This is a genomic window from Bifidobacterium sp. SO1 (assembly GCF_018555335.1).
Classification (GTDB): Bacteria; Actinomycetota; Actinomycetes; order Actinomycetales; family Bifidobacteriaceae; genus Bifidobacterium; species Bifidobacterium simiiventris.
Map to the genome: position 1 here is coordinate 403,700 of NZ_JAFEJR010000001.1, position 115,343 is coordinate 519,042.

Sequence of the window (115,343 nt, forward strand, 5' to 3'; positions counted from 1 at the left end):
AGTCGAAGTAGGTGGCCTCCCAGTTGTTGATGAGCACCGGGCGTTCGCGGCGCGCCCACGTCGGGCGCTGCAGGTGGTCGAGCACGATGCGGTGGAAGGTCTGGCTCAGCGCGTTCAGGCCGTGGGCGCTGTAGCCGAGCAGCGCCTCCGGGGTCTGGAACGATTCGCCGGGTTCGAGCCGCCATGCGAAGCCGAACGGGTTGATGCCCAGTTGCAGACGTGTGGCGCCGTAGGTGTCGACTTCGGCGTGTAGGTCGAAGTTGCCGGAGTAGACGAAGGTGAGGCCGAACGCCTCGCCCGCGTCCTCGTCGGTGGCGGGACGGGCGAACACGGCGGCCGGGCTGAAGTACGGGCCGGACGCGCCGCGCAGGGACTCGATCTGCTGGAGTCCGGCGTGCAGCGGCTGGCGGTGCGGTTCGCGTTCGCGCGCCCATGCGCCGGTGAACTCGATCATGTCGTAGTCGGCGTCCGGCAGGTCGAGGTTGAGGCTGGCCGCACGGGTGAGGGTCAGCGGTTCGGTGCCGTGGTTGGCGATGACGGCGGAACGGGCGATGACCGCCTCATCGCGGAAGATCGTGTAATTGAGCGTCACCGCAAGGCCGGTCGGCTCGTCGACGAGGCCGATGGACAATGTCTCGGCGGCTGGGGAATCCTCGACGACCTTGCCGTCACGCGCTTCGGGGAACGTGGCGGGCAGGCCGGGCAGGGCCGGCTTGCCGGAGGAGACCCGGTAGCCGGCGAAGCGCAGGTCGGTGATGCGCGAGCCGTTGGGCTGCGCCACTTCGATGGCCGGGTGACGGTAGTCGCCGTGGCCGAATTCCGGGTATTCGAAGCGCTGGTGTTCGGGGAAGCGCTGGCCGTCCTCGTCGCGTTCGGTGGCGGACTGTACGCGGAAATGATCGTCGATGAGGTAGCCGAAGTCGGTCGATTCCGCGGCGCCGCCCGCCGCTGGAGCCGCGGTGCCGGCCGTTGCCGCATCGAGTCCCGCATCGGGCACCGCCGCGCCGGTGTACAGGTTGACGAGCTTGCCGTCAACCACTTTGAGGATCGTGCTGACCTGTCCGTTGGTCAGATGAAACTGCTTGAGGTTATCGTTAACGATGATGGTCATGAGGATTCCCTCGATTGTGGTGGTGTGCTTTGTATGCCATTATGCCAGTCGAAGACGCGCGCACACGCCCGGATGCCCGAGCGCGCCCGCCTTCTCGAAACCGTGAGGCGGATTCGGCAAGGCCCCTCCATGCCCGGAAAACCGCCTCGCATGTTCAGGAAAGGCCGCATCCCGCTCAACGACGAAGGGTGAGACGACCCTCACGGACCGTCTCACCCTCACACGTCAGCGTTCCGCGGACTCGGCGCCCGTCGCCACGCGGATCATCGCGTACTGCGACTCGTACAGCCGGTAGTACGCGCCCTTCTTGGCGAGCAGCTCCCTGTGCGAGCCATGCTCCATGATCTGGCCGTGGTCGATGTAGAAGATCTCGTCCGCGTTCTCGATCGTCGACAGACGGTGCGCGATGATGAAGCTCGTGCGTCCCTTGAGCAGATGCTGCAGGCCCGCCTGCAGCGCCTCCTCGGTGCGCGTGTCGATGTTCGAAGTCGCCTCGTCCAAAATCAGGATGCGCGGGTCGGCGAGCAGCACGCGCGCGAACGCGATGAGCTGGCGCTGGCCGGCCGACAGGGTCGAACCGCGCTCCTCCACCGCCGTGTCGTACCCGTCGGGCAGCTCCATGATGAACTCGTGCGCATGCACCGCCTTCGCCGCCGCCTCGATCTCCTCGTCGGTCGCGTCGAGCTTGCCGTAGCGGATGTTCTCGCGCACGTTGCCGGAGAAGATGAACGTGTCCTGCAGCATCACGCCCATCTGCCGGCGCAACGATTCGAGCGTCACGTCGCGCACGTCGTACCCGTCGATCGTCACCGATCCTTCCGACACGTCGTAGAAGCGCGACAGCAGGCTCACGATCGTGGTCTTGCCGGCGCCGGTCGGCCCGACGAGCGCGATCGTCTGGCCGGGCTCGACATGGAAGTCCACGAGGTTGAGGATGTTACGTCCGTCGTCCTCGTAACGGAACACCACGTCGTTGAAGTCGACGCGCCCGCGGATCTGCGGCAGGTCGGCCGCGTTCGGCTTGTTCGCGATCTCGGGGCGCACGTCGAGCGTTTCGAAGATGCGCTCGAGGTACGCCGAGCAGGTGACGAGCTGGTTGTAGAAGTTGCCGATGTTGATGACCGGGTTCCAGAAGTTGTTCGCGTAGCCGACGAACGCGATCAGCATGCCGGTGGTCACGTTCACGCCGCCGAAGCCGGTGATGCCCACGAAGTAGATGAACGCGATGGTCATCACGGAGATGGTCTGCACGCCCGGCCACATGAGGAATTCGATGTGCTTGGCGTGCATCCATGCGGTGCGCACGTCGTCCTGCTGCTGCTGGAAGATCTCGAACTGCTTCTTCTCGCGCGCGAACGTCTGCGTCGTTTTCACGCCGGCGATCGACTCGTGGATGAACGCGTTCAGGTTGCTCTGCTTGTTGGAGAGCTTCTGGTAGGCCTTGCGCTGGAAGTACTGCAGGCCGCGCACCCAGATGATGAGCACGGGGAACAGCAGCAGGCTCCACAGCGCGAGCCTCCAGTCGATCGCGAACATGACGACGAGCGTGACGAAGAATGTGAACACGTCCGCGAACACGCTGATCAGGCCGGACGAAAGCGTATCCGACAGCGTGTTCACATAGTTGACCACGCGGATCAGGATCTTGCCGTGCGGTCGCGAGTCGAAGTAGCTGAACGGCAGGGTCTGGATGTGCGTGAACAGGTCGCGGCGCATGTCCTTGAGCATGAGCTGGCCGACGCGCGTGATCGCCACCGTGCGGTAGCGTAGCGCGAGCTCGTAGATCACGATAAGGCAGAACAGGCCGGCCGCGAGCAGGCCGAGCTTGGCCAGGTCCTTGTTCGGGATCGCGTCGTCGATCATGATCTTGGTCAGGTACGGTACGGTGACGACGATGCAGCTCATCGAGATGACGACGATGAGGATGCGGGCCACCTGCGGCAGGTAGGGTTTGAGGTATTTGCCGACGCGCAGGATGTCGTGGAAGTTGATGGTCTCCTCGAGTTCCTCATCCTCGCGATAGGTATTGCGTTGTGCCATGAAAAGTCCTTGTACAAGTCCTTGATACGGATGTCGTTGCCCACTCACGTTGTCATTTCGAGCGACGCGAAGCGGAGTCGAGAAATCTTGCCGGATCATTGCCGCACGAAAGATTTCTCCGCTCGCTTACGCTCAGTCGAAATGACAACGCACGCATAATGATCAGAATCCTTGCGAAGCGCCGGACTGCATGCCGAGCTGCTTGTGGTAGATGTCCCAGTAGCGGCCGTGCTGCGCGACGAGTTCGGCGTGCGTGCCGCGTTCGACGATGCGGCCGTGCTCGAGCACGAGGATCAGGTCGGAGTCCTTGACCGACGAGATGCGGTGCGCGATCGTCACGATCGTCTTGTTGCCGTCCATCTCGCGCAGGTGCTTCTGGATCTCGGCTTCCGTCTCCATGTCGACGGCCGACGTGGTGTCGTCCATGATGAGGATGCTCGGGTTGTCGGCGAGCGCGCGGGCCAGCGACAGGCGCTGCTTCTGGCCGCCGGACAGGCCGACGCCGCGTTCGCCGACGACCGTGTCGTAGCCCTGCGGCATGGCCTTGATGAAGTTGTCCGCGCCGGCGATCTGCGCCATCTTGTGGATGTAGCAGTCGTCGGTGTCGGAGCCGGCGCCGAAGCCGATGTTGCCGCCGATCGTGTCGGAGAACAGGAACGTGTCCTGCGCCACGATGCACACCTGCGAGCGCAGGGTGGTCAGCGGCCAGTCGCGCGCGTCGATGCCGTCGATGAGCACGTGGCCGACGGTCGGGTCGTAGAAGCGCGAGATGAGGCTGACAAGCGTGGACTTGCCCGCGCCGGTTTCGCCGAGGATGCCGAGTTTCGCGCCGGCCGGGATGGAGAAGTCGATGTCCTTGAGGATCGGCGTCTCCGGATCGTCGGGGAACGCGAAGCTGACGTGGTCGAAGCGGATTTCGCCGCTGATGCGGTCGGGGGTCGTCGGATGCGGCGCGCCGACCTGTTCGGCGATGGCGACGGCCTGCTTGACGGTCTCCTTCGCGTCGGGCTTTTCGGTGATGCGCGGCTGTTCGGTGAGCAGGCGGCGGATCTTGATGCAGCTGGCGTTGAAGCGCTGCCAGTCGTTGATGAGCCAGCCGGAGGCGCGCACCGGGCCGTCAATCATCCACAGGAACGAGTTGAAGCTCACGAGGTTGCCGAGCGTCATGTCGCCCTTGATGACGAGGAAGCCGCCGAGGCCGAGCGTGATGAGCTGCAGGCTGAAGCCGAGGCCGTCGAGCCAGGGCATGTACTTGCGCGAGTTGTAGGCGAGCGCCATGTTGCGCTGCATGTAGTCGTCGTTGTGCTCGTCGAACTTCTGCGTCTCGTACGGCTCGCGCACGAAGGCCTTGACTACACGGTTGCCTTCGATGTTCTCCTCGACCATCGAGTTGAGGGATGCGAGCGAGTTGCGGATCGCGAAGAACAGCGGATGCGCGTGCGTGGAGAGACTGCGCGTGAGCACGAAGATGAACGGCGTGACGCAGGCGAGCGCGAGCGCCAGTCGCCAGTCGATCGAGAACATGACGCACAGCGCGCCGATGAACATGACCACGCAGTCGGCGATCTGGTAGCTGACCCAGCTGAGCATGTGGCGCAGCGCGTCGGTGTCGGAGGTCATGCGGCTCATGATGTCGCCGGTGCGCGTGTGGTTGAAGTAGGTGAAGTCGAGCTCGTGCAGCTTCTCGTATTCGTCGCATACGAGCCGGTAGATGGAGTTCTGGCCGAAGCGTTCCATCCACATCTGGTATCCATAGCGCGAGCCCACGCGGATGACCGTCATGACGATCATGAGCATGCAGTAGTGGACAAGGCGTTCGGTGTGGCCTTGCGTGATGACCTGGTCGACGATCATGCCGGTGATCAGCGGGATGGTCAGGGCCATCACGTTGTTGGCGCAGAACAGCAGCATCGCGCCGGCCACGCGCGGCAGGTCGGGTTTGCAGTAGGGCAGGATCCAGCGCAGGTTGCCCTTGTCTTGGTTTTTCGTCGGATCGACGTACATGTGAAGAAATCCCCGCATTCTTGATTGTTTGCTTGTGGTATGGTGCGACGTTCTCCCCGCCGCACGCGACATTCGCTGCCGCCACGATTCACGACCGTCGTGTTTCGAGCGTCCCGCAACCGGCGCTCTCCATCGCCGGCCGAAACCCCTGTTCGGATTCGCAAACGTGAACTAGGTTAGTCGAACGAGATTACGTTTCAACCTTACGCCTGTGTGCGTGTTGCCTTGATATTCCAACGGTTTGCGGTGATTCGCCGAAGTTTTCGGCTCGTTGCGAAATTATCGTTCGCCGCCGTTTTACGCATGTGGCGGTTTTCTCGTCGAGGATTGCCCGGCGAGAAAAACTGCCACTGGAAAGAGCGAGGGAGCGCAGGGACGTCTTGACGCGTCGCCTGCGGCGCTGCAATTACGGACCTCGCTACGCTCGGACTCAATCCGACCTTCGCTCACCTACCGGCTCGCTCAGGCTGACGCTACGCGAAGCCCACCGGGCTTCGCGTTTACGCGTCAGCCGACATGCCGCTCGAAGCGCTTGAAGCTGAGGATGCGGTCGATCTGCTCGAGGGCGTCGGCGGGCAGTTCCACGCCGGAGGCGGCGATGTTGGACTCGAGCTGGCTCGGCTTGCTCGCGCCGACGATCACGGAGCTGATGACCGGCAGGCGCAGGATCCACGCGAGCGCCAGCACCGGCATCTTGATGCCCAGTTCGTCGGCGATCTTGCTCAGCTGCTCGACCTTGTCGAGGTTCTCGTCGGTGAGCAGGGCGTTGATCTGGTGGTCGGACTGCCAGGTCGCGCGCGAGCCAGCCGGCAGCGGCTGGCCCTTGCGGTACTTGCCGGTCAACAGGCCCTGCGCGAGCGGGGAGAACGGCGTGATGCCGATGCCGTAGCGCTCGCAGGTCTCGACGATCTCGTGCTCGATGTAGCGGTCGACCATGTTGTACTGCGGCTGGACGACGGTCAGCGGGTGCAGGCCGCGCTCGGAGATGATGCGCTCGGCGCGCTCGAGACGCGCGGCGCTCCACTCCTCGGACACGCCGTAGTACAGGATCTTGCCCTGGTCGACGAGGTCGCTCAGGGCCTGCAGCGTCTCCTCGAGCGGCGTGGTCGTGTCGAAGCGATGGCAGTAGTAGAGGTCGATGTAGTCGGTGCCAAGGTTCTTGAGGCTGCGCTCGCAGTTGTTGAAGATATGCTTGCGGCTCAGGCCCCGGCCGTTGACGCTCTTGCCGGTGCCGAAGAAGACCTTGCTGGAGATGACGAGGTCCTCGCGCTCGTGCTTGGCGATGAACCGGCCGAGGAAGCGTTCGGCGTCACCGCCCGAATACGCATCCGCGCAGTCGTAGAAGTTGATGCCGGCGTCGAACGCGGCGTCGGCGATGGCCATCGCGTTGTCGACGGCGGCGGTGTCCTCGAGCCGGGTCATCCAGCTGCCGAGCGCGATCTCGCTCACCTTGATGCCGGCCTTGCCCACGTTGCGGTACTTCATGGTTGCTCCTTATTTTTATGTCGTACAGCGTCCGTTGCAGATCGAATCGATTCACCAAACGCGATCGCAGCAGCCGTGCCATCGATCTCACCCGGAACCGTATCCGATGTTTACGCTAACAACCCTAAAGGTTCAACCCCACTTGAACGCAAATCGCGAAACGCCGATACCTCCTAGCCATGGGACGGAATTTATCAGCCACATGCCATCGCATGAGCCAAACCCCGAACAGCCGGACACGAAAAAGCCTCCCCGCAACGCACCGGAAAGGTACGCCGCGAGGAGGCCACGTCCGATCGCGGTCGTGCGCGCAGAATAAGGAGAAGTTAAGACGCGCACGAAGGCGATCATGCCCGCCCAAGCCCGAGTGTTCCCGACTCGGGCAAGGTGGGAAATTCAGTTATGCGAGAAGAAGGCTCACTTCTCCCAGCCGATGTTCTGCGGCAGGTTGCCGGCGAAGCCGGACGGACCGTAGTTGGCGAGGCCCTTCTTGACGGCCACGTAGGCGCCCGGGTTGGAGACCGGGACGGTGCCGTAGAGCTTGAGCGCGGCCTTCTCGGCCTTGTTCACGGCGGCGGCCTGGTCGTCGTACTTCTCGTGGGCGCCGGCGGCCTTGACGAGCTTGTCGACCTCGTCGGAGCTGACGTAGGTGAAGTTGGACGGACCGTCGGAGGTGTACAGCTGCGGGGCGGAGGTCACGAAGCCGAGGGCCGCGGTGGACTGCCAGGCCATCGGCAGCACCTGATAGTCGCCGTTCATGACGGTGTCGGAGAACTTGGACTCGGCCACGTTCACGACCTTGACCTTGATACCGGCCTTCTTCATCATCGCCTGGTAGGCGTTGGCGAGGGCCTGCTGGGTGGCGTCGTCGCCGAAGAACGTGAAGGAGACCTCGAGGGTCTTGCCGTCCTTGGCGTAGTAGCCGTCGTCGCCCATCGTGTAGCCGTCGGCCTCGAGGGTCTTCTTGGCGTTGTCGGTGCTGAACTTGGACTCGGCGGGCATGTTGTCCTCATAGCCCTTCTGGAACGGCAGCAGCATCTCGGAGCCCGGGCGCTTGGCGTCCCAGTCCATGCCCTGGAACTGGATCTTGTTGTAGGTGTCGGCGTCGAAGGCCTGGGTCAGGGCCTTGCGCACCTGCAGGTCGTCGAGCGGCTTGGACTTGCCGTTGTACTCGAGCACGCGGGTCTTGGTGCTGTAGCCGTAGCGCAGCTGGGCGTTCTTGACGGAACGCACGGCCTTCAGGTTGTCCTTGGTGGAGATGGAGGTGGAGGCGTCGATCTCACCGTTCTGGAACGCGTTGATCTCGGCGGTCGAGGACATGACCTTGTAGACGACCTTGTCGAGCTTGGCCTTGTCGCCCCACCAGTTCGGGTTCGGCACGAAGGTCACGCTGTTGTCGTTGAAGGAGTCGACCTTGTACGGGCCGGCAGCCCACTCGTTGTGCGGGTTCTTGACCCAGCCCTGGGTGAAGGTCTTGGCGTCGCCGGCCTCCGGGTTGACCAGCGAGGAGAACACGAGCTGCCACGGGTAGTACGGCTCGGAGTAGGTCACGATGACCTGCTTGGCGTTGTCGCCCTGCTTGACGCTGGCGATGCGGTCAAAACCGTCAGTGCTCGGCGGGTTGTAGTTGGCATCCTTGCCGTTGAGGGCCTTCCAGGTCGCCTCGAACGCGGTCCAGTCGATGTCCTTGCCGTCGTTCCACTTGGCCTTCGGGTTGATGTCGTACTGCACGACCATCGGGTCGGAGCTGACGAGCTTCATGTCGGTCAGGTAGTCCGGGTTGACCTTGATCGGGTCGCCGCCGACCTCGTCGGTCATGAGCAGCTGCGGCTGGTACCAGCCCCACAGCTCGGACATATAGCCGGTGTTGCCGTCGGTGGACAGGTAGTTCCAGTTGGAGGTGATCTCGGAGATCGGCAGGGTCAGCGTGCCGCCGTCCTTGACCTTGTCGCGGTCGAGGTGGTTGTCGTAACGCTGGTCGGTCTTCGGCATCGGCAGCGCGCCGGTGTACGACGAATCGAAGCCGGCAGCCGGTTCTTCGGTCGCGGTGGCGGCACCGTTGGAACCGTTGCCGTTGCCCGTGCTGCCGCAGCCCGCGAGCAGCATGGCGAACGCCGCGACGGATGCCGCGACGGCGGTCATCTTGCGCATGTTCTTCATGGTTGTTTCCTCTCTAATAAACCTGCGTGGGATTCCCTCGCGCAGGGTCCGACCTGTCATGCGAAATGGCATGCGACCTGATGGCCGCTCGGTCGGGAAGCATTGGCGGCGCGCAGCATCGGCTTTTCGCCGCGGCAGCGGGCCTGCTGGTCGGCGCTCAGCGTGGGCATGAGCGGGCATCGGCCGGCGAACGGGCAGCCCTTGAACGTTTCGGTCGGGCTGGGCACTTCGCCTTCGAGCACGATGCGCTTGCGCGTGCGCTCGGCGGCCGGATCGGGCACCGGCACGGCGCTGATGAGCGCCTGCGTGTACGGGTGCAGCGGATGCTCGAACACGTCCTCGGTCTCGCCGGATTCGACGATGCGGCCGAGGTACATGACGGCGACCTGGCTGGAGATGTGGCGGACGACCGACAGGTTGTGCGCCACGAACAGGTAGGCCACGCCGAGCTTGTTCTGCAGGTCCTCGAGCAGGTTGATCACGCCGGCCTGAATGGACACGTCGAGCGCGGACACCGGTTCGTCGAGCAGCACGAGCTTGGGGTTGACGGCGAGGGCGCGCGCGATGGCGATGCGCTGGCGCTGGCCGCCGGAGAACTGCGTCGGGAAGCGGTCGACCTGATCGGGGTTCAGTTCGACGAGCCGCATGAGTTCGGCGATGCGTTCGCGGATCTGCTCCTTGGAGTAGTGCTGCACCTTCATCGGCTCGGCGAGGATGTCGTAGATCGGCAGACGCGGGTCGAGCGAGCTCATCGGGTCCTGGAAGACGTACTGCACGGCGGAACGCAGTTCGCGGCGCTGTTCGCGCGGCATCTTGCGTTCGAGCTTGGTGCCGAACATCTCGATCTCGCCTTCCTGCGGCTTGGCGAATTCCATGATCTCCATAAGCGTCGTGGACTTGCCGGAACCGGATTCGCCGACGAGCGCGACGGTCTCGCCTTCGCGCACGTTGAGCGTCACGTCGTCGACCGCGCGCACCTCGCCGATCTTGCGGCGCAGGAATCCGCCGCCGGTCAGCGGGAACGTCTTGCGCATGTGCTGCACGTCGAGCACGGTCTTGCGCTGCTCGCGCGGCACGCCGTCGAACTTCGACTTGACGGCCTCGCCCACGGTGTACACGTCGCGGAACGTGAGGCCCTTGCTCACGATCTCGGCCGCGCGATGGCAGGCGACGAACTGGCCTTCGCGGCCCGGCACCGGCTGCATGGCCGGCTCGCTCTGGCGGCACACGTCGGTCGCGAGCGGGCAGCGCGGGGAGAACGGGCAGCCCTTGGGCATGTTCACGAGGTTCATCGGCGAGCCGGGGATCGGCACGAGGCGGCTGGCGCGTTCGCGGTCGGAACGCGGCACGGCGCCGAGCAGGCCCATCGTGTACGGCATGGCCGGCTTGGCGAAGATCGTGTCGACGTCGGACTTTTCGACCGGGCGGCCCGCGTACATGACGACGATATCGTCGGCGATGCCCGCGATCACGCCGAGATCGTGGGTGATGAAGATGACGGCCGCGCCGGTCTCGCGCTGCGCCTTGCGTAGGACTTCGAGCACCTGCGCCTGGATCGTCACGTCGAGCGCGGTGGTCGGCTCGTCGGCGATGATGACGTCGGGGTCGTTGGCGATGGCCATGGCGATCATGACGCGCTGGCGCATGCCGCCGGAGAACTCGTGCGGGAACGACTTCAAACGGTCCTCGGGGTCCGGGATGCCGACGAGGTTCATGAGTTCGATCGAACGGTCATGGATCTGTTGTTCGGTCATTTTCGGGTTGTGGGTGACCAGCGCTTCCTTGATCTGGTCGCCGATCGAGAACACCGGGGTGAGGGCCGACAGCGGGTCCTGGAACACCATCGCGATGCCCTTGCCGCGAATCTTGCTCATCTCGAGATCGGACTTGGTGAGCAGTTCGTCGCCGTGGTACGTGATCGAGCCGGTCACCTTCGCGTTCTTGTCGAGCAAGCCCATGATGGCCATCGACGTGACGGACTTGCCCGAGCCGGATTCGCCGACGATACCGAGCGTCTTGCCGCGGTACAGGTCGAAGTTCATGCCGCGCACCGCGTGCACCGTGCCGGCTTCGGAGGCGAAGCTGACGGTGAGGTCGCGCACGCTGATGACCGGCTGCTCGTTCTCGTTCGCGGTGTCGTTCACGGTTGCTCCTGTTGCGTTCGTAGTCGTTGCGTTCTTGTCGTTCATGATGATCGCCATCCGATTCGGTTACTCGGCCTTGCCGCCGGAACGGGAGTACGGGTCGATCGCGTCGCGCAGGCCGTCGCCGATGAGCTGCACGGAGAAGGTCAGGATGATCAGTACGATCGACGGGAAGACCAGCACCCACGGGGAGGTCTGTACGACCGACTGGCCGGCATTCAACAACGTGCCGAGGGACGTGTCGGGGGCCTTGATGCCGAGGCCGAGGAAGCTCAGCGAGGTTTCGCTGTTGACCGCGCCGATGACGCCGAGGACGGTGTTGATGACGAGCACGGAGCCGAGGTTCGGCACGAGGTGGCGCACGATGATCGTGAACGACGGCACGCCCATGAACTTCGCGGCGCGCACGTACTCGCGGTCGCGCAGCGAGAGCGTCAGCGTGCGCAGGGTTCGCGCGTAGCCGATCCAGCCGAACGCGGTCAGGCCGATCGCCAGCCAGATCCAGTCGCTGCCGCCCTTGGCCATGCCGACGATCAGCGCGATGAGCAGGAACGACGGGACGACGAGCAGCATGTCGAGCAGCCACATGCCGACATGCTCGAACCAGCCCTCGAAGAACGCGACCGCGGTGCCGACGAGTGCGGCGATGATCGTGATGCAGATCGACGAAAGAATACCGATGGTCAGCGAACGGCCGAGGCCGCGCACGATCATCGCGTACAGGTCGGAGCCGCCGACGGTCGTGCCGAGCCAGTGGTCGGCGGACGGCGGCGCGGCGAGCGCGGCGAAGTCCGGCTCGTCGTAGCTCCACTGCGAGAAGCGCGCGCCGAACGCGGCGAAGAAGATCAGGATCAGCAGCACGATCAGGCCGACCACGGCGGACGGGCGGCGGCAGAAGCGGCGCACGTACAGCATCATGCGGCCGGTGCGCTTGAAGTCGTCGTGATCGGACTTGCCGGACTTGCCGTCGGCGGCCGTCTGGCCGTCGCCCTGCTGGAAGTCGCGCACCTCGTCGGTCGCGTCCGCGTCGGCGACCATGCTCTCGGAATCGTTCATCATATCGATCGTCCTTTACTCACGTTCCACGTATCGGGATCGGGCGTCTCAGCTCAGTCGGATGCGCGGGTCGAGCCACGCGGAGAAGATGTCGGCCAGCAGCGCACCGGTCAGCGTGCACACGCCGCCGAACGCGGCCACGGCGACCGCGCCGTTGATGTCGTTCTGCGCGATCGTCTGCGTGAAGTACATGCCCAGGCCGTTGATCGCGAACACGTTCTCGGTGATGACCGCGCCGGTGAACACGCCGGCGATCGAGAACGCGACGTCCACGGCGGTCGGGATCAGGCTCGTGCGCAGCGCGTGGCGGCGGATCGCGATGTTGAGCGGCAGGCCCTTCGCGCGCGCGGTACGCACGTAGTCGGCGTTCATCGTGTCGAGCAGGTACGTGCGCTGGGTGAGGTGGTAGCTCACCGTGCCGGGGATCGTCATGACGATGGTCGGCAGGATCAGGTGCTGCAGGTAGTCGAGCACCCACAGGACCGGGTTGTTGCCTTGGTACGAGTGCAGGCCGGTCACATAGAACGCGCGGGTGCCGATGAGGTTGTTGAAGTTGATGGCGATGAGCACGACCATCAGGCCCATGACGGCGGCCGGGATGACCAGGAAGAACGTGGCGACCGAGTTGAGCACGCGGTCCTGCCACTTGTACTGGCGGATGGCGGTGTACACGCCGATGCTCACACCGAAGATGATCGCGAGGATCGTGGCGAGCGTCACGAGCTGCAGCGACGCGGCGATGCGCGACGCGATGGCCGGGCCGACCGGCGACTGGTCGGGGCTCAGACCCCAGTCCCAGCGGGTCACGATACCCTTGAGCCAGCGACCGTAGCGAATAATGACGGGTGTCTGATCGTTGATGTTCGCCATGTCGAGCGAACGGTTGATCGATGCCATCGGCGGGCGCGGATTACGCGACATGTAGTTCGAACGCGGGTCCATGAACGCGCTCGCCAGGAAATACGTCATCGACACTGCCACGAACAGCATGATGATGTAGTTGCCGATGCGCTTGATGATGTACTTGAGCACCCTTCACCTCCTAAAGCCTCGACAGGTTTATCCCGTGAAGGTGAATCCACAAAATTGAATCCAATATATGAGATGGGGTATTGACTGATTTACGATTTCGCTGTAAGTCAAAATCGCTTTAGTTAGCGGTAACGAGCCACCTCGGACCCGTTTGTTAATTTTGTGTTTCGATTCCGTACAGCAAACACGCAGTACAATGCGGGAGGTTTTTCAGCCCAATCAAAGGAAGTGTCATGCCAAGCAACGTAGCCATCAAACCCGAGCTGCTGTCCAAGTACGCCGCCGACTTCAACGCCGACCGCGCCAACCTCGTCGCCGCCGACGCCGCCGTCTCGTCCGGCGTGCTCAAGGCCGCCACCGACTACCGCGGCGTGCGCGAACTGCCGCGCGACTTCTCGATCGAACTCAAGCAGGGTTCGATCACCAACCAGAAGCACTCCGGCCGCTGCTGGATGTTCGCCTCGCTCAACACGCTGCGCTACGAGCTCATGCACCGCTGGAACCTCGAGGACTTCGAGTTCTCCGAGACGTACCTGTTCTTCTGGGACGCGATGGAGAAGTCCAACACGTACCTCGAGAACGTGCTCGCCACGCTGGACGAGCCGACCGACAGCCGCGTCTTCGAGGCCATCAACTACGGCCCGTCCGACGACGGCGGCTGGTGGCAGATGTTCGCCGCGCTCGTGAACAAGTACGGTCTGGTGCCCAAGAGCGCCTACCCGGAGTCGGCCAACTCCACGGACTCCTCCGCGTTCAAGCAGTACCTCAACTCGAAGCTGCACGGCTTCGCGGCCGAACTGCGCCGCCGTCATGCCGCGGGCGAATCGGTCGAGGCCCTGCGCGCGGCGAAGGACGAGGAGATGTCGGTGGTGTACCGCATCTGCGCGATCTCGCTGGGCGAGCCGCCGGCGACGTTCGACTGGATCGCGCGCACCAAGGGCGACGACGACGCGAAGGGCAAGCAGGACGGCTGCAAGAAGGACAATGGCTGCTGCAAGGGCTCGGCGGCCGAGGCGAAGTCCTGCGATTGCGGCGACGGCTGCACGTGCGAATCCGGCAAGTCCTGTGGTTGCAAGAAGCACTCCGGCATCGACGACCGCCCGGTCATCCGCGAGACCGGCATCACGCCGCTCGAGTTCTACAAGAAGTACGTGCCGGTCGACGTGAACGACTTCGCGTCGCTGTGCAACTCGCCGATGGAGCGCACGCCGTTCGGCAAGCGCTACGTCATCAGGTATTCCGCGAACGTGGCCGAGGCCGGCGACATGGAGTTCGTCAACGTGCCGCTCGACGTGTTCAAGAAGGCCGCGATCGACCAGCTCACGGCCGGCCACCCGATCTGGTTCGCCTGCGACTGCATGCAGTTCTCGCTGCGCGACGCCGGCTTCTTCGACCAGTCCGTCGTGCGCGTGGATCGCCTGTTCGGCACCGATTTCCCGCTCGACAAGGCCGACGGCCTCGAGTACGGCGACAGCCCGAGCAACCATGCGATGACGTTCACCGGCGTGAACCTCGACGAGAACGGCAAGCCGAACCGCTGGAAGGTCGAGAACAGCTGGGGCAAGGACAACGGCGTGGACGGCTACTACGTGATGTCCGACGCATGGTTCGACCGCTTCGTGACCGAGATCATCATCCGCAAGGACTTCCTTGACGAGGCGACGCGTGCGCTGCTCACCGCCGAGCCGGTCCAGCTCGACCCCTGGCAGCCCCTCACCCAGCCCTGCCGCTGACCCGTCTCCTGAGCCCGTCTCTCTCCTCCCGGGTTACACCCCTCCCGGGCATACTGCCGTTTCAAAGGGCCGGAACGGCCGTAAGCCCGGGAACCACAGCCCGAGAACCACAGCCCGAGAACCACCCCCACCCCGGCCTCACCTCCCGGGCTTACGCCCGTTTCGGGGCACCAAACCGACCGTATGCCCGGGAAACAGCACACCACGCCCAGACATACGCACACCCCTCCCGGGCTTACGGCCGTTTCACAGGGCTGAACCGGCCGTATGCCCGGGAACCACACCTACCCCGGTCTCACCTCCCGGGCTTACTGCCGTTTCGAAAGGTCAGAACGGCAGTAAGCCCGGGAACCAGCCCCGCTATAACACCTCCGAGGCTTATGGCCTCCTTCCCGCGCGTGTAGCCACCCTCTTCCCGGGCTTACGCCCGTTTCGAGGTATCCAATCGGCCGTAAGCCCGGGAACCACCCCCACCCCGGCCTCACCTCCCGGGCATACGGCCGTTTCGGGACACCAAACCGACCGTATGCCCGGGAAACAGCACATCACACCCAGACATACGCACACCCCTCCCGGGCTTACGGCCGGTTGGAGGGGACGGAACGGCCGTAAGCCCGGGAGACGAAACCGTCACGACAACAAAAAGGCTTCCTTCGGAATTCCGAAGGAAGCCTTACCTGTGTGCGTATGTTTACTGCAGCTTTTCGACTTGGTTGAAGCCCAGCTCCACCGGCGTATCGCGGCCGAAGATGGACACGAGCACGGTGAGCTTCTGGGTGGTGGGCTCGACGTCGGAGACGACGGCGGCCATAGTGGTGAACGGACCGTCGGTGACGGTGACCTGGTCGCCGACCGCATAGGAGACCTCGACGGTGCGCTTCTTGGCGGCGGCAGGCTTGTCGCCGGCCTTCTTGAGCGCCTCGGAGGCGATCATCGGGGCCATCATCTGGACGACTTCCTTGCGCGACAGCGGCGCCGGATCCTTAGTCGGACCGACGAAGCCGGTCACACCCTCGGTTTCGCGCACGATGCGACGAGCGTCCTCATCCGGCCACATGCGGATGAGCACATAGCCCGGCACACGCACGCGGGTGATGACCTTCTTGCCCTTGTCAGTGTGCTTCTCGACTTCCTCCATCGGCACTTCGACCTGGAAGATCTTGTCTTCGAGACCGAAGCTGACGATACGGGACTCGACGTTGGTCTTCACGCGCTTCTCGTAGCCGGAGTACGTGTGCAGCACGTACCACTTGCCTTCGAGATTGCGCAACGACTTGGAGAATTCCTCGACTGCCTGGGCGCCGGCGTCCTGCGCTTCGGCGGACGGTTCGGAGGATTCGTCGGACGCAGACGTATCCTCATCAGCCGGTTCAGTGACGGCATCGGCCGGAGTGGATTCGGCAGCGACGTCAGAGGCGGTCTCGTCATTCTCGTCGTCAACCGGCAGGGCGTCGAGGTTCACTTCAGGCTGCTGTGCCTCGTCATCCGGCGTGATGTCCGGCAGGGCATCGAGATTTTCGAGATTCACTTCATCATTCATGCGTCAATTCACCTTCAGGTTGGTTCGAAAATCAGCCGAAAATCCACAGCACGAGCTTGCCCAGACCGAAGTCCATGCCCGTGACGAGCGCCATGAGGAACAGCACGAAAAGAAAAACGGCCAGAGACCAGAAGAACAGTTCCTTGGCGGTGGGAGTAACGACCTTGCGAAGTTCGTCGATGATCTGCTTGATGAACAAGCCGATCTGCATAAAGACATTAGGTTTCTTTGCCGAGACGGCCTTGCTTGCCTTCGCCATAACCATCCTTACGATCACATATTCATCAAGAGACTTGGCAGGGAAGGCGGGACTCGAACCCACAACCTACGGTTTTGGAGACCGTTGCGCTACCAATTGCGCCACTTCCCTAGGTGAACTCTGCCATGCTAGCGAACCTGTCAGACAGGACGCTTGCGCCCGGCAAAACCGCCAAGATGGAATAGTAGCGCATGGCTTCGATTTCGTCCAATCATACGAAAAATCCCGTGGAAAAACCACGGGATTTCAACGTTTTTACGGCATGTCTCGATGTGGAATCACGCCAACCGGCAACAGCCGACCTCGCTACGCTCGGACTCAAGTCTGCCTTCGCTCAGCCTATCGGCCTCGCTCAGGGCTCACCTACGAACAGCCCACTGGGCTGTTCGTTTAACGGCTCGCCCACTCCTTGAACCGGCGCATGCCTTCGGCGAGCTGGTCGTCGGCGAGCGCGTAGGAGAAGCGCAGGTATCCGGGGGCGCCGAACGCCTCGCCCGGCACGGCGGCCACATGGGCCTCCTCGAGCAGCGCGGCGGCCAGTTCGGAGGAAGTCGCGCACACGGTGCCCCGCTCCCCCAGCGGACGGTTCAGCAGTCCGCTCACGTCGGCGAACGCGTAGAACGCGCCGGTCGGCGTCGGGCAGATCACGCCGTCGATGTCGTTCAACGCGGCGACGATCGCCTTGCGTCGCGCGTCGAACGCCTCACGCATCGCATACACCACGTCGAGCGGACCGGACACGGCCGCCAGCGCCGCGCGCTGCGACACGTTCGCCACGTTCGACGTCATATGGCCCTGCAGCTTGGACGCGGCCTTGGCAACCGGCAGCGGCGCGATCAGCCAGCCGACGCGCCAGCCCGGCATCGCGTACGTCTTCGCCACGCCGTTGAGCACGATGAGCTGGTCGCGGCATTCCGGCACGGCCGCGCCGATGTACGTGGTCTTCGCGCCGTCGTAGTTGAGATGTTCGTAGATCTCGTCGGAGATGATCCAGATGTGGTGCTCGATGGCCCACTTCGCAATGCCGCGAATCGTCTCGGCCGACCACAACGCGCCGGTCGGGTTGTTCGGCGAGTTGACGATGATCGCCTTCGTGCGTTCGGTGCGCGCCGCCTCCAGCGCGTCAAGATCCGGCTCGAAACCGCGCTCGCCGCCCGCGAACACCAGCACCGGCTTGCCGCCGGCGAGCTTGACGGCCTCCGGGTAGCTCGTCCAGTACGGGGTCGGGATGATGACCTCGTCGCCGTCGTTGAGCAGCACTTGGAACGTCGAATACACGGCCTGCTTGCCGCCGTTGGTCACCACGACCTGGTCGGCGCTCACCTCGTAGCCGGAGTCGCGCAGGGTCTTCGCCGCGATCGCCTCGCGCAGCTCGGGCAGGCCCGGCGTCGGCGTGTACTTGTAGTTCTTCGGGTCACGGCACGCCGCGGCGGCCGCGTCGACCACATAGTCGGGGGTCGGGAAGTTCGGCTCTCCCGCGCCGAAGCCGATCACATCGAGCCCGGCGGCCTTCATCGCCTTCGCCTTGGCATCGACGGCCAGCGTCGCGCTGGGTGCCACGTTGTTGATACGGTCGGAAAGAGTCTGCCAGTCAGCCATAGTCATGGCTTCTAAGATAGCCCCGGCGCACGATGTATGGAAGCGTGTCGCGTCGCCGATCGCACGGCATGATCAGCCAGACCGATTGGATACGACGTATGGTGCAATGGTGCTACGAGAAGATATTACGAAGGAGTTGCCATGACCGGTTCCAGCCATCCTTCGCGCCACGACGGCGAACGTCTCGGCCAGCACGTCAGCGATCGTTCGCATGCACAGGTCACCGCGCACCGTCGCTGGATCGGCGTCGCACTTGTCGGATTACGCAACGCGGTGGCCGCGCTGTCCGTCTTCGCGATCGTGTTCGCTGTCGCATACGCCGTCCCGCGCTACTTCGTCCGTACCAACGTCACCGGCCAGTCGTCCGGCGGCGACGTCAACGGAACCACAACCAACCCCACGCACGATCCGCTCAGCCGCCGTTCCGCGCCCGAACCCGACCCCGGCGACATCACGATCGGCCTGAACGGTTCCGCCGTCACCTACGTGCTCAAGGGCGAGCAATACGTCGAGGGCGGCGCGCACGCGATCGAGCCGACCGACGGCGTGCTCACGTCGAAGATCACCGTCAGCGGCACGGTCGACACGGCCACGCCCGGCGACTACGGCATCCGGTACGCCGTGCGCGACTCGCAGGGCCACGCCGCGACCGTCACGCGCACGGTCAAGGTCGTCGAGTCGATGGACACGCAGTCCGCCGGCATCCCTGTGCTCATGTACCACTACGTGTACGATCCAGCCGACCCGCCCGCCGATCTCAACGCGAACTTCATCCCGGTCACGTCGCTCGAACAGCAGCTCACGTACCTCACCGAGCACGATTTCTACTTCCCGTCGTGGGCCGAGGTGAGCGCGTTCATTGACGGCACGCATTCCCTGCCCGCGCGCAGCGTCGTACTCACGTTCGACGACGGCGAGCCGCGCTTCTTCCGCTACGGCGAGCCGATGCTGACCAAGTACCGGGTGCCGGCCACGTCGTTCGTCATCGGGTCGGACGGCGACGCGCTGAACAAGATGAAGCAGCACGCGTCGCCGTATCTGGAGTATGAGTCGCATTCGTTCGACATGCATCGTGCGGGCGGCACGGTCGGTCATGGCGGGCGGATCAGCGCGATGACGAAGGACGAGATCGTAGCCGATCTCAAACAGTCCGCGTTGGTGACCGGGTCGATGCAGGCGTTCGCGTATCCGTTCGGTGACACGACCCCGGACGCGCAGGCCGCGGTGGCCGAGGCCGGCGTGCCGCTCGCGTTCACGACGGCGTACGGATGGGCGATGGTCGGTGACGATCCGACGCTGCTGCCGCGCGTGCGGATTCAGGGAGACGGCACGCTGGATGCGTTCGCTGCCGCGATTCAGTGACGCGCCCGGACGGCGGGTTCCCGATAACGGGTGGATTCGAATCCTGACTCGGTTATAGGTGGGTAAATCCGGACCCCGGCGCAGACCGACTTGATCATAAGTGGGTAAATCCGGACCCGAAAATGGCCAGAAGACGAAAGGTGGGTATTTCTCAACTACTTGGAGCTGATTTCGATCGGTTAATGGTCCGGAAATACCCACCTATGGATTCGTGGATCCGGAAATACCCACTTTTGACGGAGAATCCGAAAGATAGACCGACTTTCCCCGGCCGATTCGGTCAGACCGATCTTGGATCCGAACCGGCCGCCAAACCGGTATGGCCACAGCCCCATCGACTGTCCAGGTCGGCCCAGATCGATCAGCCGGGACCAGACTCTATACCAGCACGAGGTTGTCGCGGTGGACGAGCGGATGGGCGTATTCCTCGCCGAGGAAGCGCTTGAGCTGCGTGGTGGTGCGGCCGAGCATCTGCGGGATCTCCTCGGAGTCGAAGCCCGCCAACCCGCGCGCCAGATGCGTGCCGGCCTCGTCATCGATCCACACCGGGTCGCCGGCCGAGAACTCGCCATGCACCTCGAGTACGCCCGCGGCCAACAGGCTCGCACGCCCGCCGCGCACCGCCGAAGCCGCGCCCGCGTCGGCCACCAACACCCCGCGCGGATTCGCCGCGAACCCGATCCACAGCCGGCGTGACGATCCACGCTGCTTGACCGGTGCGAACGCCGTGCCCACCGGGTCGCCCATCAGGGCCGGCCCCGCGAACCGGGCACATGTCATCACGGTCGGGATGCCGGACGCCGCGGCCACGCGCGCCGCCTCCAGCTTGGTCACCATGCCGCCCGTGCCCACGCCGGACGTCGACCCGCCGATGCGCACGTTGTCAAGCGTCTCGACCACATTCGGTACAAACGAAATCTTTCGCGATCCCGGTTCGGACGGCGGCGCGGTGTACAGCGCGTCCACGTCCGTGAGCAGCACGAGCGCGTCGGCCCGCACGAGATTCGCCACCAGCGCCGACAGTCGGTCGTTGTCGCCGAAGCGAATCTCGTTGCTCGCCAGCGAATCGTTCTCGTTGACGATCGGCACGACACCGAGATCGAGCAGACGACCGAGCGTGCGCTGCACGTTGCGGTACTGCTGCGGTCTGATCGTATCCTCCGCGGTGATCAGAATCTGCCCGACACGTACGCCGAACCGGCCGAACGCGGCCTCATACTGGGCCATAAGCAGTCCCTGACCGACTGCGGCGGTCGCCTGCTGCGTGGCGACGTCAGTCGGTCGGGAGTCGAAGCCGAGCGGGCCGAAACCGGCCGCGATCGCGCCGGACGAGACAAGCACGACGCGCGCGCCCTGCCGCACGGCCGCCGACAGCGCGGCGACCAGCGCGCCGAGTTTGCCGGCATCCAGATGACCGGACGGCTTGGTCAGCGAACTCGATCCGACCTTGACGACGACGGTCTGCGCCCCCGCGATCGCGCGGCGTACCTCGGCTTCCGTAAGCATGCTTGCCCCCTCTAGTCCTCACCCGTCCTCGGCTCCCCTTGTCAGGGGAGCTGTCATGCTACGCATGACTGAGGGGTAGTCAGGAGGTTTAGAACGTTCCATTGCGTTGACGCTCCCCCAGTCAGCTGCGCTGACAGCCCCCTCAGCCGAGGGGGCCAAGAGTATGATCACTCCTCGTCCGTGTCGCCGCGGCCGAACAGGCTCGTCTCGTCGTGACGGTCGTCGTCGACGGACGGGTCGGCCCAGTGGCCGGCCGCACGTTCCGCGGCCATCGCCTCGCGCACGGCCGCACGCGCGTCCATCATCTCGTGGTACTGGCGGCGACGTTCGGAGTTCGTACGGCGACGGCCGCCCGGCTCCTCGGTCTCCAGGCGCAGATCCTTGCCGCGGGCGCCCAGCTGCGCGCCGTCCAGCATCTCCGCGCCGGCCGCGATCGTCGGATCCCAGTCGAACTCGACCGCGCGCGGGCCACGGCCGATACGCACTTCGTCGCCCGGCTTCGCGCCCTGCCGGCGCAACTCGTCCTCCACGCCCAGCTTGGCCAGGCGGTCGGCGAGATAGCCGACGGCCTCGTCGTTGTCGAAGTTCGTCTGCATGACCCAGCGCTCCGGCTTGGTGCCGCGCACCTCGAACCAGAACTGCGAGCCGTCCGCGCTTTCGCGACGCTCCACCGTGAAGTCGAGCGCGCTGCCGCCCTCGTCGGCGCGGCGACGGCGGCGACCGCCCTGCTCGAGCGGCTTGATGACCACGCGGGCCTCCTCCTCGGCCTGCTCGCGCTTGGCGACCTCGGCCCGCATGTCGGCCACCATCGCGGCCAGCGCGAAGCCGAGCTCCTTCAGGCCCGCATGCGAGGCGGTGGACACCTCGAAGACCTTGAACCCGAGCTTCTCGAAGTCCGGACGCACGAAATCGGCCAGTTCCTTGGCCTCCGGCACGTCGATCTTGTTGAGGATGATGATGCGCGGGCGATCAGGAATCGGGATCGCGCCCAGCGGAAGTTCGAGCTTGTCGGCGTACTCGGCCAGCTCGTGCTCGAGGGCCTCGTAATCGGCCATCGGGTCACGGTTCGGCTCGAGCGTGGCGCAGTCGATCACATGCGCGATGATCTCCGTGCGCTCGATGTGGCGCAGGAACTCAAGGCCGAGGCCCTTGCCTTCGGACGCACCCGGAATCAGACCCGGCACGTCGGCGATCGTGTAGCGCGAGTCGCCGGCCATGACCACGCCAAGGTTCGGCACGAGCGTGGTGAACGGATAGTCGGCGATCTTCGGCTTAGCCGAGCTCATCGCGGCGATCAGGCTGGACTTGCCGGCCGACGGGAAGCCGACCAGCGCGACGTCGGCGATCGACTTGAGTTCGAGGATCACGTCGCGTTCCTCGCCCAGTTCGCCGAGCAGCGCGAAGCCCGGAGCGCGGCGCGTGCGATTGGCAAGAGCCGCGTTGCCGAGGCCGCCGGCACCGCCGTATGCGGCGACGAACCGGTCACCCTCGTGGCGCAGGTCGGCGAGTTGCTCGCCGGGACGCTTCGACTGACCGGCCGCGCCTTTGGCCTCGAAGACGACCGTGCCGACCGGAACCGGCAGGATCAGATCGTCGCCCTTGGAGCCGTCCTTCGTGTCGCCCAGGCCCATCGTGCCGTTGCCGGCCGCGCGGTGCGGCACGAAACGGTAGTCGAGCAGGCTGTTCGCGTTGCGCGTCGCCTCGAAGATGACGGAGCCGCCGTCGCCGCCGTTACCGCCGTTCGGACCGGCGAGCGGCTTGTACTTTTCGCGTCGGATGCCGGCGGAGCCGTTGCCGCCGTCGCCGCCCTTGACATGGACGGTTACGCGATCCACAAAATCACTCATGTGCTTACCTTATCGTTGCCGTTGGTCTTGGTTCTGCGTTGCTGACTGTGCCGATACTCGACGTTATGTTGGTGACCCTACCGCGCGGGATCGGGATATGTGTTGCCAGACACGCTCCAGGCCGCTCGGCCAAGTCTTACGGTCTGGCAATACATATCCCGATCCCCCGCTACGTATGTGCGGAATAATCCGGAATGCAGTGATGGGTTGCGTAGGGTATGCAGAGACGGGATGCTTTACGATCCAGAAGGGGGTGTGTTTGTGGATCGCGTGGAGGGAGAGGATATAGAAAAAGCCGCGTCCGTGGGGGCGCGGCTTTAACGCTTGGGATGGCGTGCTCAGGCGGCGATCACGTCGACGACCTTGCGGTCACGACGAACGCCGAACTTCACGCTGCCGTCAGCGAGGGCGAACAGGGTGTGGTCCTTGCCCATGCCGACGTTCTGGCCCGGGTGGAAGTTGGTGCCACGCTGGCGAACGATGATGTTGCCGGCCACGACGGCCTCGCCGCCGAACTTCTTCACGCCGAGGTATTGCGCGTTAGAATCGCGACCGTTGCGCGAGCTGGAAGCGCCCTTCTTATGTGCCATGATCTGTTCCTTTCGGTCCTAGCTCAAGCCTGAAATCAGGCGATCGCCGTGATCTTGACGGCGGTCAGCTTCTGGCGGTGACCCTTGCGACGGGCAACGCCGGTCTTGTTCTTGTACTTCATGATGTTGATCTTGGGGCCCTTGGCCTCATCGTCAACAACCTCGGCCTTGACGGACACCTTCGCCAGATCAGCGGCGGCCAGGGTGACCTTGGCACCGTCGACGACGAGGGCAGCCGGGAACTCCACGGCATCGCCCTTCTTGGCGTCGAGACGGTTCACGAGGATCACGTCACCGACCTCGACCTTTTCCTGATGGCCACCGGCCTTCACAATCGCGTACATTCTTCGTTCCTTGCTATGGTGTTATAAAGCTACTTGCCTGACGCACGCAAGCCGCTGGTCAGACACCGACTATCTAACGTACACCGACCCCTGTACTAACGCAAGTCGCATCCCGGGCGTGTCAATCGCGACACGCCCGGGATATCTTAAATTATGATGACGGAAACCGAAACTCACTCCTCGCCGTCCGCATTGTTCGCGGCGACGGCGGCCGCGGCGATCGCGGCGAGCTTGGCCTTCACGTCCGGCGAGGATCCTTGCGGAACCTGCACATCCGTGCCGCGGCCGTGCTTGTTCGTCTTGATGAACGGGTCGCCGCCCTTGAGCGCATACGGATCGTCGTAGTCGGCGTTCACGGTCGGCTCGTCGTGCAGGATGAAGCCGCGGCCCTTGCAGGTCGGGCATTCCTCGGAGAACGCCTCCACCAGACCCTGGCCGATGCGCTTGCGCGTCATCTGCACGAGGCCGAGCGAGGTGACCTCCGCCACCTGGTGCTTGGTGCGGTCACGAGCGAGGCATTCGACCAACCGGCGCAGCACGAGGTCGCGGTTCGCCGGCATGACCATGTCGACGAAATCGATCATCACCATGCCGCCGATGTCGCGCAGCCGCAGCTGGCGCGCGATCTCCTCCGCTGCCTCGAGGTTGCACCGGGTCACGGTCTCCTCGAGCGACTTGCCACGGCCGATGAAGCGGCCGGTGTTCACGTCGATCGTGGTCATGGCCTCGGTGCGGTCGATGACGATCGAGCCGCCGGACGGCAGGTACACCTGACGTTCCATGCCCTTGCGCAGCTGCGAGTCGATCTGCCACTTGTCGAACACGTCCTTGCCGTTGTGCTCGGCCGGATCCCACTTGACGAGCTTGTCGCGCAGGTCGGGGGCCATCGTCTCGAGGTACTCCTCGATGCGCTCGTACACCTTGTCGCCCTCGACGATCATCTGCTTGAAGTCGTCGTTGAAGATGTCGCGCACCACGCGGATCGCCACGTCCGGCTCGCCCTGCAGGAGCTTGGGGCGACGGCCATGCAGGAACTCGTCGCGCTTGGCGGTGATGCGCTCCCACTGGCGTACCAGGCTTTCCAAATCCTTCACAATCGCCTCTTCGGACGCGCCTTCGGCGGCCGTGCGGATGATCACGCCCATGTCCTTCGGCGCGATCTTCGAGACGATGTTCTTCAGGCGCGAACGTTCGCGGTCGCTGAGTTTACGGCTCACGCCGGTCATGCCGCCGGACGGCACGAGCACGAGGAAGCGGCCGGCCAGCGTGACCTGCGAAGTGAGTCGCGCGCCCTTGTGGCCGATCGGGTCCTTGGTGACCTGCACGAGCACCGGATCGCCCGACTTGAACGCGAGTTCGATGCGCCGCGGCTGACCGTCGAGACGCGCCGCATCCCAGTTGACCTCGCCCGCGTACAACACGCCGTTGCGCGCCTGACCGATGTCGACGAACGCGGCCTCCATGCTCGGCAGCACGTTCTGCACACGGCCGAGATACACGTTGCCAACGGTCGCAACTTCCTGGATATCGGACACGTAATGCTCGACGAGCACGTTGTCTTCGATCACTGAGATCTGCGTGTGGCGACCGCGTTCGCGCACCACCATCAGACGCTCGACGTTCTCGCGACGCGCGAGGAAGTCCTGCTCGAGGATCGTGGACTGGCGAGAGCGCTCGCGACGGTTGTCGCGGCGACGCTGCTTCTTGGCCTCGAGTCGCGTAGAGCCTTCAATGTCGGTGATCTCGTCGATGTACTGCTGCTTGCGCGAGCGGCGCGGCACGAGGTCTTCGACGGCCTCCTCGCCCGATTTGGAGCGACGACGGCGACGGCGGCGAGTGACGGTCGAATCCTCGGATTCCTCGTCGTCACGGCGGCGGCGCGGCGACTCGTCACGGTCGTCGGCATCGGAGTCGTCAACGTTTGCAGTCGCGCTCTCCTCGGCGGCGTTCGTCTCGCGTTCCGTGTCGCGGTTGCCGCGGCGACGGCGACGGCGGGAACGGGTCGGGCCTTCCGACAGATCCTCTTCGGTGATCGGCGCGTACGTGATGTCGTCGAACTCGAGATCCTCCTCGATCTGTTCGACCTCGGCGGCGGCGCGGCGCTCCTGCGCGTTCAGACGGCGGGAACGGCGCGAGCGGCCGGACGCGGACGATCCGTCGGACTGCGCGGCGTCGCTGTCGGACGCGCCCTGATCGGCGTTCGTATCGTCGGCGTTCGCGCTGCGATCGATTGCAGTGTCCTGCGGCACGACCGTCAGTTCGGTGCTGGTGCCGCGACGACGGCGGGAACGGCGCGACGAACGGCCGGACTCAGCGTCGCGATCAGCATTGCTCGATTCCGATCCGTCGTGATCATCATCACGCACACGATCTTCACGAGCCGAACGGCGCGAGCCACGATCATCAGCGACATCGGTTCGATCATCGTCACGATGATCCGCACGTCCGGTCGTCGACGGCAACACCGGCTCCTGGAACAGCAACGAGGTCATCGGACGACCGGAGCGCGGCGATGGATCGATCGGCAGCAGGTCAAGCGCGTCGAACGCACGCTCATCGCTGGATTCCTCGCCGTAGTCGTCACGAGAACGGCTGCGGCGCGAGCTGGCACGATCGTCGTGACGATCGTCGCTGAACGGCTCGTAATCCGACACTGGGCCACGCCGGCGCGAACGGCCGGACGGCTGGTCGTCGTCGTAGCGAGTGTCGTAATCGTCGTCGTAGGACGAACGGCGACGGCGCGAACGGGTGCGACGCGACGAACGGTCGTCATCGGACTGGTCGTCGCGATCATCATGCACGGCCGCGGCACGCGAGTCATCGGACTGGTCGTCGTTCGCGAGCGAATGGCGGCGAGCGCCGGAACGCGACGATCGACGCGGCGAATCGGTGTCCGAACCGGCCGCCGGAACAACGGCCGACGACTCGGAGTCCTTGCGCTGCGCGGCCTCCGCGGCCTCGATATCGGCGACGCGCGGCTCCTCGAACAGCGGCGCGGCGTGCTCCTGCACGGTCAGTTCGAGCGCGGCGCCTGCCGCACCCGCGCCGCGCACCACGCGACGGCCGCCACGACGACGGCGCGGGGTGGGGTTGACGGACACGGACGAACCGGACGTCGTCGCGGACGATGCGGCTGCCGGAACGGAAACTACAGGCTGCGATGCGGTATCGGCCGTCGGAACGGCCTGATTCGCGTTGTTCTGGGTTGAATTCTGGTCAACGGCTTCGGCTTCGCCAAAGCCCTCATGGTTCACACTGGGCACGATGCTCCTCGGCGCCGCGCTGCAATCGCAACGCCTATGTCAAGCCTCATACGGTCGTCACACCGCGCTCTCACCGCGGCCGCGCATCTATTGCGCCCATATGAAGCACCGGTCAAAAAGTCAATGCTGCGACGGCGGACACCGGCCCCGCGGAATTCACACGCGAGGGGATCGACGCCATCGGATGCTCGGCGGCTTGCAGAACCGCCGCCTTTAAGTATGACACAAAAATTGACGGCCAGTGAACAACGGCGGAATCATGCGGCCACGCGCGAGTCGCGGGCCGTTCACGGGGTGCTTGCCCGGTGCAACCGTCACTATGTTCGAGCGATCGGCACTATGCCGCGAACATAGTGACAAAACGACAGTCCAAACCGTCACTATGTTCGAGTCGACACATCGATCGCTCGAGCATAGTGACGGTTGTACGCAACATATGGCTATGTCTCAGCCGGCGCTACCTATTCGGCGGAGGTTAGCCATTCCTGAAGGATATCCGCAAGGAGGGTGAGTTCGGATTCGGGGAGCTGCTCGTCGTGCTTGTGGGCGAGCAACGGGCTGCCGGCGCCGAGGTTCACGGCGGGAATGCCGAGGATCGCAAAGCGAGCCACGTCGGTCCAACCGAGCTTGGCAAGAGGATCGCGTCCGGTACGTTCGCGCACCAGATGCGCCAGCGAGACCGCCAGCGGTGAATCCATGCCCGGCCGGGCACTCGGCGATTCGTCGGCCATCTCGATGCCGAACCCCTCGAACATGCCGCCGGTCGCCACATGCTCGCCGTTGCCCAGTCCGGCCCCGCAATCCGCACCCATCATGAGCGCCTTGGCCTCGGCGATCGTCTTGTCGGGCGCGAACCGGTAGTTCACATGCACGCGGCATTCGTCGGGGATCACGTTCGTGCCCTTGCCGCCGGAAATCAGCGTCGCGTTGACGCCCTCGCGGTACACAAGCCCGTCCACCGGCACGTCGGCCGGCTGGTACGCGGCCAGACGGTTCAGGATCTCGGCCGCCTTGTGGATCGCGTTCTCCCCCATCCACGCGCGTGCCGAATGCGCGGCCACGCCGTGCGTGATCACGTCGAAGCGGATCGTGCCGTTGCAGCCGCCCTCGATGCCGCAGTCGGTTGGCTCGCCGATGATCGCGAAGTCGCCGGCGATCCAGTCCGGATGCGCTTCAACCACCTTGCGCAGGCCGTTCTTTTCGGCCGCGACCTCCTCGTGGTCGTAGAACACGTACGTCAGATCGTATTTCGGGTCAATGCCGCCGTCTTCGGCACGGCCGTCCAGCACCGCGGCCAGATACAGCAGCACCGCGTCCGACGCCTTCATGTCGGTCGCGCCACGCCCCCACAGCACGCGCTCGCCCGGATGCGCGGAGGCCACGTCCTCGCGGATCAGCGGGTCGCCTGGCTCGAGCCAACGCGGCGGGAAGTTGTCGATCACCGGCACCGTGTCGATGTGGCCGGCGAGGATCACGCGCTGCGGCTTGCCGAAATCGGTGCTTGCCACCACCGTGTCGCCGTGGCGACGCACGGTCAGATGCGATTGCTTGCGCAGGAACGCCTCCACCGCATCCGCGAGCGGGCCTTCATCGTCGCTCACCGAATACGTGCTCATGACCTGCTCGAGCAACGTCGCAAGCGCCTGCTCGCGCGTTGCGTCCGCGTCGAATCCGAGTGCCGTCACCGTCTGCTGTTCCAATTCGTTCGTCATGCCGCCATCCTACCGAATCCGCGCACGCAGGCAGGGGACGCGTACCATGTTTCGAATGCCGGCGCCGCGCATCACCGATACCGTTACGGACACCCGCATCTCCTCTTTCCAGACGGCAAGCCCCCACCACTGCAACGCTATGCACATATTTACATAACACTGTTCGCCGCAGTCTCGCATGGTCTATGCTGAAAGGCATGGTCGGGAATGATGCATCGTATGCGAACGGCGATTTTCTGGATATGGTCGCGGCGCACGGCGGCGACGTGGAAGCCGTGACGTTCGAATGCCTGGCGAACGGATTGGCCGACCAACGGGTCGAATCGATGCTGCACATACTGGGCTGGCCGGATGACATACGCTGCTTCGCGGTGGCCGGGTTCGCGCCGCAGACCGCTACGGGCGCCAACTCCACGACCGGCACGCTGCATACGTTGGCGAAACTGCGCGAGACGGCCCATGATCTGGGCGGCGCGTTATCGATTGCCGGTCTGCATCACGGCATGTGCGCGGTGTTGGTCGCGGAGCAGGCCGCGGCGACGCCCGAAGTGACGTGCACTGCGATGATGACGGTATTCGATGCCGAACGCCCGGTGGCATTGGAGCCGCTGCGTCACGGCGTGGATGGGGCATCGGCCGCGATCCGCGCGGCATTGTCGACGATTGAGGCGGCGCCCGCACTGCACGATGCCGCCGCATTGGCGACGGCCAGCAACGGAAGGACGGTGGCGCCGGCGCGGGCCTCACGACTGATCCGCGCCGAGGACGCGCTGCCCGAACGAGCCCTGCTCGGCGACGAGGACGCACGGCGTGAGCTAATCGAGGCCGTGTATGGAAGCCTGACCGCCGCCGGACCGGATGATCCGACTTTGGAGACCGTGTCGACGTTCGTGTTGTCGGGTGGATCGTTGGAGACGACCGCGAAGGCGTTGAACGTGCATCCGAACACCGTGCGATACCGGCTCAAGCGCGCCGCCGACACCACCGGATGGGATGCGGCCGATCCGCGCGAGGCGTACGTGCTGCGTACCGCCATCACGTTGGGCCGTATGATGCGGAACTAACTGTGGTCAATCACGATCACTCACCTCAGTAAGTGAGCATATCCAGACATCATATTGAGTAAGTGGGTAGAACCGGACGCCCCCACTCCGATAGGTGGGCACATCAGGATCAGTCACCTCAGTAAGTGGGTAGAACCGGACACAAGATCCCATAGGTGGGTAAATCCGGACTAGTTAGACCATCGGATCGAGTCTAACTAGTCCAGATTTACCCACTTACGAGATTTCCTGTCCGATTTCATCCACCTATGGAATTGTCGGTCCAGATCTGCCCACCTATCGGATTCCTCGTCACCCGCCTCCGATCCGACACGGCCCATAAGCGCATACGAGACGGGGCGCAGAAGGCCGAAACCTTCTGCGCCCCGTCAGGCCAACGGACACCGGTCAGTCCCGGATCCGTCCGGTCAGCGCCGCTTGCGCGCCAGGAGCACCGCGCCCGCAGCCGTCAGCAGGAGCACGACCACGCCCGCGATCACATTGACCGCCGAACCGGTGGACGTCAGCTTCCTGACCTGCGATGCCGCGGCACCGTTGCTCTTCGACTGAGCGCCCGCGTTACCCCGCGAACCCTGAGCGCCGTTCTGGGATCCGCCGTTGCCGGCGTTCTGCTGCCCCTGACCGTTCGTCGAGACGGAACCGCCGTTCGGCTGTTCGCCCTGCTTGGCCACGCGCACCGGCGACCATCCGATGAGATCGCCCTGGCCGTCGTACAGCGCGATTCGGTGATCGCCCGAGTATCCGGCCGGGACCGTGACCTCGACGTAGTAGTCGCGTCCGTCCTTCTTCACGGCGAGGGTGTCGGCCTTGCCGTCGGCGGCGAGCAGCCGCACCGGGTCGGAGTAGATATACGCGACGAGCGTGCACGTCTTGCCGGCGTCGACCTGCGCGAAGCAGTCGGTCAGACCGGTCACGTAGAGGCGATAGGTCTTGCCGGCCGTCGCGTTGCCGCTGCTGACGGAGATCGAGCCGCGGTTGGCGTCGGTGAGCTGGTCGCCCGGCAGCGGCGTCCAGTTCTCGTCCGGCTTGTTGGTTCCCGGCTGTTCGGAACCGTTATCGGCGGAACCGTTATCGCCGGATTCGTTGCCGGAACCGTTGCTGCCCGGGTTGTCGGTCGTATGATCGCCAGTCTGGTTGTTGCCGTTGCCCGGCTGTTCGGAACCGTTGTTGCCAGAACCGTTGCTGCCGGAGTCGTTATTGCCGTTGTTACCGTTGTCACCAGGCTGGTTCGGCGTGTTGCCGCCGTTGTCACCAGGCTGCTCGGAACCGCCGTTGCCCGGCTGGTTGCCGTTCTCCCCCGGCTTGCCCGGCTGATCGGTTCCCGGCTTGTTCGGTTCCTCCGGATTGCCTGGCTGCTCACCGCCGTTATCGCCCGGCTCGTTGCCGGATTCCTTCGCCTTCCACTGCGCGAACAGCGTCAGGTCGCCGGTCACCGGCTTGGCGAAATCGTATGCGGTCTTGCCGTCGCGATCGGTCGTCCAACCGGCGAACGTGTAGCCGTCGCGCGTCGGATCGGCCGGTGCCGCGACCGGTTTGCCGTCCTCGACCGTCGCCGCCGCGACCGTGCTGCCACCGTTCGCATCGAACGTGACCGTACGTGTGATCGCCTCGACGACCAGGGTGCGCACGAACGTGACCGTGTTGCCGGCCGCGTCCGCGACGGTGTAGGTGATCGTGTACGCGCCGGGCTTGGCGGTGTCGATCGCATCGACCGTCTTGCCGGACTCATCGGTGATCGCGGCCTTGATGCGGCCGGTCACGTCGCCGAGCGCATTGTCGGAGGCCGTGATGCCAGCCATCGGATCGAACTTCTCGCCGGTCTTGATGGTCACGTCGCGCTGATCCTGCGGAACGTCGATGACCGGCGCGCTCGTGTCGGCGGCGACCGTGACCACGGCCTTGGCGGTCAGGCCGGTCACGCCGTCGACCGTGCCGTCGACGGTCACGTCGCCGGGCTTGGCGGCGGACCAGTCAGGCTCGTTCCACGTCACGCCCACGGCCTTGACGGTGCCGTCCGAGTACCGCACGGTCACGGTCTTCGGCAGGTCGGGCGTCTGGCCTTGGATGATCGCGGCCTTGACGTCGTCGATCGACACCGGCTTGATCTCGGCGAGCTTCGTCCAATGCGCGAAGTAGGTCGCGTCGGCGGTCACGACGACCGGGAAGACGACGCGGTCGCCGCCGTCCTTGGCCGTGTACCAGCCGTCGAACGCGTAGCCTGCGCGGGTCGGCGCGGCCGGCTCGTTGACCGTGCCGCCGTCGGCGACCTGCTGCGCGTCGAGAGCCGATCCGCCGTTCGCATCGAACGTGACGGTGTGAATGATCGGAGCGATGGTGAGCTTGCGCACGAGCGGCTTGGCCGCGTTGCCGGCCTGGTCGCTCACCGCGTAGGTCAGCGTGTAGGTGCCGGGGTGGGCGGTGTCGATCGAGGCGATCGCGTTGCCGTTCGCATCGGTGACTGTGAGCTTGACCGACTTGGTCAGGTCACCGTCCGCGTTGTCGGTTGCGGTGATGCCGGCCATCGGATCGAACGCCGCGCCCTGCCGGATGGTCACGTCGCCGCCGCCCGTGATGGTCGGCGCCTGGCTGTCCTGCCACTGCGCGAACAGGGTCAGGTCGCCGGTCACCGGGGCCGCGAAGTCGTAGGCGTTCTTGCCGTCGCGATCGGTCGTCCAACCGGTGAACCGGTAGCCGTCGCGCGTCGGGTCAGCCGGCTTGGCGACCGGCTGGCCGTCTTCGACCTGCTGCTTGTCCGCCGTGGCCGTGCCGCCGTTCGCGTCGAACGCGACGGTGCGGTATTGCACGCTGACCGTGACGGTGACGCTTGCCGTGATCATCTTGTCGCCGTTCGCCGTGGCCGTGATGACCGCGGTGCCGGCGGCCAGCGCGGTGACGTTGCCGTCCTCGTCGACCGAGGCGACCGTGTCGTTGCTCGACGACCACGTGACGGATTTGTCGGCCGCGTCGTCCGGCGCGACGGTCGCGGCGAGCTTGAGCGATGCACCCTTGAGGAGCGCCGCCTTGCCATCCTTGACCCCGTCGCCGGTGATGGCGATGGACGCGGGGGCGACCGGCTTGGCCGTCCAGTGCGCGTAATAGGTCACATTGCCGGTTATCTTGGCCGTGAAGTCGACGGATTCACCGCCGTCCTTGTCGGTGTACCAGCCGTCGAACGTATAGCCGTCACGCTTGGGGTCGTCCGGCTTGCTCGCGGTCTTGCCTTTTTCAACGCGTTGCGTGGCGACAGCGGAGCCGCCGTTCGCGTCGAACGCGACCGTGTAGGTCACCGGCGGGGCCGGATCGGTGATCACCTTGATCGAATAGTCCTTGGTGGTGTGACCGTCTTCGGCGATGACGGTGAGCTTGATGTAGCGAGCCGAGTCATCGACATTGTCGTCATCGCTCGCGTACACGTATGCGCCGGTGCTGTAATAGTACGGATCACTGATCCAGTTGTTGTCCACACGTGCGCCAGGCACCGTGACCGCCGTCAGATGCACGGCTCCGCCATTCACCATGTCGTACGGCACATGCCATTCGTAGTCGGTGTCCTTGCTGGTGAACTTCGGGGTCAGCGAGCCGATGCCGACTTCGAGGTTGGCAAGGCTGGCGTCGGCGCTCGGCTTCTGCCGGTTGACGATGATGCGGTACGTCTTCTTCGTCTTGCCGTCACGCGCGGTCACTTGGAACAGCACGGTGTTGGACCCAACGTTGAGCTGTTGCAGGGATCCATCGATGGAGGATGCGGAAGATATGATCGTCGCCTTGTAATCCGCCGTCCACGGCGTCACATAGATCTCAGACACCGAATACGGTGCCGTCAGGGTGTATGTGGTCGTGTCCGGATCGAACGTCTTCCCCAGCAGGTCACCATGCCATGCGCTGTAATTATACTGAAGATGCTGCTTCTGCCAGTACACGCTGAGGTATCCCAGATCGGCGTTGGCGTCGGCCTTGGCCATCGTGTCCTGATACGGTGCCTTGGCCAGCCATTCTGAAGACGGCTTGTACGACAGACGGTCGTACTTGACGAACGTGTCGCTAGACAGCATGTACTGTTCGAACAACCGTACGACCTGCTTCTGCTCCAGATTCACCACGGGAGTGTACGGTTCGGACCATTTCATATCCTCGCCGTCGGTGTATGCAGCCGCTTTGATGCTGCAATCCCATACAGCGTACGGAATGGTATTGGTCTTGCCGGCCGATTCGATCTGCTTGCTGTACTGCTGCTCGTCGAACAGCGAGTCAAGGCCCTTGTAGGCGGCCTGCATGTCCTTGTCGTAAAAGTCCTGCGCTTCCTTCTTGGCCTTGCTGTAGCTGTCGAGGAACTCCTGGAGTTCCTTGCCTGTCTTGCCGGCAGGCCCGCCATTCCACTCGTCGGATGAGGGGAACTTGAACTTGTTGAGCCCGTCCCAGATCTTCTTGGCGGCGTCCTTGGAGTCGCCGCCTTCACTGGATCCCCAGTCCGGTTCGCCGCCGGGGATGCCGCTGTCGCCGTACCAGTTGTTCGCCACGAAAATGGTGGAGGTGTACGGCGGTTCGCAGTTGATCGGCGAGAACTTTTCATACGCGGCTCGGAAGATGCCGTGATAGTACTGGTCGAGTTTCGAGGCTTCCTCGTTCACGCCGAACGCTTCGGCATCCAATGCCTTCGTGGTGTTGATAAACTTGCTGTTCACCACCGTCGCTGCGGCAAGGCCGCGTGCGAACAGACCGGTATCGGCGTTCTTGAACACCACGTGGTCAAGTTCGACCCGTGCTCCGGCCGCCACCGTCACTTCGCGATTGTTGCGCTGCTCGGGAATCTGGCCGCCGAAGTCGTTGCCGATCTCGCTATCGTCGCTCGACGTGAAGACGACGGGGTTCGTCTCGTCGCCTTGCGCGAGCAGACTGCCTTTGACGATCAGACCCTGACCGTAACTATTATCGAACTTGACGACCGCGCCCTTGTTCAACTGCATCGTCTTGTCTTCGGGAATGGTCAGTTCGCTGTACACCGTCGGTATCAGATTGCCCTCCAACGGCAGTTCCACACTGGAGGTCAGCGTAGCTTCGCCGCCGGCGGCGTTGCCTCGAATATACAACTGCTTGTTGCTGTTGCCTTTGACGGTGTTGCCGGCCAGATCGTTCAGATCGATCAGGCTGGAGGCGACCGATACCGCAGGAACGCCTACATGACTGCCGTTGATGAACTGGTTGCCGGTGATCACCGGAGTCTGGGCCGCGTTTTCGCTGACATTCAGCACGGACGACTCGAATACGCTGTTCTTCACCCGAACCGTATCCGCCGAAATCTGCACAGTAGGGATGCTGTAGTATCCCGACAATCCGAAGTCCGCAACGCCTTGCACGCCGCGCATGATCACATGGTTGAGATCGACGGTGCCTCCCTTGATCACGGATAGTGCCGGATACATCTTGTCTTTCGCCCTCATCGCGCCGTTGTCGTTGAGAACGTCGGTATTGCCGTCATCCTGATGGGCATACCAGTACGGATCGATTTCGACCGGGTCGGATTGCGTGCCGTTCATCATGACATTGCCGCCCTGACCGACGGAAATGCCGCCTCGGTATGAGCCGGGATTCAGCGTCAGTGTGATGCCGTCACCTACAAGGCCGCCGTTCTCATTGGTGTTTTGACCGTTTAAATATGAAAATTCCGGTACGGCGTTGCCGGTCAGCCACGGCAGGGTGGTTGATTTGGAGAGTGTGGTGCCGATGTAGATGCCGCCGTTGGTTTCGGCGTTGCTCACGTGATTGCCGGCCAGCTTGTCCGCGTCGAAACATTGGATGCCATCGATTCTTACGACATTGCGGACGGCGCCGGTGAAGGTGTTGCCCTCTACCGCCGTGTCAGGCAGGCATGTGTCGCTGTTGACGCGCACATACGTGTCGATCATCGGCCGCAGGCTGTTGTCGAACGGGTTCTCATACGAGAAGGTGTTGCTGGAGACCGTCGGATCGGCGCCAAAGGCGAGACCGTTCAGATCGATCACGGCATTGATGTACGAAGAGTCGATGGAACCGCTGAAAACGGAGCCGTAATGACTCGGCAGCACATGGATCCTATTGGTGGTGATCCACGGCTGGACCGCGGATTGATCGACACCGAGCAACGCCCCGACAGACGTGATCGTGTTGTCGGCCAGCACCAACTGGGCCGGATTCGTAGCCTTGATGCCGAAATCGCTATCGGCGCCTATGTACTTCACGGTGGAACCCCGCACCGACAGGTATCCGCCATCAACGGTCAGTTTCCATTTGCCGAAGGCCTGAGCCTGCACCGACTCCATCGGCACGCCGTCGGTGTCGCCGCCGACCGAATCATCGGTAAGCGCGGTAAGCGTCGCGTCATTCACCTGCAGGCTACCGTGAACAACGACCTCCGTTCGATCGAATTTCACGACGGAACCAGGATCGATCTGCACCATCACGTCGACGGGAATCTCCGTGGCCTTGAACACGACCACGCCATCGCTCGGTTTGATCTCCGTGTCCTTGGTGATCTCGGTGATCTCCGTCACCTTGTCGGCGACGGCGATGTCCGACGTCTTCGCCGGGAACGTCGCCGTGGATGCGGTCGGCGCGCCGGTCGTCTTGGTCTTCGTATCCAGCGACGGTGCGGTGGATGTTGCGGCGGAATCATTGGTATTGCCGGGCTCGATGGCGTTCGCGGTTGCCGTGAAACCCACGCCGGTCAGCATCATCGCTGCGGCCACAACCCCCGCCACACCAACTGCCAGCCATTGCCCGAATCGATTGGTTGGTGCCATAGGCACTGCCCTCTTCTCTTCAAATGCGTTTGTGATTGAAGGCGAAACCTCATTGCCTTGACTCGAACGCTACCCCCCCCCCGAGACGATGCCGCCCAGTCACACAGCCCAATATCGCCGGATGGATTGCCGACGATCCGCAGTCCGACATCCGTCATTCAACACGAAAGGTGGGTAGAACCGGACACAAGATCTCATAGGTGGGTAAATCTCAACTAGTTAGGCCGTCGGATCGAGTCTAACTGATCCGAATTTACCCACCTATGGAATTATCTGTCCGGATTTACCCACCTACGGGGCTACGCAGATACGACAAGACCCGCGCTGCGGCAGTCGCAACGCGGGTCTTGATCAGTCACTTACCGTGACCGTGTGATTCGGTTCGTAGCGAGACGAGACGGAATCAGGCAACGGTCATCGGGTCGACCGGGACTCCCGGGTTCATTGTGGAGGTGATGGTCGCCTTGGTGACGTAACGGCCCTTCACGGTGGACGGCTTGAGACGCTTGACTTCGTCGGCCACAGCCTTGAAGTTCTCGTCCAGAGCGGCCTCGTCGAAGCTCATCTTGCCGATGAGGAAGGAGAGGTTGCCGTGCTTGTCGACGCGGAAGTCGACCTTGCCGCCCTTGATCTCGTTGACGGCCTTGGTCACGTCCATAGTGACGGTGCCGGTCTTCGGGTTCGGCATGAGGCCACGCGGACCGAGCACGCGGCCGAGGCGGCCGACCTTGCCCATCATGTCCGGGGTGGCGACGACGGCGTCGAAGTCGAGGAAGCCGTCGGCGACCTTCGCGATCAGGTCGTCATCACCGACGATGTCGGCGCCGGCCTCAGTGGCCTCGGTGGCCTTCGGGCCACGGGCGAACACGAGGACCTTGGCGGTCTTACCAGTGCCGTGAGGCAGCAGGACGGAGCCACGAACCAGCTGGTCGGCCTTGCGCGGGTCCACGTTCAGACGCAGCACCGCTTCCACGGTCTGGTCGAACTTGTACTCCGGCATGCTCTTGAGGAGAGCGATGGCCTCGTTGGCGGTGTAGAGGTTGTTGCGATCGACCTTCTCGGCCGCCTCGCGATACTTCTTGGAACGCTGTACCATTAGTCCTTCTCCTCTTCTCAGTCGGTGACCGTGATGCCCATCGAGCGAGCGGTGCCCTCGATGATCTTCATGCCGGCTTCGATGTCACGGGCGGACAGATCGGCCATCTTGATCTCGGCGATCTCGCGGACCTGAGCCTTGGTGACGGAGCCGACCTTGTGGGTCAGCGGGTTCTCGGTGCCCTTCTCGACGCCGGCGGCCTTCTTCAGCAGAGCCGCAGCCGGCGGGGTCTTGAGGACGAAGGTGAAGGAACGGTCTTCGAAGACGGTGATCTCGACCGGGATGACCTGACCCATCTTGTCCTGCGTCTGGGCGTTGTACGCCTTGCAGAAGTCCATGATGTTCACGCCATGGGAACCCAGAGCCGGGCCCAGCGGCGGGGCCGGGTTGGCCTTGCCGGCCTGGATCTGGAGCTTGATCAGCGCCGTGACCTTCTTTTTAGGAGCCATTGTATGGTTCTTCTTTCTATGAAGCGGTGATAGTGGCGAACGCCTTGGTTTCCCGCGGCGAACTCCTCCCGCAACCGTATGATTGCTGTGCTGTGCTAGCAGGCTTGCGGGCGCTTCTCGCGCGGCCCGTAGGCCCTCCAGACACAAACCATCTCATTATGCCGTATATGGGCGACAACCCCATTACGCCGTTCACGCCATTTCAAGCAGAAGCCATCTATTGTCATTTCGAGCGAGGCGCAGCCGAGTCGAGAAATCTTATTGGAACCATTGCGCCTGGAAGATTTCTCCACTCGCTGCGCTCGGTCGAAATGACAGGTAAGTGGCGCGCTCGGTCGAAAAGACAAGTCAAGCGTCAGACGCCGGACTCTCCCCCAGTCAGCTTTGCTGACAGCCCCCTCAACAGAGGGGGCCGAGGATGAGGAATCAGTTCCAGCGATCGGACATGGCGAAGCTGTTGCGCATGTGGTTGCTGCCCTCGTACAGCACGCGGTCGAGCAGCGTGGTGGCGCGCTCGCGCAGGAACTCGGCCATGCGATCGTTCACCTCGCCGAGCACCGCCGTGACCGGCCGGCCGTCGAGCGATCCGTCGCCGTCGAGACGGCCGTCGCCGTTGCCGTCCGCGCCGTCGTCGAACCGTCCGCTTTCGATCGCCGCGTCGGTCTCCTCGACCAGACGATGGCCGAACGTGCGAACCTTCTCAACGTATCCGCCGATCAGCCGGTTCGTTTCGAACCAGTGCGCGTCCGCGATCACCGCGATGAGTCGGTTCGTCCAGTACAGGTTGTCGGTGGAGACCTGCGGCGTGGTGTCGCGCAGGTACGCTGGCGTGTCAGTAACGTTCGCATAGAACGGCGCGGCCGTGGTGAACGGACCGGAGCCGTACGAGATCCACATGACCGCGCGGCTGCACGCGGGTGCATACGGTCGCAGCTGGATGGCGACCATGTGGCCGGTGCGGTTCACGCCGATCGGACGGTAGCGGTGACGCGATTCAGGGGTGCCGAGCGTGCCGTACGGATCGTACGGGGTGTCTTCGAAGTGCGAGCCGAGCAGGAAGTCGACGTCCTCGATCGTCACCTTGTTCTCGGGCACGCGGCACCACGGGATATCGTCGGAGATCGGCGTGTAGCGGGCCGCCGGCGAATCCCAGTCCTCGCTCGGGTTGAGGTGGCGCTGCATGTACCATGCGCGCGGCGTGTTGTAGATGTGGTCCTTCGGCGTGCTGTCGCCGAACACCGTGCGCGGGTTGAAGCGGTCGGACTGCGAGACGGAACCGTCCGCCGCGAAGCCGATGCGCGACGAGCCGTTGCCTGCCATCGTTCGCATCGTGCGGTCGAGGTGATGTTCCGCGATGAACTCGCGCAGATCGGCGCTGCATAGGTATTCACGCTGCTCGCCGAACGCGTCGGTCAGATCGAAGTCGTCGATGCCGAGTTGGTTCGGGATCGTCGCATAGCAGTCGTCCGGCACGCGCCGCGCGATCCAGTGGTGGCCGCCGATCGTCTCGACGTACCAGATCTCGTCCACGTCCGAAATGATAATGCCGTTCGACTCGTACGTGCCGTACGTCTCCAGCAGTTCGCCGAGCCGGCGGACGCCCTCGCGCGCGGTCTTCACGTACGGGATCACCAGCGTGATGATGTCCTCCTCGCCGATGCCGCCCGGCTGTTCCGGCTCGTAACCGGCATCCCCCGGCTCACTGGTCGCGGGCACGAGCTCGACGAATGGGTCGGCCGCGGCGACGCGCTCGTTGACGGCGATCGTCTCGGTCGCGCTCATCGCGACGTTGTATTCGTTCGCGCCGGCCTCGGCCAGCACGCCGCGGTTCGGCAGCACGTTCGGCACGATCGAATACCGGCACGGATCGTCCGGCAGGTCGATCTCGACGTGGCTGAGCACGCTGCGGTAGTGGCGCGGCTGGTCGGCCGGGGCGACCGCGACGAAACGTTTCGGATCGTAACGGCCGGAACCGGAATCGTCGTCGCGGGCGATGATGGTCGAGCCGTCGTAACTGGCATTCTTGCCAACAAGCAGAGTGGTGCATGACATGGCACCCACTATAGGAACGCCCGTCGAACGCAGTGCACACGTTCGACGGGCGAGAACAACCATAACGGAACCGCCGGCCGTGAGTCAACCGGACGATAGATCGGCCGGACAGCGGGCCGGCCGGACAGCGGGCCGACCGGTCAGCCAACAGGCCAACCGGTCAGCGGTCGGCCAGCAGCGAGCTAGCGGCGGGTCATCTCCTCCTCGATCTGCTCGAGCGACTTGCCCTTCGTCTCGGGCACGAACCGCAGCACGAACGGGATCGACAGCGCGGCGAACACGCCGAAGATCGCGAACGGGCCGCCCACGTTGTTGCCGAACGCGTCGAGCAGCATGAGGAAGAACTGCGAGACGATGAAGTTGCCGAGCCAGTTCGCGGCCGAGCCGAACGACGAGCCGATGCCGCGCACCGACAGCGGGAAGATCTCGCCGATGAGCACCCACGCGATCGGGCCCCACGAGATCGCGAAGCCGAGGATGTAGAACGCGATCAGGATCATCGTCGGCACGGCGAGCGCGGACACGTCGCCCACGAAGTTCATCACGGCGAGGATGGCGAGCGCGACGGTCATCACGACGGAACCGAAGATGAGCAGCTGCTTGCGGCCGAAGCGGTCCATGATCATCGTCGCGACGATCGTGGAGACGAAGTTGACGACGCCGATGCCGACCGACACCCAGATCGCGTCGCCTTCGGGGAAGCCGAAGCCCTTGATGAAGACCTGCGGCAGGAAGTAGATGACCGAGTTGATGCCGACGAGCTGCTGGAAGAGCATGATGCCGACGGCCGCGACGAGCGCCGGGCGGGCGGTGCGGAACAGTTCGCGCACGCCGCCCTTGGTGTCCTGTGCGGCGACGGCCTTGATCTCATCGAGCTCGAGCTGGACCTGCGCCTGGTCGACGTCCTTGCGGATGAGGGTGAGCACCTTGAACGCGTTGCGCTCGTCGCCCTTGTTCACGAGGTAGCGCGGCGATTCGGGCAGCAGCAGGCCGCCGATGAGCAGCAGCGCGGCGGGCACGAGCGCCGAACCGAGCATCCAGCGCCAGTCGGCGAAGCCGAGCAGGTCGTGGTTGAGGAAGCCGAGGTTCGAGGCGTAGGCGAGCAGGATGCCGAACGTGATCATGAGCTGGAACAGCGTGGACAGCGAGCCGCGGCGTTCCTTCGGCGCGAGTTCGGCGAGGTAGGCGGGGGTAAGCGCGGAGGCGGCGCCGACCGCGAGGCCGAGGATGATGCGGGCGGCGACCATCATGAGGAAGCCGGTGGACGTGGCGCACAGGCCCGAGCCAAGCAGGAACAGGATCGCGGAGACGATGAGCAGCTTCTTGCGGCCGAACCGGTCGGACAGCGTGCCGATCGACAGCGCGCCGACGCACGAGCCGATGAGCACGGACGAGGTGATGAAGCCGGTCTGCGAGACGGTCAGGCCGAAGTCGGATTCGATGAGCGGCGACGCGCCGGAGATGATGCCGGTGTCGAAGCCGAACAGCATGCCGCCGAGCGCGCCGAACGTGAAGATGAACCCGCTGTTGAGCGGGAATCGTGACGAGAATCCGCGCGATTCGGCGGTTTCCACCGCTTCGATCGCCGACTCCACGGTGGATTTGACGGTTTCGGATTCCGCTCGCACCGCATCCGTGACGGCGGCGGGAGACTCTGCTGCGGAGTTCGTTGCTTCTGTCATGTGTGTTCCTTCCATCTCCATTGATTCGGCTTGCCGACGGGCGTCCACGCCTGCGCGGCGGCCTCATCGCGTTGCGGCGCGGACGTGTTTCGCGAGGGAACAAAAAAGACCTGGAAACGATCGGAATATGGATTGGATTCCGGACGCTTCCAGGTCTTGCCTCATGCGAGTAACAACCCTGCTACAACGTGTATGTGTGTATAGCAGTATATGCGATGTCGGACCACGACACTCCGACGTATCCGCTCCCACCCCTCCGCACGCACACACCTCCCGGGCATACGCCCGGTTCCAGGCACGGAAACGACCGTATGCCCGGGAAAGTCCAGCCCGCACCAGCATTCTCCCCGGGCATACTGCCAGTTCTAACCCCCAAACCGGCCGTATGCCCGGGAACCAACCCAATCCTTCCACGTAAGCCCGGGCACCGACCCGGCTCTCCCAAGTAAGCAGCTCAGCCTCCCGGGCTTACGGCCGTTTCAAGGACTGAAACCGGCCGTATGCCCGGGTACCAACCCGACTCTCCCGGGCTTACGGCCGGTTGTGGCTCCTCAACCGGCCGTAAGCCCGGGAAAAACCACGTGGAAAGCCTGGGGAAGAGCACAAAGGAAAACACACAGACGGCCCGGGAAACGACCAGGAAACCTCAGAAAAGAAGAAACCCGGCGGAGGGAGCCGCCGGGTGAGAGAGAAGAGAGAAGAAGGGTTCAGTTATGGGGTTCGCAGGGAACCTCGCCATCGGCCGTAACCGTTGACATGGTCTATATAACCGCCGGTTTCTGTAAGGAACGATGCGTATTCCTTACAAAACCCTGAGAACCATGTGGCGGGATTGTGCAATAGTGCCCTGTCGGACCTAACCTGACGTGCTCTTATTCTTGGCTCCCTCGGCTGAGGGAGTTGTCGACGAAGCTGACTGAGGGAGCGTCGGACCCATCACATTAGGCCCGCCAAAGTACTAGGGACATCGTCCGCCGGCAATGCCATGAAAAACGCCCGTGCGGTCAGGCACGGGCGTTGTGAATGCGCATGATCGGCGCAGGCCGGGAAACCTTACTTGTTCAGTTCGGCCTTTGCTTCGGCCAGTCGCTTGGCCTCGGCCTCGCGGCGGGCGGCCAGCTCGGCGTCAAAGCGGGCCAGCTCCTCGGCCACGGCCTCCTGCGGGATCTTCGCGAAGATCGGTGTCGGCTTGGCCACCGGCGTACCCGGCACGATCTCCTCGCGCTTCCACGGATGCACAGTCTCGCCCATCTTGTAGTCGCCGGTGATAATCGGGTAGCGGAATCCCGGCTTGTCGAGATCCTCGACCTCTTCGATGCGCGGCAGCGGTGAGAACGTGCCTGTGCCGCCGAGCGCCTCCCACACCTTCTGCGCGGAGTGCGGCAGGAACGGCGCGAGCAGGTGGTTCGCGTCGGACACGGCCTGCGCAGCCACGTGCAGCACGGTGCCCAGGCGCGCCGGGTTGTCCTTGATCTTCCACGGTTCGGTGGCGGAGATGTACTTGTTGATGTCGCCGACGATCTTCATGGCCTCGTTCAGCGCACCCTTCTGACGGTGATGTTCGATCAGGCCGCCGACGGTGGCGAACGCGGCGTTCGTCTCGTCGAGCAGCGCGCGGTCCTCGTCGGTCATCGACGCCTCGTCGAGCGCCGGGATCTCACCGAAGTTCTTGTTGATGAGGTTCGCGACGCGGTTGACCAGATTGCCCCAGCTCGAGGCGAGCTCCTCGTTGTTGTGGCGCACGAACTCGGCCCATGTGAAGTCGGAGTCGGAAGATTCCGGGCCGGCCACGGAGATGTAGTAGCGCACCGCATCCACCGGGTAGCGCGAGAGGATGTCCTTGACGTAGATGACGATGCCACGCGAGGAGGAGAACTTCTTGCCTTCCATCGTCATGAATTCGGAGGCCACGACCTGCTCCGGCATGTTGAGCGGGCCGTATTCGCCGGTCTCGCCGCCCTTGGAACCCTGTCCGTTGTACGCGAGCATCTCGGACGGCCAGATCTGGGAGTGGAACGTGATGTTATCCTTGCCCATGAAGTAGTAGGCCGGGCAGCTCGGGTCGTTCCACCACTTGCGCCACGCCTCCGGGTCGCCCTGACGGCGCGCCCATTCGATCGACGCCGACAGATAGCCGATCACCGCGTCGAACCACACGTACAGCTTCTTGTTCGGGTTGTCGATCCAGCCCGCGACCGGAACCGGGATGCCCCAGTCGATGTCGCGCGTAATCGCGCGCGGCTTGACTTCCTTGAACAGGCCGATGGAGAAGTTGATGACGTTCGTGCGCCAGCCGGTGCGGGTCTTGAGCCACGCGAGGTTCGCGTCGGCAAGCGCCGGCAGGTCGAGGAAGTAGTGTTCGGTCTCTTCGAAGCGCGGGGTTTCGCCGTTGATCTTGGAAACGGGGTTGATGAGCTCGTCCGGGTCGAGCTCGTTGCCGCAGGCGTCGCACTGGTCGCCGCGCGCGCCCTCGGCGTGGCAGATCGGGCATTCGCCTTCGATGTAGCGGTCGGGCAGGGTGCGGCCGGTGGACGGCGAGATCGCGACCTTCTGCGTGCCCTTGTAGATGTAGCCGTTCTTGAGGCACTGCTTGAACAGTTCCTGCACCACGTGCTCGTGGTTGCCGGTGGTGGTGCGGGTGAACAGGTCGTAGCTCAGGCCGAGATCGCACAGGTCCTTGGCGATCACGCGGTTGTAGCGGTTGGCGAGTTCCTGCGCGGTCACGCCTTCCTTTTCGGCTTCGACGAGGATCGGGGTGCCGTGCTCGTCGGTGCCGGACACCATCAGGACGTCGTTGCCCTTCATGCGCTCGTAGCGCGCGTAGACGTCGGACGGCACACCAAAGCCGGCGACGTGGCCGATATGACGGGGGCCGTTCGCGTACGGCCATGCAACATTCACCAGAATATGACTCATAAAGCCAAATTATCGGGCTCAGCGAGGACAGGCCGGAAATTATCCACATGGTTATCCACAATGGCTTGCAGTTATCCACAGACTTATCCACATCCGCGGAACCGCCGATGGCGCGCGCCGCACCGAACCGTTACGGTCGATCAGTATGAACGCTACGATCACCGCACTTACTGCACTTACCGCGCCGTCTCCACTCGCCGAGCCGCCCGACCCGGCCGCATCGTCCACGGCGTCGCCCGCGCCACTGCCCATGCCCACGTCATCGCCGCCCATCGTACGCGAAGACAAGCCGCTGCTCACCGAACGCGACCTTCCCGGTCCGCTCAGTCTCAATATGCTGATCTCCAACGGTTCCCTCGCCCGGCTGGACTCATCCAGCGGCTACCAACGATCCCACGCGACGACCCTATACGGCCGCGCCACGATCCTGGCCGACATGGTGCCGCGCAACGCCACCGTCTGTGCGCTGACCGCGGCATGGCTATGGCTGGGCGGCACGTTCCCGAACACCGTTGATGTGATCTCCCGATCGCATTACCGGGCAGCGGCGCATAGCCGTAAAATACGCGTGTTCAACCGCAAAAGCCCTTCCGAACACCTGATCCAGATCGGCGGCACGCGCGTGACGACGCCGGCACGCACGGTCTGCGACCTGTCGCTGCTGCCGACCGACGAACCAGACTGCGGCGCGACCATCTGCGATCTTATGACCGAATACCGTGTGACGGCGGACGACTGTCTGCACATCCTCGACCGTAACCCGTTCTGGCCGCGGGCCTCAGCCGCGCGTGTCCTGTTCGAGGACATGAGGCGTCCATGATCGGCCGGCGAAGACATGCCGTGCGACGTCGTCTCGACCCGCACGTCGGCAGACTGCGTCGACTGCCACGGGCGGATTCCGACGGGCGGCGGCACGGCGGCGGACCGGACGGAGACGAGGTGCTGTCTCCCCCGCAACCACCGCTGCTGCTCACCCCGCTAGTCGCGTGCGATCCGACCACCGACATGGACATCCTGTGGCATATCGCCCGCGAGGCGCCGGAACTGCGCCGCTGGCTCGTGGCGAACCCGCGCGCGGACGCGGCGCTGCTCGAATACGTGGCGCAGGCCGGCGGCCCCGGCGTGCGCGAAGCGCTCACCATCCTGCTCGACGGGTGAACGACGGCCCGGCGCTTCTCCTGATCAGGCCCGGCTTAACCGCGCCGGTCGGGCTCAATTCGGTTCCCGATCAGTCCCAGGCCGACGTGTCCCGGTCCGACCCGGCTCAGCCCTTGATCTTGAGCACTTCGGCGTAGATCTGCTTGCGGTTGGGCAGCGAACCGTCCGGCAGCGGATGCTCCTGCGCGACCTGCGCGATCGCGTCCTTGATACGCAGCCCGTCATCAAGCGCACGGTCGATCGCAAGCACGGCCAGCTCCTCGACGCTCAACGTCGCGGGCGCGGCCGCAGCGGCCTCCTCGTCGGACGCGCCGCCGATCACGAGCACGATCTCGCCGCGCGGCGGATCGTCGATCACGCCCTGCCTGATCTCGGCAATCGTGCCGCGACGGATCTCTTCATAATCCTTGGTCAGCTCACGACACAGCGCCATCGGACGGTCCGGCCCGAATCCGTCGAGCAGGTCATCCATCGACTCGGCGATACGATGCGGCGTCTCATAGAACACGATCGTGCGGCGTTCGGAAAGCAGCATACGCAGATGCTGCACGCGCTCGGAGTGCTTGCGCGGCAGGAATCCCTCGTAGCAGAACCGATCGGTCGGCAGGCCGGACAGGGCGAGCGCGTCCAGCACGGCGGACGGGCCGGGCGCGCAGGTGACCGGCAGCCCGCGTTCGATCGCGCGGCGCACGATCGCCAGTCCCGGATCGTTGATCGTCGGCATGCCGGCATCGGAGACGACAAGCACGGTCGCACCGGTTTCGACCCGGTCGAGCAGACCGTCGGCCTTGTTGCGTTCGTTATGGTCGTGGTATGCGACGACGGTGCCGTTCACGTGCACGCCGAGACGGTTCGCGAGATCGTACAGTCGGCGCGTGTCCTCGGCCGCGACAATATCGGCGTCGGCGAGCAGCGCGCGCAACCGGGCCGACGCGTCGCCGACGTTGCCGATCGGCGTGGCGGCGAGCACGACGGTGCCGCGCGGGATGGTGATCATATGATCGGACGACGGTGTGTCGGACGGCACGGATTCGCGTTCGCCGGCGACCGGTGATGCGTCTGTCATACCGGCCGTGACCGGGATATCCGATGCACTGTCGACCGATTCGGATTCATCGTCGAGGATGGGCTGCCCTTCATGCACATGTGTCATGACACCCAGTATTCCGCACGCTAGGTACTCGCGCCATACTCCCATCTTTGGAGGCTGTGTTCGACGGGAGCCGTCCGCTTTCGACCAGCATGCGTCCCCTTCCGGTGGAATCCGGACGCTGCGGCAGCATATCGAGGCCGTTTTCGTCCAGAGCAACAGCTTTCTGGCGGGATCCGGACGCTCAGGGCCGGGTTAGCGTCCGCTCTCGACTAGAACCCCTTGGTATCGGCGGCAGCATCAGGCAAGAATCCGTCCGGGAAAAACAAAAAACCCTCGCATTTCGCGAGGGCTCATTGGCTGGGATGCCTGGACTCGAACCAAGAATGGCTGAACCAGAATCAGCTGTGTTGCCAATTACACCACATCCCAATTTGGCTGGCGTACCAACTCCGAGGAGTCAGCCGTCGTACCCCCAACCGGATTTGAACCGGTGTTGGCGCCGTGAGAGGGCGTAGTCCTAGACCGCTAGACGATGGGGGCATATTCAGTTTTTCAACCGGTTGTGCAGCGAACCGCGCAACGAGTGATTAATATACGCGAGAGTCCACCTTTGCGCAACTCACGGCGTGTCGCCATATTTTCCAACAGTTTCGGAAGCCACGGCGCCCCGCCTCGGATCATCCGACGACCCTGCCGCAGCGCCGCCCATGTTCCCCCGCAGTCCACCGGCGATCAACCTTGCGACCCGACAGCTCGAACAGTCTGCCCGCCCCGCAGTCCGCATCTCCTCGCACACCCCGCAGTCCGTATCCCTTCACGCACCCCGCAGTCGTATCCCTTCACGCACGCCGCCCGTACCCCGCAGTCCGCCCCCTCGCGCACCCCCGCAGTCCGCACCCTTTCGCGCACCTCACAGTCCACACCCTTTCATACACGCCACCCACCACACACCCTCACGCACGCCAACATCCCTCCCGGGCATACGGCCGTTTCGCATCCCACAGCCGACCGTATGCCCGGGAGCACGCACCACAACACACCGTACCGCCCGGGCTTACGGCCAGTTGCAGAACCTGAAACGGCCGTATGCCCGGGAAGAAGTCAGGAAGCTGCCGACGACCGCGACTCCGCCAACCGGACGAGGCACGACGCGCAAACGCAACAAAGGCCCCGGGCGAGAACCCGAGGCCTTGTGTATCCGTACCCCCAACCGGATTTGAACCGGTGTTGGCGCCGTGAGAGGGCGTAGTCCTAGACCGCTAGACGATGGGGGCTTGAGTTATCCGCTACGTAGCGAACCACGCAACGAAGGTTCAATATACGGGAACCGTTCACCGACGTCAAGCACGGCGTGTCACATGGTGATCCATCGGTTGACAAATTACGATTCACCGACTCTCGCCGCATGAACTCGAAGCGACGAAGCCGATCAAAAAAGGCGCCCGCTCCACAGGACGGACGCCAGAACTCCCTCACAAACGCGAGAACGATCAGTCGATCACAGGTGCTCGCGCAGCCCGCGCAGACGCGCCAGCGACACTTCGCGGCCGACGATCTCCATCGACTCGAACAGCGGCGGCGAGACGCGGCGGCCGGACATCGCCACGCGCACCGGGCCGAACGCCAGGCGCGGCTTGTAGCCGCCGTCCTCCACGAGCGCCTTGTTCAACGTCTCGTGCAGCAGATCGGTCTTCCAGTCGGCCTCGGACACGCCTTCGAGCGCCGCGATCGCCAGATCAAGCACGGCCGCAGAGGAATCCTTGAGCTGCTTCTTCGCGTCGTCCGCCGGCTCGAGGTAGCCCTCAGCCGACAGCAGCGAGCCGACCATGCCGGAAACCTCGCCGAGCAGACGCACGCGCGGCTGCACGAGCGGCGCGGCGGCGGTCAGGATCTCACGCTCGCGGTCGGTCAGCTCGTCCCAGGAATCAGCGGACACCACACCGTCGCGGTGCAGGTACGGCACCGAGCGACGCAGGAAATCGGCAGGATCAAGCATGCGGATGTGTTCGGCGTTGATCGAGATCGCCTTGTCGAGATCGAAGCGGGCCGGGTTGGCCTTCACGTCGCGCACGTCGAACTTGGCGATCATCTCCTCCATCGAGAACACGTCGCGGTCCGGAGCGATCGACCAGCCGAGCAGCGCGAGGTAGTTGAGCAGACCCTCACGGATGAAGCCGGCGTCGCGGTGGTTGAACAGGTTGGACTCCGGGTCGCGCTTGGAAAGCTTCTTGTTGCCCTGGCCCATCACGTACGGCATGTGACCGAACAGCGGGGTGGTCTTGGCGATGCCGAGCTCCTCGAGGTAACGGTAGAGCACGATCTGACGCGGGGTGGAGCTCAGGAGATCCTCGCCGCGCAGCACGACGTTGATGTCCATCATCGCGTCGTCGACCGGGTTGGTGAGCGTGTACAGCGGGTCGCCGTTCGGACGCACGATCACGTAGTCCGGCACGGAACCGGCCTTGAACTCGATGGTGCCGCGGATCAGGTCGTCGAACGCGATGTCCTCGTCGGGCATGCGCAGACGCAGCGCGGGCTTGCGGCCCTCGGCGCGGAACGCGTCCTTCTGTTCCTCGGTCAGGTTGCGGTCGTAGCCGTCGTAGCCGAACTCCTTCGGACGGCCGGCGGCGACGTTGCGCGCCTCGATCTCCTCGGGCGTGGAGAAGGACTCGTACGCGTAGCCGGCCTCGAGCAGCTTGGCGGCCACGTCACGGTAGATGTCGCCGCGCTCGGACTGGCGGTACGGGCCGTGGGGGCCGCCGACGTCGATGCCCTCGTCCCAGTCGATGCCGAGCCAGCGCAGGGCCTCGAGGATCTGGTTGTAGCTTTCCTCGGAGTCACGGGCCGCGTCGGTGTCCTCGATGCGGAAGATCAGCTTGCCGCCGGTGGCGCGGGCTTCGGCCCAGTTGAACAGGGCGGTGCGGACCATGCCGACGTGCGGCGTGCCGGTCGGAGACGGGCAGAAGCGCACGCGCACGTCCTTCGGCAGGGCGGGCTTGCCGTCCTTCGTGTTGTCAGTGGTTGCGGAATTGGTTTCAGCTTCAGTCATAATCCCTTATTCTGCCGCGCAAGCGGGACGTGGGAAGGAAAGGAAAAAATTCCCCATTCGCGATATTCTTGCATATATGCAATCATCTGAGATTCTTCGACAGCTCATGCAACGCAGCGGCATGAACGCGGCGCAATTGGCTCACGCCACCGGACTCAGCGAATCACTGATCTCACGCGCCTTGAACGGACGCATCGACCCGGCGTTCGGCAAGATCACGACCGCTGCGGAGCATCTGGGCTACCAGATCACGCTCAGCCCATTGGAACAGGTCACGCTCGACATGTGCGGGCTGCGCATGGAAGACCTTATCAAGACGATCAATTCCTATGCCGGTCGAGACAATGCCGACTCCTGGCCGCCGATATCGGCCAGCATGAGGGAGTTGTTGGAATCTTCCTCAGCCAGTCCCGCACACGCACTCGAAGATCTTTCAACCGTGCTCAAACGTTTGCCGAACAAGGAATGGCGAGCCTTTATGGCCGGCCTCTACCGCCAACAGCACTGGCCCAACGCGCACGGACTCGCCGAATCAGACCTGAGGCTCCCCGTTCAATGGACTCCCCTGCGCAAGATCTACCGCTCCGCCACACAACCCGACCCGGACTTCCTCGCATACAACGTCTATCTACCGCAAGGAGAACTTCAATGGAAATGACCCGCGGCGAACTCATGTCCCTGATCGACGAGCTGGCGGAATCCTGCGTGGCGCACGGCATTTCGGGGACCATGACGATATACGGCGGATGCGCGATGATGTTCCACCACCCTGATCTGCGAGCGACCCATGACGTGGATTCGGTCTTCCAACCTTACCGCCAGATAAAGGAGTTGGCGGAATCCATCGCATCGCATCATGCCGGCGTAGACCGCCAATGGTTGAACATGCAGGTTCGAGATGTGCTGCCAATCCATGCAGACGATGCTCCAGTGACATATTTCGACCGCGCCGGTTTCACCATCCGATTCGCCTCACAACGGTATCTGCTCGCCATGAAAGCCATGAGTGACCGACGCAGCCAGAAGGATCTGGACGACGCCGCAGTACTATTCAATGCGTTGCATCTCAGGAACTGGATGGATATCGACAACATCGTGCACCAGTATTTCGGCGGTGGGTCAGCCGGATCACAAGAGCTGTTCATGGAGGATATCGAAGATCGGGCGGCGGAACTGGCTCGCCAAACAGCGACAAGCTAGAGCGAGCGGGTGGACTGGCGGACGACCAGGCTGGAGGAGACCTTGCGGAAGACCGGAGCGTCGGTTGGATTGCCGAGCGGGTTCTGACCGGCGATGCGCTCGTTGAGCACGCGTACCGACAGCCGCGCCACCGCCTCAAGCCCAGGTGCGATCGAGGTCAGCGCCGGCGACAGATACTGCGAATCATCGGAATTGTCGAAGCCGACCACCGAAATATCCTCGGGGATGCGCAGTCCACGCATCTGGATCGCATGCATCGCGCCGGAGGCGAGCATGTCGTTAAGCGCCACGACGCCGTCCGGCCGCACGCCGGAGTCCAGCAGCTTATCCATTGCCTCGACGCCATTGTTTCGGTGCCACATCAGCGACGGCGACTCAAGCCTTGCGTCATATTCCACACCGGCCTCTTCCAAGGCCTCCCGATATCCGCGCAATCTCAACCCAGCCGATCCAATCGTCTCCCCGGGATGAGTTCCGATCACGGCGACACGACGGCAACCCGTCTGCAGCAGATACTGGGTGGCGCGCTTGGCGCCCTCCACGTTCTCCGTGGCGATGTGGTCAAATCGTTCCGTGAAAATCCGTTCTCCGATCAGCACCATCGGATAGTCGAGAGTCAGATCCTGCACATCATCAAGCCCAAGTTCCAGCGGGCTGTAGATCAAACCGTCCATCATGGTCTGCTGCGAGCCGAGCAGCGCATCGAATTCGCCCTCGCGCGAGTACAGCGTCGGCTCCACGATCACGCGCAGACCGACCTTCTTCGCCTCCTCGATCACCAGCGACGACAGCTGCGCGAAATACGGCATCTGCAGATCGGGAATCGCCAGTCCGATGATACCGGTGCGGCCGCGGCGCAGGTTGCGGGCAGACACGTTCACCACATAACCGAGGTCGTCGATGGCTTTATGCACTTTCGTTCGCGTCGCATCGGAAACGAACTCATAGTTATTGACGACGTTCGAAACCGTCTTAATCGACACGCCAGCCACTTTGGCGACATCACGCATCGTAACGACATGATCACTGGTGGAAGACCGAGTTACCATTTACTCTCCAATCTCGTCCGTTCAATGTCAAGGTCACGGCGTCATCGCCACAAGTTGGAACGCAAATGTTTCACACATTCCGCGTAGTCAACTGGATTACCACTATACTCGTAGTTACATCGTTGTACAAAACGGATACGGGAAACGTGTTGCATAAAGGAGCGATCATTATGGCAGACGAACGGCCAACGAAGACGTGGGCATTGAATACGAGTCCGTGGCTGGGCGGCGAGACCGGCACGGACGGCGGCACGACGCAACGCCCCAAGGCCTGCCGCGTGATCATCGATAATGATTTCGCCGGCGATCCGGACGATCTGTTCCAGCTGACGCACCATGTGCTGTGCGAGACGGTTGACATCCGGCTGATCGTCGTCTCGCACCTGTGCAACGGCGACTTCATCGACCCATCCGGCGACACGGTCGCGCACGGCACGGCCCGCGTGCGCAAACTGTTCGGATTGCTGGGCTTAACCGGTTATGACGATGCGCTCGTCGCTGGTTCCGAGCTGCCGCTGGCCGACGACCACACGCCGCGGCCGAGCGCCGCGCGCGACGCGATCATCCGCGAGGCGATGCGCGACGACACCGATCTGCCGCTGTTCTACGTGGCCGGCGGCGGCGTGACCGATCTGATCAGCGCGTATCTGACCGAACCGCGCATCGCCGAGCGCATGACGGTCGTGTGGATCGGCGGACAGGAGTATCCGGGGTACGGCGAGGCGCCGCTGGGCCGGCTCGCCAAGGAATACAACGCGCAGATCGACCCGATCGCGGCTCGGATGCTGCTCACGAACTGCGCGTTCCCGCTGTGGCAGGTGCCGCGCAACGCGTACCGGCAGTGCCTCGTCTCGACCGCGGAGTTGGCCGCGCACGTACTGCCGTGCGGTGAACTGGGCAGGTATCTGTGCGGCGAGATCGACAACATCCGGCTGCACGGCGAGCGGTATTGGACGCGGCCGACCGGCGCGTACTGCCTCGGCGACTCGCCGCTGGTGAGCCTGACCGCCCTGCTGACGCCGTGGGATCGGGAACCGGCGTCAAGCCAGTGGATCACGATCGCGCGTCCGACGCTGGACGACGACGATCGGCCGGTCGGCGTGGAGCCGGTGAGCGAGGCGGATGCGCTGGCCGGGCGCGGCATCCACGTGATCACGCAGGTCGACAACCGGCTGCTGTTCGGAGACCTGTTCGCAAAGCTGGCCTTGTTCCGCCGCTGGCAGGGGTGGGACTGACAAGCATCAACTATGACGAGGGCCGCACATCCGACGGTGGATGTGCGGCCCTCGTGTTCCCTGCGCGCCCCGTGTTCATACGGAACTCAGGCAGACAGTCCGGCGAACAGTGCGCTCCAGTCCTGGGACTCGTCGTCACGTGCATCGCGGTTGTTCGGTTCGTTGTTCATGGTGTTGCTCCTTAATCGTACGCCATCGTATGTCTTGACTTATATTAACCGATTCACTCACCTCATCGGGAGATTATCGGTAACTGGAATAAAACTATCACAAAACATCACATTTGCGCAACTCGAACCAACATTCGACACGAAAAATGTGAGCGCTCTCACAAACTCTTCACGAACGGTCAACCGATATCAGCCATACAGTAAGCATCCCGCGCCAACGCATCGGCAATCGTCGTTCAAACCGACCACCGACACCGATCAACAGCCCCATCCGACCGCCATCGGCACAAGCCAACCATCCCAAATACCAGCGGTCCCGTTCACCAACGGCAAGCGGTCACGGAACAAAATCCAACGCATCCCAGCACCGGCCGGGCCGATCGAGCACCTCGCCTATACTTGGGGTCGTTCGCGCGATTGGTGGCAGCAATCGCGCCTGCATCATACGAAAACAGCATCGTCCGTATAACCCATTTCCGGGGTCGTTTCTCGTGTTCATCAAACATGGCGGCCCGGTGACGTCGATGCGACGGTCTGATGTCTCGCGCGGGCTCCTCACCTTCCCGCGGCGCGCGCCAGACCGCAACGAAAGCGCGGAACGCCGCGCGAAAGGCAAGGTGACAAGATGAGGATTGAGATCAAGAAGGGCATGCGTTCGATCGTGGCGGCAGCCGCGGCCGTGGCGCTCGGATTCACGATGGCGGCGTGCGGCAGCTCGAACGACGCCTCCAATACTACCAAGAACGGCGGCTCCGCCGAGACGCCGACCGTCTCGTTCATGCTTGACTGGACGCCGAACACGAACCACATCGGCCTGTACGTGGCGCAGAAGCTCGGCTACTACAAGGACGCCGGCGTGAACGTGAAGATCCTGCCGACCGCGCAGGCCGGCGCGGAATCCAGCGTGGAGAACGGCGTCGCGAACGTCGGCTTCACCACGCTGAGCAACGTGGCCGCGTTCAACGCGCAGGGCTCCAGCCTCAAGTTCGTGTTCGACCTGACGCAGAAGCAGGTGGCCCGCTGGTGCGCGCTCGCCTCGCGCACCGACATCAAGACCCCGAAGGACCTATCCGGCAAGACGTTCGTGAGCTTCGGTTCGGCCGAGCAGAGCGCCGTCGTCTCGCAGATGATCAAGTACGCGGGCGGCACGGGCGAGTTCAAGACCGCGACGGCCGGCACGAACACGTTCGAGACGCTGACCAGCGGCAAGGGTGACTTCGCCGGATTCTACGCGACCTGGGAGGGCGTGGAGAGCGAGCTCAACGGCCCGGCCCTCAACTGCTTCGTCGCCTCCGACTGGGGCGTTCCGGGCAACCCGGACCAGCTCGGCTTCGCGGTGAAGGATTCCTGGCTCAAGGATTCCAAGAACGCCGACGCGCTCAAGAAGTTCCTCGCCGCCACCAAGAAGGGCTACGACTACGCACTGGCCCACCCGGACGACGCCGCCGACATCCTGGTCGACACGGCCAAGGAGGCCCAGATCGATCCGAAGCTCGCCAAGGCGTCCATGAAGCTGATCGTCGACCAGAACATCTGGACCACCGATGACCCGAAGTCGATGCCCGGTACCGTGAACTTCGACGAGGCCCAGCCGTACCTCGACTTCCAGTACAAGGCCGGCACCTACAAGGACGCGGACGACAACGACCCGTCCGAAGCCCCGCAGGCCAAGGACCTCGCCACCAACGAATACGTGGCCTGAGGCGCCCGCAAGCGGTAAGGTCCGCCGGCCAGTCCCAAGTTCGACGATCACGAGGCAGACCTGCTCTTACGACAATGGCAAGCAAGAGGAATCGAATGCGTAATCTCAGGCATTGGCTCGGCGTCATCGCTCCGCCGGCCATCACGGTTGGCGGTCTGCTGATCGTCTGGGAGCTGGCGGTGCGGCTCGGGCATGTCTCCGAGCGCGTGCTCGCCGCGCCCAGTCAGATCGTCGCGTCGATGATCCGCACCTGGCCCGATCTGATGACGGCCGCCGCGATCACGACGTACGAGGGACTGGTCGGTTTCGCGGTCGCGATCGTCGCCGGCATCGTCATCGGCATCGGACTGTACCTGTCGAAGACGCTGCACCGCGCGGTCTATCCGCTGCTGGTCGCCGCGCAGACGATCCCGCTCATCACCGTCGCGCCGCTGTTCATGATCTGGTTCGGGTTCGAGCCGCTCGGCAAGATCGTGATCGTCGCCGTGTTCGGCGTGTTCCCGATCGCCGTGCAGACCGCGCGCGGACTGGCCGCGGTGCCGCAGTTCTATGAGGATGTGGCGCTCACCTGCGGCGCGACCCGCGCATGGGCGCTATGGCATGTGAAGATGCGTGTGGCCGCCCGTCAGATCTTCGGCGGCGTGCGCATCGCCGCCGCGTACATCTTCGGCACGGCGGCGACCGCCGAATACCTCGGCGCGATGAACGGTCTCGGCATCTGGCTGCAGGCCGCGTTCAACTCGTTCCGCACGCCGTTGATCTTCTCGGCCACCGTGGTCGTGATCGTCGAGACGGCCGTGCTGCTCGGCGTGATCTCGCTGATCGAATGGCTCACGCTCGGTGAGGACGACACCGTCTACGACAACTCCGAAGGCGAGTGACGGCAACCGGTCGATCGCCCTATACGACGGTGCCCCGCACGATTCCTGTGCGGGGCACCGTCGTATTATCAGCGGCCTACAGCTCCACTTCGGGCTTGGTGGGGTCGTCCTTAATATGGGCGAACTTGGCGGCGAGCGCCTCCTTGTTCTTGCGCTCGTCCTCCTCCTTGGCGCGGCGCTTGGCCTCCTCCGGATCCCACGTCACGTCGTCGTAGTGGCGTTTCCACTCGGCGGCGGCGATCGGCGCGATCACGCCGGCCGTCGCGTCCAACGTCCCGTCATCCGCCGCACCGGCGCGCGCGTCGAGCAGTGCGCGATACTGGTCGTCGCTCAGGTACAGTCGCGGCACTGCGGTCTGTTCGCGCAGTTCGTTGACGAACAGGATGATCGGCAGCTGCGCGGCCACTGCATCACCGGTGTCCCCGGCCGCATCACCGGCCGTCCGCTCGACAATCGACAGCAGACCGTCGCAGATCACCAGCGATTCGGCGAATCGCGTCGCCAGTCCGTCGACCAGCACGCCGGACGTTCCCGCATCGGCCACTCCGCCGGAGGCATCGGCGTCGGACGCGCCATCACCAGCCTTGCCGGCATCGGCGCTCGATTCCGACACACTAGCCGCACCAGCACCAGCACCAGCACCAGCACCAGCACCAGCATGCTCACCCGCGATCGCCCGCTCGATCATCGGCAACGCATCGCGCACTGCATCCACCGTCGTCTCCGGCCAATCGACGCCCATCGCGCGAACCGCGTCGAACAGCACGTCGGGATCGTGCGCGTCGCGGTAGTCGATCATCGTGTCGTACGCGTCGTTCGCGGCGAGCAGCGCGTCCACGATCGACTGCGGGCGTCCGGGAATCTCGTCCGCGCCTTCGTACACGAACTCGGCGTCGGGCACGGTCACGTCCTCACCGGTCACGATCCGTGCGATCATGCGCGTAAGCCGCACCTGCAGGTTCTCCGCGTATTTCGCGTCGTTGTCCATCTGCTTGGCGTCGGTCAGCGGCCACAGCGCGACCAGTTGCGCCCCGGCCTCGGCCGCCTCGCGCACGGCAGGCAGCGCGGCGACGCGCGCGACCGCGGCGGAATCAAGGGAAACAGTCATATTCGCTCCTTTGCATATGCACGGTATCGTGCCAATCGGCGGGTGCGACCCCAACCCGTCAGCCTTCGGCTGCCACCCTTCCCCATCAGGGGAGGGAAATGCCCGCCCTGTAATTCGAGGGGCGTGCAACAGTCATCATCCTCATTATCGCGCTACTGCACGTCGGCTGCGGGGTCGACGTACGTGATCGACATCACATCGCCGCTCTCGCAGTCGTAGGTGATCGACGTGACGGACGCAAGCGCGGTGTGCCGCAGGAACATCCAGTGTTCGGGATGCCCGGTCTCGAGCAGGTGCCGGTACGACCAGATCGGCGATTCGTGGCTGACGACGACGATCTGCTCGCCGGGATGCTCACGCACCTTCTCGCGCGCGAACTCGCCCACGCGTGCGGCGATCGAACGGTACGACTCGCCCCAGCTCGGCCGGTACAGGTTGAGCACGAGTTTCCAGTTGCCGTTCTTCCACAGCGCGCCCTCGCCGTGGCCGATGCGCTTTCCTCGGAATTCGTTGCCCGCCTCGATCACGCGCGGGTCTGTGTGCAGTTCGAGCGGGGACTGGCCGCGGTCGGCGCGCACGACGTTGAGCTCGTCGATGATCGCGCCGGCGGTTTCGCGCGTGCGCTCGAGCGGCGACGAATAGACCGCGGCAATCGTGTTGGTCTGCGGGTTGGTGGCGAGATAGTGCGCGGTCGCCTCGGCCATGCGCCGGCCGCGGTCGGACAGGTGGAAGCCGGGCAGGCGTTCGTACAGCAGATGGCCGGGATTGTAGACCTTGCCGTGACGGACGAAGTGGATGGTGGTTGCGGTCATCGTGCGGCTCCTTCGGGTTGGCTGGCTGACTGCGGCGCGGCGGTTCGCGGGACGCGCGGTCGCAGCGCGAGTGCGGTTCTCCATCAATTATTCAACATGAATGATCGGGGACGCCGCGTGTCGCGGCAGGCGAACTTCTAGAGTATCCATGACTGCATAAGTGAACAGCAAAACGCATGCATTCGCACGGCTGACCCAAGGCACGGCAACATGACGCAGTGACCTGCCGCGGGGGAGACGGGGAAGCCGAGTCCTTTCAATCTACCAAGCGGTAATCAACGCTGCGCCGGCGTGCGCCCGCACATCCACGGCCGACGACAATCGACCACGACCGGCCGCCGCGACGCAAAACGACGACCGGCCCCACTACCCACCCGTGAGCAGAAAGGAGCGGCTATGGCAACCGCCAATCACCATCCGAACCAGATCGTGAGCGCGATCAAGGACGTTAACCATAAACTCTTCGGCGGGTACGCGGAGCTGCTCCGCATACCCCATACCGCCCGGTTCGCGGTCGGTTCGGTCATCGCATGCATGCCGTTCCCGATGGTCGGCATGACGATCACGATCTCCGTGCAGCAGTACTACGGCAACTATTCGCTGGCCGGCGCGCTCACGGCCGTGCAGGCGATCGCGCTGGCGGTCTTCTCCCCCGTGCTCGGCAAACTGGTCGACAAGTTCGGCCAGCGGCAGGTGTCGATCCCGACGATCATCGTGTGGATGATCGCGTCGACCGCGCTCGTGACGTGCATCACCAACCGCGTGCCCGAATGGATCCTGTACTGCATCGTACCGTTCATGGCCGCGATCCCGCCGTGGGGCGCGATGAGCCGCCAACGTTGGACGACGCTGCTCAAGGGCGACCGCGAGCGCACGAACCGCGCGCTGAGCCTGTCGGGCGTGTTCGACGAGTGCATGTGGGTGATCGGCAATCCGCTCGCCTCGACGCTGGCCGTGATCTCCGGCCTGCTCGCGTTCTCGGTGACCGGCGTGTGCGTGCTCGTCGGCGCGCTGATGTTCTTGACGGAGCTGACGACCGAACCGAAGTCGCAGACCGTGCTCGCGCGCGAGGCCGGCATGACCCGCAAGCAGTACCGCGAGCGCGAGGCGGCGCGCGCGAAGGCCGTGCAGGCGGAAGCGGTCGTGGAGGCGGCCCGCAACCGCGCGGTCGCGCAGGGACTGTCGGACGCCGAGGTGCGTGCGGCGGTCGAACAGGCGCAGGCCGACGCGCTCGCCGGACACAAGGAGTCGATCTGGGGACCGGGCCTGATCGCGGTGTGCGTGACGTGGTTCGGTCTGGGCGCGTTCCAGTCGGCGGCCGGCATTTCGATCGTCGCGTTCGCCACCGAGTCGAACCTCAAGCAGTACACCGGGTTCGTGTTCGCGTGCTTCTCGATCAGCTCGCTGGTCGGCGCGCTCGTCTACGGCGCGAAGAACTGGACGATCCCGCTGTGGAAGCGCTTCTACTTCTGTCTGACCGTCGTCAACCTCGGCATCGGCTGCTTCATGTTCGCGCGTCACCTGTGGGTGATCATGATCATCTACCTGCTGATCGGCGTGTGCCAGGCGCCGACGTGGGTGAACGGCAACCAGCTGATGCTGCACTTGGTGCCGCCGACGCGGTTCACCGAGGGCATGGCGTGGATGGGCGCGATGAATTCGATCGGCGGTTCGGTCGGTTCGGCGATCGCCGGCCAGTTTATCGACCGGATGGGATCGCACGGCGGCTTCCTCGTGGTGACCACGTTGGCATTGGCGTCGCTGGCGATCGCGTTCATCGGCTTCAGGCAGATCAAGTCGAGCACCGAGACGCCGACGCTCACCACCGTGAGCGTGTGATCGACGGACATCCCGACCGAGCGCACCACCCACCGTGTCATTTCGACCGAGCGCATATTTTGTCATTTCGACCGAGCGCAGCGAGCGGAGAAATCTTTTACCGGACAACGCCTTCGGAAGATTTCTCCACTCGGCTTCGCCTCGGTCGAAATGACGGGAGTAAACCTCGCCTCGGTCGAAATACGGGAATGTGCTGCGCTCGGTCGAAAAGATATATACATCAGTCATCGATCAGCCATCACAAACGTATGCTGACATCACCGTAGATGTCAGCATACGTCAGTCATATTGATCATATTTCGAGTATATCTATCTCAATAATACGTAGTTGTCAACGTTACGTAATCCGTTCGCAACCGTCGCGCAACCGATTATCCAGAACGCAAAACCGCGATATTGCGCGGTTCCATGCCGGTCATACAATGTCAGGTATGGCAGTACATCACTACGGCCACTTGTTATAGAGAATGAGATTGAATATGACTGAAGTAACGAGCAATCCCACGGCCGAAACCAAGACCGAACAGGTCGACGCAGACAAGGCGGGTAAGCCCGCACGCAAGACCACGCGGCGCACCGCCAGCGGCAAGACCGCCGCCGCCAAGACCACCACGCGCAGGACGACGCGCAAATCCACCACCAAGACCGCCGCACAGAAGGCGGCCATCCCGGGCCTCGTGGGCGAGACCCCGGCGCAGTCGATCCCGGTGACCGAGCCGGGCCAGTTCGGCCGCATCAACGTCATGGACATCACCCCCGCCGAGGAGCGCGGCATCTTCCCGGCGCGCGTCGAACTGGGCGAGGCGTTCAAGGTCACCGCGCAGGTGTTCATTGAGGGACGCACCAAGGTCGGCGCAACCGCCGTCGTGCGTGGGCCGCGCGGCAAGGAGATGGCCCGCGTGCCGATGACCTGCACCAACCCTGGCCTCGACCGCTGGGAAGTCGAGCTGACCTGCGGCGAGCGTTCCGATGTCAAGCCGTGGGATCCCGACTTCGCCGCGGTCAAGCGCCAGCTGGGCGAATGGACCGTCACGATCGAAGGCTGGGAGGACACGTACGCCTCGTGGCTGCGTGACGCCCGCATCAAGGTCGAAGTGAACGACGATGTGGAGAACGCGCTCGATTCCGGCGCCGAACTGCTCGCCCGCTGGGCCGTGACCAAGGACGCGCGCCTCGACGCCGAACAGCGCAAGCTGCTCAAGGAGGCTGCCAAGACCGCGGCCGACCGCACGCTTGCGCCCGCCGACCGTCTCGCCGCCGCCGACAACGCTCAGATCGAGGCGCTGCACGAGTCCAACCCGCTGCGCGACGGCATCTCGCCGAGCGCGCCTCAGCGCTTCAAGGTCGAGCGTCCGGCCTCCAGCTTCGCCGCATGGTACCAGTTCTTCCCCCGCTCCGAAGGCGCGTACGTCGACCAGACGACCGGCAAGATCGTGCAGGGCACGCTGAAGACTTCCGTGTCCGGCCTCGAACGCGCGAAGGCCGAAGGCTTCGACATCGTGTACCTGCCACCGATCTTCCCGATCGGCGAAACCAACCGCAAGGGCCGCAACAACTCGCTGATCGCCGGCCCGGACGACCCGGGTTCGCCGTTTGGCATCGGCTCGGAGCTCGGCGGTCACGACACCGTCGACCCGCTGCTCGGCACGATGGACGACTTCAAGGCGCTGTGCGCGAAGGCCCATGAGCTCGGCCTCGAGATCGCGCTCGACTTCGCGCTGCAGTGCTCGCCCGACCACCCGTGGGTCAAGGCGCATCCGAACTGGTTCCGCACCAAGCCTGACGGCACGATCGCGTTCGCCGAGAACCCGCCGAAGAAGTATCAGGACATCTACCCGATCGACTTCAACGCCGACATGGAAGGCATCGAGAAAGAAGTCGAGCGGATCATGGATCTGTGGATCGCCGCGGGCGTGACGATCTTCCGCGTCGACAACCCGCACACCAAGCCGGTCCGCTTCTGGCAGGACGTGATCGCGGCCGTGACCAAGAAGCACCCGGAGGTGCTGTTCCTGGCCGAGGCGTTCACCCGCCCGGGCATGATGCGCGCGCTGAGCTACGTCGGCTTCACGCAGTCGCACTGCTACTTCCCGTGGCGCAACACCAAGGAGGAGCTGTCCGAGTACCTGCTCGAGACGAACGGCGACGACGGCTACTACCAGCACAACACGTTCTGGCCGACCACGCCGGACATCCTCACCGCCTACGTGCGCGACAACGGCATCGCCGGCCACGCGGTGCGCGCGGTGCTCGCCGCGATGGGCTCGCCGAGCTGGGGCATCTACAACGGCTTCGAGCTGATCGAGAACAAGCAGCGTCCGGGCTTCGAGGAGCAGATCGACAACGAGAAGTACGAGGTCAAGGTGCGCGACTGGGCGCAGGCCGACAAGTACGGCATCGCCGAGTTGTTGACCTCGCTCAACCGCATCCGCCGCGAGCACGCCGCCGCGTTCAGCTACCACAACCTGAGCCTGCTGCGCACGCACGACGAGAACATCCTCGCGTTCGCGCGCCACACGCCGGCCGAGCTGACCGGCACCGGCAAGGCGGAGACGCTGATCGTCGTGGTGAACCTCGACGGCCACAACGCGCATCAGGACGAGGTGCACTTCGAGATGACCGACTTCGGCGTCGATCCGGCGAAGGGCGCGCATCTGCGCGACGAGCTGACCGGCCGCGAGTTCGAGTGGCACTGGGACAACTTCGTCTCGCTGGCCCCGTGGGCCGACGTCGCGCACGTCTTCACCGTCGTGCGCTAATTCGGCGGTGAGTCGGCTCCAGGGGATTATTCCCGCCCGCGAAACCTGCGAAACCGGTTAGGTAGCCATCCCCGGAGCATCCGCAACCGGCATGCCTCCCCCGGCAGCAACGGCGTCCGTTTCCCACTAGAATCCAACAGATCTTGGCGGGAAACGGACGCTTTTCACATCTTCAGTGTCCGTTTCCCGCCAGGGAACCGCACGTTCTATCAGAAACCGGACTCTCTTTGCATCCCCAGCGCCCGTTTCCCTCCAAAACACCGTCGCTCATGGCGATCAGCCGGCCGTTTTCGCAATACACGGAACGCGGTATTGTGGTGCATGTCAATACAACTGTCGATTCTCAAGGAGAACAACATGGCAGAAACCTTCAACGTCGTGGTCGAGATTCCGCGCGGTTCCAAGAACAAGTACGAAGTGGACCAGGAGACCGGCCGCGTCTTCCTCGACCGCGAGCTGTTCACCGCTATGGGTTACCCGGATGACTACGGCTACATCGAGGGCACGCTGGGCGAGGACGGCGATCCGCTGGACGCGCTCGTGATGGTGACCAACTCCGTGTTCCCGGGCTGCGTCATCGAGTGCCGCGCCGTCGGTCTGTACCACATGGAGGACGAAGAGGGCGGCGACGACAAGGTGCTGTGCGTGCCGGCCGACGTTCGTTACGACGGCGTCAAGGACGTCAAGGACGTCAACGAGTATCACCTCGCCGAGATCAAGCACTTCTTCGAGCAGTACAAGGCCCTCGAGCCGGGCAAGGAAGTCAAGCCGGGCGACTACTGGACCGGTGCGGACGTGGCTGAGAAGGAAATCAAGGAGGCGCGCGAGCGTCTCGCGAACGCGGCGAAGTGATTTCCGTCAGGACAGTTCAGTGAACTGTCCGCAGCCACGTGCGAAGACGCGACAGCGGCTGAGCCGGCATTGAGCCGGCCGCAGGCCGTCCATAATTGCAGGATCGTGGCGGAGAAGGAAATCGTCGAAGCGCGCGAGCGTCTCGCCGCTTCGCAGAAGTGATTTCCCTGTCTTGACGCTCCCAGTCAGCTTTGCTGACAGCCCCTCAACCGAGGGGACCAAGATGGCATGTAGGCTTCCTCGCCTATCGGCGAGGGGGCCTTTTTGTATCCGCTTCCGGCGTAGAATCGATGTGGATTATCGATACATATACCGGGGGCAATCCAATGACGCATCCACGTATCATCCCGCTCGCGCAGACCGAAACCAGCCGCTATCATGTCCGCGATGCCGGAGGCACCGCGGCGCTCAATCACGGACCCGAGCGTACGGTCGTCGACCTCGCCGATCTCGGCTGGCGGTTCGCCTGCGGGCACGGGGATGAGGATATTCTCGAGCCGTCCGCCGCAGCCGCACCCGACTGCGACGATTCGGAAGCAGCCGGCTGGGAGCCGGTCACGCTGCCGCACACCTGGAACGCGCGTGACACGAACGACGGCGTGCGCGGCAACATGAACCGCACGGTCGGCTGGTATCGCGCACATCTGCACGTCGTCGCCGACAACGACACGAACGTCCACAAGGCCGCGACCGCCAAGCCCGGAACCATCATCGTCTCCCCCGGCAGGCGCACGTATCTCGAGTTCGACGGCGTGAACTCGGTCACGTCGCTGTACGTGAACGGCCACGCGCTCGCCCCGCTCGGCTCCGATCCGCGGGACGTCGCGCGCGACACCGGCGATCCGGCGCATCTCGGCGGGTACGCGATGTTCCGGTTCTACCTGACCGACGCGCTGCATGCTGGCGATAACGTGATCGCCGTGCGCGTCGACAACCGTCGCGACCTGCGCGTCGCCCCGCTGTTCGCCGACTTCAATTTCTACGGCGGCATCTACCGTCCGGCACGGCTCGTGCAGACCGCCGACGTGCATCTTGCGCTCGACGACCGCGGCTCGTCCGGACTGCGCATCGTCACGCCGAACGCCGGCCGCAGCGGGTCGGTCGACCGGCCCGATCATCTCGGCCTGACCGAAGTCCATGCGGACATCGTCAACGATGCCGATCGCGAACGCCGCGTGCTCGCCCGGCACGACGATCGTCGCGCCGGGCAACGCAACGGACTGCGGGACGAATGCGACGGCTGCGTCCGCGAGTGCAACAGATGCGTCCGATGATGCGCACGATGTCACTGTCGCCAGCGATGTCATCGATGTCACGCTCGCACCGCACGAACGCCGTCACGTCAAGGTCACGCTGGAAGTCGCCGATCCGCATCTGTGGCAGCCGATCGACTACTCGCGCGGCGCGGCGAACGACGACGTCGCGTATCAGTACGACGTTCGCATGGAACTGATCGACTACGATTCGTCGGCGCACCGTACGGAACCGCAAACGGCCACCGACGCCGCCGCGACCACCGCACCGCTCGATTCGGTCACCGACAAGGTCGGCTACCGCTGGTTCCACGTGAGCCGGGACCACGGCTTCTTCATCAACGGCCGCTCGCACCCGCTGCGCGGCGTCACGCGGCATCAGGACCGCGAGGGGCTCGGCAACGCGCTGCACGACGCGCAGCACCTCGAGGACTTCACGCTCATCATGCAGATGGGCGTGAACTACCTGCGTCTCGCACACTACCCGCACGCGAACTACTTCTACGACCTGTGCGACGCGAACGGCGTGGTCGTGTGGGCGGAGATCCCGTTCATCGACTGGGTCGGCGAGGACGAGCGTTTCGCGGACGTGACCAAGGAGCAGCTGACCGAGCTGATCCGCCAGCAGGGCAACCGCCCGTCGATCTGCTTCTGGGGCCTGCAGAACGAGGTCGGCAACCACAACACCGCGAACCAGTGGATCGCGATGCCGCAACTGTCGCGCGAACTCGACGATCTCGCGCACGCCGAGGACCCGACCCGCTACACCACGCAGGCCGCCGACCAGGACGAAACGGCCAGTTCGCGCGGCGACTGGGCGAGCGACATCATCTCGTGGAACATGTACCCCGGCTGGTATTCGCAGCCCGGCTTCGGCGCGCTCATCGAGCAGAAACGCTCGATCGAACACCGTCCGCTGGGCCTGTCGGAGTACGGCACGGGCGCGAGCGTCGACCAGCACGAATTGCATCCGAACGCGCACAAGACGCGGCCGAACAGTTACTGGCAGCCCGAGGAATACCAGTCGCTGCAGCATGAGGAGGCGCTGGCGTACATCAACGCGCACGACTGGCTGTGGTCGACGTCGCTGTGGAACATGTTCGATTTCGGCGTGGATCACCGGCCGAGCGAGGCGGGACGGTTCGAGATCAACAATAAGGGCCTCGTGACGTGGGACCGGCACGTGAAGAAGGACGCGTTCTACCTGCACAAGGCGAACTGGAACCGGCTTGACCCGTTCGTGTACATCGCGTCGCGGCGGTACGTGGCGCGCGAGGAGGGGCCGAGCACGGTGCGCGTGTACTCGAACCTCGACCGCGTGTGGCTGTCGGTCGCGCACGACGGCGATGCGGCGGTGCGCCACGACGCACGGCCGCTCGGCAACGGCGTGTTCACGGTGGACGGACTGCTGGATGAGCCGGGCGTGTATACGATCCGGGCGTACGGTGACCGTGACGGTGACGATGGGAACGTGTATGCCGACCAGGTGATCTGGACGCGGCTGGCGGACGGCGATCGGACGACCGGCGGACGGATCGTGGGTTCGGATGGCGCGAACGACGGCATCGCGGATGACGGCACCGATGATGGTCGCGAGCGGATCGCGGACGGCGCGCTGGTTCCGTGGTCGCTGTGGGCGCGGCCGGACAGCGGATTCTCGCTGGACCGCGAGGAGCACCGGATGATCGCGCACCGTCCGCTGCCCGAGATCACGCCCGAACAGTGGCGTGAGGCGTTCTCGTTCAACGGTTCCGGCACAATCGACTTCTACGCGACATTGCCGACCGGCCTGACCCCGTCCGACACGGCCGTCATCACCGCCCCGGACGGCACGCAGACCGTGTTCGCCGTCGTGCAGGGATAGCCCCATCCCAAACCCTATAAAACCCTATAAAACCCTATATAGCGCTGATATCGTGTGGCGGTTGTCGCTCACCGAGGCAGTCTCGGTGAGCGACAACCGCCACACGTCTTCCTGAGTGGCAGAAAACGCTTGATCAGCACTCTGCCAGCGAAAGGCACAGGGCCGTCACGGTCTCCGCTATGGACTCGCGGAGATCAGCGGGCGGCCTTGATCCTGCGGGCGAGATCGGCGTCCCACATGGCACCGGTGGCGCTCATCACCGCATCGGCGCCGGCCGCGCGGTACGCGGCGTAATCCTCGGGTGCGACCACGCCGCCGAGACCGATGATCGTGTAGTCCAGCCCGAGCTTCTCGCGGATCGCGGCCAAACGCGCCACCATATCAAGCCCTGCGTGGCGGATCGCACGGCCGCACACGCCGCTGCGATCGCGGCCCGCGCCCGGCAGCGCCTGCCGGCCGTCGGCATCGACCAGTCGCGCGGAAATCGTGTTGATCGCGGAAAACGCCTGCACCGATCCGCGCGCGGCCGTCTCACGCACCATGAACTCGAGCGCGGAATCGTCGACGATGGTGCGCTCCGGCCCCCAGCCGCCGGTCACCTCTGTCGGCGGGATGTATGCGAGCTTGATCGCGAGCGCACGGTCGCCGATCTCGTTCTTCACGGCCTCGGTGATGCGCCCGACCAGCGCCGGATCGTGGCACAGCAGTCGGTTGTGGCCCTCGTTCGGGCAGCTCGTGTTCATGACCATCAAGTCGGCGCCGGTTTCGGTGACGAGCCGCGCGGTGGCGACGTGGTCGGCGATGTAGTCGTCGGTGGTCATGCCCTCCACACGCGAGCCCTGGAAGCTCGGGATGAGCAGCTGGCCCGGGCCGGCGGCTTCGATGGCGCGGCGCATATCGGGCTGCCATTCGTCCGGGTCGCGCGAGGGCACGCCGAACGAGTTGGAGATGGAGATCGGCTGCTCATAACGGGTGTCGGCGAGCACGCCCTCGTCGAGTTCGGCGCTGCCCGGCGTGAGCGAGCCGTCGGCGGCCTTCGGATGCACGGCGAGCACGTTCGGGAACGGGTTGCAGCCCCACGCGCGCGAGCGCACGGTCTTGTAGGTGGCGAGGTCGAAGCCCATGCGGAACGCGGCCGTGGTGAACCGCGAGTTGAGCAGCGGGCCGGCCGGGATGCCGAACGGCAGGTTCACCTGATGGCCGAGGAAGTCGACGGTGCCGGCGGCGGCCTGGGCCTCGGCATCGTTGGCCGAATCACCGGCGCCGCCATCGGCCAGCGCCGCGGCGAACGCGCCGAACGGACCTTTCGCATAGTTGTCGTCGTAGCTCAGGTTGACGTCATAGAACGGCTCGAAATCAGTCATGGTTCTCTCCAACGGTCGCAATCGGCAGGGATATCAAAACGGTTAGTTTCCACTGTAAAACACGGCCGCAACGTACACGCGGCACAGCCGGCCATCGATCGGCATGAGCCTGCGTAACCGGCCTCGCAACGCAAGCGGGCCGGCACCAACCGGCACCGGCCCGTATCATGCACCGCATTCCAACGCGGCTACGCCATCGCCACCGCGAACGAGACGAGCGCGAACAGCCCGTTGAGGATCACGAACGTCAAGAACCAGCCCGACGTCCAGCCCCAGTACGTGCCGGGCGCGGACCGGTTCACGCGCCGGTACTCGCGCAGTCCCCACCCGTATTTCACGAGCACATAGATCAGGCCGCCAATGCCGACGACCAGCAGCGCCACGCCGTACACCATGTTGCCCGTGTCGCCGAAGCTCGCCGCGAACTCGGACAGCACGCCGCCGAGGATCGCGTTGTTGAAAATGTGCAGCGCGATCGACCAGATCAGCGAGTATTCCATCGCCACGAACGCGAACACGAGACCGCAGAAGAACGCAAACGTGCCCTGCACCACGTCGTCGTGGAACAGCGCAAACATGAGCGACGACGTGACGATCGCGAAGTTCCGGCCGAGCGGCTGAAGCTCGCGCATGAGCACGCCGCGGAACACCGTCTCCTCCACGATCGGGCCGATCAGGCCGATGTACAGCCACATGCTGATGGTGACGGCCGACTCGTCGATGCTGTCGGACGTGGGCGAGGCGAGGGTGATGCCGAGCGCGGCGAACGCGATCTGGATGAGTTGCAGCACGCCCTGAATGCCAATGATGAGGGCGACGAACGCGGCGAACCATGCGGGACGCATGTGCGCGCGGGGTTCGTTCGGGTTGAGGCCGGCCGGGGCGGTCGGATCGCCAAGCCAGAACGCACGCGTGAGGATCGTGCGGTGGCGCATGAGCAGCATGAACAGGAAGCCGACCGCGACCGAGATCAGGCTCAGCACGCCGACCCACTGCACGCTATTCTGCGCGAGTTCCTGCTCGATCTGCCGGAAGTTCTCGGCAGACGGCGTGTTCGCGAGGCGCGATCCGGCAACGCGTTCGATCGTGGCGATCACGCCCATGATCATGCCGGCGACGATGCTCGCACCGGTGAAGACCGCCTGATAGGCGAGGATCAGGCCGGCCGGGCGACCGACGGCCTTGCGCAGGGTGCGGCGGCGGATCTGCTCGGGCGTGGCCTGCGGGTAGGGCGCGTAGGGGTACGGCTGGTATTGCGGCTGATATTGCGGCTGACCCGGCCGCGGCGGATACTGACCGTTCTGCTGATACGGCTGGTACTGCTGGTACGGCGATGGCTGGGGTGGATACGGGAATGACTGCGGCTGATACTGCGATTGCGGAGCTTGCTGGTACACGCCCGCCTGATACTGCGGATACGCGCCCTGCGGCAGCGGTTGCGGCGGATAATATTGGCCGGGTTGCGGCTGTTGCGGAGTGGATTGGGCCGGTTGTTCCGGAGCCAGAGGCTGCGATGCCGGCTGGGGTTGCGAGATATCGGCCAGTTGCTCAGGCGACGATGCGGCCGAAGACGATGGCGATGCGGGTTGGGTCTGCGAGGTATCGGCCGAATGTTCGGACGTCGCCGTCGTGGAAGATGAGGTCGGTTCCGTCGACGCCTGCGATGGCGTTTCGGATTGCGTGCTTGCCGGCAGGTCGTCCTGCGGTTGAGGTTCGTTGATGCTCATGCGGCTCAGCCTAACCGTGTTTGCTGAACGATTCGTGACTATGCCCACAGATATTGACGAGAAATCGGCCGATTCGCTCAGCCCACGCCGCCGCCGGCCAACACGCGCGTACCGGTCGCGCCGGCGATGCGCCCCATCGCATACAGTGATACGTACGCCAACGAAGGGGACCACCATGAACGACTCGCAGACCGACACGTCTCACGCCGAACCGGCCGGCGCGGCCGGGGCGCCCAATCCGACCGAAGCCGTCGCCGCAACAAGCCCGGCCAGTCCAATCAGCCCGCCCGACACGGAACCCCGCACATCCGCCGCATGGCAGCCGTATCCGGAACGCATCCAACGCATGTGGCTGGCGGGCGAAGCGCTGCAATGCGCCCTCTGGCTTGCCGGATGCGCAGCCGCGGCCGTGATCTGCTGGATGAACGGTTGGTGGCGTTGGCAGCCGGTCATCATCGCCTTGATCGCCGCGGTCAACGTACTCGATTTCGCGTCGCAGCCGTTGCAGACGCGCTATAAATACGCGTTCCACCGGTTCATGATCGGCGACCGGTTCCTGCGCGTCCGCACGGGATGGCTGTTCCGCTCGACCGTCACGGTACCGTACAACCGCGTGCAGCACGTGGATACGAAGCAGGGACCGTTGCTGCGCAAGTTCGATCTGACGACGATCGTGATCCACACGGCCGCGACCGCACACGAGATCGCCTCGCTGGATTCGGCCGAGGCCGAACACGTGACGACGCTGATCACCGAACGAGTCGCCGTCGCGAAGGAGGACCTGTGATGGGCGAGACGAACACCGCACAGCTGCAACCGCCGGACGGCACGGTGACGGCTCAGGACGACGCGCTGCCGGCCACCCAGCGGAACGACCAGCGCGATCAGTACCGACATGATTCCGGCAGCCGCGATACGCACGACCCCGATGATCGGCATCGCGGCGACGACTGGCGCATGCTGCATCCGGCCGCGCTGATCGTCGGCGTGATCCGATCGCTCAAATCGACGATCGGCATCCTTCTTGCCATCGTCGGCTACCGCATCATCCGTGACGGATGGTCGCAGTGGATCCTCGTCGGCGCCGCCGCGCTCATCCTGACGCTCGCGGTCGTGCCGCCGGCCATGCAATGGCTGACCACGCGCTACCGTCTGGGTGCGGATTCGCTGGAGTTTCGCACGGGACTGTTCTCGCGCAAACACCGCACGATCGGATACGGTGCGATTCATGCGATCAACAGCGCGTCGCCGGTATACTTTCAGCCGTTCGGCGTGGTGCGATTGACGATCACGGCCGCCGGATCGGACGCCGACATCACGCTCGACGCGGTGCCGGTCGCGCTGCAACTCGAACTGGAGAAGCTGCGCGCCGCCAGCTGCGCCGCGCGCGATGCCGATTCCGCGGTCACGCGTCCGACCAGCGCGGATGGCGCGAACCGCGGTACCGACGATCTTCGGCCGTCCTCGCCGAACGTCGTCGACTTGTCGTCTCAGCTAGACGGCGCATCCCAGTCAAGCGCCCCCTCTTTGTCATCCCAGCCGAACACCACCAATCTGTCATCTCGACCGAGCGCAGCGAGCGGAGAGATCTCTCCCCCGCAACCCCGCATCACACAGTCAACCAGCCCGGCCGCAGCCCCCGCACCGATATCGTCAACCGCAACCCCGCAGTCAACCGCCAATCGCCCGGTTTTCCGCGCTTCCATCCGCGACATACTCCTGTTCGCCGTCACCGATCTCGGCTTCCTTGCCGCCGCGCTGGCGGTCTACGCGGCCTTCGACCGGGTCAGCGATCTCATCCCTCGCGCGTGGATGCGCACGGCCACGCAGTCGGTCGATGCGATCGTCGCGCAGGGCATCCTCTCGATCATCCTGCTGATACTGGCGTGCGTGATCGCGCTCATGATCGTCAGCATCGCGTCCGCTCTGTTGCGGTTCTACGGGTTCGAGGTGTGGCGTCGCGGCGACGATCTGGTCGTCGTGCGCGGCCTGTTCACGCGCCGCACCGTCACACTGCCGGTCAGCCGCATCCAGACGATCGCCGTCCGGCAGTCGCTGTTGCGCCAGCCGTTTGGACTGTGTTCGGTCACACTCGGCCTGAGTTCCGCGGCGGCCGGCAGCAGTGACGACGCGAAGGAGAACAACGATTCGTCGAACATACTGCCGGTCGTGAGCACGCGCCGGGTGACCGCGATCCTGCGCGCGATGCTGCCGGAGTGGGACGTGCGCGACGCCGCTGATCGTCCGATCCGGCATACGGGCCGCGGATTGACCAGATATTACGTGACGCTGCCGATCGTGTCCGGTCTGGCTGCGATCGCCGCGACGATCGCGATAATGTTGGCGATGGATTGGGTTGGGCGATGGTGGGCCTGGCTGGCGGTGATTGCGGTGGCGTTGATGTTTGCGCGGTGGGCCGCCAGTCGATGGCTGCGCTCACAGGTCGACGGCTATGCGCTGTTGGATGCGCCGAACGCAATGGGCACGATGGGCACCGCGGACGCGCCGGCCCCGTCGGAAGACGGACGCGGCACCTCGCCCGACGATACAAGCGCAGCAGATATGGGCGGCGGCCATCATGTCCCGGCATCCGCCGCTCTCTGTTCCCACCGCATCGCGGTGACCGGCGCGACCGGACTGACACGACTCACGCTGGTCACCCGTCGATCGCGCGTACAGTCGATCATCCGAAAATCGGCGTTGTGGCGCGAATCGCGCGGCGTTGAAACGCTACTGATGCCGCTGTTCGTCACCACCGGGTCCGACGAACTGCGGTTTCAGTTCATCCGACAAGCCGACGCTGACCGCATCGCCGCATGGACCGAAGGCGATCCGCAAAGATAACCGCACATCGTTTCACGTGAAACAGTTCCACATGAAACATGCCTCCGCGATCCCGAACGACCACGCAGGTATGTGCGGTATGTGCAGAAGGCGGCGGCTCGACGCCGCTGTTCCGACCGCCGAGGCATAATAGTCGTTTGATGCGTCGGCCCGGCAGCCTCGATCATGCGATCGGCACGCGCGCGACGCGAGAGAACGAATATGACCGTGCGATTCGGAAGCAGGGACACTCATGAGCAAACACAGGGCGAAACACACTACGACGGAAGTGCGTACTCGGCATGTCTGGCCGTGGGTGGTGCTGCTGGTGGTGTTGCTGCCGGTTCTTGCGGCCGGCGCCTGCGGCTGGAAGCTGTACACCGAGGCCCAGCAGGTCAAGGCCCACGAGGAGCAGGCGATCCAGCTGCTCGGCAACATCGCCGACCTGAGCAACCTCAACAACATCGACGAGGTCAACCAGAAGGTCACCCAGGCCCAGGCCGAGACCTCGGCCGCCAACGTCATCACCCACGGCGCACTGTGGAATCTGGCCTCGAACATCCCGACATACGGCGACGACATCACCACCGTGCAAGGCATGACCGCGGTGGTGGACACGCTGGTCAACGATTCGGTGCCGCAGTTCATGAGCGTGCTGACCACGCTGAAGAGCGCGAACCTCAGCACCGGCGACGGCCAGCTGAACATCCAGCCGATCCTGGACGCACAGAAGAGCATCACGTCCGCAAGCAAGTCGCTGCAGCAGCAGGTGAAGAAGTACCAGCAGCTGCCCGAGGCACATATCGCCCAGATCAGAAGCGCCTACGATTCGGGCAACACGCAGCTCGTCAAGATGGCCGACAAGGTCGACCAGCTGGCCAGCACCTTCCAGATCCTCCCCGACTTCCTGGGTGCGGACGAGCCGCGCACTTACGCGCTGATGGCCATGACCACGTCCGAGGAGCGCTCGTCCGGCGGCCTGGTCGGCTCCGTAGGCGTGGTGACCACCGACAACGGCAAGATCAGCGTCGGCGACTTCCGCGCGAACACCGAGTACATCTCGTACGGCAAGGGCGATCCGACCAACGACGAGTACCGCATCTTCAACACATGGGGACCGCTGCACATGTCGTTCGCGATGCAGGATCTGGCCGTCTACCCGGACACGTCCCGCGTCGCCGAAGGCATGCAGGCGATCTGGCAGCGCACGCCGTGGGGCAGCGCGACCCAGCTGGACGGCGTGATGATGATCGACCCGGTGTTCCTGCAGGAACTGGTCAAGATCAACGGCGACATCACCTTGTCCGACGGCCGCGTGCTCACCGGCGACAACACTGCCGAGTTCCTGCTGAACACGGTGTACATCGACTATCCGATCTCGGAGACAGACTGGTACTTCGAACAGGTGGCCGAGCAGACGATCGGCAACATGTTCTCGAACCTCGACCTGATCAAGCTCACCAAGGTCGCGCAGATGATGGGCACGATGGCTTCCGGCCGCCACTTCTCCATGTACTCGTTCGACGAAACCGTGCAACAGTCCATCAGCAACGCCGGATTCACCGCGTCCACCCCGAGCAGCGAGGAGCATCCGGCGGTCGGCGTGTACGTGAACGAGCAGAGCCCGTCGAAGATGGGCTGGTACATCCACCGCACGTCGAAGATCACGCGCGCGTCGTGCAACGGCGACGGATCGCAGACCTACCACGTGGAGTACACGCTGACGAACACGATCGACAGCAGCCTCGTCTGGTCGCTGCCCGACTACATCCGCGGTATGAACGCGGACCAGCACGGCAAGGGCGTGGAGAAGATGCTGATCTACGCGCCGGCCGGCGGCACGCTGACGAACCTGCAGACCTCGGGCGAAGGTTCGGTGACCGACAGCCAGCAGGAATCGCTCAACGGCAAAACGGTGTACGTCTCCCTCGCCACGCTGAACCCCGGCGAGACCGTCACCTACTCGTTCGACGTGACCACGTCCACGAAGGCCGTTTCCGATCTGACCATCGACCAGACGCCGATGGGCTGGACCGACTCCGGCATCACCACCGACACCGCCGCGTGCACGATCAGCAAGTGATCCAGCTCCGGCAGTGACCGGCGGCAGACCAAGTCAAGTGCCCTCTTCCCGTTGGGAGGAGGGCACGGCCGTTTGTGTGGACGGTTTCGTATGGGATGCGGTCGGACGCAGCCGGCTTGGTCGGGATCCAATCGAGCCAGCCCGGACCGCGAACGAGGACGGCACGAGGGCGCGGACGCCTCATTCCCTCGATCTTCGGCGCCGGCGTTCAACTGCGCGCCGAGGCAAGTTCACCTGCGCGTGGCCTGCCACACATCATTCGGAAACACGGATGCGGTAAACCGGATGTTGTTATGGATAGAGGTTGAGCAAAGGAATGATCATGCAAGCACAGAACAATCACCAGAACATGCATCACAGCAACGCGCATCACAGCGACGACCAGTACGACGCCTACATGTACGCCGAATACGGCATCGAGCGCTGACGCCCGAAGCCTTCCCCGCATTGGCGGCTTGCCGAAACGCAAGGCATCCTGCGCCCGGCAAGCTGCCAGTACTGTCTACAGGCCCAAGCCCGCGCGCCCGCGACGCGAAAATGCATCGATTGCGCAAGTAGCCGTTATCGATCATCCATGATCTCTGCACGACACAAGGGATTATCCACAAAACGGCCCCGGTTGCAAACCACAGACAAGTTGCCCCAGAAAGCAGATTTACGGTAGACTGTTTCGCGATAAAGCTGGACGTTGCCCAGTTCGTAAAAGTCGCCTCCCGACATGTTTGGGAGGCGGCTTTACGCTTCATGATCGTCGTCGAACAGGCAACCTCAAAATCTTATTCAGCTGTCTCTGGACTAGGCTCCGAATCCGTAAGATCTTGTTCATCCACTGTTATCCCCAACACAGATACGGACTTACCATCTTCGAAGCGACAATCGGGATCTTCCTGCTGCAGGCGTTCCTTGAACTCAGGATTGAGCTCAAGATCATCCTCATCGGTCAATTCACCCTTAGCTCTACGAACGAGCATGTCTGCGAAACGTTTGCCCATCGGCTTGAACGTGAAATAGGTGATGCTGCCAGACACAAAGCCGCCAATAACCGGAACAGCATGTGTCACTGCGGACTGAATGGTCTGCTTGGTGATTTTGCTTCCGATAAGGGCAGCGACCTTTTTCATGGGAAGGTACCAGAAGGTCTTCGTCAAAGCCATTCCGGCGACTTTCTTCCCGATATTTGCACTTGCTCTTTTAGAAACAGCGAGAATCAGCGCAGCAGAGCCGCTAACTCCAAGCATGGCACCCAGATATGCAATCACACGAGCCTGCGTAGTCTCGGACAACTCATCGATATCATTCGAAAACAGATCATCGTCTCCGAAGAGATACGCCAATTTTTGCGCCATGTTAAGAGCAAAACCGAAATACTGCACAATGTCACCGCCGCCGGCAGCAACCATGGTGACTGGATTGCTTGGAAGCCCGGCAATGAATGAGGTTAACGACGTACTATTGGTGCTGGCCGCGATGACCTTGTCTGCTTTTCTTCTCAGAGAATCAGGCGTATACACGCTCTGCGGACCATTTTCGAGTATCTGATCAAGATAAGGAGACTTCGCAAACTGCTTGCGCAGAAAAGCATCCCTATCCACACGCACCACTGGAAGTTTTGCAAGCACCGTGATGGTTTCCATCGTCTTCTTTGCCAGCTCATCAGTATCCAGTGTTGCCATATTCGCCCCTTCTCGAATACACGTCACAACTTTTAATGGTAACAACGATTCTTGGTGACATGAAGTCTCGTCGTAACGAAGACTCAGGAAAGTCGGTCTCTTTTTGTCCCAACGAGAATCGGTCGATAGGACGCCAGATCCTACAACGATGCCGCACAAGATCAAACGGCTCAGCTCGTTAAGACGCTCTACATACGATTCCATCACTCGTCAAACGCATCACTACGGAAGAGAATGCGCCATGTGCCGCGCTTGTCAGAGCCTGTGCGAATGATGAGCCCGTTTTTCCTCATCGTCTGGAAAGCTCGCCACACCGTGTTATAAGACACACCCAGCGCGGATGCTGCTTGCCGGTAAGTGAGCGACGGATTGTCCCGAATCAGGTCCAGAAGACGCTGTTCCCGTTCCTTCAGCCCATTTACAGTCCCATTTACAGTCCCATTTACAGTCCCATTTACAGTCCCATTTACAGTCTCATCTGGGTCAGTTGCCTGCTCATCAGTTTCATCCGGTTCGCGCCCAACCTCATCATGAGCAGGTAAACCATCCCCGACAACATCGCCTTCCACCCAGCGCACGGGGACGAACGCCTCGAACACGTCGCCGTCGTCGAGCACAGGGTCCTTGCCGGAATATGGCTTCGAGTACTTGTACAGGTTGCGCATGCCACTGCCAAGCTCGTCGGCAAGGCCGATGTTGCGGAAGAACTTCGCAATGAATGGATTCTTGGACACCGGCTTGAAACTCGTGATGGCAAGCTGCCCCTGAAAAATCGCCTTGGAGGCGTTCTCCGTGTGGATGCCGTCGTTGAGGATGAGGAACTTGGCCGGGTACGGGCTGACGAACTCGCGGTGGATCATCAGGTTCGAGACCAACTCGCGGATGATGATATCCCGAGGACTGACGGTCTGGTCGCCCTCCAACATGAACCGGTCGGGCAGATATCGTTTCGCGAACTCGGAGATCTGCGATTGCGCCTCGATTAGGTTCGTAGTCACGATAAGCCGGTCGTCGTAACGGTCCAAATTCTGGCGGCGCACGATCACGTCGGTCTTGTAGGCAGGCGCGATGCGCGAGATAACCTCATCCTTGCCGAGCAGCATAACAGCGGCGAGGTTGAAGCCCTCCTCGCCGGTGTCGTAGTTCACGCCGTACAGGTCAGCGCTGCGCATCAGCTCCATATCGTCCATCTCGGCCCACGGGTGGCCGGGCGTCTTCAGCGCGGCCAGTTTGCGCACGCGCGGCAGCAGATCGAATCGGAAATCTGACGGCTTCAAATACCGGTATACGCGCTGTTCACTGAAATGGTTCTGCTTGCGGATGTGCATCTGCGCAATCTGCGTCTCGCTGGTGATGCGCCGATCCACGTCGGCCACACGATCATAGATCACGTGTTTGAAACTGACGACCGCGGGACCGGCCGGAACCCAGACGCGGATCACGAGTTTGCCGGCATATTCGATGCGTTCAGTCTCGATAGCCGGCGCAACGTTGAACAGTTTGGGATTGCCAATCACGTTCACGAGATTACGTTCGATGGCGACAGCCTGTTCACGATCGACACCTTCAACAGTACCGTCATTCAGCACCCCAAGGTAAATCGAGCCACCGAATCGATTGTTGAACGAACATACCGTCTCGAATGTATCCGTCTCCGGCTGGACGCCACAGCGCTTGAACTCGACTGAGATGTTCTCGCCGCGCTCAAGCACGGCGGAAAGTTCCGTAGCGTTCATGTCGCCTCCCCCGAATCATTTGTTTGTCCAGTGTAACGCAGATCAAACTAGGCAACTCGAAATGCGGAATCTGAGATGACTCATTCGCCGGTGATGCGTAAGTACCGGCGCTTGACGTGTGCTCCTGCCGTTGACCGGAACAACAAGGAGCACACCGAATATCCGTCAGCTACGTCACCGGGCCGGACATCACCGGTCTTCGTCACCGCCCCCCGCATCCGCCCGCCATGTGACGGCGCCGACGTGGCCCAGCCAGCATCCCAGCGGAATGGTGAGCGCGCCGCCGATGATGAAGATGAGCCGCACGTCGATCATGTCGGCCAGCGGTCCGAACACCAGCATGCCCAACGGCGTGCCGAAGGGCGAGAACGCTTTCAACAGTCCGAACACGCGCCCCTGCATATCCTCCGCCGACTCCTGCTGCAGCATCGTGAACGCCGGCGACGCGGCCAGCGGCGTGGCCAGTCCGGTCAGGAAATCGATGATCAGGAACACGAGCAGCGTCGGCGCGAAACCGAGTCCCGCCGTGGTGATGCCGATCAGCACGAACCCGACGGCCACCGCGCGCAGACAGTCGTGGATGCGCTTGGCGCCGACCGACGACCAGAACGACTCCCGTCCTATCCGGAATCGGACGTTTCTGCCCCAGCACGAGTCCGTTTGCTTCCAGCATCCTCGCGCCCTAGCGGAAAACAGACGCCTCCGACCCAATACGCGACCGTTTATCCTTACTATCCTTATTGTTCTGGTAGGAAACGGACGCTTACCGACGCGTCCCGAACCGGAGACCGCTACTTCGGGATCCGTCGGAAACGAAAAAAGGGTTTTCGGATCGATCCGAAAACCCTGATGGCGGAGGATACGAGATTCGAACTCGTGAGGCTGTTACACCAACACGCTTTCCAAGCGTGCGCCATAGACCACTAGGCGAATCCTCCATTCGTGTCACTTCCGCGCGAACGCGTCAGCACACAATTTGGATATACTAGCACGATATTCGAAATCGACAAATCGATTTGGCGGAGGATACGAGATTCGAACTCGCCGAACTACCCCGACATCAGCCGCCAGCAGCCATAAAAACCGCGTTTTTCCAACGATTATAAGGCCATATAACCGCCAACCTCCACCATCATACAAAAATGGTCTTCGGCGTGTCGCAAGACACCTCGAAGACCATACCGTCAGCCAGATCGTCAGCCACACCGCACGCCGCCGGCAGCCACGGCCGTCAGATCACACGGCCAACGAGAACCACCCGACCAACGGCAGCCGACCAGCCACCAATCAGTAGTTGTTCGAGCCCGGACCCTCGAAGCGCACCGCGAAACCGCGCTCGTAGTGCAGGAACATATCCGCGCCGTAGCGGTCCACGTCGCGGTGCGTGAACAGCATGCGGATCGCGAACGCGGTCTGCACGTCCTCGGGCAGCTCCTTGAACGCCTTGTGCGCATCCCAGCCGGTCGCGGGCGAAACCGCGCGGTCGGACACATACGCGTAGCCGTAGCCGTCCTCGTTCACATACCCCATGAACGGCAGATCCCACGCGTTGTTGTCGGCCAGCGCCTGCTTGAAGTCCTCGACGGCAGCCAGCGCCTTGTCGCCGATGCCGAACTTCTTGGCCACCTTGTTGGCCTCGGCGGTCTTCGCGGCCGCGTCCTGCCCGAACATCGACTCGTTCACGACGATCACTTGATCGTTTGCCATGATGATTCCCCTTGCTTGAATGGCATACCCGTTACGCAAACCGAACATGAACATGTTATATATAACACGTAAATCATTCGGCTGATCACTGCGATTATGATGTCGTCTTGTGCGACAACTCTTACGATACCGCCAATCACATGTGCGAAAAACCTTATAATTGTGCGGTTTTACTTGCCAGACACCAACGCGCCGCATATCAACCCGTTGATATGTATGCCATATCAGACCATGTTCGCTTGCACAATATCTCACAAACCAAATGTTCGTTTTTCTTGTACGTCGGCGTGTCGGATGTGATATTCACATGGATATAAGGTGGCGAAGTTGCGTACATACGCCGTTTCTTACCGACCGGTAGCGAACAACGCGATACGCTCGGTGCAGTCGCGTGAAAGTAGGGAGACGAGTATGGCCGAATCTGAAGACCAGCGATGGCGCATGGACGATATACGCGACACATCGATGCAGACCCGCCTGATCCCGCTTTCCGATCTCGAGGATGAAGGATTCGACCTCTCGGACGCCTCGGACGAATCCTCCGCAACACCCGAAACCGAAGAACCGCAAGGCCCCGCCACTCCCCCACAGCCGCTCCCGCCGAGCTTCTTCCCCACCAACACCGGCCGCATGCGCCCAATCATCGTTGCACAGCCCGCCGATGCGGCGTCACCGCCCACTGTCGCGGCACCGGTCGCCGCTCAGCCGGCACGCTCCGTTCGCGTCAACGCCCCGCGGACCACCCCGTTCAGCTCCGTCGCATCACGCCTATCGTCGGCTGCCGCGAATACGTCCGATTCGCTGGCCCGAACCGTGCGTTCCGATGCGACAGGCACCGTCGAATCAACCGGTTCAGCCGCATCGGCAGACACGGCCAGCGCAACCGGTTCACCGGAACCAGCAGCCGACCAGCAGCCGACACCGTCCCGCGTCCCGCGCATCAGCTATTCGCTGCAATACCGCGCACTGCACCCGCGCGATTGACAGCCGCTCAACCGGTAACGGGCAATCGCCGCCCGTACTTATTTGTGGTATGGCTCGTGCGCGTTGATCTTGTACGCGCGGTAGATCTGCTCAAGCAGGATGACCCGCATGAGCTGGTGCGGGAACGTCATTTTCGAGAAACTCAGTTTGTAGTTCGCGCGACGCAGGATCGCATCGTCCAGTCCGATCGAACCGCCGATGACGAGCTGGATGTGACTTACGCCGCGCAGTCCCAGCTGGTTGATTTCGTTCGCCAGACCTTCCGACGTGAGCATCTTGCCATCGATCGCAAGGGCGATAACGTATGCATTGTCGCGCAGATGACGCGCGATCCGCTCGCCTTCCTTGGCTTTGATCTGCCGCTCGACGCCCTCGCTCGCATGTTCGGGGGTCTTCTCGTCGGCGACTTCGATGATGTCGAGCTTGCAGTAGCGGCTTAACCGCTTGCTGTACTCGGCGATGGCGTCGCGCAGGTACGATTCCTTGACCTTGCCGACGGCGATGATGTCAATCTGCATGATGCTCCCCTCTCGATCCGATACTCGATTATTACATCATGCCTTCGCGTATGGCACAGCCGAGGCGTCCTTGCCTATTGGTCATTGCAGTCGAGACAGCCTACCTATCTGTCGTTTCAACCGAGGCGACTACCTATCTGTCATTTCGACCGAGGCAAAGCCGAGCGGAGAAATCTTCAGGCGTTTGTTGCATCCGTAAGATTTCTCCGCTCGCTGGCGCTCGGTCGAAATGACACAAGGAACGAGACGACGCGGGTCACTTCGCGATGAGCGGGAGCACCTGCTCGTCGAACGCGGTGAGCGCCGTGTCGATCACGTTGTGCATGTCGTAGTACTTGTACGTGCCCAGACGGCCGCCGAACACGACCTTCGGCTCGGCCGCGGCCTTCTCGGCGTACTTCGCGTACAGCGCCTTGTCCTCGTCGGTGTTGATCGGGTAGTACGGCTCGTCGCCGCGCTCCGCGAAGCGCGAGTATTCCTCCCACACCACGGTCTTCTCGTGGTTCTGGGAATCGTAACGTTCCGGGTTGAAGTTCTTGAACTCGATCGCGCGGGTGTACGGCACGTCCGCGTCGGAGTAGTTCATCACCGGGCAGCCGAAGTGGTCGTCCTCGTCGTAGCGCACTTCCTTGAAGTCGACCGTACGCCACTTGAGATCGCCCAGCTCGTAGTCGAAGTAGCGGTCGACCGGGCCGGTGTACACAACCGGCACGCCCGCGGCGAGCAGCGCCTTCTTGTTGTACGGCTGCGACTCGTCGAAGAAGTCCACGCCCAGCTCGACCGTGATGCGCGGGTCGTCGATCATGCGCTCCATCCACGCAGTGTAGCCATCCTTCGGCAGGCCCTCCCACGTGTCCTTGAAGTAGCGGTTGTCGTAGTTGAAGCGCACCGGCAGTCGCTTGATGATGTCGGCTGGCAGGTCGGCCGGGTCGGTCTGCCACTGCTTGCCGGTGTAGTTCTTGATGAACGCCTCGTACAGCGGGCGGCCGATCAGCTGGATGCCCTTGTCGTTGAGGTTCTGCGGGTCGGTGCCGGCCAGCTCGCCCGCCTGCTCCTCGATGAGTTTGCGCGCCTCGTCCGGCGTGTAGGACGCGCCGAAGAACTGGTTGATCGTGCCGAGGTTGATCGGCAGCGGGTAGACCACGCCGTCGTGCGTCGCGTAGACGCGGTGCACGTAGTTCGTGAACTCGGTGAAGCGGTTCACATACTCCCACACGCGCTTGTTGGACGTGTGGAACAGGTGGGCGCCGTACTTGTGGATCTCCGCGCCCGTCTCCTCATCGAAATACGAGTACGCGTTGCCGCCGATGTGGTCGCGCACGTCGATGATGTGCACGCGCGCGCCGGCACGTTCGACCGCCTGCTGCGCCACCGTCAGGCCGAACAGGCCCGCGCCGACGATCACCAAATCCGGATACTGCACGTTTTCCGCCATATCTCACAACCTTCCATACAGGATGTTCGTTTCCCCAGCAGTTTATCGTATGGGGGCTATCGAACGCGTTTTCTCCCAGCCGCCCGCCACCGCACACGTTCGCATCGTCGCGCACGTTCGCACGGCCGCACACGTTCGCATATGAAAAAACTCCCCCGACCAAAGTCAGGGGAGCCTCGTCAGCAATCAGCGATAATCAGCGAATCCGCAAGTCGGATCGACCATGCCAGTCAGCCCAGCAGCAATCGCACAGCTCACGCAGTCCGACGCAACTCATGCCGTACAGGTCGCACAATCGTCACGCAACCCGCGCAATCATCACGCATAAATATTGCGCGGCCGCATGTCCGCCGGCAATCCCTCCAGCAGATGCATGACCGAACGCGACTCGAACACGGACCGGATGCCCGCAGCCAGCAGCGGCGCAACCGACAGCACGGTCATGTTCGGCAGACGCTTCTCCTCCGGCACCGGCACGGTGTTCGTGACGATGATCTCGCGCGCGCCACAGTCACGCAGCCGCTCGATAGCCGGACCGGACAGCAGGCCGTGCGTGGCGACCAGCGTGACGGACGCCGCACCGGCGTTGCGCAGCGTGCGCACGGCCTCGCAGATCGTGCCCGCGGTGTCGATCATGTCGTCGACGACCACGCAGTCGCGACCGGCGACCTCGCCGATGATGCCGTGCGCGGTCGCGTGGTTCGGACGCGTCGTGTCGCGCGTCTTGTGGATGAACGCAAGCGGCAGGTTGCCGAGCTTGGCAGCCCACTGCTCGGACACCTTGATGCGGCCGGCGTCCGGGGAGACGATCGTCGCGTGCTCCATCGGCACGTTGTTGCGCACGTAGTCGAGCAGCACCGGGGTCGCGGTCAGATGATCGACCGGACCGTTGAAGAAGCCCTGCTCCTGCGCGGCGTGCAGGTCGATCGTCATCATGCGGTCGGCGCCGGCGGCACGGAACAGGTCGAAGATCAGGCGGGCGGTGATGGGCTCGCGGCCGAGGTGCTTCTTGTCCTGGCGCGAGTAACCGAGGAACGGCGCGACCACGGTGACGGAGCGTGCCGACGCGCGCTTCATCGCATCGATCATGATGAGCTGTTCCATGATCCACTTGTTGATCGGATCGGTATGGCACTGCAGCACGAACGCGTCCGCGCCACGCACCGGCTCGGTGTAGCGCACGTACATCTCGCCGTTCGCGAAATCGTAAGCCGTGGTTTCGAGGACGTCGATTCCCATGCACCGCGCCACTTCGTGAGCCAGTTCGGGGTACGCGCGACCCGACACCAGCACGAGTCGCTTATCCGGTGTGCCTTCGAGAATCGCCGACATGATCCGCCTTCCACAATCGTCAGTCACCGCACGGCCGCAGCCGGACGGTCGAAAATAGCCGTCTTCCAATATAACAACGGCACTGTATCCGACGTGCCGCGCGACGCGCGCCCGGCTCGTGGATCGCGATCCGACTGTCTTACGGTGACGATAGTCTATACAGGTTGCCCGCACCCAGGTGCGGATGACGCGTATACACACTCCTGCCGCGGAAAGTCCGTGGCCGAATAGTCCGAAGGAGGTGGGTGATGTCTGCGCATAAGTACGAACTGATGTTCATTGCCGATCCCGAGCTGGATGAGCGCGGTCTGAAGAAGCTGACCGAGCAGTATCTGGAACTCGTCACCAAGGAAGGTGGTTCCGTTGAGAACACCGATATTTGGGGACGCCGCAAGCTCGCTTACGAGATCGCCGGCAAGACCGAAGGCAACTACGTCGTGGTCAACTACACCTGCGAGCCTGCCGTCAGCGACGAGCTCGACCGTGTGCTGAACCTCAACGAATCCGTGATCCGTACGAAGATCCTTCGTAAGGACGCCAAGTAAAGCTTCCCTCAGCAATAGCTGAACCGTGAGTAAGTAAGAAGGTAACGTCATGGCAGGCGAAACGATCATCACCGTGGTCGGCAATCTTACGGCCGATCCCGAGTTGCGTACCATTGGCTCCGGCGCAACCGTCGCGAGCTTTACCATCGCCTCGACGCCGCGCACGTACAACCGCCAGTCCGGCCAGTTTGAGGACGGCCCGGCGTTGTTCATGCGCTGCTCCGCCTGGCGTGACCTGGCCGACCATTGCGCCCAGACCCTGTCTAAGGGCATGCGCGTGATCGCCCAGGGCCGTCTGTCCCAGCGCTCGTATCAGGCACAGGACGGCACGAACCGCACCGTGGTCGAGATGACCGTGGACGAGATCGGCCCATCGCTGCGGTACGCCACCGCTCAGGTGACCCGCATGTCTAGCAACGGCCAGGGCGGATTCGCCGGCCGTGCGCAGGGCGGATTCAACGGTGGCCAGAACGCCGGCAACGCCGGTGGGTACGGTGCCGGCAACGGCTATTCCGGCGGTGCCGGATATGCCGGCGGCAACGGTGGATACCAGGGCGGTGCCGCGTACAACAACGGCGCCCCGACCCCCGCTCCCGCACAGCCCGCCCAGCAGGCCCCCGCGACCGATCCGTGGTCGTCGGATGCCTCCGCGAGCGGCGGATTCTCGACGTTCGGCGGCAGCACCGATTTCGGTGGCAGCTCCGACGAGCCGGAATTCTGATTCCGCCTGCGATCGCCCCGCACCACCGGGCACTACTCACGAAGCGCATCAAACCTAACGTTTTAAGGAGAACATCATGTCACGCAAGAGGCCGCAACCGCCGGTCAAGCCGTTCAAGAAGAAGCCGAACCCGCTGAAGGCTGCCAAGATCACCACGATCGACTACAAGGACGTTGCGCTGCTGCGCAAGTTCATCTCCGATCGCGGCAAGATCCGTTCCCGTCGTATCACCGGCGTGACCGTGCAGGAGCAGCGCGAGATCTCGAAGGCGATCAAGAACGCCCGCGAGATGGCTCTGCTGCCGTACGCCACTTCCGGCCGCTGATTTGAGGAGGTAAAGGAACATGGCTGATACCAAGGTTATCCTCACTGCAACCGTTGCCAACCTCGGTCACTCCGGTGACGTCGTCGAGGTCAAGTCCGGCTACGCCCGCAACTACCTGTTCCCGCAGGGCCTCGCCTTCGCGTGGACCAAGGGCGCTGCCGCTCAGGTCGAGGCGATGAAGCGCGCTCGCCTGGCCAAGGCCGTCGCCACCCGCGAAGAGGCCGTCGCCGCCAAGGAGCTCATCGAGGGCACCACCGTCGAGATCGCCGCCAAGGTTTCCGAGTCCGGCAAGCTCTTCGGTGGCATCTCCGCCGACAAGATCGCGATCGCCCTGTCCGACAAGGCCGCCGTCAACCCGAAGAACATCGAGGTTGAGCCGATCAAGACCACCGGCGACTTCCCGGCCAAGGTTGCCCTGCACCCGGAGATCACCGCGTCCTTCTTCGTGAAGGTCGTCGCCGAGTGACCCTGTTCCGGCGGGCTTGGCTCGCCGGAACTTCCAGACTGACAGATCAATAACAGTCTGAGCTTAAGCATCAGCCCGTGCCCCGTGGATTTCCGCGGGGCACGGGCTTTTTCTATGCCCGGCCGGTCATCGTGCGGACGGCAACAGTCCGATCGTGAACGAGAACTGCTCCGCGTCGAGCCGGTACTGCTCGGCCAGGGCCGGGCCGCAGCTGTTCGATCCGATGCCGGACTGCGCGTAGTCCACGTTCACCACGGTCGAATCCGCCTGTTCCAGTTCGCTGTTGTGTGCCTTGCGCGTCAGTTCCTCGGCGGTGTACGGCAGCGCCTGGAAGTCGAACGTCTGCTCGCCGAAGAACGTGAGCGTCACGCCGTCGCCAGCCACGGACGCCCAATCGCAGTCGTGGTGGTTGCCGTTCTCCTGCGGCTTGATGTACGGCTCGAACAACGAGGCCGGCGTGCCGGAGAACACGCCGTGCCAGCTGGCGCGGCGCTTGTCGACGTAGCTTTCGACCGGGCCAAGACCGCAGTACGTCACGTCGTGCATCGACTTGGGTACGAACAGGCGCAGGCCGAAGCGCGGCATGAACGGGAACGCGGTGTCGCGTGTCACGTCCATCGTCAGTTCGACCGCACCGTTGACGTGGATCGTCCACGTCGCGTCGATGTCGGCGATGCGCTGGATGATCGGCGCAACCAAGCCGAGCCGCGCGTGAATCGTCACGTCGCCGGCGACGGACACCGCATCGACGGACGGCGCTGCGGCGCTGCGATCGTTCGCGTCGCCAAACGATGCCACGAATTCCGGCTCGCCTTCGGACTGCGCGGCGACGTCGGGCGCGACCATATCCATGTCGGACACCGAATCCGCATCATTCCGCGGCGCGATCACGTCATCCTCGTCGACCAGCACACCGACCTCGTATGCGCGAATATACGCGCGATCGTACTGCGCACGTTCCCATTCGTGACGAATGTTGCGATCGTTGTCGGTGGGTGCACGCCAGATGCTGACCTCCATCGGACGGTCGAGCAGCGAACGGTTCGCGAACGTCATCGACGAGAACAGACCGGTGCGCTTGTCGAGTTCGTACCGGAAGTCCGGCGATTCGATGGTGACCGTGCGGGACGTATCGGACACGGTAAGCAGCGGCGGGATGACGGTGCCGGCCGCGTAGGCCGGGCGGCACTCCCCCAGTTCGGCCGCTCCGGACGGCATCGCCTTGGCACATGCGCAGCCGCCGCACGCGCACTGTTCGGATTCGCAGTCGCCTGCGCAGCCGTCGGAATCCTCATCGGAATCCTCGCCAAGTTCCTCGTCAGATTCCTCACCAACGACATCATCCTCGGCGACCTCATCCTCGCGCACCGCCTCCAGCAGCGCGACGACGGTCTGGTTGCGCGGATCGGCAGTCGGCACCGCGACCTCGTCGAACCCGAGCGGGAAGCCGGCGAGCAGCACGCCGTCGTCGGTCAGACGATACGTGCGCACAAGCAGCGTCACCTTGCCGGCCGACTCGCCCAGCTTGGCGATCGCGTCACGGATCGCGGTCGGCAGCTCCACCGTCGTCTCGCCGTGCGGCTCGATCGAGGGCATCGCGGGCGCGTAGCTGCCCGGATGCTCCACGCGGAACGCGTCGCCGGCGGCCGCATCCTCCTCCCACACGGCGTTCACGGTCGGCCGTCCGTCGACCACGAGCGTGAAGTCGAGGAACAGGCCCGCGTCAGCGGTGTTGAGGAAGTCGTAGTAGTTGTGCAGCGTGACCGTGCCGGCGGCCGCATCGAATCCGGCAACGCGCACCGGGCGGTACACGTTCTTGAACTCGAGCAGGCCGGTGTGCGGCGTGCGGTCGGGGTACACGAGGCCGTCCATGCAGAAGTTGCCGTCGTGCGGATACTCGCCCGAATCGCCGCCGTACGCGTACTCGCGCTTGCCGGCCGCATTCGTGCCGCGGTCGATCGCATGGTCGCACCACTCCCAGATGCAGCCGCCGACCAGGCCGTCGTAGCGCTGGATGCGGTCGAAATAGTCCTCGAGATCGCCCGGACCATTGCCCATCGCATGGCAGAACTCACACATGAAGTACGGCTTGACACCGTTGTCACCATCGTCTCCGCCGAAGGTGCCGTCGTGCTTGCCGTCCGGCGTGCGCGGGCCTTCCTCGGAGAAGTACTGGTCGATGTCCTCCAGCGGCGGATACATGCGGCTGTGGATGTCGAGATGGCTGAAATCGTACTCGCGATCGGCCGTCACGTAGCGCGCGGACTCGTAGTGCGTGAGTCGACTCGGGTCGAACGCCTGAGTCCACGCGAGCGCGGCCTCGAACGTGCAACCGTATGCACATTCGTTGCCCATCGACCAGAAGATGATGCTCGGCCGGTTCTTGTCACGCTCGACGCAACGCTGCACGCGGTCGACGGTGGGCGCGGTGAACGCCGGGTTGTCCGCGATCATGCGCGGCCAGCGGGCGGCCTGCGCGTCCCAGTCGTTGTTCTCGGCAATCGCGACGTCGGTGCCGTGGCTTTCGTCGTCGGCCTCGCCGATCACGTAGAAGCCGAGTCGGTCGTACAGGTCGTAGAAGTGCGGCGCGTTCGGGTAGTGACTGGTGCGGATCGCGTTGACGTTGTGCTCCTTCATCAGCGTCAGGTCGCGCATGATCTGCGCCTCGCTGATAGTGTACCCGGTGACGGGATCGGAGTCGTGGCGGTTGACGCCGTGGATCTTGATCGGCTTGCCGTTGACCTTGACGACGTTGCCGTCGACGCTGATCTCGCGGATGCCGACGTGATCGGTGATCGTCTCGTTCGCGGTGGTGTAGACGATGGTGTACAGGTACGGGGTTTCGGCGGTCCACAGTTTGGGTTCGTCGACGACGAGACGCGCGTGCGCGGTCGGCAGGAACGCGCTGTCGCCGGCGGCGGTGTCCGTGTCGATGATCATCGGCGACGCGGTGCCGGTTTCGATGGCGATGTGCAGCGCGGATTCCGCGTCGGACGGTTCGGACTCATCGGCGATCTCGTCGATGGATTCGACGGTGCCTTCCTCAAGGTCGTCGGCCTCTGCAGCATCACCAGCATCGGCAACGTCATCATCGGCTGCAGCATCGCCATCGCCATCCAGCAATCCCTTGTCGGCCGCGTCGGCATTGTCGAGCAGCACGTCCTCGGCCTCGCCGATCAAATCATCCTCGTCGTCAGACAGATCGCCGCCATCGTTCGCAGTCGTGCCAGCGTTCTCATCTGCGCCAACGTTCGCAAGATCGATCGGCTCGGCCTGCGTTTCGGCCACCAGCTCGCCGTCCGTGTCGAACAGCTGCACGGTCACCGGAACGTCCACGTTGTCGTAGAACGCGAAGTCGACGTCCACGGTCGCGTGATCGACCGGCGACGCATCGTACTCGGCGTCGGTCAGATCGTCCAGTTTGTCCGGATCGACGTTGCGCCAGATCGACGTATGCGCGAAGTAGTCGCGGATCGCGTCCTCCGGACGGTCGAGCAGGTACACGTCGCGGAAGATGCCGGACATGCGGAACTTGTCCTGATCCTCCTGATAGCTGCCGTCGCACCACTTGAGCACGAGCACGGCGAGCATGTTCATGCCGTCGACGAGCGCGTCGGTCACGTCGAACTCGCTCGTGGAGTGCGAGACCTGCGAATAGCCGATGAACGTGCCGTTAAGCCACACGTAGAAGCACGAGTCCACGCCCTCGAAGTCGAGGAAGGTGCGCGGCGCGTCGGGGTTCGGCGTGTGGTCGAACTCGTGGATGTAGACGCCGCACGGGTTATCGTGCGGGACGAACGGCGGGTCGAGCGGGAACGGGTAGTTGACGTTCGTGTACTGGTGGCCGTCGAAGCCGTGGTTCTGCCATACGCTCGGCACCGGGATCGCGGTGAAGCCGGCGGCCTCGCGACCGTGGCTGACGGCCGCGCGATGCTCCCAGACCTCGGCGTCGGCGTCCGTGCCGACGCCGTCGAAGCCGTCGTCGAAGAATGCGGGCAGGCCGGCCGCGTGGGCGCTGCGCACGTCGTCGTCCAGATCGTAGATGCTGGCGTAGTACTTGAAGTCCCAGTCGCCGTTGAGCAGCGTGAACCGGTCGGAGTCCGCACGGCGTTCGCCGACGGTGTCCATGCGGCGCGAGGCGGGGATGTAGTAGGCGCGGTTCGGCTCGGTGCCGACGTGCGAGGTGTCGAGGTTTTCGTAATACCGTGGGATGAACATGGGTTCGGCGCTCCTTCGGGCTGGTTGGCCGGTATCGATGATAACGCTACCATTACGGTTTGTCCGGCGTGCCTGAATACGACGAAGCCGCCGCTTCCGAAGAGACGGAAACGGCGGCTTTATCTGTCTGCCGAGTGGTCACTGCACCTGGGCGCGGGCGATCTTGCCGGTGAAGGAGTTGGCCTCGTCGGCGTCCTTCACGCCATCCTTGTTCCAGGAGAACATGGCGCGCAGCTTCGGACCGACGGTCTCGATGCGCTCGTTGGAGTACTTCTCCTGCAGCTCCTTGAAGTGCGGGGCGCCGGCATCCTGATCGTCGATGAACTCCTTGGCGAAGGAGCCGTCCTGGATGCGCTTGAGGTGGTACTCCATGCGCTTGCGGCAGTCCTCGTTAATGACGGTGTTGGTGTAGTCGCCGTACTGGGCGGTGTCGGAGCAGGACCAACGGGCCTTGTTCAGACCACCCTCGTTCATCAGGTCGACGAGCATCTTCAGCTCGTGGCAGACCTCGAAGTAGGCGATCTCCGGCTGGTAGCCGGCGTCGGTGAGGACCTCGAAGCCCATCTCGACGAGCTTGTTCACGCCGCCCATGAGGACGTTCTGCTCGCCGAAGAGATCGGTCTCGGTCTCCTCCTTGAAGGTGGTCTTGATGGCGCCGGCGCGCAGGGCGCCCAGAGCCTTCGCGTAGGCCAGGGTCAGCGCCCAGCCGTCGCCGCGCGGATCCTGCTCGACGGCCACGACCACCGGGACACCACGGCCGGCGGCGTACTCACGACGCACGATGTGGCCCGGGCCCTTCGGCGCGACCATGAACACCGGGTGATCGGCCGACGGCTTGATGTAGCCGTAGTGGATGTTGAAACCGTGGGCGAACGCGACGGCCGCGCCCGGCTTGATGTTGGGCTCGATGTCGTTGGCCCAGATGGTGCGCTGGTACTGGTCGGGAGCCAGGATCATGATGACGTCGGCCTCGGCGGCGGCCTCCGGAACGGACTTCACTTCGAGGCCCTGCTCCTTGGCGAACTCGACCGACTTGGAGGTAGGACGCAGGCCGACGACCACGTCGACGCCGGAATCGCGCAGGTTCAGCGCGTGGGCGTGGCCCTGCGAGCCGTAACCGATGATCGCGACCTTCTTGCCTTCGAGCACGGACAGATCGCCATCGTTCTCATACCAGATTTGTGCAGCCATGTAAGCACTCCTTGTACTTGCGTGCCGCCGCACACGAGGACGCGGCGCGGCACACGGTGTTGTTGTGGTTGCGCATTATGTGTTGTGTACATCATTCTGCGCGTTTGGGTGTCCGGGCGGCTGGCCCGGACGGTCTCAAGCGTGAGGATTTTGTCCTCGGAACTGCTCCCCATCCTACCGATAACCGCATCGCCATCCGGTCATCGTCCACAACGTGAGCCACGTCACGTTCCAAACGTGGACATCACGACCATCTCGTCATCATCGACGTCACGACTGCAATATACCGTCACTGTGTTCGAGCGATCGGTACAGCAACTCGTACATAGTGACAGTTCCGCACCCCGAAACGTCACTATGTACGCGGCGACATCGTAATCACTCGAACATAGTGACGGTTTGCAACGATGAGCGCCGAACGTCAAACGCAAACAGCCGCCGCTCCCGAACGAACGGGAGTCGACGGCTGCTATGTGAGTCGCTGATTATCGACTACTTGTGCCTAGCGGCAGGAAGTCACTGAACCTGGGTACGAGCGATCTTGCCGTTGAAGGACTCGGCCTCGTCCTGATCCTTGGCCGGGCCGTTGTTCCAGGAGAACATGGCGCGCAGCTTCGGGCCGACGGTCTCGAGGTGCGGGTGCGAGTACTCCTCCTGCAGCTTCTTGAACTTCGGAGCGCCGGCGGCCTGATCATCCATGAACTCCTTGGCGAAGGAGCCGTCCTGAATGCGCTTGAGCTGGTACTCCATGCGCTTCTTGGTCTCCTCGGTAATGACCGTGGAGGTGTAGTCACCGTACTGGGCGGTGTCGGAGCAGGACCAACGGGCCTTGTTCAGACCACCCTCGTTGGCGAGGTCGACCAGCATCTTCAGCTCGTGGAACACCTCGAAGTAGGCGATCTCCGGCTGGTAGCCGGCCTCGGTCAGCACGTCGAAGCCCATGTCGCACAGGTGGTTGATGCCGCCCATCAGCACGTCCTGCTCGCCGAACAGATCGGTCTCGGTCTCCTCGGTGAAGGTCGTCTTGATGGCGCCGGCGCGCAGCGCGCCCAGAGCCTTGGCGTAGGCGAGGCACAGCGGCCAGGTCTTGCCATCCGGATCCTGCTCGACGGCCACGACGACCGGGACACCACGACCAGCGGCGTACTCACGACGAACGATGTGGCCCGGGCCCTTCGGGGCAACCATGAACACCGGGTGATCGGCCGACGGCTTAATGTAGCCGTAGTGGATGTTGAAACCGTGGGCGAACGCCAGCGCGGCACCCGGCTTCAGGTTCGGCTCGACGTCCTCCTTGTAGACCTTGGCCTGGTACTGGTCAGGCAGCAGGATCATCACGACGTCGGCCTCGGCGACCGCTTCCGGCACCGGCTTGACCTCGAGGCCCTGCTCCTTGGCGAACTCCACAGACTTGGAGGTAGGACGCAGGCCGACGACCACGTCGACACCCGAGTCACGCAGGTTCAGCGCGTGAGCGTGGCCCTGCGAGCCGTAACCGAGGATGGCGACCTTCTTGCCATCGAACACGGAGAGATCGGCGTCCTTTTCGTACCAGATAGTTGCTGCCATGATAGGCACTCCTTTATGTTGCTTGTGGGCGTTGGTAAGTCGCCCGACAATCGGTGAGATTGGTAAGGCTTTCGACGTTGGGATTGTGTCCCGTAGGGGAAAGTCATCGTCTCCTGCCGCACTGTTCTAGTCCGGTAGGGGTTGGCGTGAATGGTCACGTCCAAATATTGAATGATTGGTTTGAGTGGTAACTTTTGCGCAGATTGAGGAGGCGGCGATGATACGGAGCCTCGGCTCCCTCGGCCGAGGAGGCCGAGGCTCGCTTCGCTCGCTTTTTACTTGGTAAAATCGACGTTCTTGGTTTCCTTGCAGGACAGCACCGCGACGAGGCAGCACACGGCCATCACGCCGAGGTACAGGCCCACGGAGTGCACGCCCCAGTGGGACGACAGCCACGTGGCGATGGTCGGCACGAACGCCGCGCCGACGATCGCGGCGAGGTTGTAGCCGATGCCAGAGCCGGAGTAACGCACGTTCGCATCGAACAGTTCCGGCAGGAACGCGCCGATCGGCCCAAACGCAGTACCCATCAGCGCGAAGCCGACGCACAGGAACACCATGTTGGCGAAGAAGTTGCGCTGGCCGACGACCTGGCCGTTGAGCAGGAACGGGAACAGCAGCGCGAACACGACGAGCAGCACCGACGAGGTCACGATCACGCGACGACGGCCGAACTTGTCGGCGTTCACGCAGGAGATCACGATGAACGCGGCGAACACGCAGATCGCGATCATCAGCATGAGCAGATACTCCTGATTGGTGAATCCGAGATCACCGCCGCCCTCGGCACCGGTCTTCGTACCCCACGCAAGCGACCAGGTGGCAAGCGTGTAGAACAGCGTGTACGTGACGGCCACGAGGAACGTCGCCTGCAGCACCTGCTTCCACGACTTCTTGAACACCTCCACGACCGGGGCCTTAACGACCTGCTGCTTCTCCTGGGCCATGCGGAAGATCGGCGTCTCCTCCATCTGCACGCGCACAACGAGTCCGACGACCACGAGCACCGCGCTCAGCAGGAACGGCACACGCCAGCCCCATGCGAGCATCGCATCGGAATCGTTGAACGACTCGAGCACGAAGTACGTGCCGTTCGACAGGAAGAATCCGATCGGCGCACCCAGCTCCGGGAACGAGCCGTACAGCGCGCGCTTGTCTTCCGGCGCGTTCTCGGTGGCGACGAGCGCCGCGCCCGACCATTCGCCGCCGAGGCCGACGCCCTGCACGAATCGCAGCAGGCACAGCATCGCGACCGCACCCACGCCGGCCGTCTTGTACGTCGGCAGGCAGCCGATCAGGAACGTGCCGACGCCCATCGTCATCAAGGACACCACCAGCGTGGCCTTGCGGCCGAGTCGGTCGCCGAAGTGGCCGAAGACGAGCGAGCCGAGCGGGCGGGCGATGAACGCGATCGCGAACGTGAGGAAGCTCGCCAGCATGGCGACGGTCGGGTTGGTCTTGTCGGAGAAGAAGATGTGAGGGAAGTAGTTCGCCGCGGCGGTGCCGTAGGCGTAGAAGTCGTAGAATTCGATGGCCGTGCCGACCATCGAGGCTGCGATGACGGTTTTGACCGAGTCGCGTGCGGCGGATTTCAGCTTGCCGGCCACGGCGTTGCCCGTCGTGGATTCCACTGCTGGCATGTGATGCTCCTGTAGTCTGTGTGTTGTTCGTTACGTCGTATGTGATTGCGTTCGCTTGCTGCTTGTGATTTGACCGGTGACCTTGTGGGGCGTATCAAAAAAGCCCCGCCGTTCAGGCAGGGCTTATTGCAAAGATCGCGACTTCTCGCTTGCGCCCTGCCTTCGTTGGCGGGGCTTCAAGCTGTATGCCGAATCAGTCCGCCAACGAAGACGGAATAATAATTCGTGCGGACAGCAGAGCGTTGCTATTGGACTCAACGGTCATTGCAGTGTATCCAGTCATCGCGGCGAACCTCCTTTCGGTATCGAACGAAACCACCGAGCTGTGTGCTCGACTGGTTCCACACGATAGGAGCGGCCGCCGCGACGAACCAGCGCATGTTCACTATGTGACCAGGTCTCACGCGGCCTTGGGCGTGAGCGCGGCGGCAGCGAGCACAGCGACGATCGCAACCACCAGCAGCGCGACGTAACCGGCCGACATCACGGCGAGCACGCCAAGGCAGCACGCGATCACCGTGCCGTACGTGTTCGCCACGTTGAGCACGGCGAGATAGCGCGCGTTGTCGCGCGGATCGGGGATCGACTCGGCGACGATATCCTGGTTGAACACGTCGTACAGACCGAACGAGAACCCGGTCAGCAGACCGTACACGAACAGTCCCACGTTGATGACCGCCGGTGCCAGCAGAATGCCCAGTACGAGCGGGAGCACGATCGCCGCCGCGTACACCGCGCACGCCACGATCACGACGACGCGCGTGTCCACGTTCTTCCCCTCGCACCACTCGCTGAGTCGCTCGGACCAAGCGGCCGCGACCGCCGCGCCGACGAACGCGCCGACCGCGATCATCATCATCGCAATGCACACCGGCAGGATCGCCGGCGTGGACGTCGCGGCCGAACGCGCATCCATCAGCCAAGCGGCGAGCACGTAGTGCCGCACGATCATCCACTGGAACACGGTCATCAGGCCGACGCCGGTCATCATGCAGATGCGGGCGAAGTACGCGCGGCGGAACGCGGCGTTCTCGTCGCCGGCCGGCAGCTTGAACATCGCGGCGAGCGCCGGACGGGAGTTGAACTTGACGGACGCGATCGACTCGCTCGAGCCTTCCTTCGGCCACACGAGCAGCGTCACGGCGGCGCACAGGATGAACGTGAGCGAGGTCAGACCGAACGGCAGCTCGCCGTCGAGCGCGAGACCGCCCGCGCCGAGCGCAACGCCGACCATCTGGCCGACCATGAGGCCGACGCCACGCCAGCGCATCGCATGTTCGCGGAACTTGTCGGGCAGTCGTTCGCCGAATGCGGCGGCGAGCGGCGCGGCGAGCATGGCGTAGGTGATCTGCAGCAGCAGCCAGAAGAACAGCAGGGCGCCGGCGGAACCGAGCGCGCCGAGCGGCAGCACGAACAGGGCGCTGAGCAGGCCTCCGGCGATGATCCATGGGGTGCGGCGGCCGATCGCGGTACGCGTGTGGTCGGAGTGGACGCCGATGACCACGTTGGCCAGCAGACCGACGATCGAGCCGAGGGCGACGATCAGAGCGAGCCATGGCAGCGGGGCGATGCCGGCGATGTGGGCGGATTCCACAGCCGCAGCACCGGTCGCGGCACGGTGGCCAAACGGGCTGCCGTACAGACGGTCGATGAGGGCCGGCAGGGCAACCACGTTGAGCATCGCCCACGGCAGGGTGCGCAGCAGCGCGGCGAGCGTAAAGGCGGCGGTGAGACGGTGGACCGCCGGCTTGCTCGGCTTGGTGCCATCGGCGGCGACCATCGGGTCGCGCATGTCGAGGAAGGCGGACGACGCGTCAGCGATCGGCGTGGGCGCGACAGCGGTTGCGACGGCGGGCGAGCCGGCGGTGGACATGCGCACGGCCTGCGTCTCGGCGTGGGCGGCGGAGTCGTCGGGCTTTTCGCGTTCGATGCGGACGGCGAGACGCGCGATGGCCTTCTTGTCTTCGGGGGTGAGCGCCTTGTCGAGGTCCGGGCGGTCGTCGATGCCGGGGCGGATGTAGATCTGGCCGGGCAGCGGCTTGGGCTGCGGCGGGGTCTGCGGTTCTTGCGGCGGTTGCGGCGTCTGGCTTGCGGATTGCGGATTGGACTGACTGTCGGTCATGGTTCGGCCACCTCTCCCTGTATCTACGTGATTCTCTCTACGCAGATATGGTAATGGTCAGCGGATACAGCATGATCGGAACCGATCGGTTCGACCTTCCCCACCGGATCGTCCGAATCCGACCAAGTATGCGAAAAAGTGGGTGTTCACCTACCACGGAAGCCGTAATTCGGCCTTTTCGCGGTAGGCAAACACCCACTTACTGGATGGATGAGAGGAAAGGAAGGATCGACGGACTACTTCACGTTCTTGATGCGCATGATGAGCCAGGCGGCGATCAGCACGATCACGATCGCGACGATGAACACCACCGAGTACGCGGCCGGCGGGGTCTGGGTCACGCCGAGCACGGACTTGACGATCACGACGATGAGCGAGGTCATCGCGGTGCCGATCACGGTGGACAGCGTGTTGGCGAGGTTCAGGATGCCCAGATCCTTGCCGGCCTCCTCCGGGTTCGGCAGTACGGACACGTTGAGCGCCTGGTCGATCGCGTTGTAGGTGCCGTAGCCGAGACCGGCGATGCCCGCGAACAGGTACATGCCCATTTCGGAGCGGAACAGCAACGGCATGAGCGCACCGAGGGCGAACAGGCAGCTGGCGAGCGCGACCGGCAGCTTGCGCATGCCGAGCTTGTCGGTAAGCGGGCCGGCGAACACGGCGGAGACCAGCGAGACGACGAGCGTGATGAGAGACATCGTGACGATGACGGACGCGGCCTTGTTCTTGGAGTCGGGGTCGCCGGCGAAGACGTAGTCCTGCGCGATGAACAGCTGGTAGGTGTTGATCATCCAGTAGCCGCCCATCATCAGGGTGCGGCCGGCGAGCGCGTAGTAGAAGTCCGGCGCGTTCTTCGGCGGACGGAAGCTGAGCAGCACGGACTTGGCGGTGACGGCCTCGCGGGCCTCGTCCTGATTCGCCTTCTCACGTGGCTAGATGATCACGACGACGATGCCGCACAGGCCGAAGATGACCAGGCCCATCATCCAGCCGGTGAAGATGCCGGCGTCGCCGTTCCTGAGCAGCTGCGCACCGACGAACGAACCGATGGTCTGTCCGGCCACGATGCCGGCACCGTAGAATCCGGCGACGGCGCCGCGGTACTGGTCGGGCACGCGATCGGACATAGTGGCGACGTACGGGGCGAGCATCATGTTGTAGCCGAGCTGGGCAAGGCTCCACAGCAGGATGATCAGGACATGCGTATGGACGAATGCGATCGCGCCGATCGACAGGCCGGTCACGATGCCGCCGGCGATGATCCACGGCGTGCGCTTGCCGAAGCGCGAGCGGGTCAGGTCGGAGAACGTGCCGAAGACGATGTTCGCCAGCAGGGCGACGAACGAGCCGATGCCGTTGATGAGGCCGAGCATCGGTTCCTTGGTGGCCGGATCGATGCCTTCGAGCACGGCCGGCAGGATGATGGAGCTCAGCGCGACCCACGGGATGGCGCAGGCGACCGCGGAGACGGTGAAGCCGACGCCGAGACGGACGACTTCTGCTTTGGTTGGACGGTGACCGTCGGCGGATACCGCCGGATCGTGCACGACTGCTGTGCTCGCCATAATTATCCCCTTTTTGATAACTACGTTGATAACTGCGTTGTTTGCGATTGTCTGGGGTTTGGTTGGGAGTCACATCACGTCGCTCGCCGTCCTCGCCGCACGGCTTATATTGTATCGAACCGGTTCGACTCGGTCAAACTCGAACAGGTTCGACACGCCGCCGCTTCTTCCCGGACACCTTCCCGCGCATTCCTACCTGTAACGCCCCTCCGCTCCCGGGCTTACGGCCGTTCCAGCCCCCGCAAACGGCCGTAAGCCCGGGGCCGGAAACCAACACACCCTCCGGGCATACACCCCGCCCGGGCTTACAGTCCACTCAGGCATACACTCCTCCCGGGCTTACGGCCGGTTTCCACGTCACAACCGGCCGTAAGCCCGGGGAACCGAACCGGAAACCACACACCTTCCCGGGCTTACGGCCATTTCCCGCACCGCAAACGGCCGTATGCCCGGGACGCAGCCCAGAATCCGCACACCCTTCCGGGCATACGGCCGGTTTACACCCCGGAACCGGCCGTAAGCCCGGGAGGAAAACGGTCAGCGCGTGGTATCGCCGATGTGCAGGCTCAGCGGGATCAGATCGGACGTAGCGCCGACCATGCCGGCAGCATCAGCCGCCCCATCGCCGCTTTCCTGCTCGATCAGACCGATCATGCGGTCGGCGACGGCCGTAGCGATCGCATCGAAATCCTGACGCACCGCAGTCAGCCGGATGCCCGCAGCACCGGCCATATACGTACCGTCGTACGCGATGATCTGCACGTCGTCCGGCACGCGAAGACCGCAACGCAACGCGGCCTGCACCGCATACGCCGCGCCCAGATCCGAACTGACGATCGCGTCCACCGCGCCTTCGCCGCGGGCACGGCCCCTCTCCCGATCACCATCGCCGGACTCGCCGGCAGCCGTGTCGTCCCGCGCGTCGTCGGTCATCGCAAACCAGTCGACCACATGCCACGCGGCCACCGCATACCCCTCGAAATCACTGACTTCACCGACCTCCACGTAGTCGCAGCGCACGCTGGCCGCGGTCAGCTCGCGCTCCAGCGTCAGGTAGTACCGGACAGTCGGGAAGGTCGTGTCCCGCACGCCGTCCCCCACGGTGTCCGCACCGCCCGCCGCGAGATCGTGGAACTGCGAGCGCGGCCCGCCAATCATCACGACGTGCTTCGCGCCGGATCGGATGAGCTGTTCGGCGATCATGCGCCCGCCCTGCTCGTGGTCCGAGCCGACCGCCGGGATGCCCGGGCCGAGGTACCGGTCGAACGCGACGACCGGTCGGCCGATCGACGTCCAGTAGTCGGACGGATGCGCGGTATGCGAGGCCATGACCAGACCGTCCATCATGTGCCTGCGCAGCATGTCGACGTATTCGGACTCGCCCTTGTCGGAGTCGGAGGTCGAGCACAGCATCGTACGCAGGCCGCGTTTGGAGAACTCACGCTGCAGCACGGACGTGAACGTGGCGAAGAACGGGTGACGGATGGTCGGCACGATCACGCCGATCATGTTCGTGCGGTCGCGGTACAGGTTGCGGGCCAGCTCGTTGGGGATGTAGTTGAGCGACTGCATCGCCTCGGTGACGCGCTCGCGCATGTCGTCGGACACGTATCCGGTGCCGTTGACCACCAGCGACACCGTGCTCAGGGACACCCCCGCCTTCTTGGCCACGTCACGCATGCCTACCACGGCACACCGCCTTTCCGCATCGAAATCTCGCGCGGTTCCCCGACCTCGGGACCGCCTCGGTACACTCCACGAATATTCTACTCGATCGAATCGAACCGGTTCGCTATCCGTGGCGCGGTCTGGCCGATATTGGCTGATAGTGCAGCACCGTCCTCGCCGCCGATGATGCACCGTGAATTCAGGCACTCAGGTACAGCCGACGACGGACGCCCGAACGGATGTCACGCCTGCGAGGCCGCGATGCAGAACCAGCCGGCGGCAACGCACAGCAGCGGCACGATGATCGTCAGCGCGCAGTACAGCGCCGCCATGCCGAACCGCTCCTTGCGGGCCAGCGACACCATCTCGTTGATAGCGGTGGAGAACGTCGAGAAACCGCCGAGGAAGCCGGTGACGAACAGCAGATACGTACCGTGGTCGACGGTCTGATACGCGTAGGCGGCCGCCGCGATGCCCGCGCAGAACGTGGCGATGACGTTGATGATGAACGTGGACAGCGGGAACGCGTTGTTCCACATGCGTTGGATGGACGTATTGAGCACGAAGCGCGTCACCGCTCCGACGCCGCCGCAAACGGCGACCAGCAGAAAAGTCGTTATCGGGGTCATCGTGCGTGAGCCTCCCCTCGCACCGGATCGGCGACCATGGCGATCTCATCGGTCACCGGGTCGGGTTCGAAGGACGGCACGAACGCGATCTCGTCCTCACCGCCCGCTCCCGCGGCCGTCTGCGCATCGCCGGCGGACGCATGTCCTTCGGCAGTCCTTACCGGGCCTACACCATCAGGCAGGTCTCCCGTCGGCTGGCCGTAGTCGCCGCCCGGCGCGCTGGATCGCGCGATATGCGAGCCGTCGCCCAATGCCATCTGCTCGTGTATCGCCCTGACCGCACGCTTGGCGGCCATGCGCAACGCCAGTTTCGTACCGATCCACGCCACGAGCAGACCGCACGCGAAACTCACGAGCGTGTAGAAGAGGAAGCCGCCGATTTGCGTGTTGTGGATCGAGGTCAGGTCCTCGATGGCCATCGCGGACAGGGTCGAGAAGCCGCCGCACATGCCCATGCCGACGCCGCGGCTGGTCAGCTCACGGGCGCGCTTGCGGATCCACGACGCCTGCGACATGTAGGCGCTGAGCGCGGCGAAGATGAAGCACGCGCACATGTTCGCGATGAACGTGGCCGGATGGAACGCGTGGAAGAAACCGCTCGGCGCGGCCGGATTCGGCAGCAGCAGGTTCAGCCCGTAGCGCATGCCGGTGCCGACGAACCCGCCGAGGAAGACGACGAGGTACAGCATGCCGTCCGCAAGCGGATTGAAACGGGCCTGCATGCGCTTCATCGGGGCGAGCGGGATCTGCGGGGGCGCGGGCTGTCCCTTGCCGAGAATCGAAACGATGGGATGGCCGGAGGACGCGTTGACGCGGGTCGACGCGAATTCCTGGGTCGTGGGGGCGGATTCGGCGGCTGCGGAGATTGCGGACGCGTCGTCCGCCGCCTCGTCCACAGCGGACTGCGAGGCGCCTTCGTCTTCTGTCATGTCGAGCGAAGGCCGCAGGCCGGAGTCGAGAAATCTTGCTTCCGGGTCGGACGTGGTGACGGCGGGAGAAATCTCTCCGCTCGCTTCGCTCGGTCGAAATGATAAGGAAGAGTTGTCTTCGTCCGGTCGATCGGACGGGGACAGATCCTCGATCTTGTCCCCCTCCTTGTCTGCGGGCATGACCGGCTTGAAAATCGGCATCTCAAGCGACGGCAGTTCCTCGTCGGTCACGGCTTCCTCTCAATCCTCAAGTACTACGAACGATGCGACCGGCCGCACCATCAACGGAGCCGGCCGGTCATATCGTCAATCAGATACGAATCAGTCAATCAGCGAGTGCACGGAGATGATGTGATCGCGCTGCGGACCGGTGCCGATCGCGGAGATGCGGCAGTTCGACAGCTCCTCGAGACGCTTGACATACGCCTGGCAGGTCGCCGGCAGGTCCTCGAACGAGTGGACGGCGGAGATGTCCTCGCTCCAGCCCGGCATCGTCTCGTAGATCGGCTTCGCGGCGGCGAACGCGGCCTGGTCGGTCGGCATGTCGTCGTACCGCTCGCCGTCCACGTCGTACGCGACGCAGATCGGGATCTCCTTGAGGCCGGTGAGCACGTCCAGCTTGGTCAGGACGATGTCGGTCAGGCCGTTGACCTGGCTCGCGTAACGGTTGACGACCGCATCGAACCAGCCGCAGCGGCGCGGACGGCCGGTCGTCACGCCGTACTCGTGGCCCTGCGCGCGCAGCCAGTCGCCGGACTCGTCGAACAGTTCGGTCGGGAACGGGCCTTCGCCCACGCGGGTCACGTACGCCTTGGAGACGCCGATCACGCGGTTGATCTTGGTTGGGCCGACGCCGGTGCCGGTGCACGCGCCGCCCGCGGTCGGGTTGGAGGACGTGACGAACGGGTACGTGCCGTGGTCCACGTCGAGCATGGTGGCCTGCGCGCCCTCGAACAGGACGGTCTTGCCCTCGTCAAGCGCCTTGTTCAGAATGAGCCCGGTGTTGGCGACGTACGGCTTCAAACGCTCGCCGAGCGCGAGCAGTTCGTCGGTGGTCTGGTCGACGTCGATGGCGCGGCGGTTGTACAGCTTGACCAGGATCTGGTTCTTCTGGTGCAGGCTGGCCTCGACCTTGTCGTGCAGGTGGTCGGCGTTGAACAGGTCGTGCACACGGATGCCGACGCGGTTGATCTTGTCGGCGTAGGCCGGGCCGATGCCGCGGCCGGTGGTGCCGATCTTGTGCTTGCCGAGGAAGCGTTCGGTGACCTTGTCGAGCACGCGGTGGTACGGCGCGATGACGTGCGCCGCCTCGGAGACGAGCAGGCGCGAGCAGTCGACGCCGCGCGACTGCAGGCCGTCGATCTCTTCGAACAGGACTTCAGGATCGACGACGACGCCGTTGCCGATCACCGGGGTAACGTTCGGGCTGATGATGCCGGACGGCAGCAAGTGCAGCGCGTAGGACTCGTTGCCGACGACCACGCTGTGCCCCGCGTTGTTGCCACCGTTGAAACGAGCGACATAATCGACCTTCGTTCCGATCAGGTCGGTCGCCTTGCCCTTGCCCTCGTCGCCCCACTGAGCGCCGATCAACACGATTCCAGCCATAACGTACCTCCGCCACATCGCCTTATTCTGCCGACGAACAGGTTACCCTATCGCCTCTACCCGCCGTGTAAACGGCCCGCGCTGCGGACGGAGCATTGAGCCTCTCGGCGCCCCGGCCCGCCCGCGCAAGGGCATCGGGAGCCGCCCGCGTTCACCAGACCGGAATGTTGTCGCGTCCGTTACTTTCACATGGCCGTTTCGCAAGGTGTGTTCGTGCACGTGCCCGACTTCATTGGCACCGATGATGGACCGAACCGGCGTGACCCGATCGACGCGCCCCACTATATGCGCCTCGTCACAGACGACATCCGCATGGATTATCGGTAATTCTTATACGCGGTCATATGTTCGAATACCGGTCTGAACAGAAGGTGAATTACAGGGATTATCGTTAGCTCCTTCGCGCATGACAGCACCATCCGATAGTGGCCTATAAAGAAAACATATATCGATGTAAACCGACGACGAATTTCGCTTGGTATGGTGTGGAACAGCCGACGGACGAGTAGTTGGGGACCCCGCCGGCCAACCGATCAGGTGATCGGCGCAGTCGCATCATTCGTTCCGCCCATCACCCATCCCCATCAATCTCCGCCGAAAGGACCATCATGGTTTCAGCCGACACCCTCACCGATCAGGAATTCGCGAACGAGTTCGAGACATGGCACAAGGAGAAGGACGACGCGGTCAATGCGCCGCTCGGGTTCCTGTCCATCGTCAGCATCGACTGGCTCGAGGACGGCGTCGAACGCCGACTCGACAACTTCCCCGGAACCTGGCTGGCCGAAGGCAACACCGTCACCTACACGCCCGAGGACGGCAGCATCGTCAAGATCAACCTGCTCAAGCTCTCCAGTCCACGCATCTTCACGGTGCCCGGCGACGAGGACGCCAACGTGGTGAAGATCGACTTCGGCGACCTTCAGGCCGAACTCATCAAACGCGTCGGCGGTCTCAACAAGTATGCGGTGCGCGTACGCGACCCCAACTCCCCGCTGCGCCGCAACTTCCGCAGCACCCCGTACTACGCGCCAAGCCGCGCGTGGGTGGTGCCGGCGTCCTATAAGCCGTTCGACCGGTCCTACACCGAAACGGTGGGCGCATCCATGGCGAACCTGCAGCATATCGAGAAGGTGGTCGGCGAGCTCACCGTCACCATCGACGGCAAGGACTATGCGTTGAAGGTGTTCCAGGCCAACACGCACGGCCAGGGTCTGGTGATCTTCCGCGACGCCACGTCCGGCAAGGAGACCTACGGCGGCGGGCGTATCCTGCGATTCCCGATCACCGATCCCGCGAAAGTCACCGAAATCGATTTCAACCGCGCGACGCACTACTTCTGCGCGTACACGGATTTCTGCACCTGCGAGATGCCTCCGCTGGAGAACACGCTGCCCGCGGCCGTGACCGCCGGCGACAAGATTCCCTACGAGCGCCTGTAGCCGGCGCACGAACGGTATCGTCCGTACTCACGAAACGCACTTACGAAAGGCGGGATCATGCTCAAGCTTATATCACCGGACGCCGGCACCGAGCAGGCGGTGATGGAGTTCCGCAGGGAATTCATCGATCGAGGCGAGCGCATCAGCGGAGGCGTCGGACTGGAACATGCCGAGGACTACGGGCGCTGGCTCGCCGGCGACTATCCGCCGCATTACGGCAAGGTCCGGGAGCAGGTGTTTCTGGCAGTGGACGCGGCCGACAATCCGTCGGATGGCAGGCCGCATATCGTCGGCATCTCCGACATCCGTCTGGAACCGAACGATTTCATCGATCATTTCGCCGGCCGGATCGGCTATAGCGTACGCCCGTCCGACCGCGGCCGCGGATACGCGCACGAGATCCTGCGGCTCACCCTGTTCAAGGCGCGAGAACTGGGATTCCCGCGCATACTGGTCACCTGCAACCAGACGAACGTCGCCTCGGCGAAGGTGATCGAAAGGAATCACGGCGTGCTCGAAGCCGTCGTGCCGCACCCCGGATTCCCTGACGTACGCCGTTACTGGATCAATTTGGTCTGAATTGCGCGGACGGCATTGCGCCGATGGGCAATGCGATCATCTGCGTCTCCCTGCGATCGCCCTCGGCTTGGCAATGCCGACCGCATGTCGTATGCGTGCGTCCCAGCGACGCGCGGGATAATGGTGACGTGATCCGCACGGTCGGTACCGACTCGTGACGGCACCGACCGACGCCGTGTCAACCGGACCGCGTCGACCGAGGCAAGGGGGCATCATGACCGTTCCGCAACCGCCAGATCAGCAGGCGAACCGGCAGCGCGGCGACGGCGACGCATCGCAGCCGCAGTCGTTTCCGCCGAAACGCAATTCCGCACGACCACAGTCATTCACACCCGAGCGATCGCGGGAGCCGATCGAGGAGCTGTCGTTTGCGGGGGCCGCGCGGCCGTCGCGCATCCCGTACTCCACGATGGACGATTTCGACGCGGGCAACGGCGGGAATCCGAACAATCCTCGCCGTTCGAGAACGTGGCTGCGCGTGCTGGTCGGCGTGCTCGTCGCGGCGCTGCTGGTTTCGGGCGGCGGGGCGACGTGGTGGATGTGGGACACGCGTTGGCGGCCGATCGACGTGACCGTGGACAGCGGCACCGGCAGCGAGAACGTTCGCACGCATATCGGCGCGACCGTAGATGTGCTACTGGAGAACAACGGTTCTTTCGGGCATAAGCCGGGACGTCTGCTGGCGATCGACGGCTCGGTGATCGACGAGACCGGCGGCAAGCCGATCTCCGTCACGATCGGCGGTCAGGAGATTCCGGTTGGCGAACGTTCGCAGATCACGGTTCCCGAACACGCCGACATCACGGTCGCGGACGGCGCCGACGTGACCGAATCGCACACCGTGCGTCACGACACGGTCACATACGACACCGACAAGGTCAACCTGACCGGCGTCATCCAACGATTCAAGCAGGCCGGCAAGAACGGCACACGCGAGGTCTGGGTCGGCTCGAAGTCCGGCATCGAAGTCGATAAGGGTGTGATCGAGCAGCCGGTCGATCTCGTGGTCGATTCGTTCAACCCGAACCCGGCCGGACGCAAGGTGATCGCGCTGACCTTCGACGACGGGCCGAGCCAGTACAGCGACAAGGTGCTCGACGTACTCAAGGAGAAGAAGGCGAAAGCCACGTTCTTCGACCTCGGCGAGCAGGCGCTGGCATGGCCGGCCGCAGAGAAGCGCATGGTGGCCGAGGGGCATCAGGTGGCGAGCCACAGCAACACGCATCCGAACATGCCCGATTTGAGCGAGTCCGAGATGCGGACCGATATCACGGACGGGTTCGCGAATATCAAGGCCGCATCGGGTGTGAGTACGAAGGTGTTCCGCTCGCCGTACGGCGCGTTCGGGGTGAAGCAGTGGGCGGCGGCCAGCGATCTGATCAGCGTGAATGTGCTGTGGGACATCGATACCGAGGATTGGAAGCTGCCCGGCGCGGACGCGATCCACGACGCGGTGCTGAACGGCGCGCACAACGGCGCGATCGTGCTCATGCATGACGGCGGCGGCGATCGTTCGCAGACCGTCGAGGCGTTGCCGCAGATCATCGACGACCTGCGCAAGGCCGGATACGAGTTCGCCACCATCGACCAGCTCATCAAGCTCAGCGGGCGGTGAGCGCGGATATCTCCCGGGCATACGGCCGTTTCCGCACCCGAAACCGGCCGTATGCCCGGGAGCCATATCGACTTGCAAGACGCCTCCCGGGCTTACGTCCGTCTCCCGGGCAAAAACCGGCCGCATGCCCGGGAACAATGCCTACCCGGGATGTCATCCCGGTCACTTCCCGGGCATACGGCCTGTTCCACACCCCAAACCGGCCGTATGCCCGGGAGGCTACCACGACTGGGCGGGCACCCCACGCCTCGTGGCCCTGTGTGTTGTCATACTGCGTCATCTATGCAGCCAGAAACCAAGAGAACCGTTGGAATTCCAACGGTTCTCAGTGGAGCGAATGACGGGAGTCGAACCCGCCTCTACAGCTTGGGAAGCTGTCGTTCTACCGATGAACTACATTCGCATCGCCTCGCCTGCGCGAGACACAAGTGATTAGTGTAGCAGATGACTAGTACCGGATCTGTGCACCGTAATCGGTTCCGCCGCTCACGAAACCGGCCTGCTGGGCGCGCATCTCCTGGGCCATCTGCATGAGCCGCGCGATGCGCTGTTCGGTCGGCGGATGCGTGGAGAACATCTTCGACAGACCTTGTGCGGAGAACGGATTCGCGATCATCATCGCAGCCACCGACTGCGTGCCCGCGGTCTGTGGCATCGGATTCATCTGTGCGCCGGTCGAGATCTTGTTGAGCGCGGACGCAAGCGCCTCCGGATCGCCGGTCAGCACGCTACCGTCTTCGTCGGCATCGTATTCGCGCGTACGCGAGATCGCCATCTGGATCAGCGACGCGCCGATCGGCGCGAGAATCGAGCACAGCAGCACGCCGATCAGACCGAGCGCACCGCCTGAATCGCCGTCACGATCGTCGCGCGAGCCGCCGCCGAGATACATCAGCGAATAGCCGAGGTACGTGATCACCGTGGCCATCGCAGACGCGATCGCGGACGTCAGGATGTCGCGGTTGTAGACGTGCATGAGCTCGTGGCCGAGCACGCCGCGGATCTCGCGCTCGTTGAGCATCTGCAGGATGCCTTGCGTGCAGCAGACCGCCGCGTGGCGTTCGTTGCGGCCGGTGGCGAAGGCGTTCGGGCTCATGGTCGGCGCGATGTAGATGCGCGGCATCGGCTTGCCGGCCTTCGCACTCAGCTCGCGCACGATGCGGTACAGCGCGGGGGCTTCGGCTTCGGAGACCTCACGGGCGCGCATCGAGGCGATAGCGAGTTTGTCGGAGAACCAGTAGGAGCAGAACGTGGTGGCCAGACCGATAAGAATATATACGCTGAGCGTGCTGCGGCGGCCGCCGGTGGCCCACCAGATCAGCATGATCACCGCCCACATCAGGGCGAAAAGCAGTGTCGTTTTCAGGCCGTTGTAATGGCCGTGCACTCGCAATTTGCCGTTCATGATCCTCACAGTAAATTCACTATCTGGATGTTGGCTGGAGATTGCCGGATATTGCAGGGCGATTAGCCGCAAGCGTAACGGCGCTTCCGTGCGCCGCCGCGCGCTCCTGCGGACGATCCGCTGGACGGCGGCGCGCGCCGGTTCGCGCACGAATCACGCGGTCATGGCGGCGGAATGGATCGTGTCGAGCATGGAAATCAGGCCGGTCACGAGATCGTATTCGTCGGCAGCGCTGGTCATCACGGCCAGTATGTAGTCGCCGGAGCCGGAGCGCACGATGCCGGCGTCGTTGAGCGCGTAGTAGTCGCCCTCGCCGTTGATCCAGCCGGCCTTGGTGTAGACGGAGTACTGGCCGCCGAGCGCCATGCTGATCGTGGAGTTAAGCGTGCCGGAGAACTCGCCTGCCAGCCATTGGCGTGCGGCGGAGTCGAGGTCGGCCGCGGTCTGGGTGGTGTTGTCGGTCGCACTGTTCGCAGCCGTCGCACCATTGCCCGTGCCGCCGGTCGTGTCATCGGCCGCCGCATCGTCCGAACCGAACAGGTACCCATATCCCGCAGCCCACATCCGAGCAAGATCGGCCGCAGCCATATTCAGATACGCGCCCTGCGTCACATCCACGCCAACGTTCGCAGCCGCCGACCATCGCGCGAACGCATCCGAACCGTACGTGTCGTGCAGTTCCTTGTACGCGTCGTTGTCGGACACGGTGATCGCCTGGTCGATCAGGTATTGCGTCGTCGCGTCGGCGTCGGTTTCGGCCGCATACACCGCATTGAGGTCGATCGTTCCCGTCTCGGCCAGAGACAGCACATACGGCCCCTTGATCGCGGACGCGGAATACCTCTCCGTGCCCGAGTACGAGGCGAGCGTCTTGCCGGACGCCACGTCGACCATCACGAACGAGACGCCATATCCATATGACGCGAACGTATTCAGCTCATTCTCCAGCTGCACCTGCGTTTCCGGATCGAGCGTGAACCCAGCCGTGGAGATCTGCGCGGCGCCGTCGATCTGGCCGATGCCCGCCAACACGGTTTCGGTCGGCGTGGGCTCACTGTGCGCGGATACGGACGATTCGGTGGAATCGACCGTCCCCTGCTGCCGGGCTTCGTCGGTCGCGGAAGCAACGGCTTCGGATTCGTCCGCCGCGTCGTGCCAAACATACCGCACGCTGCCATATGCGGCGACCGATACCGCAAGCGTCGCGCAGACGACGCCGACGAGCCGGCGACGGTACACGGGAGATTGCGCAAGATTGGACGCCCACGTATGCATCGCGCGACGGAACCGGCCGGGACGATCGCCCCGGCCACGCGGCGCGGTCGGACGCTGAAAACGATTGCGATTCGGCATGGCACTTCCCGGAACATCTGGTACAGGTTGGTTGCGGTGCCCAATATACGCGGCCACCATGCCGCGTTTGCTGGAAGCGGTCTGGGAAGTCGGTGAATGCACGGATCGCGGCGCACCGTGACGCGCCGGCGATCCGTACGCCCGCCCTCCTCGTCCGCTTGGCCCGAAAAACCACGGAGGACGGCCCCGCAGAGCGCAGGGACCGTCCTCCGTCGTCGTTCATCCGTCATGCACGGCCGTGACCGGCCGCACGATCAGGCGTGCGCGAGTTCGCGCATCTGATCCGGGTCGATGACCTTCTTGTGCTCGCGTCCTTCCTTCGCGCCTTCCGCGCGCTCGAACGCGTCGACCTTCTTCCAGCCGGCGAAGTCGATCGGCTTGATGCCGCGGCTTTCCAGCAGTCGGTCGATCGACTCGGGATCACGGTCGGCGGCCACGCGGCCGCCTTCCGCGGCCTTGGCGAGATCCTCGAGCATGTTGGTCACGATCATCAGCGCGTCGGACTTGGTCGAGCCGATCAGGCCGACTGGACCGCGCTTGGCCCAACCGGTCGCGTACAGGCGCTCGCGCACCTCGCCGCCGTCCGCGGCGGTGGTGATGCGGCCGTCGCCGTTCGCGTTGGCCAGGTGCGCGCCCTTCTCGTCGTACACGATGCCGGGCGCTTCGGCCGGCTTGTAGCCGATCGCGTGGTACACGGCCTCGACCGGGTAGTCGGTGAACTCGCCGGTGCGGTGCATCTTGCCGTCGGCGCCGGTTTCGGTGCGCTCGACACGGATCGCGGTCACCTTGCCGTCCTCGCCGAGCACCTCGGTCGGGGCAGAGTTGAAGTGGATGTAGTACTTGCGGTCGGCCGGGTTGCCCTCGAAGTCGACGTCGCCGTCGTCCTCCATGTCCTCGGCCATCTCGCGGATCGCGAACAGCTCCTCGACCATCTGGCGGGTGAGCTTGTCCTTGCCGGCGACCTCGATGGTGTCGTCGTCCAGCTCGAAGTCGTCCTCGTTGATGATGAGCTGCACGCCGGGCAGCTTCTCCATCTCGCGCAGCTCCTGCACGCTGAACTTCGCCTGCGCGACGCCGCGGCGGATGAACAGGTGGAGGGTTTTCGCCTTGTTGCGCTGGATGCCCTCGTACACGTTGTCCGGAATGTCGGTCTTGGCCTTGAGGTCGTCCGCGTTGCGCATGAGCTCGCGGGCCACGTCCATCGCGACGTTGCCGCCGCCGATCACGGCCACGTTCTCGGCCGTCAGCGGCCATTCGCGAGCGCCGGTCGGGTAGCCGTCGTACCACTCGACGAACTTGGCCGCACCGTACACGCCGTCGAGGTCCGCGCCCGGCAGACCGAGCGGCTTGTCCTTAACCGCGCCGGTGGCGAACAGGACCGCGTCATAGCGTTCCAGCAGCTCGTCGAGCGTCACGTCCTTGCCGAACTCCACGTCGCAGTAGAGGTGGATGTCGGGGTTGTCGAGCGTCTTCTCAAGCGCGTCGGCAATGAACTTGATGGACGGGTGGTCGGGAGCCACGCCGTAGCGGACCAGGCCGAACGGCACGGGCAGCTTCTCGAACAGGTCGATGCGGGCCTTGGTGCCAAGGCCGAGTTCCTCGCCCAGCTTCTTGAGCTGGCGCAGGAAGATGTCGGAGGAGTAGACGCCGGCCGGGCCAGCGCCGATCACAGCAATACGAAGTTCGGTATTCACAGTTTCAGTCACGCGTCCCAGCCTATCGCAAGCCGCCGAATCGCGGAAGAGGCGATTTAGTCTACACTTTTCCTTGCAATGGAAATCGGGGACGCTTTTTGGCCACGGCACGATACCTGCTATGCTGCATCGACCACTGCGGAAATCCCGGATTGATCACCGACAATATCGACAGCATATCCGTGAGTCGTCTTTCTGGCTCCACGCGTAAAAGATTCTCACCGTGCGCCGCACGGTTGCGAAGAGTCCGAATACGCTTGAGTTTAAGACTCAAGTGCCGACGAGCTAGGTCGTCAGCCGACATTCCAGGAAAAGCCTCACATAATCCTTCAGCCCACAATAGTTGCGGAACTGACGTGGTTTCCCGCACGGAGATGTTCGACCCGAGCAGAATATCCCAAGTCCCAAAAGTCAATTGAGCTAAAACATCATCCCGCGTTGGCCGCACACCAAAACGAGGATGGTCTTTCGGCCGTTGGTGAGCCTCTGTCTTGGCATGGACACGGGCATCGCGAATGCCTTTGCCCAGCACCGAATAGATCTCGTCCGGCGTGGAGTTATCTTCGATTCCGATCCAATCGGGCATGTTGTATCGGTTCCGAGACAAGTGCCGCAGCTGCCGATCCATCGCATTCCTCACGGCCATTTCCACATCGGAACTATGTTTGAGCACTACACTGATGAACTCTTGATTCCACCGGTACAGGGAAACAGCGTCGTCAAGTTTCCCTTCCGCCGCATCCAGATAAGGCTGAAGTCGCGGTCTGCTTAATAGTAATTCAGCTGTCGGCATTTCCTCAGGCGAATGATCGGTGCTATCCTGGAACGGCAGCTTCGGCGTTAGGCTGGAGCGCTCTACGTCGGCGGCCTCCTCGGAGGCCGCTTGTTTTTCATCGAACATGCTTGTTGGAACTTTCCTTGTTCAGCTTCCCTGACAGCTGAAGTAAAGACATCACAGCCTCTCCAATATCAGCATAAGAGGCCCCTTGAGCAACAACTAACCGGATTTCCCCCGCCGGAATCTTCGCAACAGTTAACTGTGTCTGTTCCTCCGCCATTCCGTTAAAACCAACCAAGGACTCCAATACCGGAGCATCTTGTCCGACCGTCATTTCTGTTAATCCATTAACGTCTGTATCCAATATCGCACCCGCATCGGTTTTTATCGATTCTTCTTCATCCGGAAGTATGCAGATCTCAGTATTTTTGATTCGTTCCAGCTTGCCAGTTGCTTCTAGGCTTTTCAGAAATACACGGCTGAATTCTTTCGTCTTCCCCGCATCGAAACGATGACATCGAGCCACCTCTTCTTCTAAAGCCGCTATCTCGATCACGTGGTTCTTTTCCAAACGCCTGTATAGCTCATCAAATGGCACATAACTCCTGAAGGCCGTAAATATATCCTGAGGCAACGCCTGCTCAGCAAGACGTTGGCCAAGCGCTGTAACACGGTTCAACTGGCCTTCCCGAATGCTCAGTCCATATTTGTTCAGCGCGTATACTTTCCCTTTAAAAGAACCACTTGTGGACTTTTGCTTGAGTATTCGAGCTATCTTTGCATTGTTGATGGTTCCATCAATATAGTCATGCTTACACTCACTCATTATCTGACGATTAATCTGAAGAGCTGTGCCAAGCGGTATAGACGGATAAGCCAGACGACCATCTGTCTTAGCGGCACCTGCATAATCCGTTATTTGAGGCATGGGATTTCCTCCGTCTGATCTTCACTGACATATCGAATGGGCACAATAATACACTCAAAGGCGGAAAAATCCGTCCAAAGGGATCGTAAGAGCCCACACCCGGGCTATTTCCTCCAAAAATCAGTCCCGGTCCAGGAGGGCGGTGAGGGCCCAGAGGATGGAGACGACGTCGATGACTTCTTGGAGGAAAGCGCCGACGACGACCGGGATGAGGTTGAAGGCGGCGGCGAGCATGCCGATGAGGGCAAGACCCAGACCAAGGAGCACGGCTTGGAGCATGACGCGCTTGGTACGGCGGGCAATGGCGATGGCTTGCGGCACGGCGGCGAGACGATCGTTCATGATGACGACCTGCGCGGATTGGGAGGCGGCGGTGGACGTGCCATCAGTCATGGCCACGCCGATGTCTGCGACGGCGAGGACGGGCGCGTCGTTCACGCCGTCGCCCACCATCATCGTGATCGGACGCGCGGCCCGGCCACGTTGCGTCCGGCCGGAACCGTCATGCTCGGACTTCCTGTTCCCACCATGAGACAGGCCCGCGTCGTTCATATCATTCCGAACGCTCTGGGCACGTTCCGCAGCTCCGCCCGCATCCCGCACTGCCGCAACCTTGTCCTCCGGGAACAGTTCGGCGTGCACCTCGTCGATGCCGACTTCGCGGGCGATGATCTCAGCGGAAGCCCGCTTGTCACCGGTCAGCATAATGAGCCGGCTCACGCCCAGCGAATGCAGACGCGCCAACGCCTCACGGGCGTTCGCACGCGGCACGTCACGCAGCACGATACGCGCGATCAGCTGCCCGTCAATCGACACATACGACGCCATCTCATCCGGGGCCAGCATGCCGAACCTCGTACGAATCGCCACGTCGTCGCGCGACGAATCACCGACGACCGTCGTCTCGTGCTCGATCGCCTGCCTCCGGGACGCCACAACACGATCATCCGCCGCAACCGGCTGGAATCCGTCGTCTCGGGCGTTCGCGAACGACAGTCGGCCGACTCGCACCGCGTGCCCGTTCACCAATCCGGATACGCCGCGCCCAGCGTCCTCCCGAACCTCCTTCACGACCGGCAAATCCCGCCCATGGCCGAACGCGTCCGCCCCGGGGTCCGGGCAGTCCCGCTGCCCGTCCGCAAACCGCGCCCGCAACCGCCTCATCGCCGCCTCGCCGGCCGCCGCGATGCCACGCGAGAGAATGTGTACCGAATATCCTTCCACCACGCCGGCCATCATGAGCACGTGATCCTCGTCCAACCGCGTCTCGAGTCCCGGCAACATCTCCACACGCACGACCTGCGGCTGCTTGACCGTGAGCGTGCCGGTTTTGTCGAAGAACACCTGCGTGACCTGCCCGAGCCGTTCGAGCACATCCTGAGTCTTGATGAGCACACCGGCCGCCGCGAGCCGCCCGGTTCCGGCAATGTACGCGACCGGCGCGGCGATGAGCAGCGGGCACGGCGTGGCCAGCACCAGCACCTGCGCGAACCGGGTCGGCACGCCTGACACCGCCCACGCAACGCCCGCGATCACCAGCGACAGCACCGTGAACGGGACGGCCAGCCGGTCGGCGGTCCGCACGACGGCCGGACGGGATTCCTGCGCGGAGGATACGAGAGACAGGATGCGCTGGTACTGTGAATCGGCGGCCACCGCAGTAACGCGCATGGTGATCGCGGTCGCACCGTTGACCGCTCCCGACATGACGCGCGCACCCGCGAACACCTCGCGCGGCACCGGCTCGCCGTTGATGGCGCTCAAGTCGAGCGTAGCCGACACGGACATGAGTTCGCCGTCGACCGGCACGGTTTCACCCGGCAGGACCACAAGAACGTCGCCTACGCGCACCTGATCGACCGGCACGGTGCGCAGATGCCGCGCGACCGAGGCATCGGAATCCCCCGACGACTCGTTCACTCGCCGGAATCCGTCATCGGACACGACCGGCCGCATTCCGTCCCCGTCACCAGCCGCTGTCCCGTCGCCGCGTCCCACGCCCGGCAGCGCGACCACATGCGCGGTCTGCGGCGCGGCCTGCATCAGCGCGGTCAGGCTGTGTTCGGCCTTCGCCTGCGCGTATTCCTCGATCGCTTCGCCGGACGCGATCATCAGCATGACCGCC

Annotated in this window: 78 protein-coding genes, 6 tRNA genes and 1 pseudogene (2 of these 85 running past the window's edge); 26 read left to right on the forward strand and 59 right to left on the reverse strand. The window is 63.6% G+C overall.

Going from position 1 to position 115,343, the window contains the following annotated elements:
* The 8 genes from JS541_RS01755 to JS541_RS01790 all read right to left on the reverse strand — a co-directional run.
* Positions 1-1,111 carry the 5' end (the start) of an alpha-galactosidase gene (locus JS541_RS01755; RefSeq protein WP_214372614.1) on the reverse strand. The gene continues 1,181 nt to the left of window position 1, outside the view, so the window shows 1,111 of its 2,292 coding nt (coding positions 1-1,111); its start codon is at positions 1,109-1,111; its stop codon lies off the left edge, out of view.
* Positions 1,112-1,336: 225 nt separating this feature from the next.
* Positions 1,337-3,151, reverse strand: a complete 1,815-nt coding sequence (locus JS541_RS01760) for an ABC transporter ATP-binding protein (RefSeq protein WP_214372615.1) — start codon at positions 3,149-3,151, stop codon at positions 1,337-1,339.
* 162 nt (positions 3,152-3,313) lie between these two features.
* Positions 3,314-5,155: an ABC transporter ATP-binding protein gene (locus JS541_RS01765; protein ID WP_214372772.1), complete on the reverse strand. Its 1,842-nt coding sequence runs from the start codon at positions 5,153-5,155 to the stop codon at positions 3,314-3,316.
* A 507-nt stretch (positions 5,156-5,662) separates the two neighbouring features.
* Positions 5,663-6,640, reverse strand: a complete 978-nt coding sequence (locus tag JS541_RS01770; protein ID WP_214372616.1) for an aldo/keto reductase family protein — start codon at positions 6,638-6,640, stop codon at positions 5,663-5,665.
* 417 nt (positions 6,641-7,057) lie between these two features.
* On the reverse strand, positions 7,058-8,800 hold the full coding sequence (locus tag JS541_RS01775; RefSeq protein WP_214372617.1) for an ABC transporter family substrate-binding protein: 1,743 nt from the start codon (positions 8,798-8,800) through the stop codon (positions 7,058-7,060).
* A 56-nt stretch (positions 8,801-8,856) separates the two neighbouring features.
* Positions 8,857-10,989 (reverse strand): ABC transporter ATP-binding protein, encoded by a 2,133-nt coding sequence (locus JS541_RS01780; RefSeq protein WP_214372618.1) that lies wholly within the window; start codon positions 10,987-10,989, stop codon positions 8,857-8,859.
* A gap of 21 nt (positions 10,990-11,010) precedes the next feature.
* On the reverse strand, positions 11,011-11,982 hold the full coding sequence (locus JS541_RS01785; protein ID WP_240539208.1) for an ABC transporter permease: 972 nt from the start codon (positions 11,980-11,982) through the stop codon (positions 11,011-11,013).
* Between the two features lie 66 nt (positions 11,983-12,048).
* Positions 12,049-13,032 carry an ABC transporter permease subunit gene (locus tag JS541_RS01790; RefSeq protein WP_214372620.1) on the reverse strand — a complete coding sequence of 328 codons (984 nt, stop codon included), beginning with the start codon at positions 13,030-13,032 and terminating at the stop codon, positions 12,049-12,051.
* Positions 13,033-13,265: 233 nt separating this feature from the next.
* On the opposite strand from JS541_RS01790, the gene JS541_RS01795 reads away from it, so the two are divergent.
* The gene (locus tag JS541_RS01795) at positions 13,266-14,765 is read left to right on the forward strand and encodes a C1 family peptidase (protein WP_214372622.1); all 1,500 of its coding nucleotides are present in this window, start codon (positions 13,266-13,268) and stop codon (positions 14,763-14,765) included.
* A gap of 691 nt (positions 14,766-15,456) precedes the next feature.
* On the opposite strand, the gene nusG is transcribed toward JS541_RS01795, so the two are convergent.
* The 4 genes from nusG to JS541_RS01815 form a co-directional block, all read right to left on the reverse strand.
* Positions 15,457-16,305: a transcription termination/antitermination protein NusG gene (gene nusG, locus JS541_RS01800; RefSeq protein WP_214372624.1), complete on the reverse strand. Its 849-nt coding sequence runs from the start codon at positions 16,303-16,305 to the stop codon at positions 15,457-15,459.
* Positions 16,306-16,336: 31 nt separating this feature from the next.
* Positions 16,337-16,564, reverse strand: coding sequence for a preprotein translocase subunit SecE (gene secE, locus JS541_RS01805; protein ID WP_214372626.1), 228 nt, complete (start codon positions 16,562-16,564; stop codon positions 16,337-16,339).
* A 35-nt stretch (positions 16,565-16,599) separates the two neighbouring features.
* Positions 16,600-16,675, reverse strand: a tRNA-Trp gene (locus tag JS541_RS01810).
* A 279-nt stretch (positions 16,676-16,954) separates the two neighbouring features.
* Positions 16,955-18,163 carry a pyridoxal phosphate-dependent aminotransferase gene (locus tag JS541_RS01815; protein WP_214372628.1) on the reverse strand — a complete coding sequence of 403 codons (1,209 nt, stop codon included), beginning with the start codon at positions 18,161-18,163 and terminating at the stop codon, positions 16,955-16,957.
* Positions 18,164-18,304: 141 nt separating this feature from the next.
* Here JS541_RS01815 and JS541_RS01820 point away from each other — a divergent pair, with 141 nt between their 5' ends.
* Complete coding sequence (locus JS541_RS01820) at positions 18,305-19,525, forward strand: polysaccharide deacetylase family protein (RefSeq protein WP_214372630.1); 1,221 nt, start codon at positions 18,305-18,307, stop codon at positions 19,523-19,525.
* A gap of 378 nt (positions 19,526-19,903) precedes the next feature.
* Here the strand turns inward: JS541_RS01820 and proB are convergent, their stop codons facing one another.
* From proB to dapE, 6 genes are all read right to left on the reverse strand, one after another.
* The gene (gene proB, locus JS541_RS01825; protein WP_214372632.1) at positions 19,904-21,031 is read right to left on the reverse strand and encodes a glutamate 5-kinase; all 1,128 of its coding nucleotides are present in this window, start codon (positions 21,029-21,031) and stop codon (positions 19,904-19,906) included.
* A gap of 167 nt (positions 21,032-21,198) precedes the next feature.
* On the reverse strand, positions 21,199-22,878 hold the full coding sequence (obgE, locus tag JS541_RS01830) for a GTPase ObgE (protein ID WP_214372634.1): 1,680 nt from the start codon (positions 22,876-22,878) through the stop codon (positions 21,199-21,201).
* Between the two features lie 338 nt (positions 22,879-23,216).
* Positions 23,217-23,468 carry a 50S ribosomal protein L27 gene (rpmA, locus tag JS541_RS01835; RefSeq protein ID WP_214372635.1) on the reverse strand — a complete coding sequence of 84 codons (252 nt, stop codon included), beginning with the start codon at positions 23,466-23,468 and terminating at the stop codon, positions 23,217-23,219.
* Between the two features lie 35 nt (positions 23,469-23,503).
* A complete protein-coding gene (rplU, locus tag JS541_RS01840; protein WP_214372636.1) occupies positions 23,504-23,812 on the reverse strand; it encodes a 50S ribosomal protein L21 in 309 nt (102 codons plus the stop codon).
* A 173-nt stretch (positions 23,813-23,985) separates the two neighbouring features.
* Complete coding sequence (locus JS541_RS01845; RefSeq protein ID WP_346428270.1) at positions 23,986-27,075, reverse strand: Rne/Rng family ribonuclease; 3,090 nt, start codon at positions 27,073-27,075, stop codon at positions 23,986-23,988.
* A 461-nt stretch (positions 27,076-27,536) separates the two neighbouring features.
* Positions 27,537-28,787 (reverse strand): succinyl-diaminopimelate desuccinylase, encoded by a 1,251-nt coding sequence (gene dapE / locus JS541_RS01850; RefSeq protein WP_214372637.1) that lies wholly within the window; start codon positions 28,785-28,787, stop codon positions 27,537-27,539.
* A 197-nt stretch (positions 28,788-28,984) separates the two neighbouring features.
* Here dapE and JS541_RS01855 point away from each other — a divergent pair, with 197 nt between their 5' ends.
* On the forward strand, positions 28,985-29,851 hold the full coding sequence (locus JS541_RS01855) for a helix-turn-helix domain-containing protein (RefSeq protein WP_240539195.1): 867 nt from the start codon (positions 28,985-28,987) through the stop codon (positions 29,849-29,851).
* A 407-nt stretch (positions 29,852-30,258) separates the two neighbouring features.
* On the opposite strand, the gene JS541_RS01860 is transcribed toward JS541_RS01855, so the two are convergent.
* The 6 genes from JS541_RS01860 to metG all read right to left on the reverse strand — a co-directional run bounded on the left by JS541_RS01860 (position 30,259) and on the right by metG (position 44,822).
* Positions 30,259-36,627: an InlB B-repeat-containing protein gene (locus tag JS541_RS01860; protein ID WP_214372639.1), complete on the reverse strand. Its 6,369-nt coding sequence runs from the start codon at positions 36,625-36,627 to the stop codon at positions 30,259-30,261.
* 403 nt (positions 36,628-37,030) lie between these two features.
* The gene (gene rplA, locus JS541_RS01865) at positions 37,031-37,723 is read right to left on the reverse strand and encodes a 50S ribosomal protein L1 (RefSeq protein WP_152357936.1); all 693 of its coding nucleotides are present in this window, start codon (positions 37,721-37,723) and stop codon (positions 37,031-37,033) included.
* Positions 37,724-37,740: 17 nt separating this feature from the next.
* Positions 37,741-38,172, reverse strand: a complete 432-nt coding sequence (gene rplK / locus JS541_RS01870; RefSeq protein WP_163230130.1) for a 50S ribosomal protein L11 — start codon at positions 38,170-38,172, stop codon at positions 37,741-37,743.
* Positions 38,173-38,598: 426 nt separating this feature from the next.
* On the reverse strand, positions 38,599-40,224 hold the full coding sequence (locus tag JS541_RS01875; protein WP_214372640.1) for a C69 family dipeptidase: 1,626 nt from the start codon (positions 40,222-40,224) through the stop codon (positions 38,599-38,601).
* Positions 40,225-40,406: 182 nt separating this feature from the next.
* Positions 40,407-41,906: a sugar porter family MFS transporter gene (locus JS541_RS01880; protein WP_276310670.1), complete on the reverse strand. Its 1,500-nt coding sequence runs from the start codon at positions 41,904-41,906 to the stop codon at positions 40,407-40,409.
* A gap of 1,053 nt (positions 41,907-42,959) precedes the next feature.
* Positions 42,960-44,822 carry a methionine--tRNA ligase gene (gene metG, locus JS541_RS01885; RefSeq protein ID WP_214372643.1) on the reverse strand — a complete coding sequence of 621 codons (1,863 nt, stop codon included), beginning with the start codon at positions 44,820-44,822 and terminating at the stop codon, positions 42,960-42,962.
* Between the two features lie 145 nt (positions 44,823-44,967).
* Between metG and JS541_RS01890 the strand changes: the two genes are divergently transcribed.
* Together JS541_RS01890 and JS541_RS14710 are read left to right on the forward strand one after the other, a co-directional pair.
* On the forward strand, positions 44,968-45,642 hold the full coding sequence (locus JS541_RS01890; RefSeq protein ID WP_214372645.1) for an alpha/beta hydrolase family protein: 675 nt from the start codon (positions 44,968-44,970) through the stop codon (positions 45,640-45,642).
* Complete coding sequence (locus JS541_RS14710) at positions 45,639-45,980, forward strand: hypothetical protein (protein ID WP_240539196.1); 342 nt, start codon at positions 45,639-45,641, stop codon at positions 45,978-45,980. The genes JS541_RS01890 and JS541_RS14710 overlap by 4 nt, the downstream gene beginning before the upstream one ends.
* Positions 45,981-46,086: 106 nt before the next feature.
* Here the strand turns inward: JS541_RS14710 and rsmI are convergent, their stop codons facing one another.
* From rsmI to gltX, 5 genes are all read right to left on the reverse strand, one after another.
* Positions 46,087-47,046, reverse strand: a complete 960-nt coding sequence (gene rsmI, locus JS541_RS01900) for a 16S rRNA (cytidine(1402)-2'-O)-methyltransferase (protein ID WP_214372777.1) — start codon at positions 47,044-47,046, stop codon at positions 46,087-46,089.
* A gap of 381 nt (positions 47,047-47,427) precedes the next feature.
* Positions 47,428-47,502 (reverse strand) — tRNA-Gln (locus JS541_RS01905).
* Positions 47,503-47,540: 38 nt separating this feature from the next.
* Positions 47,541-47,613 (reverse strand) — tRNA-Glu (locus tag JS541_RS01910).
* A 661-nt stretch (positions 47,614-48,274) separates the two neighbouring features.
* Positions 48,275-48,347 (reverse strand) — tRNA-Glu (locus tag JS541_RS01915).
* Between the two features lie 224 nt (positions 48,348-48,571).
* Positions 48,572-50,122 carry a glutamate--tRNA ligase gene (gltX, locus tag JS541_RS01920; protein WP_214372648.1) on the reverse strand — a complete coding sequence of 517 codons (1,551 nt, stop codon included), beginning with the start codon at positions 50,120-50,122 and terminating at the stop codon, positions 48,572-48,574.
* 106 nt (positions 50,123-50,228) lie between these two features.
* Here gltX and JS541_RS01925 point away from each other — a divergent pair, with 106 nt between their 5' ends.
* Both JS541_RS01925 and JS541_RS01930 read left to right on the forward strand, forming a co-directional pair.
* Positions 50,229-50,780: a helix-turn-helix transcriptional regulator gene (locus JS541_RS01925; protein ID WP_274608024.1), complete on the forward strand. Its 552-nt coding sequence runs from the start codon at positions 50,229-50,231 to the stop codon at positions 50,778-50,780.
* Positions 50,771-51,322, forward strand: a complete 552-nt coding sequence (locus JS541_RS01930) for a DUF6036 family nucleotidyltransferase (RefSeq protein ID WP_214372653.1) — start codon at positions 50,771-50,773, stop codon at positions 51,320-51,322. The genes JS541_RS01925 and JS541_RS01930 overlap by 10 nt, the downstream gene beginning before the upstream one ends.
* On the opposite strand, the gene JS541_RS01935 is transcribed toward JS541_RS01930, so the two are convergent.
* The gene (locus tag JS541_RS01935; RefSeq protein WP_214372655.1) at positions 51,319-52,371 is read right to left on the reverse strand and encodes a LacI family DNA-binding transcriptional regulator; all 1,053 of its coding nucleotides are present in this window, start codon (positions 52,369-52,371) and stop codon (positions 51,319-51,321) included. The two genes, JS541_RS01930 and JS541_RS01935, sit on opposite strands and share 4 nt — an antisense overlap.
* Before the next feature lie 170 nt (positions 52,372-52,541).
* Here JS541_RS01935 and JS541_RS01940 point away from each other — a divergent pair, with 170 nt between their 5' ends.
* The 3 genes from JS541_RS01940 to JS541_RS01950 all read left to right on the forward strand — a co-directional run bounded on the left by JS541_RS01940 (position 52,542) and on the right by JS541_RS01950 (position 56,359).
* The gene (locus tag JS541_RS01940) at positions 52,542-53,606 is read left to right on the forward strand and encodes a nucleoside hydrolase (protein WP_214372657.1); all 1,065 of its coding nucleotides are present in this window, start codon (positions 52,542-52,544) and stop codon (positions 53,604-53,606) included.
* A 795-nt stretch (positions 53,607-54,401) separates the two neighbouring features.
* Positions 54,402-55,478: an ABC transporter substrate-binding protein gene (locus JS541_RS01945; RefSeq protein WP_214372659.1), complete on the forward strand. Its 1,077-nt coding sequence runs from the start codon at positions 54,402-54,404 to the stop codon at positions 55,476-55,478.
* A gap of 95 nt (positions 55,479-55,573) precedes the next feature.
* On the forward strand, positions 55,574-56,359 hold the full coding sequence (locus JS541_RS01950) for an ABC transporter permease (protein ID WP_214372661.1): 786 nt from the start codon (positions 55,574-55,576) through the stop codon (positions 56,357-56,359).
* A gap of 76 nt (positions 56,360-56,435) precedes the next feature.
* Here JS541_RS01950 and JS541_RS01955 read toward each other — a convergent pair whose 3' ends face one another.
* Positions 56,436-57,467, reverse strand: a complete 1,032-nt coding sequence (locus JS541_RS01955) for a hypothetical protein (RefSeq protein ID WP_214372663.1) — start codon at positions 57,465-57,467, stop codon at positions 56,436-56,438.
* A gap of 152 nt (positions 57,468-57,619) precedes the next feature.
* Positions 57,620-58,279, reverse strand: coding sequence for a histidine phosphatase family protein (locus JS541_RS01960; RefSeq protein WP_214372665.1), 660 nt, complete (start codon positions 58,277-58,279; stop codon positions 57,620-57,622).
* A gap of 396 nt (positions 58,280-58,675) precedes the next feature.
* Here JS541_RS01960 and JS541_RS01965 point away from each other — a divergent pair, with 396 nt between their 5' ends.
* The 5 genes from JS541_RS01965 to JS541_RS01985 all read left to right on the forward strand — a co-directional run bounded on the left by JS541_RS01965 (position 58,676) and on the right by JS541_RS01985 (position 66,846).
* Entirely contained in the window at positions 58,676-60,118 is a 1,443-nt protein-coding gene (locus JS541_RS01965) for an MFS transporter (protein ID WP_214372667.1), read from the forward strand.
* 479 nt (positions 60,119-60,597) lie between these two features.
* Positions 60,598-62,877 (forward strand): alpha-1,4-glucan--maltose-1-phosphate maltosyltransferase, encoded by a 2,280-nt coding sequence (locus JS541_RS01970; protein WP_214372669.1) that lies wholly within the window; start codon positions 60,598-60,600, stop codon positions 62,875-62,877.
* Between the two features lie 357 nt (positions 62,878-63,234).
* Positions 63,235-63,729, forward strand: a complete 495-nt coding sequence (locus tag JS541_RS01975; RefSeq protein WP_214372671.1) for an inorganic diphosphatase — start codon at positions 63,235-63,237, stop codon at positions 63,727-63,729.
* 326 nt (positions 63,730-64,055) lie between these two features.
* On the forward strand, positions 64,056-65,003 hold the full coding sequence (locus tag JS541_RS01980) for a sugar-binding domain-containing protein (protein WP_214372673.1): 948 nt from the start codon (positions 64,056-64,058) through the stop codon (positions 65,001-65,003).
* Positions 64,885-66,846, forward strand: coding sequence for a glycoside hydrolase family 2 TIM barrel-domain containing protein (locus JS541_RS01985; protein ID WP_214372675.1), 1,962 nt, complete (start codon positions 64,885-64,887; stop codon positions 66,844-66,846). The genes JS541_RS01980 and JS541_RS01985 overlap by 119 nt, the downstream gene beginning before the upstream one ends.
* Before the next feature lie 194 nt (positions 66,847-67,040).
* Here the strand turns inward: JS541_RS01985 and JS541_RS01990 are convergent, their stop codons facing one another.
* Entirely contained in the window at positions 67,041-68,210 is a 1,170-nt protein-coding gene (locus tag JS541_RS01990) for a diguanylate cyclase (RefSeq protein WP_214372677.1), read from the reverse strand.
* Positions 68,211-68,398: 188 nt separating this feature from the next.
* Entirely contained in the window at positions 68,399-69,937 is a 1,539-nt protein-coding gene (locus tag JS541_RS01995; protein WP_214372679.1) for a CPBP family intramembrane glutamic endopeptidase, read from the reverse strand.
* Between the two features lie 175 nt (positions 69,938-70,112).
* Between JS541_RS01995 and JS541_RS02000 the strand changes: the two genes are divergently transcribed.
* From JS541_RS02000 to JS541_RS02010, 3 genes are all read left to right on the forward strand, one after another.
* Positions 70,113-70,724: a PH domain-containing protein gene (locus JS541_RS02000; RefSeq protein WP_214372681.1), complete on the forward strand. Its 612-nt coding sequence runs from the start codon at positions 70,113-70,115 to the stop codon at positions 70,722-70,724.
* Positions 70,724-72,781: a PH domain-containing protein gene (locus tag JS541_RS02005; protein WP_214372683.1), complete on the forward strand. Its 2,058-nt coding sequence runs from the start codon at positions 70,724-70,726 to the stop codon at positions 72,779-72,781. Before JS541_RS02000 ends, JS541_RS02005 begins: the two co-directional genes overlap by 1 nt.
* Before the next feature lie 232 nt (positions 72,782-73,013).
* On the forward strand, positions 73,014-74,843 hold the full coding sequence (locus tag JS541_RS02010; protein ID WP_214372685.1) for a DUF4012 domain-containing protein: 1,830 nt from the start codon (positions 73,014-73,016) through the stop codon (positions 74,841-74,843).
* 776 nt (positions 74,844-75,619) lie between these two features.
* Here the strand turns inward: JS541_RS02010 and JS541_RS02015 are convergent.
* The 5 genes from JS541_RS02015 to JS541_RS02035 form a co-directional block, all read right to left on the reverse strand.
* Positions 75,620-76,516 carry a hypothetical protein gene (locus JS541_RS02015; RefSeq protein WP_240539197.1) on the reverse strand — a complete coding sequence of 299 codons (897 nt, stop codon included), beginning with the start codon at positions 76,514-76,516 and terminating at the stop codon, positions 75,620-75,622.
* A 203-nt stretch (positions 76,517-76,719) separates the two neighbouring features.
* Entirely contained in the window at positions 76,720-78,252 is a 1,533-nt protein-coding gene (locus tag JS541_RS02020) for an RNA-binding domain-containing protein (RefSeq protein ID WP_214372688.1), read from the reverse strand.
* A gap of 189 nt (positions 78,253-78,441) precedes the next feature.
* The gene (locus JS541_RS02025; protein WP_346428271.1) at positions 78,442-78,813 is read right to left on the reverse strand and encodes an MFS transporter; all 372 of its coding nucleotides are present in this window, start codon (positions 78,811-78,813) and stop codon (positions 78,442-78,444) included.
* A gap of 289 nt (positions 78,814-79,102) precedes the next feature.
* Positions 79,103-79,190, reverse strand: a tRNA-Ser gene (locus JS541_RS02030).
* A 349-nt stretch (positions 79,191-79,539) separates the two neighbouring features.
* Positions 79,540-79,959, reverse strand: a complete 420-nt coding sequence (locus JS541_RS02035) for a glycerophosphodiester phosphodiesterase (RefSeq protein ID WP_214372690.1) — start codon at positions 79,957-79,959, stop codon at positions 79,540-79,542.
* A gap of 411 nt (positions 79,960-80,370) precedes the next feature.
* Here JS541_RS02035 and JS541_RS02040 point away from each other — a divergent pair, with 411 nt between their 5' ends.
* On the forward strand, positions 80,371-80,943 hold the full coding sequence (locus JS541_RS02040) for a hypothetical protein (protein ID WP_214372691.1): 573 nt from the start codon (positions 80,371-80,373) through the stop codon (positions 80,941-80,943).
* A 38-nt stretch (positions 80,944-80,981) separates the two neighbouring features.
* On the opposite strand, the gene rlmH is transcribed toward JS541_RS02040, so the two are convergent.
* From rlmH to JS541_RS02055, 3 genes are all read right to left on the reverse strand, one after another.
* Entirely contained in the window at positions 80,982-81,461 is a 480-nt protein-coding gene (rlmH, locus tag JS541_RS02045) for a 23S rRNA (pseudouridine(1915)-N(3))-methyltransferase RlmH (protein WP_214372693.1), read from the reverse strand.
* Between the two features lie 256 nt (positions 81,462-81,717).
* Positions 81,718-82,896 (reverse strand): UDP-galactopyranose mutase, encoded by a 1,179-nt coding sequence (gene glf, locus JS541_RS02050; protein ID WP_214372695.1) that lies wholly within the window; start codon positions 82,894-82,896, stop codon positions 81,718-81,720.
* A 318-nt stretch (positions 82,897-83,214) separates the two neighbouring features.
* Complete coding sequence (locus JS541_RS02055; RefSeq protein ID WP_214372697.1) at positions 83,215-84,228, reverse strand: ribose-phosphate diphosphokinase; 1,014 nt, start codon at positions 84,226-84,228, stop codon at positions 83,215-83,217.
* 248 nt (positions 84,229-84,476) lie between these two features.
* Between JS541_RS02055 and rpsF the strand changes: the two genes are divergently transcribed.
* The 4 genes from rpsF (at position 84,477) to rplI (ending at position 86,285) form a co-directional block, all read left to right on the forward strand.
* Positions 84,477-84,773, forward strand: coding sequence for a 30S ribosomal protein S6 (gene rpsF / locus JS541_RS02060; protein ID WP_033496384.1), 297 nt, complete (start codon positions 84,477-84,479; stop codon positions 84,771-84,773).
* 49 nt (positions 84,774-84,822) lie between these two features.
* Complete coding sequence (locus tag JS541_RS02065; RefSeq protein ID WP_214372699.1) at positions 84,823-85,494, forward strand: single-stranded DNA-binding protein; 672 nt, start codon at positions 84,823-84,825, stop codon at positions 85,492-85,494.
* A gap of 76 nt (positions 85,495-85,570) precedes the next feature.
* Positions 85,571-85,819, forward strand: coding sequence for a 30S ribosomal protein S18 (gene rpsR / locus JS541_RS02070; RefSeq protein ID WP_033496388.1), 249 nt, complete (start codon positions 85,571-85,573; stop codon positions 85,817-85,819).
* 19 nt (positions 85,820-85,838) lie between these two features.
* Positions 85,839-86,285: a 50S ribosomal protein L9 gene (rplI, locus tag JS541_RS02075; RefSeq protein WP_033496390.1), complete on the forward strand. Its 447-nt coding sequence runs from the start codon at positions 85,839-85,841 to the stop codon at positions 86,283-86,285.
* 126 nt (positions 86,286-86,411) lie between these two features.
* Here the strand turns inward: rplI and JS541_RS02080 are convergent, their stop codons facing one another.
* The 10 genes and pseudogenes from JS541_RS02080 to JS541_RS02125 form a co-directional block, all read right to left on the reverse strand.
* Positions 86,412-90,503 (reverse strand): glycoside hydrolase family 2 TIM barrel-domain containing protein, encoded by a 4,092-nt coding sequence (locus JS541_RS02080; RefSeq protein ID WP_214372701.1) that lies wholly within the window; start codon positions 90,501-90,503, stop codon positions 86,412-86,414.
* A 138-nt stretch (positions 90,504-90,641) separates the two neighbouring features.
* A complete protein-coding gene (ilvC, locus tag JS541_RS02085; RefSeq protein ID WP_346428272.1) occupies positions 90,642-91,727 on the reverse strand; it encodes a ketol-acid reductoisomerase in 1,086 nt (361 codons plus the stop codon).
* Between the two features lie 483 nt (positions 91,728-92,210).
* Positions 92,211-93,263 carry a ketol-acid reductoisomerase gene (ilvC, locus tag JS541_RS02090; protein WP_152359041.1) on the reverse strand — a complete coding sequence of 351 codons (1,053 nt, stop codon included), beginning with the start codon at positions 93,261-93,263 and terminating at the stop codon, positions 92,211-92,213.
* Between the two features lie 275 nt (positions 93,264-93,538).
* A complete protein-coding gene (locus tag JS541_RS02095; protein ID WP_214372705.1) occupies positions 93,539-94,903 on the reverse strand; it encodes an MFS transporter in 1,365 nt (454 codons plus the stop codon).
* Positions 94,904-95,303: 400 nt separating this feature from the next.
* A complete protein-coding gene (locus tag JS541_RS02100; protein ID WP_214372707.1) occupies positions 95,304-97,025 on the reverse strand; it encodes an MFS transporter in 1,722 nt (573 codons plus the stop codon).
* Positions 97,026-97,261: 236 nt separating this feature from the next.
* Positions 97,262-98,584, reverse strand: a pseudogene (locus JS541_RS02105) (MFS transporter); the annotation flags it as partial.
* 543 nt (positions 98,585-99,127) lie between these two features.
* The gene (locus JS541_RS02110) at positions 99,128-100,279 is read right to left on the reverse strand and encodes a LacI family DNA-binding transcriptional regulator (RefSeq protein WP_214372709.1); all 1,152 of its coding nucleotides are present in this window, start codon (positions 100,277-100,279) and stop codon (positions 99,128-99,130) included.
* A 221-nt stretch (positions 100,280-100,500) separates the two neighbouring features.
* The gene (locus JS541_RS02115; RefSeq protein ID WP_214372711.1) at positions 100,501-100,887 is read right to left on the reverse strand and encodes a CrcB family protein; all 387 of its coding nucleotides are present in this window, start codon (positions 100,885-100,887) and stop codon (positions 100,501-100,503) included.
* Positions 100,884-101,816: a CrcB family protein gene (locus JS541_RS02120; RefSeq protein WP_214372781.1), complete on the reverse strand. Its 933-nt coding sequence runs from the start codon at positions 101,814-101,816 to the stop codon at positions 100,884-100,886. The genes JS541_RS02115 and JS541_RS02120 overlap by 4 nt, the downstream gene beginning before the upstream one ends.
* Positions 101,817-102,137: 321 nt before the next feature.
* Positions 102,138-103,424: an adenylosuccinate synthase gene (locus JS541_RS02125; RefSeq protein WP_214372712.1), complete on the reverse strand. Its 1,287-nt coding sequence runs from the start codon at positions 103,422-103,424 to the stop codon at positions 102,138-102,140.
* A 608-nt stretch (positions 103,425-104,032) separates the two neighbouring features.
* Between JS541_RS02125 and JS541_RS02130 the strand changes: the two genes are divergently transcribed.
* The 3 genes from JS541_RS02130 (at position 104,033) to JS541_RS02140 (ending at position 107,060) form a co-directional block, all read left to right on the forward strand.
* Positions 104,033-104,866: a DUF1684 domain-containing protein gene (locus JS541_RS02130; RefSeq protein WP_214372713.1), complete on the forward strand. Its 834-nt coding sequence runs from the start codon at positions 104,033-104,035 to the stop codon at positions 104,864-104,866.
* 57 nt (positions 104,867-104,923) lie between these two features.
* Positions 104,924-105,445, forward strand: coding sequence for a GNAT family N-acetyltransferase (locus tag JS541_RS02135; protein WP_214372714.1), 522 nt, complete (start codon positions 104,924-104,926; stop codon positions 105,443-105,445).
* Positions 105,446-105,659: 214 nt separating this feature from the next.
* Positions 105,660-107,060: a polysaccharide deacetylase family protein gene (locus JS541_RS02140; RefSeq protein ID WP_236036966.1), complete on the forward strand. Its 1,401-nt coding sequence runs from the start codon at positions 105,660-105,662 to the stop codon at positions 107,058-107,060.
* Between the two features lie 329 nt (positions 107,061-107,389).
* Here JS541_RS02140 and JS541_RS02145 read toward each other — a convergent pair.
* The 7 genes from JS541_RS02145 to JS541_RS02175 form a co-directional block, all read right to left on the reverse strand.
* Positions 107,390-107,463: transfer RNA gene (locus JS541_RS02145), tRNA-Gly, on the reverse strand.
* A gap of 45 nt (positions 107,464-107,508) precedes the next feature.
* Complete coding sequence (htpX, locus tag JS541_RS02150) at positions 107,509-108,465, reverse strand: zinc metalloprotease HtpX (RefSeq protein ID WP_214372715.1); 957 nt, start codon at positions 108,463-108,465, stop codon at positions 107,509-107,511.
* 153 nt (positions 108,466-108,618) lie between these two features.
* Positions 108,619-109,818, reverse strand: a complete 1,200-nt coding sequence (locus JS541_RS02155) for a serine hydrolase (RefSeq protein WP_214372716.1) — start codon at positions 109,816-109,818, stop codon at positions 108,619-108,621.
* Positions 109,819-110,072: 254 nt separating this feature from the next.
* A complete protein-coding gene (locus JS541_RS02160; RefSeq protein ID WP_214372717.1) occupies positions 110,073-111,524 on the reverse strand; it encodes an FAD-dependent oxidoreductase in 1,452 nt (483 codons plus the stop codon).
* 49 nt (positions 111,525-111,573) lie between these two features.
* Positions 111,574-112,413 (reverse strand): Abi family protein, encoded by an 840-nt coding sequence (locus JS541_RS02165; protein WP_214372719.1) that lies wholly within the window; start codon positions 112,411-112,413, stop codon positions 111,574-111,576.
* On the reverse strand, positions 112,403-113,218 hold the full coding sequence (locus JS541_RS02170) for a hypothetical protein (protein WP_214372721.1): 816 nt from the start codon (positions 113,216-113,218) through the stop codon (positions 112,403-112,405). The genes JS541_RS02165 and JS541_RS02170 overlap by 11 nt, the downstream gene beginning before the upstream one ends.
* Before the next feature lie 120 nt (positions 113,219-113,338).
* Positions 113,339-115,343: the 3' portion of a heavy metal translocating P-type ATPase gene (locus JS541_RS02175; protein WP_214372723.1), read on the reverse strand. The gene runs 332 nt beyond the window's last position; only the last 2,005 of its 2,337 coding nucleotides appear in the window; the start codon falls outside the window, past its right edge; it ends in the stop codon at positions 113,339-113,341.

What these genes read in the sequence shown, in the direction of transcription:
- JS541_RS01760 (WP_214372615.1), bottom strand. Translation starts at nt 3,151, where the DNA reads ATGGCACAACGCAATACCTATCGCGAGGATGAGGAACTCGAGGAGACC.
- JS541_RS01765 (WP_214372772.1), bottom strand. Translation starts at nt 5,155, where the DNA reads ATGTACGTCGATCCGACGAAAAACCAAGACAAGGGCAACCTGCGCTGG.
- JS541_RS01770 (WP_214372616.1), bottom strand. Translation starts at nt 6,640, where the DNA reads ATGAAGTACCGCAACGTGGGCAAGGCCGGCATCAAGGTGAGCGAGATC.
- JS541_RS01775 (WP_214372617.1), bottom strand. Translation starts at nt 8,800, where the DNA reads ATGAAGAACATGCGCAAGATGACCGCCGTCGCGGCATCCGTCGCGGCG.
- JS541_RS01780 (WP_214372618.1), bottom strand. Translation starts at nt 10,989, where the DNA reads ATGAACGACAAGAACGCAACGACTACGAACGCAACAGGAGCAACCGTG.
- JS541_RS01785 (WP_240539208.1), bottom strand. Translation starts at nt 11,982, where the DNA reads ATGGTCGCCGACGCGGACGCGACCGACGAGGTGCGCGACTTCCAGCAG.
- JS541_RS01795 (WP_214372622.1), top strand. Translation starts at nt 13,266, where the DNA reads ATGCCAAGCAACGTAGCCATCAAACCCGAGCTGCTGTCCAAGTACGCC.
- nusG (WP_214372624.1), bottom strand. Translation starts at nt 16,305, where the DNA reads ATGAATGATGAAGTGAATCTCGAAAATCTCGATGCCCTGCCGGACATC.
- secE (WP_214372626.1), bottom strand. Translation starts at nt 16,564, where the DNA reads ATGGCGAAGGCAAGCAAGGCCGTCTCGGCAAAGAAACCTAATGTCTTT.
- JS541_RS01815 (WP_214372628.1), bottom strand. Translation starts at nt 18,163, where the DNA reads ATGGCTGACTGGCAGACTCTTTCCGACCGTATCAACAACGTGGCACCC.
- JS541_RS01820 (WP_214372630.1), top strand. Translation starts at nt 18,305, where the DNA reads ATGACCGGTTCCAGCCATCCTTCGCGCCACGACGGCGAACGTCTCGGC.
- proB (WP_214372632.1), bottom strand. Translation starts at nt 21,031, where the DNA reads ATGCTTACGGAAGCCGAGGTACGCCGCGCGATCGCGGGGGCGCAGACC.
- obgE (WP_214372634.1), bottom strand. Translation starts at nt 22,878, where the DNA reads ATGAGTGATTTTGTGGATCGCGTAACCGTCCATGTCAAGGGCGGCGAC.
- rpmA (WP_214372635.1), bottom strand. Translation starts at nt 23,468, where the DNA reads ATGGCACATAAGAAGGGCGCTTCCAGCTCGCGCAACGGTCGCGATTCT.
- rplU (WP_214372636.1), bottom strand. Translation starts at nt 23,812, where the DNA reads ATGTACGCGATTGTGAAGGCCGGTGGCCATCAGGAAAAGGTCGAGGTC.
- dapE (WP_214372637.1), bottom strand. Translation starts at nt 28,787, where the DNA reads ATGACGAACGAATTGGAACAGCAGACGGTGACGGCACTCGGATTCGAC.
- JS541_RS01855 (WP_240539195.1), top strand. Translation starts at nt 28,985, where the DNA reads ATGGTCGGGAATGATGCATCGTATGCGAACGGCGATTTTCTGGATATG.
- JS541_RS01860 (WP_214372639.1), bottom strand. Translation starts at nt 36,627, where the DNA reads ATGGCACCAACCAATCGATTCGGGCAATGGCTGGCAGTTGGTGTGGCG.
- rplA (WP_152357936.1), bottom strand. Translation starts at nt 37,723, where the DNA reads ATGGTACAGCGTTCCAAGAAGTATCGCGAGGCGGCCGAGAAGGTCGAT.
- rplK (WP_163230130.1), bottom strand. Translation starts at nt 38,172, where the DNA reads ATGGCTCCTAAAAAGAAGGTCACGGCGCTGATCAAGCTCCAGATCCAG.
- JS541_RS01875 (WP_214372640.1), bottom strand. Translation starts at nt 40,224, where the DNA reads ATGTCATGCACCACTCTGCTTGTTGGCAAGAATGCCAGTTACGACGGC.
- JS541_RS01880 (WP_276310670.1), bottom strand. Translation starts at nt 41,906, where the DNA reads ATGACAGAAGCAACGAACTCCGCAGCAGAGTCTCCCGCCGCCGTCACG.
- metG (WP_214372643.1), bottom strand. Translation starts at nt 44,822, where the DNA reads ATGAGTCATATTCTGGTGAATGTTGCATGGCCGTACGCGAACGGCCCC.
- JS541_RS01890 (WP_214372645.1), top strand. Translation starts at nt 44,968, where the DNA reads ATGAACGCTACGATCACCGCACTTACTGCACTTACCGCGCCGTCTCCA.
- JS541_RS14710 (WP_240539196.1), top strand. Translation starts at nt 45,639, where the DNA reads ATGATCGGCCGGCGAAGACATGCCGTGCGACGTCGTCTCGACCCGCAC.
- rsmI (WP_214372777.1), bottom strand. Translation starts at nt 47,046, where the DNA reads ATGACAGACGCATCACCGGTCGCCGGCGAACGCGAATCCGTGCCGTCC.
- gltX (WP_214372648.1), bottom strand. Translation starts at nt 50,122, where the DNA reads ATGACTGAAGCTGAAACCAATTCCGCAACCACTGACAACACGAAGGAC.
- JS541_RS01925 (WP_274608024.1), top strand. Translation starts at nt 50,229, where the DNA reads ATGCAACGCAGCGGCATGAACGCGGCGCAATTGGCTCACGCCACCGGA.
- JS541_RS01930 (WP_214372653.1), top strand. Translation starts at nt 50,771, where the DNA reads ATGGAAATGACCCGCGGCGAACTCATGTCCCTGATCGACGAGCTGGCG.
- JS541_RS01935 (WP_214372655.1), bottom strand. Translation starts at nt 52,371, where the DNA reads ATGGTAACTCGGTCTTCCACCAGTGATCATGTCGTTACGATGCGTGAT.
- JS541_RS01940 (WP_214372657.1), top strand. Translation starts at nt 52,542, where the DNA reads ATGGCAGACGAACGGCCAACGAAGACGTGGGCATTGAATACGAGTCCG.
- JS541_RS01945 (WP_214372659.1), top strand. Translation starts at nt 54,402, where the DNA reads ATGAGGATTGAGATCAAGAAGGGCATGCGTTCGATCGTGGCGGCAGCC.
- JS541_RS01950 (WP_214372661.1), top strand. Translation starts at nt 55,574, where the DNA reads ATGCGTAATCTCAGGCATTGGCTCGGCGTCATCGCTCCGCCGGCCATC.
- JS541_RS01955 (WP_214372663.1), bottom strand. Translation starts at nt 57,467, where the DNA reads ATGACTGTTTCCCTTGATTCCGCCGCGGTCGCGCGCGTCGCCGCGCTG.
- JS541_RS01960 (WP_214372665.1), bottom strand. Translation starts at nt 58,279, where the DNA reads ATGACCGCAACCACCATCCACTTCGTCCGTCACGGCAAGGTCTACAAT.
- JS541_RS01965 (WP_214372667.1), top strand. Translation starts at nt 58,676, where the DNA reads ATGGCAACCGCCAATCACCATCCGAACCAGATCGTGAGCGCGATCAAG.
- JS541_RS01970 (WP_214372669.1), top strand. Translation starts at nt 60,598, where the DNA reads ATGACTGAAGTAACGAGCAATCCCACGGCCGAAACCAAGACCGAACAG.
- JS541_RS01975 (WP_214372671.1), top strand. Translation starts at nt 63,235, where the DNA reads ATGGCAGAAACCTTCAACGTCGTGGTCGAGATTCCGCGCGGTTCCAAG.
- JS541_RS01980 (WP_214372673.1), top strand. Translation starts at nt 64,056, where the DNA reads ATGACGCATCCACGTATCATCCCGCTCGCGCAGACCGAAACCAGCCGC.
- JS541_RS01985 (WP_214372675.1), top strand. Translation starts at nt 64,885, where the DNA reads ATGCCGATCGCGAACGCCGCGTGCTCGCCCGGCACGACGATCGTCGCG.
- JS541_RS01990 (WP_214372677.1), bottom strand. Translation starts at nt 68,210, where the DNA reads ATGACTGATTTCGAGCCGTTCTATGACGTCAACCTGAGCTACGACGAC.
- JS541_RS01995 (WP_214372679.1), bottom strand. Translation starts at nt 69,937, where the DNA reads ATGAGCATCAACGAACCTCAACCGCAGGACGACCTGCCGGCAAGCACG.
- JS541_RS02000 (WP_214372681.1), top strand. Translation starts at nt 70,113, where the DNA reads ATGAACGACTCGCAGACCGACACGTCTCACGCCGAACCGGCCGGCGCG.
- JS541_RS02005 (WP_214372683.1), top strand. Translation starts at nt 70,724, where the DNA reads ATGGGCGAGACGAACACCGCACAGCTGCAACCGCCGGACGGCACGGTG.
- JS541_RS02010 (WP_214372685.1), top strand. Translation starts at nt 73,014, where the DNA reads ATGAGCAAACACAGGGCGAAACACACTACGACGGAAGTGCGTACTCGG.
- JS541_RS02015 (WP_240539197.1), bottom strand. Translation starts at nt 76,516, where the DNA reads ATGGCAACACTGGATACTGATGAGCTGGCAAAGAAGACGATGGAAACC.
- JS541_RS02020 (WP_214372688.1), bottom strand. Translation starts at nt 78,252, where the DNA reads ATGAACGCTACGGAACTTTCCGCCGTGCTTGAGCGCGGCGAGAACATC.
- JS541_RS02035 (WP_214372690.1), bottom strand. Translation starts at nt 79,959, where the DNA reads ATGGCAAACGATCAAGTGATCGTCGTGAACGAGTCGATGTTCGGGCAG.
- JS541_RS02040 (WP_214372691.1), top strand. Translation starts at nt 80,371, where the DNA reads ATGGCCGAATCTGAAGACCAGCGATGGCGCATGGACGATATACGCGAC.
- rlmH (WP_214372693.1), bottom strand. Translation starts at nt 81,461, where the DNA reads ATGCAGATTGACATCATCGCCGTCGGCAAGGTCAAGGAATCGTACCTG.
- glf (WP_214372695.1), bottom strand. Translation starts at nt 82,896, where the DNA reads ATGGCGGAAAACGTGCAGTATCCGGATTTGGTGATCGTCGGCGCGGGC.
- JS541_RS02055 (WP_214372697.1), bottom strand. Translation starts at nt 84,228, where the DNA reads ATGTCGGCGATTCTCGAAGGCACACCGGATAAGCGACTCGTGCTGGTG.
- rpsF (WP_033496384.1), top strand. Translation starts at nt 84,477, where the DNA reads ATGTCTGCGCATAAGTACGAACTGATGTTCATTGCCGATCCCGAGCTG.
- JS541_RS02065 (WP_214372699.1), top strand. Translation starts at nt 84,823, where the DNA reads ATGGCAGGCGAAACGATCATCACCGTGGTCGGCAATCTTACGGCCGAT.
- rpsR (WP_033496388.1), top strand. Translation starts at nt 85,571, where the DNA reads ATGTCACGCAAGAGGCCGCAACCGCCGGTCAAGCCGTTCAAGAAGAAG.
- rplI (WP_033496390.1), top strand. Translation starts at nt 85,839, where the DNA reads ATGGCTGATACCAAGGTTATCCTCACTGCAACCGTTGCCAACCTCGGT.
- JS541_RS02080 (WP_214372701.1), bottom strand. Translation starts at nt 90,503, where the DNA reads ATGTTCATCCCACGGTATTACGAAAACCTCGACACCTCGCACGTCGGC.
- ilvC (WP_152359041.1), bottom strand. Translation starts at nt 93,263, where the DNA reads ATGGCAGCAACTATCTGGTACGAAAAGGACGCCGATCTCTCCGTGTTC.
- JS541_RS02095 (WP_214372705.1), bottom strand. Translation starts at nt 94,903, where the DNA reads ATGCCAGCAGTGGAATCCACGACGGGCAACGCCGTGGCCGGCAAGCTG.
- JS541_RS02100 (WP_214372707.1), bottom strand. Translation starts at nt 97,025, where the DNA reads ATGACCGACAGTCAGTCCAATCCGCAATCCGCAAGCCAGACGCCGCAA.
- JS541_RS02115 (WP_214372711.1), bottom strand. Translation starts at nt 100,887, where the DNA reads ATGACCCCGATAACGACTTTTCTGCTGGTCGCCGTTTGCGGCGGCGTC.
- JS541_RS02120 (WP_214372781.1), bottom strand. Translation starts at nt 101,816, where the DNA reads ATGACAGAAGACGAAGGCGCCTCGCAGTCCGCTGTGGACGAGGCGGCG.
- JS541_RS02125 (WP_214372712.1), bottom strand. Translation starts at nt 103,424, where the DNA reads ATGGCTGGAATCGTGTTGATCGGCGCTCAGTGGGGCGACGAGGGCAAG.
- JS541_RS02130 (WP_214372713.1), top strand. Translation starts at nt 104,033, where the DNA reads ATGGTTTCAGCCGACACCCTCACCGATCAGGAATTCGCGAACGAGTTC.
- JS541_RS02135 (WP_214372714.1), top strand. Translation starts at nt 104,924, where the DNA reads ATGCTCAAGCTTATATCACCGGACGCCGGCACCGAGCAGGCGGTGATG.
- JS541_RS02140 (WP_236036966.1), top strand. Translation starts at nt 105,660, where the DNA reads ATGACCGTTCCGCAACCGCCAGATCAGCAGGCGAACCGGCAGCGCGGC.
- htpX (WP_214372715.1), bottom strand. Translation starts at nt 108,465, where the DNA reads ATGAACGGCAAATTGCGAGTGCACGGCCATTACAACGGCCTGAAAACG.
- JS541_RS02155 (WP_214372716.1), bottom strand. Translation starts at nt 109,818, where the DNA reads ATGCCGAATCGCAATCGTTTTCAGCGTCCGACCGCGCCGCGTGGCCGG.
- JS541_RS02165 (WP_214372719.1), bottom strand. Translation starts at nt 112,413, where the DNA reads ATGTTCGATGAAAAACAAGCGGCCTCCGAGGAGGCCGCCGACGTAGAG.
- JS541_RS02170 (WP_214372721.1), bottom strand. Translation starts at nt 113,218, where the DNA reads ATGCCTCAAATAACGGATTATGCAGGTGCCGCTAAGACAGATGGTCGT.